The sequence below is a fragment of the Protofrankia sp. BMG5.30 genome (genome assembly GCF_001983005.1).
GTDB lineage: Bacteria > Actinomycetota > Actinomycetes > Frankiales > Frankiaceae > Protofrankia > Protofrankia coriariae.
Window position 1 is genome coordinate 1 of record NZ_MOME01000005.1, and the last position, 115343, is coordinate 115343.

The following is a 115343-nucleotide window of genomic DNA, read 5'->3' on the forward strand; positions in this document are numbered from 1 at the left end:
GCCTTTAGCCGCTCGTTCTCCCGCCGCAGCTTCTCCACCTCGATCTGCTCCGCCGATTTCCCCGGCTTCTTCTCCGCAGGACCGCGGGCCGCAACGCCCGATCCCCCGAGAGCACCCGCATCACGGGCACGGGTCCACTCCACCACATGCGACGAGAACAATCCCTCCCGGCGCAGGATCGCACCTTTCTCCCCGTGCGGGGCGTTCTCGTACTCGGCGACGATCCGCARCTTGTACGCCGTGCTGAACACCCRCCGCGACGGACGCGGCGCCGGGTCACGCGGTRAGGACCGGCCAGGACGCTCCTGGGACTCTGACTCCACGAACACGAGGATCTCCGATCACGCCCTCTGTAGCCAACCCGCACCCAGCGGATGTCTCACCCGAGACTGACACAGAGGGCCCKGCACGCAGGCCGACATGAAGACAGAATGGTGTCTTCTCCGCGTCGATCAGAGCAACCTTCATCTCTGACAGATCTCCGTGACGCGAAGAAAAACGCTGCCTTCCGGAGGATCTCCCGTTCTTCCCACAGCTGCCGATCCTCCTTCTGGAGCCGGTTCGGCTCGTCGCGCTCCGCGGCGGCCAGCCCGTCGGACCGAACCCCTTCCGCGCGTTCGTCCTGGCGTACCCGGTTACGGATTGACTGACCCGACGGGCCATATTCCGCCACCGGCTCCTCAGGTGATCTTCCGGCTCGGACGAGCTCGATCATCTGCCGGCGGAACTCGGCGGTGTAGGGCGGTTCTGATCTCGGYACCTGCGATCCTCCTCGAAACCACTGTCCCAAAGAGCCCAGGTGCGTACGAAATCGGGTCAACTTCAGTGGGGCTGTCGCCCTCGCGCGTGCACCGGATCGTGGCCACCGCCGATTCCGAGCACTGGATGCGGCACTGGGTGAGCTGCGGACGGCGGGCTGACCAAGCCCCGAAAGACTCCGACGTGGGCAAGGACGTCGGACTGAACGGGCACAGACAGCATCGCTAACGGCCCCCACCCGGCCGAGCGAAGCCCGGCACCGGGGGTTTCAGGGGGTCCGCTCCCCTGGACAGACATCGCGGCCCCGGCGAAGCCGAACACAGTTCGGCAAGCACGCTAAACAAGCCCGCAGAGCGAAAACACGACCGACCGCCCGCAACGGGCAACCCACCCGGCCGGGCGAAGCCCGGCACCGGGGGTTTCAGGGGGTCGCTCCCCTGGACAGACATCGCGGCCCCGGCGAAGCCGAACACAGTTCGGCAAGCACGAATAGCCAGCCCGTGGACCTGGGTGGACTTGAACCACCGGCCTCTTCCTTATCAGGGAAGCGCTCTGACCGACTGAGCTACAGGTCCTTGCTGGGCTCCACAGTACCGGATGCGCGGGATGTTCGGGGCAGGCACCCGGGCTGGAAGCCTGTCACGGCCGACGTGTCGCGGCTAGTCGCCCAGGGTGACTTCGATGCCGCCGACCATCTCGGTGCACAGGTTGTAGAGCAGCGCGCCCAGGGTCGCCAGGGCCGTCATCAGGATCACGTTGATCGCGCCGACGAGCAGGCCGATCTCCATGGCTCTGGTGAACGACAACCAGACGCGTACCCCGCCGTTGCTGCCGTCGGTGAGTGTGTCCGCCGCTTCCACGACGCTGTCGAAGACGCCGATGGAGTTCAGTACGAACCACAGCACGGCAGCGGCGATCATCAGTACGACGAACACGCAGAGGGAGAACGCGAACGTCAGCTGGGCCACCGACAGGGGGTTGACCCGGGTGATGCGCAGCCGGGCCCGCCGTCCCTGCCCGGGTGGGCGCATCGCGGACGGCCCGGTGGCGGTGCCTGTCACCGGCCCGGTGGCCGCCGGCTCCTTCACTCCGCCCCGTTCCCGTACGGGGATCTGGGAGGTGCCGGACGCGCCCGCGCCGGTGGGGTCGGTCGGCCGCTTCACGAGGGGATCCCGAGTACCTGTGGTCCCACCGCGCGCCAGCGGGCCTGTTGTGGCACGACGATCAGACGATGCGGGCGTAGCCCGATCGTCACTGTGTGGATGTCCACCGTCCACCCGTTTGAAGGCCTCCGTCTCCGGAGCCTGCGCCGCCGCGGCCGCCGGTCCACGTTTCGACTGTCCCACACCACCAGCATCCCCGCCCGGCGCGCCGCGCGTGACCTGGCCGTCAGTTGCCGGGCGGGCGGCCGGCGATGCACCGGTACCGGTTGAACCGCCGGTTTTCTTCGCCGGGCGGCGCAGCGAGATCGTGTCCGAATCGAGCCGGGGCCGCCCGCCGGTGGATGTCGAAGCGGATGCCAGTGCGATGGCTTCCGTGTCGACACTGTCGGTCACGGTGGGAGATCCTGCCGCTTGACGCGGCGCGGCCGGGTCGCCGGACGGGGTGCCGGCCGCGGTCGGACGTGACCCGCGCGTCCCCGTCGACGTGCTGGTGGCAGGTCCGGCCGAGCCTGTCGAGCCGGTGGCGGCTGACGTCGGTGATGTCGCCGACGTGGACGATGCGCCCGGCCGTGGGCCCGCGGCGCCCGCCGAGGCCGCCGGGGTGGTTGGGGAGCTCACGGGCCGGCCCGGGGTCGGGCGCCTGGAGGAGGCGTTCGAGCCCGTGGTCGCCGCTTTCCCGTCCGCCCGGCCGGGCTGGGAGCCGGTGTCCGCCTTCTTCGGCGTGGCCGGCCGGGGGGACGGGGATGCCGATGAGCTGGGGGCCGCCCGCTGCGAGGTCCTGGCACCACGGGTGTCACGGGCGTCACGGGTGCCTCGGGCCTCCCGTGGCATCCGCAGTTCCCGGAGCACCGAGGCCGGCTTCTGCACCTGCGTCCCGTCGTCGTTCGGCCCCGGGCTCGCCGCGGAGCCTGCCCCGGCACCGGAGCCTGGTGACGTTCCCGGCACCGATGGTGTCGGGAACGTCGGAGGGGTGGAGGGTTTCGCGGCTCCCGGGCCAGAACGGTCCTGGCCCGGGGCGGCGCGCTGTTCGTTACGGGGTTCCCCGACCCGTCCGGGCTGTTGCTCCGGCCGCGRCGGAGAAGATCCACGGAAGGCCGGTGACCGGGTGGTCCGGTCGTCGTCGCTGTCGCTCACGGTCCATCTCCCGCCTTGCCGCCCGGCCGCCGGTCATCCGTCCTCAGGCTGGGTTTCCCCCGCCGGGAGCGGCTGTCGGACCGCCGTTGGCGTTGTCTTCCGCATCGGCATTACGTGCTACTCCGACGACCTGTACGCCGGCTTCGAGATCGATGAGACGGACCCCCATGGTCTGCCGCTGGGCCCGGCGGACGTCGCGCGCGATCGTCCGTAGCACGCCACCGTTGGACGTGAYCGCGTAGAGCTGGTCGTCCGGGCTGACCACGAGGGCTCCGACCAGGCCACCACGGGTAGAGACGATCTTCGCGGTGAGGACGCCCTTGCCGCCGCGTCCCTGCACCGGATACTCGCCCAGCGACGTCTGCTTGGCGTAGCCGCCGCTGGTGGCGACGAGCAGGTTCGCCTCCGACTCCGGCGGGACGACCTCCATCGCGAGCAGCTCGTCGTCGCTGTCGAAGCGCATCCCGATGACGCCGGAGGTGGCCCGCCCCATCGGACGCAGCTGCTCGTCGTCGGCGTGGAAGCGGATGGACTGCGCCTGCCGGCTGACCAGCAGCAGGTCGTCGCCGGCGGAGACGAGCCGGGCCGCGATGAGCTCGTCGTCGTCCCGCAGGTTGATCGCGACGAGCCCGCCGGAGCGGTTGGAGTCGAACTCGGCCAGCGCGGTCTTCTTGCACAGCCCCCGCCTGGTCGCGAGCACCAGGTACGGGGCCGCCTGATAGTCCTTGATTGCCATGACCTCGGCGATGCGCTCGTCCTGGCCGAACGCGAGGATGTTCGCCACGTGCTGGCCCTTGGCGGTGCGGGCCTGCTCGGGCAGCTCGTGCGCCTTGGCCCGGTACACCCGCCCCTTGTTGGTGAAGAACAGCAGCCAGTGATGGGTGGTGGTGACGAAGAAGTGCTCGACGATGTCGTCCTCGCGCAGGGCCGCGCCCTGGACGCCCTTGCCGCCGCGGCGCTGTGAGCGGTACAGGTCGGTCTTGGTGCGCTTGGCGTAGCCGCCGCGGGTGACGGTGACGACGACATCCTCGCGGGCGATGAGGTCCTCGACGGACATGTCGCCCTCGAACGGGACGAGCCTGGTCCGCCGCTCGTCGCCGAACCGGTCGACGATCTCGGTGAGCTCCTCGCCGATGATCTCCCGCTGGCGGGCCGGTGAGGCAAGGATCGCCTCGAGATCGGCGATCTTCGCCCGCAGCTCGGCCGCCTCGTCAATGATCTTCTGACGCTCGAGCGCGGCGAGCCGGCGCAGCTGCATGTCCAGGATGGCGACCGCCTGGATCTCCGACAGGGAGAACCGGTCCATCAGCTGTCCGCGCGCGGCGTCCGCCGACTCGGCGTTGCGGATCAGATTGATCACTTCATCCAGGTGATCGAGGGCGATCAGCAGGCCCTCGAGCACGTGCAGGCGCTCGCGGGCCTTGCGTAGCTGGTAGCGGGTCCGCCGGACGATCACGTCCACCTGGTGGTCGACGTAGTACCGCACCATCTGGTCCAGCCGCAGGGTGCGCGGCACCCCGTCGACGATCGCCAGCATGTTCACGCCGAAGGTGTCCTGCAGCTGGGTGTGCTTGTACAGGTTGTTCAGGACGACCTTCGCGACCGCGTCCCGCTTGAGGTCGATGATCAGGCGCTGGCCGGTGCGCGCCGAGGTCTCGTCCCGGATGTCGGAGATCCCGCTGATGCGGTTGTCCCGGACCAGCTCGGCGATCTTCTCCGCGAGGTTGTCCGGGTTGACCTGGTACGGCAGTTCGGTGACGACGAGCTGGGTGCGGCCCTTGTTCTCCTCGACCTGCACCACCGCCCGCATGCGGATGCTGCCGCGGCCGGTGCGATAGGCGTCCTCGATGCCCTGGCGGCCGACGATGAGGCCGGCGGTGGGGAAGTCCGGCCCCTTGATCAGCTCGAGCAGGGCCTCGAGCAGCTCGGCGTCGCTGGCGTCCGGGTGCGCGAGGAACCACTTCACGCCGTCGGCGACCTCCCGCAGGTTGTGCGGGGGGATGTTGGTGGCCATCCCGACCGCGATCCCGCCGGCGCCGTTGACCAGCAGGTTCGGGAAGCGGCTGGGCAGGATCGTCGGTTCCTGCGAGCGGCCGTCGTAGTTCGGGGCGAAGTCGACCGTGTCCTGGTCGATGTCGCGCAGCATCTCCATGGCCAGCGGCGCCAGCCGTGACTCGGTGTACCGCATGGCCGCCGGCGGGTCGTTGCCCGGGGAGCCGAAGTTGCCGTTGCCGTCGACCAGCGGGTAGCGCAGCGACCAGGGCTGGGCGAGCCGCACCAGGGTGTCGTAGATCGCCGAGTCGCCGTGCGGGTGGTAGTTACCCATGACGTCACCGACGACGCGCGAACACTTGAAGTAGCCCCGGTCCGGACGGTAGCCGCCGTCGTACATCGCGTACAGGACGCGGCGGTGCACCGGCTTGAGGCCGTCACGGACCTCTGGCAGCGCCCGGCCGACGATGACCGACATCGCGTAGTCGAGGTACGACCGCTGCATCTCGACTTCGATGCCGATGGGCTCGACCCGGTCGCCGGGCGGCGGAGGTAGTACGTCGGTCACGCAGGTCCTTCCATACGGGGATGGTGCGGGTGGTCAGCCGTGGATGGTACAAACTGTCTGTAATCGGACATCCGGGGTGCCGAACCGGCTGGACCGCCGCCGGTCGGCTCGCCGCGGTGCCCGCGGCCGCGCGCCTCGCGGCCGGTCAGATGTCAAGGAAACGGACGTCCTTGGCGTTGCGCTGGATGAAGGAGCGCCGGGCGTCGACGTCCTCACCCATCAGGACGGAGAACAGCTCGTCCGCCACGGCGGCGTCGTCCAGGGTCACCTGCAGCAGGATGCGGCGGTCGGGGTCCATGGTGGTGTCCCACAGCTCGGTGGCGTTCATCTCGCCGAGGCCCTTGAAGCGCTGGATGGCGTCCTTGGGCAGTTTGCGGCCGGCCTCGATGCCGTGTTCGATCAGGCCGTCGCGCTCCCGGTCGGAGTAGGCGTACTGCCAGTCCTCCCGACCCCATTTGATCTTGTAGAGGGGCGGCTGGGCGAGGAAGACGTAGCCGGCCTCGACCAGCGGGCGCATGAACCGGAACAACAGCGTCAGCAGCAGCGTGCGGATGTGCTGGCCGTCGACGTCCGCGTCCGCCATCAGGACGATCTTGTGATAGCGGAGCTTGCTGGCGTCGAAGTCGTCGTGGATACCGCAGCCGAGCGCCTGGATCAGCGCCTGGACCTCGGTGTTCTTCAGCACCCGGTCGATACGGGCCTTCTCCACGTTGAGGATCTTCCCGCGCAGCGGGAGGATCGCCTGGAACTTCGAGTCCCGGCCGCCCTTGGCGGAGCCGCCGGCCGAGTCACCCTCGACGATGTAGAGCTCGCAGCGCTCCGGGTCGGTGTACTGGCAGTCGGCGAGCTTGCCGGGCAGGCCGGTGCCCCCGAGCAGGCCCTTGCGCCTGGTCAGGTCGCGGGCGGCGCGGGCGGCGATCCGCGCCCGCTGGGCGTCCAGCGCCTTGCTGACGATCGCCCGGGCCTCGACCCGGTTGGCCTCGAGCCAGTCCTTGAGCGCCGAGTAGCACATCTCCTGGACGAACCGCTTGGCCTCGCTGTTGCCGAGCTTCGTCTTGGTCTGGCCCTCGAACTGCGGCTGCGCCAGCTTCACCGAGATGATCGCGGTCAGGCCCTCGCGGATGTCGTCGCCGGCAAGGCGCTCGTCGGAGTTCTTGCCGTTGGACTTCGGGGGCTTGAGCAGGTTCTGGTCCTTGGCGTAGGCGTTGACCGCGCTGGTCAGCGCCGCGCGGAAGCCCTCCTCGTGGGTGCCGCCCTCATGGGTGTTGATGGTGTTGGCGAACGTGTAGACCGACTCGTTGTAGCCGGCGTTCCACTGCATCRCGAGCTCGGCCTCGATGCCGGTGCCCTTGGAGTCCAGCGAGATGACGGTCTTGTGGATCGGGTCCTTGCTGGCGTTGAGGTGCTCGACGAAGTCGACGAGCCCGCCGGCGTAGCGGTAGGTGACCTCGAGGGGCTCCTCGGGACGCTCGTCCCGCAGGTTGATCGTCAGCCCCTTGTTCAGGAACGCCATCTCCTGCAGCCGGCGGGAGAGGGTCTCGTACTTGTAGTCGGTCGTCTCGAAGATCGTGTCGTCGGCCCAGAAGGTGACGGTCGTACCGGTCTTCCTGGTGGGGGCGCCCTTGGCCAGCGGCGCGGCCGGACGGGTGTTCTCGTACGGCTGGAACCAGGTGAAGCCCTCCCGGCGGATCTCCACCTCGAGCCGGGTGGACAGCGCGTTCACCACGCTCACGCCGACCCCGTGCAGACCGCCGGAGACCGCGTACGACTTGCCGTCGAACTTCCCGCCGGCGTGCAGCGTGGTCAGGACGACCTCGACCGCCGGGCGCTTCTCCGTCGGATGCTCACCCACCGGGATGCCACGGCCGTTGTCGGAGACCCGGACACCGCCGTCGGCGAGCAGGGTCACACCGATCGTGTCGCAGTAGCCGGCCAACGCTTCATCCACAGCGTTGTCCACAACCTCGTAGACGAGATGATGGAGACCACGCTCACCGGTGGAGCCGATGTACATACCTGGACGCTTGCGAACCGCGTCGAGACCCTCAAGAACCTTGATCGAACTTGCATCGTAGGCCACGCGGTATGTCCCCTCGTCCTCAACTGCGCACAACGCGAGAAGCGTCTCCTGAGTCTACCTGGCATACCGACCAGAAGGACGCGGGGTGGCCCCTGGCATCCGCGCAGCGTCCCGAACAGCTTTCCATCGAACCCCCGTACACAGGGGTTACCCGCACGACGTCTGTGGGCGATCCGGAGACCCTGTGTGCGGGCCGCGGGCAACCTCCGGGACGCCCTGAACGTCCGGGATGCCCGCGACGCCCGCCTGCGGGCCGAGCGGTGTGGCCGGGTGCCCAGGCGGCCATGGCACAACGGCGCCGCCCGGGCACCGTCGGCGGCCGCGACGCCCGTCCGGCTGTCACTGTCCACAGGCCGCGGCCCGCGGACGCGGCCCCATGCGGCGCGCGGGCCGTGGGGCCGGCCGGCCACCACTGGCCCGACCTGCTCGAATCCCGATCCCGCCGAGCGGGGCCGGCCGGTTCAGCCGTAGGTGTCACGGGGGCCGCGCCCGCCGGGTGCCTGCAACGGGCCGTGCCGCCAACTCGGCGCGGTCGGCCCCCGAACGACGATCCGGCGCACGACGTCTGGCCCGAGCTCCGTGCGCAGGGTGGCCAGCAGCTGCCGGGACAGCAGCCGCAGCTGGGTCGCCCAGGCCGTCGACTCGGCGGCGAGTTCCAGCTCGCCGTCACGCAGGGAGACCGGATGGCAGCGTGCGGAGATGTTCGGGCCGACCAGAGCCTCCCAGCGGGCCAGCACCGACGCGTCCGTCGCCTGGTCCTGCCAGCCGCGTTCGGCAAGCAGCCGTTGCACCGTGGCACCCAGCGTGACCGGTTCGGCCCATTCCCGGCCGGGCGCGGCCATCCCGGGCAGCCGCGGCCGGCGCGCCGGCCGCCGTGCCGGGTCGGACCGGCCRTCACCGCTGGCCGGCCCGTTACGGCCGGCCGCGCCATCGCCCTCACCCGCGCGCCCGCCACCGCGACCAGCCGCCCGTGCCCTCGCCCGCGCGTCCTCCTTTGCCCGAGCCAGGACGAGACGGGCGAGATCAGCCCCGCGCGCGGGCTGCTCGCCGGACCCGCCTTCGTTCTCGTTACGTTGAGCGATGTCGGCCTCGTTACCGCTGGGCGAGCGTCCGCGACGGCCAGCGACCGACCCGTGGTCAGCGGGTGGCGATCCGCTGTCAGACGTACCGTCGCTGGATGACTTTTTGTGGTCATCTGATGACGCCTGGCGCCTGTCGGGAACCGGCACATGGCCAGCGGATGCCGGCCCGCGGCGGCCGGTGGTAGCGGCCGCCGACCGATCGCCGGCGGTAGCCCCATCCGGGGTATCCGGGGCATGCAGAGCATGCAGGGCATCCGGGTCATCCGACACGGCTGACCTTCCCGTCCGCCACCGTGAACCGCGCCCCGGCCAGGGCGGCGGGCACGTCCGCCTCGACCGCGGCGGTCACCAGCACCTGCTCGGCCGAGCGGATCAGCTCCGCCAGCCGGTCACGACGATGCGTGTCGAGTTCGGCGAACACGTCGTCCAGCAGCAGGACCGGTTCGCGCTGGTCGTCCTGGAGCAGCTCGAACGACGCGAGCTTGAGCGCGAGAGCCAGCGACCACGACTCGCCGTGGCTGGCATAGCCGCGCGCCGGCCGCCCGCTGATCGACAGCAGCAGCTCGTCACGGTGCGGGCCGACCAGGGTCACCCCTCGTTCGATCTCCTGCTGCCGGACCGCGGCGAGCTCGGCGAGCATCGCCTCCGCCAGGACCGTCCGGTCGGGAACCGGCTCGCCACCGGCCTGACCGCCCACCGGGTCACCTGTCCGGTCACCTGTCTGATCAGGCACCGGGCCGCCGGCCCGCTCGGCCACGCGCGCGACCACGCTCGAGCGGTACTCCACACCGGTCAGCTCCCGCTCGCCGGCCGGTGCCGCCGCCGAACCAGCCACATCGGCCGCGGCGGCTGATCCGTCCGGCATGCCCGGCGCATCCGCTCCAGCCGGCATGTCCGGTTCCATCGTCGCGCCCGGTCCGGGCGGTGCGACCGGTCCAGGCTGCCCGGCCGGTACGGCCGACGGCCGGGGGGCCGGCGCGGACGCGACCGCTCGGTAGGCGGCCGCCACCCGTGGCCGCAGCTGTTCGACCAGCGCCAGCCGCGCGGCCAGCAGCTCGCAGCCGTGCCGGACCAGGTGGGAGTCCCACACGTCCAGGGTGCGCAGGTCACCGGCACGGCCGGAGCGCCGTGCCGCCCCGGCCGTCCGCAACAGCGTCGACCGCTGGCGCAGGACCTTGTCGTAGTCGGCGAACACACCGGCGAGCCGGGGGGTGCGGGCCACCAGCAGATCGTCGAGGAACCGCCGGCGCCCGGCCGGATCCCCCTTGACCAGGGCCAGGTCCTCCGGAGCGAAGAACACCATGACCAGCAGGCCGAGGACGTCGTGGGATCGGGCGAGGGGAGCCCGGTTGAGCCGGGCGCGGTTCGCCCGGCCCGGGATGATCTCGATCTCGACCAGCGCGGCGCGGTCGCCCCGCGCGATCCGGGCCCGCACCGCGGCGCTCGTGGCGCCCTCACGGACCAGCGGGGCGTCCGAGGCCACCCGGTGACTGCCAAGCGTCGCCAGGTAACCGACGGCCTCCAGCAGGTTGGTCTTGCCCTGCCCGTTGGAGCCGACGAACGTGTTCACCCCGGGTGCGAGCAGCAGATCCAGTGCCGGGTAGGACCGGAAGTCCACCAGCGACAGATGGGTGAGACGCACGTCACCCGGACAGCCGGATCGGCATGAGCAGGTACCGGTAGTCCGGGACCTCACCGTCGTCGGGCGCCTTGCCGGTGAGGATGGCGGGCTTCTTCGACGCCTCGTCCGGGTCGTCGGCGCTGGCGAACCCGACGTGGACGACATCGGACTCCAGCGCACCCAGGCCGTCGAGCAGGTACGACGGGTTGAAGGCGATCGACAGCGACGGTCCGTCGTAGCCGATCGTCAACGTCTCCTGGGCCTGGGCCTCACCGCCGGCCCCGGCCTCCAGAACCAGTTGATCGTCGGAGAAGCTCAGCTGGACCGGGGCGGTGCGGGCGGCGACCAGCGCGACACGCTTGACAGCCTCGGCGAACGGGGCGATCTCGACCTGGGCGGTCAGCGGTGAGCTGTCGGGCAGCAGCCGCTGGTAGGGCGGGAACGAGCCGTCCACCAGGCGGGTCGTGGTCTGACGGCCGCCACCGGCGAACCCGGCCAGCGCCTCCCCGGAGGGACCCGAGCCGAGGGAGATCGCGACCTCCACCCCGGACCCGGACAGGGACTTCGCCGTCTCGCTCAGTGTACGTGCCGGCACCATGGCCACGCCGTCGGCCGTCTCGGACGCCGGGCGCCATCTCAGCTTCCGGACCGCCAGCCGGTAGCGGTCGGTAGCGGCCAGGGTGAGGACATCGCCGTCGATCTCGACCCGCACACCGGTGAGGACGGGCAGGGTGTCGTCCTTGCCCGCGGCGACGGCGACCTGCGAGACGGCCCCGGCGAACGCCGCGCCCTCGATGTGGCCGGTGACCGCCGGCATCGGCGGCAGCGCCGGGTAGTCGTCCACCGACATGGTCGGCAGGGTGAAACGCGCGTTGCCACAGGTGAGGACCACCCGCGCGCCGTCGGTGTACAGGTCGACCGGCGCGGACGGGAGGGCCCTGGTGATCTCGGCGAGCAGCTTGCCGGAGACCAGGGCCCGGCCCTCCTGCTCGATCGCCGCGTCCACACCGGACTGGGCGGCCACCTCGTAGTCGAAGGCCGCGACCGTCAGCGACGGCCCGGTGGCGTCCAGCATGAGGCCGGCCAGGACCTGAAGCTGGGAGGTCGCCCGGGTCGGCAGTGTGCGCGCCGTCCATGCCACGGCATCGGTGAAGTCGTCCCGTTCAACCCGGAACTTCATGATTCGCCCTTCTGAACCGTTCGTCCTCGTGACCACGCCGACCTGTCATGCCGGCTGCGTGCTGACAGGTGCGGGTCCCGCCAGATGCTGCCGGCGGCCCAACGAACACGTTCGCAGGTCCGACCGCTGTCGTGCCGCTGCCTGTCGTTGTCGAGCCACTGTCGAGCCACTGCCAGGCCACCATGCCGCATCCGGTACGGCGTTCCAGCATCGCAGGCTTCGGCCGGCGGCTCACAGCGGGGCCCGGCGCGAGGCTGGCACTGCCGCGGTGGCCCGCTGTGCGTGACGAGATCCCGGACAGCGATCCGAAGGCGACGCGCGGACGATCATGCGAGGTTGTCCCCAGGCCCAACTTCCAGTGGGGTTGTTCATTAAAAAATGATCTAGTTCGTCGTGTCAGTAGGGCCGGTGGATACTGGGGACAACTTGCGTTTTCGCAGGTCAAGAGCTTAAGAGGGGGTGCGGATCGTGTGGAAACCGCTGTGCCCAGCTCCAGTGGATTTCCACCGCCGGCCTGTTTGTCCCCCGCTCGTCCCCGGTTGTTCGCAGTCTGTCCCCCGGCTGTGCACAGTTTCCACACAGCCTGTCCCCCGTTACRCACAGGCCGCCGCGGGCCTCCGCCCACGGATTCCACAGGGTTTTCCACAAGCTGTGCACAAGACTCCACAGGGACACCGGCGTGGATCCGGCTACCAGCAGTAGCTCCTACCCCTGCTTCGCCCGGGTCATGCCTGTCGGGCCTGTCGAGTCGGGCGTGCCTGTCGAACCGGTCAGGCCTGTCGGGTCTGCGCCCGGATGCGGTTGGTCAGTTCGGTGACCTGGTTGTAGATCGCCCGGCGTTCGGCCATCAGCCCCCGGATCTTGCGGTCCGCGTGCATCACCGTGGTGTGGTCCCGGCCGCCGAAGTGCTGGCCGATCTTCGGCAGCGACAGGTCGGTCAGCTCCCGGCACAGGTACATGGCGATCTGCCGGGCGGTGACCAGCACCCGGCTGCGGGACGTGCCGCACAGGTCCTCCATGGACACACCGAAGTACGTCGCGGTCGCGTTCATGATCGCGGCAGCGGTGATCTCCGGGTCGGCCGCGTCCGGGATCAGGTCCCGCAGGACGATCTCGGCCAGTGTCCGGTCGACGTGCGACTTGTTCAGGCTCGCGAACGCCGCCACCCGGATCAGCGCGCCCTCCAGCTCCCGGATGTTGCGCTCGATGTGGGTCGCGATGTACTCCAGCACGTCGCCGGGGACCGGCAGCCGCTCGGTGGCGGCCTTCTTCGACAGGATCGCGATCCTGGTCTCCAGGTCGGGCGGGGTGACGTCGGTGATCAGGCCCCACTCGAACCGGCTGCGCAGCCGGTCCTCCAGCGCCGAGAGCTGCTTGGGGGAACGGTCGGAGGAGATGACGATCTGCTTCTCGGTGTCGTGCAGCACGTTGAAGGTGTGGAAGAACTCCTCCTGGGTGCGCTCCTTGTTCTCCAGGAACTGGATGTCGTCGACCAGGAGCACGTCGGTGTCCCGGTAGCGGCGTTGGAACGCCTGCTGCCGGTCGTCCCGGATCGAGTTGATGAAGTCGTTGGTGAACTCCTCCGAGCTGACATACTTCACCCGCGAGTCCGGATACAGCTTCAGCGTGTAGTGGCCGATCGCGTGCAGCAGGTGGGTCTTGCCGAGCCCGGAGTCGCCGTAGATGAACAGCGGGTTGTACGCCTTCGCCGGCGCCTCGGCGACGRCCACCGCAGCCGCGTGTGGGAATCGGTTGCTGTCACCGATGACGAACGTCTCGAACACGTAACGTGGGTTCAGTCGGGTCGGCTCGTAGGACCGGGGCGCCGGGTCGCGTCCGAGGCCCGGGGTGATCCTGGCCGTATCCGCAGCGGACGCCGCGGACGTGGCAGACAYGGCGGACGTGGCAGACACGGCGGACACGGGGGATACCGGGGAGGTGGGCAGCGGTAGCTGGATCGGCCCGGTCATCGGCTCCGGGTCGGGCAGGTGCTCGACGGTGACCGCCACCCGGATCTCTCGTCCATAGGCTGTGGACAAAGCTGTGGACAGAAACGGTCGGAGGCGCGAGTCGAGCAGGTCCTTGGTGAACTCGTTCGGGGCCGCGAGCAGCGCGGTGTCCTGGACGAGGCCGAGCGGACGGGTCAGGCGCAGCCAGGCCCGCTGCTGGGCCGACAGGGTGCCGTCCGCGACCCCGGCGACGGCCTGTCCCCACACGGCGGACAGGTCCGGTTCCTCGACAGGCACCCTGCCTGACATGCCGGCGGAGGGGTCGGCGCTAAGGTCTGTCACGAGGCGGGCTCCTCCGAAGACGTCGGACGGGTGGACAGGGCCGGACCGGGCGCCTGCGGCCACCCCTGCCGGGGCAGTTCTCCACATGGTCGTCCACAAGCTGTGTACGACCATGACACCGCACCGGCAAAGCCGCTTTCGCGCCGCCCCCACCCGGCGCGCCAGCGCGGCCGGCCGACACCCGCCGGCCCGCCCCCGCACGGCGGGGCTTGATAGTCTCAGGCGTCGGGTTGCGGCGACAGTGCGCTCTCGGGTGGGTGTCTCCACCGCGTTCTGTACCGTTTCCGTGGCTAGTGTTGTCCTTTGCCCGTCTGGCGTCCGGAGTCCTCTGTGAGCAAGCGCACCTTCCAGCCGAACAACCGCCGGCGTGYCAAGACGCATGGTTTCCGGCTCCGGATGCGGACCCGTGCCGGTCGTGCCGTGCTCTCGGCCCGTCGCCGCAAGGGCCGCAGCGAGCTGTCCGCCTGAGATCCACCCGCGCCCCGGTCCTTTTCGCGTCATGCTGCCCGTTCGGAACCGTGTCCGGACCAGGGCCGAGCATGCCTCGATCAGTGGCGCCGGCCGTCGCAGCCGCAGCGGCCCACTGGTCATCCACAGTCTGATTGTGGACAACCACGCTGTGGACGGCGGTCCGGAGCCGGTCGTCACACTTCCGCCACGGGTCGGTTTCGTCGTGGGACGCAAGGTGGGGAACGCGGTTGTGCGCAACCGCGTCCGCAGACGCCTGCGGGAGCAGGTCCGTGCCCGTCTCGACCGCATCCCCGCCGGAACACTCGTGATCGTGCGAGCCTTACCGGAGAGCGCCACCGCATCCTCGGACGAACTGGGGCGGGCGCTCGAGCGGGGCCTGCGCGGCCGTCTCGTCCCGGCCACTCCTGGCACAGCCGGGGCAGGCATGGCTGGGACGGTCACAAGGCCCACCGGCACCACCGGTACCGCTGGCACCGCGGACCGGCAGTCACGATGAGCCGCGGTGGCGTTGCGCTGKCCGCGGGCCTGGTCGTCGTGATCGACCTGCTCGCCGCCACCCGCCTGGCCGGGCGGCTCGCGCCACGGATGTCCCGTGGCCGGGACGACGTGGTGCGCAGCCCGCTGGCCTGGGTACTGCGCATGATGATTGCTTTCTACCGGGCCGTCTGGTCCCCACGCAGCGCGGGGCTCTGCCGCTTCGAGCCGTCCTGCAGCGCGTACGGGCTGGAGGCGGTGCGTCGTTACGGCGGGGTCCGGGGCGGCCTGCTGGCGGCCTGGCGGCTGCTGCGCTGCCAGCCGCTGTCGGCCGGTGGCCACGACCCGGTGCCGGTGCGTGCCGACATCCCGCCAGGCCGCCCCGGGCGCTTCGGCGGGCCGGCCGGTGAACGCGGTGTCCCCGCCGGTGAGCAGGCCGCTCAGGCCGTGGCCGCGGGTGCGCGGCAGCGGCTGGACCCGCACCCGAACTCGCCCGAACCGACCGCGTCCCGCTGTGGCACGAGGGTCTAAGGAGACGAACCAGTGCTGGATCCCCTCTACCATCTCGCGGCGAACGCGATCGTCTTCTTTCACRGGGGCTTCGGGCCGATCTTCGGCCGGGACAGYTTCTTCGCGTGGGCGCTGTCGGTCGTCCTGCTGGTGATCTGCGTCCGGATCATGATCTTTCCGCTGTTCGTCAAGCAGGTGAAGGCCCAGCGGACGATGCAGCTGATGCAGCCGAAGATCAAGGAGATCCGGGACAAGTACGGCCATGACCGGCAGCAGATGAATGCCAAGATCATGGAGTTGCAGAAGGAACATGGCAACCCGTTGCTCGGGTGCCTGCCGATCCTGCTCCAGATCCCCCTGTTCATCGCGCTGTTCCACGTCTTCAGCCACCTGAGGCCGGTCGACCGGCCCGGCGGCGTGCTGGAGTGGGCCCCCCGGGTCGGGCTGAGCGCCCAGCAGGTGCAGCAGATCGCCGAGGCCAAGCTGCTCGGCGTCTCGCTGTCCACCTCGTTCACCTCGTCGTCGAACTTCCTGGAGTTCGTCCAGGCGAACGGGACGAACGTCAAGATCTTCGCGGTCACGTTGATCGTCCTGATGGGTGCGACGACGTTCCTCACCCAGCGGCAGATCATGGCGYGGACCGGGCCGGTCGATCCGCAGCAGGCGATCGTGCAGAAGGTCCTGCTCTACGGCTCCCCGATCATGCTCGCGGTGTTCGGCTTCCAGTTCCCGATCGCTGTCCTGCTGTACTGGCTGACCACCAACCTGTGGAGCATGGGCCAGCAGTTCTTCGTGATCAAGAAGATGCCGCCGCCGGCTGTGCAGGGCGCCGGCGGGCAGGTGCCGAGCACCCGGTCGGCGCCCGGGGCGAAGAACGCGTCCGGGACGAAGAACAGGACATCGCAGCCGGCGCCGGCCCGTCCCGCGCCAGGTGCCCGGCCAACCAGCAAGGGTAAGAACCGACCGGGTGCGGCCTCGCCGGCCACGGGCTCGACCGCCGCATCGACCGACAGGACGCCGGGCGGTGCCGGCCAGGCCGAAACCGGAGCCGGAGCCGGCAAGACGGCGAACTCCAACAAGGCCGTGCGCAAGGCTCCGCCAGGAACCCGTTCCCCCCGAGGCGGCTCCGCGCAGTCCTCGCAGCCGGCCCAGCAGCCGGCCCAGCCGAAACAGCCGACTCAGCCCGCCCGCCCGTCGAAGGCATCCGACGCGGCCGAGGCCGGCGAGGCGGTACCGCAGCCGGCGCAGACGCAGAACGGGTCCGCTCCGGACAGGCACACCCCGGCCGGTGACGACGCCCAGCCCCGGGCGGGAAAGCCCCATGCCACGGCGGGCGTACGCCGGCATACAGGTGGTTCCCGGCCCGCCAAGCGACGTGGCAAGGGCGGCCGCCCCGGAGGCCGACGGTGACCGTTCCCGCGGTGACCATTCCTGCCGGGAATCGGCGCCGGGCTCGCCCGACCCGCGATCCGCAGACGTCCACCCGTGTAAGGAGCTGCTCTGATGACCGGTTCCGCATCTGACCTGGCCGCCGCCGACATCACGGTCAGCGGAGTCGAACAGGCCGACGGCCTGTCCACACCGGCCACCTCCCGGCCGGCGCCTCCCGGCGGGGAGGACAGCCCCGCCCCGCCGGCGGTGAACGGCCGGCAACGGATCGCCGACCTGGAACAGGAAGGGGAGATCGCCGCCGACTATCTGGAGGCGCTGCTCGACATCGTCGACCTGGACGGCGACCTCGACCTGGACGTCGAGGGGGAGCGAGCCGTGGTCGCCGTCGTCGGGGACGGGCTCGACCTGCTGGTGGGCAGTCGGGGGGAAACGCTCGAGGCGCTCCAGGAACTCACCAGGCTGGCGGTGCTCCAGAAGACCGGCGTGCGCAGCCGGCTCATGCTCGACGTGGGCGGGCACCGCGCGCGGCGGCGGGCCGAGCTGCGCGACCTGGCCACGGCGGTCGCCGAGCGGGTGAAGGCGGGAGCCCGGCCGGAGAAACTCAAGCCGATGACGCCGTTCGAGCGCAAGGTCGTCCACGACCTGATCGCAACCATCGACGGCGTCGTCAGCGAGTCCGAGGGCGAGGAGCCCCAGCGCCGCGTGGTCGTCATCCCGGCGAACTGACACCCCGCCAGCCGGTGATGGCGTGCTGAACGCTCCTTCCCGCGGACCGGCTCCGGCCCTTCCACATGCGGGGCAGTCGCATGTGGGGATCTCGCATGGGGGGAGCAAGGAAGAGGATCGGCGGACGCAAAGACGGCGAGCTCAGAGCCGTCGCGCGGCGCGGGGCTGAGGCCCGCGGCCCGCGTCCACCGGTTCCTCGTCCGGACGCGGGTACCGGCGGGTCGAAGTACGGAATCTTCGGGGGCTGGGACGGATCGTGGTGTCCGCCGGGTGGCCCCGCCGGGCACCGGGGGATTATAGGGCGTTACAGCGGCGCGGCTGCGGGCGCCCAMACCCACAACCTGGCACCCGGCGCCTCCAGACCGCGCCGGAGCAGCCAGCACACCGGCCGGGCAGCCCCGTAGCCAGAAGAACGAGTACGGAAGTGGCTGCTCCAGCAACCACTTGTTCCCTCGCTTTCATGATTCGGTTGTGCGACGGCGAGCAGGGCGGGGTGGGTGGTCGCCTGGGTGGAGGTGGGGCCAGGTCCCGGGTGGTTTTGTTCGGAGTGCGTGTCGTCGGGCGGTGGTGGTGCGGGCAGCGGCGGTGCGGGCGGTGATGGATGTGGACGGTGCTGGGCATGGTCCCGGAAGCCGTGAGCGACGCGGTGCCTGATCAGATGGCCCGCGTCGGGGCGGGCTGTGTTTCCCGTTTGGTCGTTGCCGGGGGATCCCGAGTGGTCGGTGTTGGTGTGCCGCTCGGTGTCAACGCTGTTCATCGTTACCAGCCTCGATACGGTCTCTCGCCATGAGCCGGTGGCCCGGATGCGGGATGTGCACGGACGCGTGTGATCGAAGCCCTGACGGACCTGCTGGTGACCACCCGGCCGGACCAGGTGCTCCGGGTGGCCGTCGACGGGCCGGACGCCGCGGGCAAGACCACGCTGGCCGACGAGCTCGCGCGGAGCGTCACGCGCCTGGGCAGGCCGGTGGTGCCATGAGCATCGACGGTTTCCACCACCCGGAAGCCGTTCGCCGTCGCAGAGGCGCGCTGTCGCCAGTGGGCTATTTCTTCGATTCGTTTGATTATGCGGCTCTTCGACATCTTGTCATCGACCCACTCGGGCCGGGTGGCGACCGGCGTTTTCGCAATGCCATTTTCGATCATCGGTACGATRCCGCCCGTAGCGTGCCGGAGCGGACCGCCGCACAGAACGCGGTGTTGCTGCTGGACGGCGTTTTCCTGCTGCGTGAGGAACTGCGCGCCTGCTGGGAGGTCAGCGTCTTCGTGCGGGTCAGCCCGGCGGAGTCGCCGCGCCGCGGGCTGGGTCGGGCCGTCGCCTTGTTCGGGTCGACGGACGCGGTTCGCGAGCGCTACGAACGGCGCTACCTGCCAGGGCAGGAGCTCTACCGGACGCTGGCCGCGCCCATGGACGTCGCTGACGTGCTGCTGGACAATGAGCGGCCGGACCTCCCGGTCATCCTGCGATGGCCGAGGCAGGAGGCCTGATCTCCGGCCCAGGACCAGGGCCCGGGGCAGCTCACGGGTACCGGGGTGGCGGGCATCGGAGGCGTCCTGGCCGTCGGCGCGGTGGCCGGGCTGCCTGATCCCTGTCGGTCGTGAATCCGCGAGATCGCGAATGCCGTCCGGCGTCCCGCTGGCCCGTGCTCTTCCGGGCGCTCGCCCAGACCGGCTCCGGGACAGGCTTCCGCGTCCGCCGCGTCCGCCGCGTCCGCCGCGTCCGCCAGGAGCGGATCCGGAGCGGATCCCCGGACCGCTTCTCGGGCCTGCCAGGCCGGCGAAGTCGATCCGGTGGGAATCCCGGAGCGTGCCGAAGGCTGGTTGCGCCGTTTGTGTCCCGCTGTCGAGCATGCTGGTCGGATGGTGCCTGTGTACGATCCTCCGTCCGTCGCTCCCGAGGTCTTCGGAGCCGGTTTCGAGCTCGCCCGCGTCTATGCGGACCTCCTTGCCACCGCTGGTGTCGAACGCGGCCTGATCGGCCCTAGAGAGGCCGACCGGCTCTGGGAGCGTCACCTGCTCAACAGCGCGGTCGTGGCGGAGGCGATCGATCAGGCGGCAGCCGTCGTGGACGTGGGCAGCGGAGCCGGCCTGCCCGGGATACCGCTCGCCCTCGCTCGTCCCGATCTGCGGGTGACCCTTCTCGAGCCGATGCAGCGCCGATGTCTGTTCCTTCAGGAGGCGGTGGGCCGGCTCGGTCTTGAGGGGCGGGTCACCGTGCTTCGCGGACGCGCGCCCGACGCTGCCGCTACCGTGGAGACCCACGCGTTCGACGTCTGCGTTGCACGGGCCCTCGCGCCCCTGGAACGGCTGGGCGCGATGCTCCTGCCAATGGTGAAACCGGGCGGTGTCATGCTTGCACTGCGCGGGGCAGGCGTTGTCGAGGAGTTGTCGATCGCGCGAGGTGAGCTGGAGGCCCAGGGCTGGCGTGATGTGGCCGTCGTGAAGTGCGGGGTCGGAAGGGTGACTGAACCGACCACCGTATTGCGCGCCGTCCATGCCGCACCACAGCCTGGGCGCCGGCAGGGAAGTGGGAAAACGCGTGAAACGCGGCGAGGACGGGAGGCGCAACGTGCAGGTGGGCGCGCACGTTCCACGTGAAACAGCGCCAGGAGGAAGCAACAGATCCATGCGCGCGGTGCGGAACGGGGTTCGGCCCGCCGACACGTCACTGGATACGAACGATCCATCCACCCCTATCGGAGCGGCGGCAGCAGCRGCAGTGGAAGCCTTGACAATGGAACGACGACGGCCGTTTCCGCGGCCGACGCGACAGCGCATCATCACCGTGGCGAACCAGAAGGGCGGGGTGGGGAAGACCACCACCACGGTCAATCTCGCCACGGCCCTCGCCATGCACGGATGCCGGGTCCTCTGCATCGACCTGGACCCACAGGGCAACGCATCGACGGCTCTCGGGGTCGACCACCGTTCCGGTGTCCCGTCCATCTACGAGGTGCTGCTCGGGGACCGGCCGCTTGAGGAGGTCGTCGTCAGGTCGTCCGAGGCCGAGGGGCTGTACTGCGCCCCGGCCACGATCGACCTCGCCGGCGCGGAGATCGAGCTGGTGTCGGTGGTGGCCCGGGAGACCCGGCTGCGCCGGGCGATCGCCGGGCTGCGGCAGGAGGTTGACTACATCCTGGTGGACTGCCCGCCGAGCCTCGGGCTGCTCACCGTCAACGCCCTGGTGGCCGCCAAGGAGCTGCTGATCCCCATCCAGTGCGAGTACTACGCGCTTGAGGGGCTCGGACAGCTCCTGCGTAACGTCGAACTTGTGCAGGCACATCTCAACCCGGAACTCCGGCTGTCCACCATCATCCTGACCATGTACGACTCGCGGACGCGGCTGGCGGACCAGGTCGTGCACGAGGTCAAGGAGCACTTCGGCAACCGCGTCCTGGGCACGACCATCCCGCGTAACGTGCGGATCGCCGAGGCGCCGAGCTACGGCCGCTCGGTGCTGACCTACGACCCCGCCTCCCGCGGGTCAYTGTCCTATCTGGCCGCCGCGCGTGAAATCGCCGAACGGGGCTTCGAGCCGAACGGAGTGGGAGTGTGACCGCGCGCCGGGGTGGGCTGGGACGCGGCCTGGGAGCACTGATCCCGACCGGGACGGAGGGCGCCGGCGGGATCAGCACGGGCATCGGTGACGGTTTCGGGCTGCAGGTCGGGCCGACGCCCGTCCACGGCGCCACCTTCCGGGAGGTCCCGGTCGACTCGGTGACGCCGAACCCCCGCCAGCCGCGGACGCACTTCGACGAGGACGCCCTGGAGGAGCTGGCCGCGAGCCTGCGTGAGGTCGGCCTGCTCCAGCCCATCGTCGTCCGTGAGATCATGCCCGGACGCTACGAGCTGGTCATGGGCGAACGGCGCTGGCGGGCGTCCAAGCTCGCGGGCTTCAGCCAGATCCCCGCCATCGTGCGGGACACCGCCGACGACGCCATGCTGCGCGACGCCCTGCTGGAGAACCTGCACCGCCAGCAGCTCAACCCGCTGGAGGAAGCGGCCGCCTACGAGCAGCTCCTGCGCGACTTCGGCGCCACCCACGAGGAACTCGCCGGGAAGCTCGGGCGCTCCCGCTCCCACGTCACCAACATGATCCGGCTGCTGGGGCTGCCGCCGGCCGTGCAGCGACGGGTGGCAGCCGGCGTGCTCTCGGCCGGCCACGCCCGCGCGCTGCTGTCGCTGGAGGATCCCGATGCGCAGGACCGGCTCGCCACCCGCATCGTCGCCGAGGGACTGTCCGTACGGGCCGTCGAGGAGATCGTCGCGCTGGGCGAGGAGGGGCCGCGGCGGACGCCGCCCCGCCGCCCGCGGGTCACCTCGCCGGCCCTGCACAAGCTCGCATCCCGTCTCTCCGACCAGTTCGACACACGGGTGAAGGTCGACATGGGTCGGAACAAGGGGAAGATCACCGTCGAGTTCGCGAGCATCGAGGACCTGGAGCGGATCGTCGCGGTGATGACGGCGTCGGGAGCCGCTTCCTCGTCTTCCTCGTCCGGGTGAGGGCTCCCGGCCCGGACGAGGAAGACGAGGAAGCGCCGCTGTTTCACGTGGAACCTCGTGCCCACGTGAAACAGCGCGGCCGCACGCGGGCCTTCACCCGCCCCGGAGGGCTGACCGAACACCGTCGCGGGGACGCTCGAAGCGCGGGCCCCGGATGTTCCAGGCGCCTGATCGCTGACCGCGGAGCGGGCGCGCGTCGATGAGCATGTTCGTAGGCGCGAGCCCTCGGACGCCTGAGGCCACTCAGGGGCCGGGGCGCCCGCGGTCATGGATTGGACCCCGGCCCGCTCCCGCGTCCGGGCGCTCGGGATACGGCCCAGATGCGGAAAAGCCCGGAAAAACACGGCCGTGCTGGTGAGCGTTGACTGACGCGGCACCAGGGCGTGCCTGGTGGCTGTATCGATCGCGCGGGCGGTGCCCAGACAACCCCCGCCGTGTCGCCGCCGCCCATAACTCCGCTGTGCGCTCCTCCTCCGCCTTGCGGGAGTCCGCCTGGATCGCCGCCCACATCGACCAACAGCCATCGGACACGCCCTCGCCGAGCCCGACACGGCTGGGCGGATCCGGGGCAGGCCGATGAGGATCCGGGCAGCCGGGCTAGTCTGACCCTGTGCGAGATGTCAGCGTTGCCGTCGCCGCCAGAACCCGGGCCGGGTGGATCGTCGAGCTATGAGCCGCCGCATCGCCAACATCACTCTCGACAACATCGACGATCTGCCGGTGCGATGTCGCCGATGCGTCTTCTGGGAGCTCGACCCCGTCGCCCGTAGCCGTGCCGAGGAGGCCGGAGACACCGCGCTGGAGAAGGAGGCGTGGGTGTCCTCCACCCTCCTCGAGTGGGGAAGCTGCGGAAAGATCGCATATGTGGACGGCGTCCCGGCCGGTTTCGCGATGTATGCGCCGGCCGCGTACGTACCCCGGTCGGTCGCCTTCCCGACCAGCCCGGTCAGCCCGGACGCCGTCCTGCTCATGACCGTGAAAATCATGGAGGACTTCGCCGGGCAGGGCTTCGGGCGCATCCTCGTCCAGGCGATTGCCAAGGACGTGTTCCGGCGTGGTTTCCGCGCCATCGAGGCGTTCGGTGACCTCAAGGGCGAAGGCACCCGGTGCGTGGTGCCCGCCGACTACCTGCTCGCCGTCGGCTTCAAGACCGTGCGGCCCCACCACCGGTGGCCACGGCTGCGGCTCGAGGTCAAGAACACCGTGAGCTGGCGGGAGGACGTCGAGGTGGCTCTGGAACGGCTGCTCGGGTCGATGGCGCCCGAAGGGATGCTGCGTCAGGTCGGAAGCGTCGCCGGGACCGTCCCGGCGAGCTGACCTCGGCCGTCCGGCAGTCTTCCGATGGCCTCGGCCGCTCCTGCTCTTCCGATTCCCGTGGTTGCGCCGTCCGTCCCCGCCGACACATCCCCCGGCGAGAGCGGGCCGTTCCGCCGTTCCGCCGGCCTGTCCTAACAGCGAGGGACGGCGCGGGACGGTCCTAACGACGCCGGGCCGTCCGGACGGCACCGGATGGGGCGGACCGGCGTGGGGAAAGGCCTCCATGCCCTCCAGAACGTCCGGGGACCGGGGAGGCCCCTGGTGGCAGGCTCCCGGTCAGCGGGGGCGGCGGGAGGCGAGGGTCGGGACCCGCAGCTGGCCGGTCGGTGGGTCGAGATCCGGCGGCAGGAACAGCCGCTGCACCGCGGCGAGGATTGCCTCGGCGACCGTGTCCCGGAACTCCGGCGACCCCAGCGCGGCGGCGTCGTGCGGGTTCGTCAGATATCCCAGATCCGTCCGGATCGCCGGCATCCTCGTCCGCCGGAGCAGCTCCCACGTCTTGGCGTGGGTCCGGCAGTTGACCAGGTCCGTGCGGGACACCAGCTCCTTCTGGACGAGCGTGGCAAGACGCTCGCCCACGGCGGACGAGCCCCGGGCGTTGCCGAAGTAGTAGGACGACACTCCCTGGGCCTGGGGTGACTTCCCCGCGTCCAGGTGCAGCGACACCAGCAGGTCCGCGCCGATCTCGTTCGCGCGGTGCGCCCGTTCGACGTCGTCCGGGGACTCGTGCGGGCCGTGCAGGAGGTAGGCCTCCAGACCGGAGGCCAGCAGCCGGGCCTCCAACCGGGCGGCGAGATCGGCGATGAGATCGCGCTCGCACAGGTCGCCGACGGTGACTCCAGGGTCGTTCCCGCCGTGGCCGGGGTCGACCGCGACCACGACACCGAGCAGGGACGGGCCCCGCTGGAGCAGCCGCACCGACTCCCGCAGCACGTCCGGGCGGCCACCGACGACGGTGCGCTCGAGCTTCTTCAGCTCCCGCAGCGTCAGCGGCCCGCACCGGCCGTCGGGCTCCAGCGCGCGGTTGTACTGGAAGTCCCTGAGCGCCGCCTCGGTCCGCGGGCCGAAGATGCCGTCCGTCCGCCCCACGTCGAACCCCATGTTCGACAGCCGTTCCTGCAGCGCCGCCACGTCATCCCCGATGAAGGGGTGGTTGACGCTGTAGAAGAGCAACCGGTCGCCCAGTTTGCGACGGGCCTCCTCAAGGGCGCGGAAGGTGTCCGGGCCGACGATGCCGTCCGCGGACAGCCCCCGGCTCTGCTGGAACGCCCGGACGGCCCGGTCCAGGGCGGCGTCGAACTCCAGGGCGGCATCGAGTTCGCGGGCGGCGTCGAAGCGGGCTGCCGCCGGCATCGGCGTGTCGGGTGCCCCCGCCCGTGTGCCGCTTCGTGGTCCGCCGTCCGGCAGCCCGGCGCCGGGCGGGCCGGCCGGGTGCGGCAGATCCGTCCCGCTCGGCCGCGGCCGGCCGGCCGCGGGGGCTTCCTGCTGGTGCGGCGCGGCCGGCAGGAACGACAGGGAGATCAGCGCGGCGCGTATCTCGGCGACCGAAGGGTCGCGGTCGCCGAGACGCAGGAGTTTGATCCTGCGGTTACCACTCGAACCTGCTCGCGGACGGGTCACGGAGACACAGGCTAGCGGCTCGTCCTGCCGCCACCGCCGTGGTCGTGGGGCAGCCGGGTGGCGGTGGTGGATTTTCTCGTGCTGTCGGCGGTTCGGCCTGTGCGGCTCCTGGCGGGCAGGGGCGGCGCGGTCGTGTTTCTTTCACACCTGTGGCCTGTCTGGATCAGCGGACCGATCCAGACAGGCCACAGGTGTGGTGGGACGCGGAGGCCACGGGCGCGCCCCTTCAGGGTGGGCGTCGTCCGCGGGCGCCTCAGATGTACGCGGAGAGATCCCGCAGCAGGGCGGCCTTCGGCTTCGCGCCAACGATGCTCTTGTCCACCTCGCCGTTGACGAACACGGCCAGGGTGGGGATGGACAGGATCTGGTACTGCCGAGCGGTCTGCGGGTTCTCGTCGATGTTGAGCTTGACGACCCGTAGCTTGTCACCGTGCTCGGCGGCGATCTCCTCGAGGACCGGGGCGACCAGCCTGCAGGGCCCGCACCACTCCGCCCAGAAGTCGACCAGGACAGGCACCTTGCTCTTCAGTACCTCCTCGGTGAAGCTGTTGTCGGTGACGGGCTGGGTGGCTCCTGCCATAGTGATCTCCTCCTGGTTGTTGTCGATGCTTCCGGTTGTCGCCGCTGGGCCGATCGTCATCGATGGACGCTGCGTGGACGGTCGTGCTGGCCGGGAACGCCGCGACCGGAGCCGCACCCGGTCAGCACAGGCATGATCGAGTTGTTGGCGGGGTGGTCAGGACGCGGCCGCCCCGGCGACAGCCTCGGCGGGCGCCCGGGGCGGCCGGCCGGCTTCGCCCTCACGGGCGGCCAGATGGCGTTCGGCGTCCAGCGCCGCGGCGCACCCGGTGCCGGCCGCCGTGATGGCCTGCCGGTAGATGTGGTCCACGACGTCGCCGCAGGCGAACACACCGGGCAGGTTGGTGCGGGTGGACGGATGCTCGACCGCGACGTAACCAGCGGCGTCCAGGTCGAGCTGGCCGCGGACGAGCTCGGTGCGTGGCTCGTGGCCGATGGCGACGAACAGCCCGCTGGCGGCTATCTCGCTGGTCTCGCCGGTCACGGTGTCGCGGACCTGGACGCCGGTGACCCGCTCCTCGCCGAGGATCGCCACGACCTCGGCGTTCCAGCGGAATCGGATCTTGTCGTTGGCGAACGCGCGCTGCTGCATGATCACGCTTGCCCGCAGCCGGTCCCGCCGGTGGATGACGGTGACGGACCGGCCGAAGCGGGTCAGGAACGTCGCCTCCTCCAGCGCGGAGTCACCGCCGCCGACGACGAGGATGTCCTGGTCCCGGAAGAAGAAGCCGTCACAGGTCGCGCACGCGGACACCCCGCGTCCCAGCAGCCGCTCCTCGTCCGGCAGGCCCAGCCGGCGGTACGCCGAGCCGGTGGCGATGATCACAGTGTGGGCGCGGTAGGTCTGGTCCTCGACAGTTACGATCTTCGGGTCGGCCCGCAGGTCGACCGCGGTGACGTCCTCGGCGAGCAGTTCCGCGCCGAAGCGCTCGRCCTGCCGGCGGATGCCGTCCATGAGGTCGGGGCCCTGGACGCCATCGGGGAAACCGGGGAAGTTCTCCACCTCGGTAGTGGTCATCAGCGCGCCGCCGGCCGATACCGCACCCTCGAAGACCAGGGGGCGCAGGTTCGCGCGCGCCGTGTATATCGCCGCGGTGTAGCCGGCCGGACCGGATCCGATGATGATGACATCTCGGACATCGGGATCCCGGACGTCCGGGATGCGCGATTCGTTCCCGCTGCTGTGCGCGGTCACATTTCCACCTGTCCCTTCAGATCGCCGGCTGTCGCCGGTGAGGCCGTGCGCCACCCACAACTGTCCCATTGCGCACCCGATTCCCTCGGCTGTGCTCCCGTACCGCCGCCGGGCCCGCCCGCCGGCGCTCCCGCGGCGCCACCAAGTGGGCCCGACCGGCGCTCCGGCTCCACCGTCGGGGGCTGCCCGGCGGTGGAGCCGGAACTGTCGAGGCAACGCCAGAGCTACTCCGCGGCGGGCCGGGGATCGTTACCGGCACACCGATGACCAGCGGTTGGGCATGATCTGGGCCGCGTCCGACGGATGTTCGGCCGCGCGGGCGGCGCCCACGTCGACCAACATCCGGCAGCCGCGGCCCAGGTGACTACCACCGGGATGTGGTGGTGCTGTACCACATCGCGGCTGCGATGTTGGTCACTCCGCACCGCTCGTCAAGAACGATCACTTGCAGCTTGTCGGGATCGGTCGGGACGGACAGCACGACCAGCACCGCCGGCCGCCCGCCGAAGGCAACGAGATCCAAAGCGATGATGTTGCCGCCGGTCTGGGTCGCCAGGCTGAGATAGCAGGTGCGCAGATCCGRCTGAGTGAGTTCGGTGATGAGGGCCGCCGCCGCGGCGGGTGGCACCGCGGGGGCGGCGCCGTAGTCGCGCAGCGGCGCCTGGAACGTCCCCTTGATCCGCCCGGACAGCAGGTCGAGGGTGTGCCGAGGGATGTCGGAGATGCTGAGCAGATGCCCGGTGTGCGCGAATATCGCCGCCGTGGCGGTGGTGGTCTCCCCGCCGCCAGCCGCCGTTGCCGCGGGGGCGGCGGGGGCTGGCGGGGCCGCCGCGCTGCCGCTTGAGTCGGCCCCCGCGGCGCGGCGCGTCCCCTCGGACGATCCGGTGATGTCGGCCGACAGCGGTGCCACGGCCTGGCTGACGGCCTCGCCGACGCTGCTTCGCCCGGTGTTGCGGCCCAGCACCCCCACAAGGCCGACCACCGCGACGATTACTGTCAGGCATGCTGCTGCCGCGCTCAGCCACGGGGGGACCTGCCCCACCCGCAGCGGCCGCCCGGCCGGCCGGCCCCGGCCACGCGTCCATCCCGGCGCCCCGGGATATGACCGGGTGCGTGCGCGGGATGGCCGCAGCGGACTCAGTGGCCGCAGCCAGCGCACCGGCCGGCGTGGCACCGACCGCGGCGGCGCCAGCCCGCGCCCGTCCGCCTCAGCCGGGCCGGGGTGGGCGCCGCCGTCCGGGCCGGCCGGCCGGTACCGCTCCTGCTCGCTGACCAGGGCGGCGTACAGCCTGGTCGCGACGTCCTCCGGCATGGTCACCGAGGCCAGCGCGGCGAGGTCGTGGCGCACCCGACGCAGCGCCGCCACGGTTTCGCCGCACTGCGGGCAGCCGCGGACGTGGAGTTCCACGGCGGACACCGAAAGGTCCCCACCGGCGTAGGCATCGAGGTGCTCCACATCCGGATGCCGATCAGTGGTCATCGCCGACACCTCCTCCGACCGCTCCGGGCGTATTGACGTGCCTGCTCTGACTGACGGAATCGAGCGGCGCAGGGTTCCCGGGACGCAGGTAGTCGAGCATTACAGCCAACTTCGCGCGCCCCCGCGCGCAGCGGCTTTTCACCGTGCCCACCGGGACCGCGAGCAGCCTGGACGCGTCCGCGACCGACCAGCCCTGGATGTCGACGAGTATCACCGCCAGCCGCAGCGGTTCCGGAAGCCGGCGGAGCGCGGATTCGACGGCCAGCCGCGTCTCACCTTCGACGATGGCGTCACGCGGCTCGGCCGGCTCGTCGCCGCCACGACCGCCACCGTGACCATGACCGCCGTCACCATCGCCACCGGTGAGCAGCGGGACCTGTGGACGGGCCGCGCGCCGGCGCAGCCGGTCCAGACAGGCGTTGACGACGATGCGGTGCAGCCAGGTGGACACCGACGCCTCGCCGCGGAAGGCCGCGGCACCGCGGTAGGCCGACAGCATCGCCTCCTGAACGGCGTCAGCGGCGTCATCCCGGTCCCGCAGCATGCCCAGTGCCACCGCCCACGCGCGGCCGCTGTGGGCCCGTACCAGCTCGGTGAAGGCGTCCGGGTCCCCGTCGACATGCCGGCGGAGCAGTGCCCGGTCGCGCTCCGCCGGCGTCACCGGGGCGGTCGCCGCGCTTACCGCATTCGCCGGCTCCACCGCGTTGGCTGGGTTCACCGCGTTGGCTGGGTTCACCGCGTTGGCTGGGCCAGCTGRYCCAGCTGGGGTAAGCGCGGCTGGAGCCGGGGTGATGGTGCCGGCGTCGGCCGCGCTCTCGTCGGCCGTGCCGTCCGGCGCGCCGTTGCCAGGGGCGGGCGGCTGGGCGGGGGTCACGGGGCTGCGAGGCCAGGCCGGAGCGTTCTTCCCGCTGGTCAGGAGCGGAAGGAGACGTCCGCGACAGCGCCTTTGAACCGGCCGTCGTCCACCGTCGGCAACCTGGTCAGCCAGACAACCCAGTACCGGTGGGCGGTCGTCGCCGGGACGGACACGGTCGTGTTGGTGGCGACGGTTTCGGGGAGGACCACGCTGTAGGCGTTGACGTCGTTCACGGCGGCGTCACCGGCACGCAGCTCGAACGCGGTAGGACCGAAACCAAAAGTAATCGTTATCTGGCGGACGGTGACGGGCTGGCCAAAGTCCAGCCGGAGACCCACCCCCGACTTCAGCCCGCCGAACTGCCGGCCGTCGGTGTTGTTGTACCCCTCCGTTGTCCAGACGGTGGACGGGTTGCCGTCGATGGCCTTCGGCGCCTCCGCGTCGTTCTCGCCGTTCTGCCCGGGCGGTGGGTCGAAGGCCAGCACGTTCGGGGTCAGCAGCGGCTCACCGGTACTGGCCGGGGCGGTCGCGGACGGGGCCGCGGACGGGGCGGCCGGAGCCTTCTTGTCGGTACCGCGGGTCAGCACGACCGAGGTCACCGTAACCGCGACCATCGCGATGGTGGCGATGAGCCCGGCCACGAGCAGCAGTCTGCGGCGCGGCCGCGGGCCACGCGATCGCCGGGCACCCCGCTCGTCCGGGTGGTCGCTGAGGAAGCCGGGCGCCCCGGAGGCGGGAGCGGAACGGCCGCGGCGGGGGCGATCCGTCGGGAAGCGGCCGTCGTCCTGGCGGCCCCGGTCGTCCCGGTAACCGCCGCGATAGCCGCCGGTGCCGGTGCCGCCAGGCGGGTACGCCGCGCTCCCCGGCGGGCCGTAGGAGCCTGCCGGGCCGTGGGGGTCCGCGTCGAACCCGTCCACGGTGTAACCGGAGGTCGAGGGTCCCGCGGTCATGGCCCGGGTCAGCGACGGCTCGTCGTCGAACCGGACCCGGCCGAGATCCAGGGTGCCGTCCGCGGGGGCGAGATCCTCGAGCGCCTCGGCGAGCTCGGCCGCGGACGTGATCGCCGGCCGGCGGCCGCGGTCGTCCCCGAGCGCGGCCAGGGTGAGCGCGTCGAGGTCCGGTGGGACGTCCGTGCGGACCTGTCGTGGCGAGTACACCCGGCCGTCGTCGGTCCTGGCCGCCGGGGGGAGCCCGGTGTCGCCRCAGGCCAACGGCCAGTGCCCGGTCAGCGCGGCGTAGAGCAGACCGCCCATGGCCCGGACATCCTCGGTGTCACGGCCTGGGCCGTCGGCGCCGGCCCAGGGCTCGGCCTGACTGTGCGCGCCCTTCTCCAGCGCCGCCACGACCGAGCCGGTACCGAGATCGACGACCTTGACCATGCCGTGGCCGGAGACAATGACGTCGCTGGAGCGCAGGTCACCGTGGTGGATGCCGCGTTCGTGGGCGGCGGCGAGCACCCGGGCGACGGCGAGCAGGACGGTCGCGGCCTGGTCCGGGCGCAGGGGCCGCTGCGCGGACAGCGCCTGCAGGGAGCGGCCCTCCACCCATTCGCTCACCACGTAGGAGACACGGCCGACATCGGTGGTGGTCGACGTGGCGTCGTACGTCGATGCCGCGCCAGGGTGCACCAGCCGGCCGGAACCGATGGCAGCCGACAGCAGCATTTCGGCGGCACGGTCGAGGGCCGCGGAGTCGCGCGCGCCGGTGCCGGCGTGTTGCACCACGCGGAYGGCGACGGGCCGGGCGAGGATGCGGTCRTCACCGCGCCACAGGGTGACCGGCCCACGCGCGTGCATGACCGACAGAAGCTGATATCTGCCGTCCAGCACGGTGCTGACCGGCAGGGTGGGGGGCCCGGGGGGATCCATCGGGCCGGTGGCGTCGGGGGACGCCGGTGCCGCCACGGTGCCGGCCTTCCAGGTCGCGCTGCTCGTCACGTCATTATCGACGTCGACCTGTGGCGGTCGGTTGTGCCCGTCGACCACAGTGCCTCCGTCATCACCGACGCGTCCGACTGTCGTAGCCGGATGCAGCCTGTTCAGTGTACGAGCCCGCGAGGGAGCGTCCGGGCACAGTGTCGGTTGTGGCCGGGATCAGTGTGTCGATCGTGAGCCAAATCGGCCCCGGACGGTTGTGGCGAGCGCGGCCATTTCGGGCAGCCGCATCCGGACGATGGCCACCAGGTAGACGGGCAGTCCCACCGCGCAGGCGAGGACGACGCTCACGCCCGAACCGAGCCAGCCCTGGCCGAGAGCCTCCCRCACCAGGGCACAGACCCCCGCGGCCACGACCGCGCCCAGCCCGCCRGCGATGGTCACCTGGGTGAGCATGCGGGCGATCCGGCCGGCGTCGATACCGCCCAGGCGGCCCCGCAGCAGGACCGAGGAGACCGCGACCCCGACCAGGTAGGACACGGCGAAGGCCAGCGCCAGCGCCACCGACCGCAGCCGGTCGGGCAGCAGCGCGCTCAGCGCGGCCGCGCCGGCGATGTTGGTGGCAACGATCCCCATGTTGACCAGCGCGGGGGTCCGGCTGTCCTGCTGGGCGTAGAACACCCGCAACTGCACCTGGAACAGCGAGAACGGCACCAGGGCGACGGCGAACGCGGCCAGGGTGTCACCGATGCGCAGGGCCTCGGCGTGGCTGACCGCGCCGTGGTTGAACAGCGCGACCGCGATCGGGCGGCCCAGCGCCAGCAGCGCGAGCGCCGCCGGCACGATCACCACCGCCGCCAGCCGCGTCCCGGTGGACAGGTCCTGGCGGACCAGGTCGCGACGGTTGTCCGCAGCGTGCACGCTCATCCGCGGCAACAGCGCGGTGATCACCGACACCGCGACGATGGCGTAGGGGAGCTGGAAGATCTGGTATCCGTACGTGTACACGGTGTACGCCGTCGTGGAGCTGGCGAGACGCACGATGACCAGGTAGCCGACCTGGCTGATCGCCACGTAGAGCAGCGTCCAGCCGGCCAGCCGCATCGCCTGGCGCAGCCCGGGATGGGTGAGGTCCAGCCGCGGCCGGTAGCGGARGCCGACCGCCCGCAGCGACGGCAGCAGCGCGAACGTCATGACCACGACGCCGAGGGTGGTGCCGGCGGCCAGCACGGTGATCTGGGTGTCGCTGATCCCACCGACCGTGGGCGGGCGCGGCCCGGGCACGAAGATGAACGCCACGCAGGTCGCGATCACGATCAGGTTGTTGAGCACCGGCGTGAACATCGGCGCGGCGAACGACTGGCGGACGTTGAGGATCGCCCCGATCGTGGCGCCCAGCCCGTAGAAGATCACCTGCGGGAGGAACCATCGCAGGAACGTCACGGCGAGATCCTGCTCGGCGCCGCCGGCGACCAGGTAGACGCCCACGATGGCCGGGGCGGCCATCGTCGCGACCACCACGATGACACCGAGCCCCAGCACCACCAGGGTGAGCAGCGAGGACGCGAACGCCTCGCCCCCGTCCTCGTCCTCCCTGGCCGCCCGGACCAGCRCCGGCACGATCACGCTGGACAGCACCCCGCCGAGCAGYAGGTCGTAGAGGATGTTCGGGGTGGTGTTGGCGACGTTGTAGGCGTCCCCGACCGCGCCGGTGCCGATCGCCGCGGCGATCGCCACCGTCCGCAGGAACCCCGACGCCCGGGAGGCGACCGTACCGATCGCCATGGTGCCACTGGCCCGGCCGAGGGTCATGGCCCTGCCCCCGGGAGCCTTCCCGGCCCGGCCACCCGCGGGCCGTCCCCGATCCGCCGGTGGCTGTGGCTCCGCCGGTCGCCTCCGCCTTTCTTCCGGCCAGTGGGGCGGCTCCTGCGGCCGGTGGGGCGGTGGGTGGCCTCGGCCGCCGCCGGGTGGCGGGGCCGGCCGCCGCCCGGCATCCGGGGTGGGGGCGGGCGACGGTACGCCGACCGGCCCGGCCATCGGCTTTGTCGGCCCGGCCGGGTCGAAGCCGGAGCGACGGCGGTGGCGGGCCGGCGGCTTGTGGCTCCCGCCGTTCCTGGTCCCGTCGCCAGCGCCGGCCGTCACCGTTGTCTTCCCCGGCCACCGGAGGCGTGACCGGCGCGCAGCAGCCACGCCAGGCCGTCGTCCTCCGAGGGGACGTCGGTGCGCCGGCCGTCAGCGGAGGCGGCATCGGGCACGCCTTCGCGTTCATGGGGGCCCGGACCATCCGGGACGGCGGACACGGGCGTCCCGGACGGTCCGGGCCCCCCGGACAGCCCGAACACCCCGGCTGCCCCGGGCAGCCTCTGCGGCCCGGCCGCCTCCGGTGGCTCGGCCAGGGTGGACCCACCGCCCTGCGGGGCCGGTTCGGTTCGCGCGGACGCTCCGGTGGACGTCCGGCCGCGCAACGTCCGCAACCGGCGGACCAGCCGGACCAGCACCGCGAACACCAGAACCGCCAGGGCCCCTCCCGTTATCGCCACCGCTATCACGCCGAAGACCGTGGACTTCACCAGGATCCGCACCGGCGGCGCGGCTGACAGCGGCTTGCCGGCCGGGGTGAGGATGGTGACATCGACGGGGAACGTACCGGCACCTTCGGCATCGACCTCGATCTCCACCTGCACCTTCTGCAAAGGTGGCACCGTGAGTTTAACCTGGGTCGCCGATCGTAGCCGGGCTCGGTCGCTCGAGGACAGCGAGAGCACCACGTTGATGACGGCCTCGGTGTTGTTCTCGAGTGTGACCGGGACCGTCCCGTGTTTGCCGGTCAGTGACACACTGCGGGAGGCGACCACCCGGATGCCGTCCCGCAGCGCCCGCACCGCGCCGGCAACACCCGTGCCCAGCTCGTCGGCGCCGTCCGTGCCGGCGGCGCCCGTTCGCCAGGCCACCGATTCGGACGACGTGAGCGTGTTCTCCATCGCGTCGATGCCCGCGGCGGCGCAGTTGCGCACGCCGGCGGCGCCCGAGTCCGGCGGGCACAGGAYGGACCGCAGCGCGTGGATCTGGCTGCGCAGGTCCTCGGCGGCGATCACCCGGGAGATCGGCAGCTCGGCCGCGCGGGCCCAGTCGGGGTAGGTCAGCCGGCCGCGCTCGTCGGCCGGGACGGCCTGCGCCACGGAGCCACTTCCCGCCGAGCCTGTTTCCGCGGAGGCAGCCTGTGCCGCCGGCGTCGACGGCAGCGCGACCGGTCGGGAGAACGGCGTGGACAGGCCGCCCACGACCGTCTGCGCCCAGCCGGCCGGCGGGTCCCAGTAACGCGGCAGCGCGATCGTCTGGGGGCGGGCCAGCCCCGGCCGCTCAGCGGTGATCATCGCCGTCTCGGCCAGGAGGTTCTGGAACGACTCCGCCTGGGTCGGCAGGTCGGTCTCGCTGACGGGACCGGCGGGACCGGCCGCCAGCTCTCCGAGCTGCTGGTCGGCGGCCAGTACCCGTGCGACGCCGCCGGATGTCGGGATCCCGGTGGCGCTCGCGGGGGTATAGGTCTTCTCCGGGTCCTTCGGTGGCAGCAGGCGGGAGTCCGCGATCACGGTCGTGATGCCCATGCGGCGCAGCAGGTCGAGGGTGGGGGCGTCGATGAGCCCGTCACCGGGGTAGGCGATCGTCGCGTCCGGGCCGCGGCCGATCACGTTCGCGACGACGGTCCGGCCGGTCAGCAGCGCCACCAGGATGCTGTGGAACTCCTGGGCGCGGGTCAGCGCCACCACGTCGACGTCGCCGTAGGGCAGGGCGAAGATCGTGCCGCCGGCGTCCGCGAACGCTTTCAGCTTTGCCAGGAAGGCCTCGGCGTCCCGGTCCGCCCGCCGGGGGCTGGGACCGGACGGCGTGGCCACCTCGTACGGACCGCTGGAGATGATCTGAAGCGTCTGGACGAGGAGCGGGTCGACCGCGAGGGCGACGGGTGGCGCCGGCCGGCCGTTGACCGGCGCGACAGCGCTCAGCAGCCGGTTCAGCCGGCCGCCGGGGGCCACCAGTTCGGTCAGGTCGTCGTCGGTGAGCCGGCCGTCGGCACGCAGCCGCGGCACCTCCGCCAGCGGCAGCACGACCGAGACCGGGGTGGGGGCGGTCACCGTGGCCGGAGCCCAGATCAGGAAGGAGTAGGTCGTCCCGACGACCTGGCGCTGGCCGTTGACGACGCCGGAGGCGGTGAAACGCAACGGGTAGATCCGCAGCGCGGTCGGCAGGCCCAGCCCCGTCAGCCGCGCGCCCACGGTGAACGTGGCCGGGAGCCCTCCTGGCACGAGCCTGCTCGCCACCGGTTCGGACAGCACCGTGGTCGGATAGTTCAGCCCGGCCGGGGCGGCCGGGTTCTCACGCAGGTCCGCCAGCTCCTTGCGGCTGGATACCGGGCGCGCCAGTTCGGCCCGTATCTCCACGCCGGAGATCTGCTCGGCGCCGGTGAGCTCCAGATGACCGGTGACGGTCAGGGGCAGCTGTGGCCCGGCGACGGTGGGCAGCCTGTCGAGCGCCACCCGGACCGGCCGGGCGGCACCGGTGGCCACGGCCGTGGCGGACCGGACCGCCGTGATGGACCGGACCGCCGTGATGGACTGGTCGGTGGACTGGACCGTCCCGGCGGACTGGGCGGACCGGACCACCTCGGTGGGCCGCGGCCACGGTTGTGGAGCAGCGCGGCCCGTGGCGGTCGCCGGGCCCACGCGCCTGGCCGAGCCCGTGGGCCCGGCCAGGTCCACAGGTCCAGCGGGGTCTGTGGACGAACCTGTGGATACATATGTGGAACCTGTGGATGACGGGTCGGCCCGGGCGCGGGCCATCGTCGTGCTCAGCAGCAAAAATGTCACTGACAGCATGATTACGGCGACCACAGCGGTGCGCCGCGCCGCCGGACGCGCCTGGCCGGCTGTCACACGCTGTCCGTGAGAATGGCCGGCACCCGGCGCAGGAGGCTGCGTTCGTCCGCATAGGCGAGCCGGCGCGGAACCTCGGCCAGCGGCACCCAGGCAACCTCGGTGACCTCGATATCGACGTCCGAGAGCTCCCCGGTCGTGCGGAGCAGGAGATAGTGGTGGACTGTCTTGTGCACGCGCGTCCGTCCGGCGACGAACCAGAAGTCGATCATCCCGAGCTGACCGAGTACCCGTCCGGTCACACCAGTCTCCTCCGCCACCTCCCGGACCRCCGTCTGTTCCGCTGTCTCCCCGTTCTCGACGTGGCCCTTCGGTAACGACCACAGCAGACGGCCATGTCGGTCACGACGTGCTATCAGTGCCGCATTGGCCATTTCCGAATGGTCGTCCAATACCAGCCCACCCGCCGAAGTCTCCTCCACCTGGCGCAACCGCCGCCGAGGGGATGCCGGGAACGGGGCCATGGGCTGATCGTACGAGCCTTGCGCGCCACTTCTCCCAGCATGCGCCCGTACCCCGCCCGCTCGCGGCGGCCCCGATACCGAACGGTGCACGCCGCGGCCCCGCCGTGCCCGGACCGCTCATGACCCGGACGCTCGTACCCCTCGGTGCCCACCGCACCATGACCGCGCTGACCCCGCGTCGGGCGAGGCCGGCGCGGCCATGAGCGGGGTTCACACCCGGGTCGCCCGTACCCGGGAGCTCGGCTCGACAACCTCGGCCATCCGTACTCAGATGCTCAGCACAGGTGCTCAGTAACCATGGGCGTTCGCGCCCTGGCCGCCTATACCCTGGGGCGGTGTCGGTGATCTGCTTGGACAATCCACGTGACTCCGCGGAGCGGGCGGTAAGCGCCCTGCTCAAGGTTCCGCCCGCGGCAGACGCTCTTGGACGGGTCTTCGCTGACGCCGGCTACAGCCTGTATCTGGTCGGCGGGTCCGTCCGGGACGCCCTGCTCGGCCGTTCCGGCCCGTCCGACGCCGACCTCGACTTCGCCACGGACGCCCGCCCCGAACAGATTCTGGACATCACCCGTGCCTGGGCGGACGGGGTCTGGGAGGCGGGAATCGCGTTCGGCACCGTCGGGCTGATCCGCTCCGGGGTGCGTTTCGAGGTCACCACCTACCGGACCGAGGCGTATGACCGCACCTCACGCAACCCGACGGTCGCCTACGGTGACACCCTCGAGGGTGATCTCGTCCGCCGTGACTTCACCGTCAACGCCATGGCGGTGTCCGTGCCCGGCCACGAGTTCATCGATCTCTTCGGCGGCCTGGGCGATCTCGCCCGCAAGGTGCTGCGCACACCCGGCTCCCCGGAGGCGTCCTTCGACGACGACCCGCTGCGCATCCTGCGCGCGGCCCGCTTCGAAGCCCAGCTCGGCCTGGTCCCGGTGCCCGAACTGGTCGCGGCGATGCGTTCGCGGACACCCCGGCTGAAGATCGTCTCTGTTGAACGCATCCGGGACGAGCTGCGCAAACTCATGGTCGCGGCCGACCCCGTCGCCGGGCTGACCCGACTGGTGGACGTCGGCGTCGCCGACATCGTCCTGCCCGAACTGCCCGCGCTGCGGATGGAGATCGACGAGCACCACCAGCACAAGGACGTCTACGCCCACACCCTGACCGTGCTGCGCCAGGCCATCGCCCTGGAGGACCCGCCGCCCAGCGGCGGCCCGGACGAGGTGCTGCGCTGGGCCGCCCTGCTGCACGACATCGGCAAACCGCGGACCCGCCGGCACGCCCCCGGCGGCGGTGTCTCCTTCCACCATCACGAGGTGGTCGGGCGCGACATGACCCGTAAGCGCCTGGCCGCGCTGCGCTTCCCCAAGAACGTCGCGGACGCGATCACCCTGCTGGTGTTCCTGCACCTGCGCTTCCACGGCTACGGGCGCGGGGAGTGGACGGACGCGGCGGTGCGCCGGTACGTCCACGACGCCGGGCCGCAGCTGTCCAGGCTGCACAAGCTCGTCCGCTCGGACTGCACGACGCGCAACCGGCGCAAGGCCGAGATGCTGGCCGCCACGTATGACGCGCTGGAGGAGCGGATCGCCCGGCTGGCCGAGCAGGAGGAGATCGCCGCGATCCGCCCGGAGCTGTCCGGGGACGACATCATGGCGCTGCTGGGCCTGACCCCCGGCCGGCTGGTGGGGCAGGCCCGGGCGCACATGCTCGACTTCCGCTTCGAGGCGGGCCTGGTCGGGCGTGCGGCGGCCGAGGCGGAGCTGTTCCGCTGGGCCCGCGCGAACAACGTCCCCATCCCCGGCGAGCCCCCGGCCCCCAACTCCGTCTCCGCTTCCGAAGCTGGCCCCGCAGTCGAGGCCGGCCCCGGCCCCAACCCTGGCGCCCAGCCCGGCCCGGCACCCGGCCCTGCTCGGCCGTAGGCAGAAACCGCTGTCATCACAGCGGAAACCACCTACAGCAGCGGAAGCCGTAGGTGGCTGCCGCTGCGGGAACAACGGTTTTCACCTACGGCTCGGAGCGGCCACAGGGCCGCAGGGGCGGACGCGGGTAGGAGCCGCCGCCATCCATGGCAGGGGGCGCGTGTGTCTCGCGCGGCTGCGCCGGGGCGGGCGGGGCCGCAGGCTGGCCACGGGCCTGGTGGATCCCGGGCGTGGCATCGGGTGAGCCCCGCGCCCTGGCGGGGCGTGGGTCCGTAGGCTCAGGGGTGTGGCGCGGGCCGGAGATCTGCGACAGCTCCTCGGGCTGACGGGATTCCGGCGGCTCTATGCCGCCCGCCTGACCTCGCAGGCCGCCGACGGCGTGTTCCAGGCGAGCCTGGTCAGCTACGTGCTGTTCTCCCCGGAACGGGCGACGTCGGCCACGGCGCTCGCGGCATCGCTGGCGATCGTGGTGCTGCCGTTCAGCGTCATCGGCCCGTTCGCCGGGATCGTGCTCGACCGGATCTCCCGGCAGCGGGTGCTGGTGCTGTGCGCGCTGGCCCGGGCGGTGCTGCTCGTCCTGCTCGTCCTGCTCATCGCGGCCGGCCACACCGGCGTCGACTTCTACGCGAGCGCGCTCGCGGTGTTCAGCGTGAACCGTCTCGTGCTCGCGGCGCTGTCCGCGGGGCTGCCCGTTGTCGTCCCGACCGGGCGGCTGGTCACGGCGAACGCCCTGTCGGTGACGTCCGGGACGGTCATGACGCTGGTCGGCGCCGGGATCGGCAGCGGAATACGGGGGCTGATCGGCGGCGACGACGCGGGCGTCGCCCTGGTCGCCGCGCTCTCCGCCGTGGTCTACCTGGCCGCGGCGGGCACCGCCGGCCGCGCCGGCCGGTACGAGTTCGGGCCGCTGCACTCCCCACCCGGGCAGGGGCTGCTGCGCGAAGCCCGGCAGGTGGTCGTGGAGCTGGCGGCCGGCGCCGGCCACCTGTGGCAGCGGCGCCCGGCCCGGTATGCGCTCGCCACGCTGACCGGCTCGCGGGCGGCGTACGGCCTGACGACGGTGATGGCCATCCTGCTCTACCGCAACTACTTCACCGGCGCGGACGGCGGTCTCGGCGGTCTCGCGCTGCTGGTGACGGCCAGCGGGGCGGGCACGGTCGCGGCCGCGCTCGTCACCCCGCGGGTGACCCGGCTGGTCAGCAAGCAGGTCTGGATCAGCCTGGTGCTGCTCGCCGCCGGGATCATCGAGATCGCCCTGTGCCTGCCGTTCTCGTCACCGCTGCTGATCGCCGGGTCGGTCCCGATCGGGTTCGCCGCCCAGGCGAGCAAGATCTGTGTGGACACGATCGTCCAGGAACAGACCGAGGACGCCTACCGGGGCCGCGCCTTCTCCCTCTACGACCTGTTGTTCAACGTGGCCTACGTGGCCGCCGCGGCACTGGYGGCGATCACGCTGCCGCCCACCGGGCGGTCGCCTGTCATGGTGCTGGTCGCCGGCGGTGGCTTCATCGTGTGCGCGCTGCTGTACCTGCGGGCCCGCGACCCGCGGACGCCGGCTCCCGATCCGACGGTGACCGCAGCCCGTCGCCTGCCCGCGGCCACCGCGACGGCGGATCCCACCACGGCGGGCCAGCCCCACCGGTGCGCCGACGCCCCCGCCTGACCGGGTCCCGCCACGGACAGCCGGCCCTGACCGGGCTCCGGCACAGATGCCCGGGCGGGCCCAGGCTCTGCCACATCGCCCGACCGGGTCCGGGCACAACGGTGCCCGGCCACCCCCTCCAGGTGACCGGGCACCGTTCACCGGTGGCCTCCACGGCCGTTGGTCGCCGCGAAGGGCCGTTATTCGCCCAGGACGGACTATTCGCCCAGGATGAACGCCTCCACCTTGTCCCGGGCGATGTTGTCCCGGTACTGCTCCGGCGGCGACTTCATGAAGTAGGAGGATGCCGCGAGCAGCGGCCCGCCGACACCCCGGTCAAGGGCGATCTTGGCGCAGCGGACCGCGTCGATGACGACGCCGGCGCTGTTCGGGGAGTCCCAGACCTCGAGCTTGTACTCCAGGTTCAGCGGCACGTCGCCGAACGCGCGGCCCTCCAGCCGGACGTAGGCCCACTTGCGGTCGTCCAGCCAGGCGACGTAGTCGGACGGGCCGATGTGGACGTTGTCCTTGCCGATCTCGTGGGAGACCTGGGAGGTCACCGCCTGCGTCTTGGAGATCTTCTTGGACTCCAGCCTGTCCCGCTCGAGCATGTTCTTGAAGTCCATGTTGCCRCCGACGTTGAGCTGCATCGTGCGGTCCAGGACGACGCCTCTGTCCTCGAACAGCTTGGCGAGCACCCGGTGGGTGATGGTGGCGCCGACCTGTGACTTGATGTCGTCGCCGACGATCGGGACGCCCGCGGCGCGGAACTTCTCCGCCCATTCGGGGCGGCCCGCGATGAACACCGGCAGGCAGTTGACGAAGCCGACGCCGGCGTCGATCGCGGCCTGGGCGTAGAACTTCGCMGCATCCTCGGAGCCGACGGGCAGATAGCAGACGAGGACGTCGGCCCGGGCCTCGCGCAGGGCTGCGACGACGTCCACCGGGGTGTCGTCGGACTCGGCGATCGTCTCCCGGTAGTAGCGGCCGAGGCCGTCGAGGGTGTGTCCGCGGGCGACGGTGACTCCGAGCGGAGGCACCTCCGCGATCTTGATCGTGTTGTTCTCGCTGGCGCCGATGGCCTCGGACAGGTCCCGCCCGACCTTCTTCGCGTCCACGTCGAACGCGGCGACGAACTCCAGGTCCCCGACGTGRTATTCCCCGAGCTGGGTGTGCATCAGGCCCGGGACCTGTGCGGACGGATCAGCGTCGCGGTAGTACTCGACCCCCTGGACGAGGGATGCGGCGCAGTTGCCTACACCGACGATGGCGACACGTACCGAACCCATGACGGTCTGCTCCTTCTGGGTTGTGGGAGGCGGGTGGGTGGGATCCGGGGCGAGGTGGGCGCACCGGCGCGGGCACTAGCGCGCGGGCGGGGCCTCGTTGCCGTTTCCCCCCGGATCCGACGGCGTCGGCGGCGCCGGATCGGTGGACAACTCTGTGGATGTTTCCGCGGGTGGTCCGCCCGGCGGCCCGACGGTCGTCGCCGGGCGCGCGCGTCCGCTGGCCGGTGCCTGCGCGCGTTCCGTCTCGATCAGCTCGGTCAGCCAGCGAACCTCGCGTTCGACGGACTCAAGACCGTGGCGCTGCAGCTCGAGGGTGTAGGAGTCGAAACGCTCACGGGTCCTGGCCAGCGCGGAGCGGACCTTCTCGCGCCGTTCCTCCAGGCGGCCGCGGCGGCCTTCGAGGATGCGCAGCCGCACGTCCGCGTCGGTCTTGCCGAAGAACGCGAACCGGACGCCGAACATCTCGTCCTCCCAGGAGGACGGGCCGCCCTCGCCGAGCAGGGCGGCCAGGCGCTCCTTGCCCTCGGCGGTGAGGGTGTAGACGACGCGGCTGCGGCCRCCGAGACGGTTCGCGGCGCTGGAGTCGTCGGCCGTGACGTAGTGCTCGGCCTGCAGCTTGCGCAGGCAGGGGTACAGCGAGCCGTAGCTGAAGCGATGGAAGGTCCCCAGCACGGTGTTGAGGCGTTTGCGCAGCTCGTAGCCGTGCATGGGGCTCTCGGAGAGCAGCGCGAGGACGGCCAGCTCCAACATCCTCGCTCCTTTCCTCGGAAGTCATCGGATGGCCAGCCGTGACGCTGACGTGACCGGTGTGTCCAGGGCGGCTCGGCGCCGCGATCCGTCGGTTCGATCTGTTCGTCTGTGCTGATCCGGCGATGGGACGTACTGATCCGGCGGTGAGCCGTGCCGTCACGGAGCYGTGCCACCGCAAGGCTGTGTCACCGCGGAGCTGCGTCGTGTGTGAGCTGTATCTGTATGAACTGTGTCCGTACGAGTTGTGCGGCGCCGCACCCGGCTGGGACCGCACCCGGCTGGGACCGTACCCGGCTGGGAACCGCGGCCGGCCAGGACATCTCTGACCAGGATCTTTCTAGCCGGGACGTCTCTGTAAGACATATCGTTTCGATACATCGAGCATGCCACTTCGGGATAACGAAGGCAACCGGGGGTGTCCGGTACGGAAAGGCGGGATGGCCGGATCGTTGCGACCGGYCCGGAGCCCGTCCTGTCGGTATTTGTATGGACAACCGTTACGTGCCGTGTCCGGCGCCCGGAGCTCTTTCGGCGTCGCATGGGCTTGTGTCCGGAGCGTCTGCCAGCGCGACGCATCCGGCGTACCGTCTTATGCCATGCGTCCACGGTCGGTTGTCGACTACGCGCTCGCCCGGCGGGCGACACTCGCTGACCTGCRTGCCGGCAGAGTGTCGACCACGGATGTGTGTGACGCGCACCCGTACCTGCTGCGGGCGGCCAGATATCACGGAGAGGCGAGCGGCAGACGCTGCCCGGTCTGCCGGGGCCGCGAGCCGTTGATCAACATCACATATACCTACGGTGACGAGCTTGGCGTCAGTTCCGGCCGGGTACGGGCGACCAGGGACCTACCGGCCCTCGCGCGGCAGTTCAGCGAGCTACGGGTCTACGTCGTGGAGGTCTGCACGTCCTGCTCCTGGAACCACCTGATCATGTCATTCGTGATCGGAACCGGTCGGCMCCGGGTCAAACGGACGGCCCGCCGCAGGACGGCCGAGGAGTAGTCGGGGCCCGGGCCCACCATCGCAGGGTTTCCCGCACGTTGGCGGGAACCCGGTGTATGGGCGGTTGCGGGGGGCGGCGTACCGTCTGACAACAGCCACCGACGACGCGGGGTTCACTCCCGCAGCCACGGACGGGACTGTCAGTGAGGCCAACATCTACGATCGGGGCGTGTACCCGCGCGATGACGACGGCCGTACCCACGTTCGCCGCACCTCGGCCGACCGTGCGTCGGCCGAGGGGGATCATCCGGATGTCGGCCCTGTGAACGGCCACCTCGACAGCCGCCCGAACGGCGCGGCCCGGCCTGGCGGTGGCGTGTCCGGCCAGGCGGGCGCCACCCCCGGCAGCAACACATACGGCGAGAACACATACGGCGAGACGGGCCGGACCGCGGTGCGGGCCGAGCGACGCGGGCAGCCCGCCGACGGCAAGCCTGTCAACAGCAAGCCCGTCAACAACATGTACGACACGACCGACCGGGCCACCATGGAGCGCATCGGCGTCCGGGAACGCACCGCCGACTCCACCACCTACGTCCGCCGTCCCCGCCCGGACGACGTCCCCGCCGCGGCCCCGGCCAACGGCGCCCGCAAACGCGCGGGCGCGGGTCCGGCGGATCTCCCGGGCGCGTCGCCGACCCGCGTCGACGGTCGTCGCGGCCTTGCGGACGGGGCGGAGCAGCCGCCGGTCCGGCCGGGCCAGGGAAGACGGGGGCCGATGTTCTGGCGGAACCGTCCGCTGTGGCTGCGCCGGCTGGTCATGTTCGGGCTGCTGTCCGGCGTGCTGATGTTCGCCGCGCTGGTCGCCGTCCTCTACTCCCTGACGAAGGTGCCGCTGCCGGCGGCCGTCAACGCCGCCGCGCAGACGTCCATCATCACCTACGCGGACCGCACCACCGAGATCGCCAAGATCGGGACGGTCAACCGGACGGACGTCCCGCTCTCCGAGGTGTCGGTCGACGTCCAGCACGCCGTGCTCGCGGCGGAGAACAAGAACTTCTACAGCGAGCCCGGCATCTCCCCGCGGGGAATCGCCCGGGCGCTGTGGGTGAACGTCCGTGGTGGTGAGATCTCCCAGGGCGGGTCGACCATCACCCAGCAGTACGCCAAGAACGCCTATCTGACGCAGGAACGCACCTTCTCCCGCAAGATGAAGGAGATCGTCCTCGCGGTCAAACTCGCCCGCAAGTACTCCAAGGACGAGATCCTGGAGTCCTACCTCAACACGATCTATTTCGGCCGGGGGGCGTACGGCATCGAGGCCGCGTCCAAGACGTACTTCGGCAAGCCGGCCAAGCAGCTCAGCGCGGAGGAGGGCGCGGTCATCGCCGGGCTGATCCGCTCCCCGAACGCGCTGGACCCGCGGGTGACCCCGGCCGCCGCCGAGCGCCGGTGGCACGAGGTGCTGGACACGATGGTCGAGAAGGGCTGGCTGGACGCGTCCCGCGCGACCTCGGACAAGAAGCCACCGGTGACCCTGGAGCGGGACAGGTCCAACGGCATGGCGGTCTCCTCACCGCAGGCCGCCTACATCCGGGACCAGGTCAAGGACGAGCTGATCGCGGCCGGGATCAGCGAGCAGCAGATCAACCTGGAGGGCCTGCGCATCCAGACCAGCATCGACCAGGGCCGGCAGACCGCCGCCTACCTGGCCGTGACGAACGTGCTGGCCAAGCCCTACGCCGCCGTTCCCGACCTGAAGACCGGCCTGGTCGCGGTCGAGCCGGGTACCGGCCGGGTGCTGGCCTGGTACGGGGGCTCGATCTACGGCAAGGGCGACAACGGCCAGACCTCCTACGTCGACAACGTCTCCGGAGCACAGGTGCCACCGGGGTCGACCTTCAAACCGATCACGCTGGCGGCCGCGCTGCAGAAGGGAATCAGCCTCAAGTCGGTCTACGAGGCTCYGGACGTGCTGGAGATTCCCGGCAAGGCCGCCGACGGCAGCGGGACGTACATGGTCCGCAACGACGAGGAGCACGGCAACTTCGGGTACCTGAACCTGATCGACGCGACCGCCGAGTCGGTCAACACCGTCTACGTCCCGCTGGGCATCGAGGCCGGCATCGGCAACGTCATCTCCACCGCGCGCGCACTGGGGGTGGGCAAGGACGTCCCGCTGACCGACGACGGCGGGGTGACCCTCGGCCGTGACGGCATCACCGCCAAGGACATGGTCGCGGTCTACGGCACCTTCGCCAACAACGGCAAGGCCGTCGCCCCGCACCTGGTCGACCGGGTGATCGACGGCAAGGGCAAGGTCATCTACGAGGGGCCGACCAACGCGAAGAACGCCATCCCCGCGACCGTGGCGGCCGATGTGACGTACGCGCTGCAGTCGGTCCTGAAGAACGGCACGGGCAAGTCGGCGCAGCTTGCCGACGGCCGGCCGGCGGCCGGCAAGACCGGCACCACGGACAACTTCCGGACCGCGTGGTTCTGTGGTTACGTTCCGCAGGTTGCGGCCTGCGTGAACATGTTCCGCGGTGATGGCGGGGTGAGCAAGGCGACCGCGCTGACCGGCATCCCCGGGGCCGCCGGCGGTGTCTACGGCGGCGGCTACCCGGCGAAGATCTGGAAGGCCTTCATGGACGGTGCCCTCACCGGCGTCGCGCCCCAGAGCTTCCCCCCGCCGAAGTACGGCGGCACCGTCACCAACGCTTCGCCGTCACCGACTCCGCAGCCGACCTTCTCACCAGTGCCCACCGTCTCGCCCGAGGTGACGGAGCCGGCGGATGAGCCCGACCGCGACCGGCACGGTCGCCCGACAGCGCTGCTCTCACCGTCGGCGGATTCGACCCTGTCCGCCAACGGGCAGGACGGACAGTCACCGACCCCGAACCCGCGGCGTTCAAAGAACAATGACGACGGGTTACCGCAGTTCGGCCAGGACACGACCGGGTGAGCCGGCAGGGCTGGAGCGGCCGGCCGAAACTCCCGCGGACTCCTCTGYCCAGACCGGCCGGATCTCCCCCCCATCGAACGGGAAGGCGTGTTGCACGGGTGGCGATGGCGTATGGCTAGGTTCTCCGGGATCTTCCGGATCGCCGCCGACGTCCACCGAGCCGAGACGGTAGGACACCGGATGCCCCGGCAGGCTGCCGGGCGGTGTCGACAGGCCCGCGGATGACCGTGCGGCCGCTGGCGGCCGGGACGGGTGGCAGGCATTCGTCACAGGCGGCACCCGTCACCCCGGTCTGCCCGTCCCGGGAGGACCCGGTGGTCGCCGGTGCCAGCATGCTCGTCGGCGGCCCGCCAGGCGATCATGCGCGTATCGGCGCCAGCCGGAGCTGGTGGACGCCACTGCGGGTGCTCATGGCGTTCACCGTCCTCGCGTGTGTCCTCGCGTACGCGCAGAAGCTGCCCTGCCGGGACACCCGCAACTGGTCGGACGAGTACCAGTACACGCGGATGTGCTACTCCGACGTGGTCGCCCTCTACGGCCAGGAAGGCCTGGCCACGGGCAAACGTCCCTTCCTCGACTATCCGACCGAGTATCCGCCGCTGATCGGCGCGGTCATGCAGTTCGCGTCGTCGGTCTCCGGCGTCGCCTCGCCGTCGCAGCCGGTGTACCGGGACGAGGACGRCAGGCAGGTGCTGGTCGGTTACACCATCGACCAGCGCACCGCCGTCTTCTACGACGTCACGGCCCTGCTGTTCCTGGTCATGACCTGTGTCGCGGTCTTCTGTACGGCGCTGACGGCGGGCCGGGCCCGAGTGTGGGACGCGGCTCTGTTCGCCCTCGCCCCCGCCCTGGTGCTGCATCTGCTGACCAACTGGGACATCGTCGCGGTCGCGTTCGCCGCCGCCGGGCTGCTGGCCTGGTCACGCCGTGCGCCGGTGGTCGCCGGCATTCTGTTCGGGCTTGGGGCTGCGACCAAGTTCTACCCGCTGCTGTTCCTGCTGCCGCTGGCCGTGCTGGCCCTGCGCGCGGGCCGGGGCTGGGCCTTCGTCCGGACCATGGTGGCGACGATCGTGACCGCCGTGGCCGTGTGGGTGCCGCTGTGGCTGATCGCCGGCTACTTCACCGAGGATCAACGCACCGGCGACAGCATCTGGACGACGTTCTGGGCCGGTGGTGACTGGCTCACCCTGCTCGACGGGCATGCCCCGGGCGGGGCCGCGAACGCGATGCTGCGCTTCGTCGACCTGAACTCGCAGCGGGGCCCGGACTGGGACTCCCTGGCCTTCGCCACGACCTGGCTGGCCAGCTCCTTCTCACCGCGGGCGTTCGGCCCCGTGCATCTGATCGCCATCCTGCTGGCCGGCCTCCTGCTGGTGGCGGCGGGTTTCGCGGCCGCTGTGCGCTGGCCGGCGCGGCGGGTACCGATCGCGCTGGCCGGGCTGGCGGGCTGGCTGCTGGTGGTGGTCGCGGTCCCGAAGGTGCTCGGCAGCGTCCGGGACGACGGGATCCCCACCGGTACCCTCAACATCGCCTCGATGCTTGCTCTCGGGACGCTGCTGGTGGGCATTGCGGCGCTCGGCTGGTTCGCGCCGCGGCGGCCGCGGCTGCCGGCGCTGCTGTTCCTCACCGTCGTCGCCTTCCTGGTGACCAACAAGGTCTTCTCCCCGCAGTACACGCTGTGGCTGATACCGCTGGTGGCGCTGGCCAGGCCGCGCTGGCCGGCATTCCTCGCCTGGCAGGCCAGCGAGGCGTATGTGCTGCTCACCCGGTTCCTGCACTTCGTCTACAACGACACCAACGGAGCGCACGGGATCGGCCGCGGCTGGTTCGTGGGCGCCGTCGCCATCCGTGATCTCGTGCTGTGCGTACTGGCCGGGCTGGTCGTCCGCGAGATCCTGCGGCCGGAGCTGGACGTGGTCCGCGCGACCGGGGCGGACGACCCGGCCGGCGGCGTTCTCGACGGTGTCCCGGACCGTCGCGGCCGGCGCGCGGCGGGCGTTCCGGCGACGCCCGCCGCCGAGGCCACCGCGGATGCCGGCCGGAAGGCGCGTTGGGACACCTACCGACTGCCCCCCCACCGCTCGGTGGTCGGTGGTGATCAGCAGGGCGGATCGGCCACGGCGGGTGCCGGCCCGTGACACCGGCACTGGACGGTCCGCCGGCGGACCCCGCCGGACCGGGCCGTACCGGAGCGGAGCTGACCGGACCGGGGGAGATCCGGGCTCCGCATCCGGATCCGGGGCGTCCGCGTCCGGGGTTTCCGCGTCCACGGTCGGGTAGCGCCGGCGTGGTGGACGCCGCTCGGTCGTGGTGGGGCCGGCTGCCATCGGCCGTCCAGGCCACCCTGCCGGTGTGGGTCGCCAGCCGGATCGCGGTGATCGTGCTCTCGCTGGYCGCGTCCCGGGCGCTCTCCGGCCGCCCGCTCGCCGAGCTGCCAGGGCTGCGCACGTTGTGGGACMGCTGGGACGTCGGGCTGTTCACCAAGGTCGCGCGGTTCGGCTATGCGTCGCCGGAGTACACCGACCGTACCGAGGTGGACTTCCCCGGATTCCCGCTCGCGATGCGCCTCGCGCATCTTTTCGTCCCGGACTGGACCTTCGCCGGGATGGCCGTCTCGTTCGTGGCGGGGGCCGCGGCCATGGCGGCCATCTGGCAGATGCAGATGGACGACCAGACGCGGGTGGACGACGCGGCGGCGGACCGGACAGCACCGACGACCAGGCACCGGACGGCTGTCAGGGACCAAACGGATATCAGGGACCGGACAGCGGTGGCGGACCGGACAGCCGTGGCGGGCCGCGGCAGCCTGCCGGACACCCGGGACACCACGCCGGCCCTGGCAGGCGCACCGGGCGGGTGGGCGGCATCGGACGGGTGGGGCGCGCCTGACCGGCGCGGCGCGGACTTCGCGGTCATCGCCGTCGTGCTGTTCCCGTACGCGGTGTTCCTGTGCGCCGCGTACTCCGAGGCGATCTTTCTCGGTTTCGCCACCACGTCCTGGCTCGCGGCGCGCCGGCAGCGCTGGTGGCTGGCGGGCCTGCTCGGCGCGGGCGCCGCGTCCACCCGGGTCACCGGCATCCCCTTCTGCCTGGCGCTGGCCGTCCAGTACGTGGTCAGCCGGCGGCGTGCGGGGCTGCCGGTGTTTGCGCCGGCGGGGCTCGCGCTTGCCCTGCCACCGCTGCCCGTCCTCGCCTTCGTCTCCTACCTGCGGGTGCGCACCGGCCACTGGGACGCCTACACGCAGGCCATGCGGGACGGCTGGCAGCGGTGGGTCGACTGGCCGTGGGAGGGCTGGCGGACGAGCTGGCACTCGGCCTTCGACGCGTCCCAGTCGTCGGCGTTCACCTGGTTCTGGCGCGGCGAGGTGGCCGCGGTCGTCGTCGGGGTCGTGGTGGCCGTGGCGCTCCTGCGCTCGGCCCGCTTCGGCGAGGCCACCTTCGTCGGCGGCGCCACGCTGTTGATGAGCTGCTCGAACTACTACGCCTCGGGCATCCGGACGATGCTGGTGGCATTCCCGACATACCTGCTGCTCGGACGCGTCGTGACGCGCCGGCCATGGGTGCGCCCGGTGTACATCTGGCTGTCAGCCCCTGTGATGGCGACCTTCGTCATCGCCTTCACCCAGGGTCAGTGGGTCGACTAGGGCGTGCCTGACGGATGTTCGATCACGCCCGGCACGTGGCTGGACGGCAGCCGGCCGTGGACATGATCAGCGGTTTGTGTCGCCGGAGGCCGCGTCTCAGCGGTGACCGGGCGCGGATCCCGGGTGATCGGGCGGGTTCTTCGTGGGAACGGTGTGRCCGCGCGCAACGGCCCGGCGCAGGGTCACCCGATCGAACTCGGTGCCGTGCTYGTCCACACCCCGGAGGGTCAGGGTGGAGTGTCCGCCCGGCCGGCCCGGATCGGAGTCGGCGACCACGATCGCGTAGTTGTCGAACCGGGTCCGCGACCAGCTGATGGACTCGGTCAGCTTCGTCCCGTCCGACTGCCAGACGTAGCTGTTCGGCACGGCGTTGGAACCCGGAACGATCTTTCCACGGTAGGATTCCGGCTCCCCGGCCTGGAACTGGTAGCGGGGCCGTCCACCGCTGCCGGCGACGATGTAGGTGGTGCCGTCCTTCGCCGGCTCGATGACCGAACCGTCGGGGGCCTGCCTGGTCGGGGTGTTCCCGCGGATCGGGTCGGTCCGCTCGTAGAGGTGGTTGTGGCCCTGCAGCACCAGGTCGACCTGGTACCTGTCGAACAGCCCCGCCCACGCGCCGCGGACCCCGCCGTCGCTGGCGTGCTGCGCGGTCGTCGAGTAGGCGCAGTGGTGGAAGAAACAGACGATGAAGTCGATGTCCGGGTCGGCGCGGTGGGCCTTCAGCGTCCGCTCCACCCACGAGGTCTGCGCCCCGCCGGAGTAGCCGGTGTTCGTCCTGATCTCGAAGCTGACGTCGTTCGCGTCCAGCGAGAGCACGGCCACGTTGCCGTGGACGAACGAGTACACGCTGGGGCAGCCCTTCGGCCCGCCGTCGGGCAGGTCCAGCCGGGCGTGGTGGCCGCCGTAGCCGTGCGGGGAGTACAGCGCCTCCATGTCGTGGTTGCCGGTGGCGAACATCCACGGGGTGCGGGCGGCGCTGGCCTCGATGTCGGCCAGGTAGACGTCCCAGACGGTCGGGTCGTAGTTGTCGAAACCGGCCGGCGGCGAGCCGGCGAGGTTCCGCCTGGGCGGCAGCCCCGCACCCGACGGATCCGCGTAGCAGATGTCTCCGGCGAGCAGGTGGAACACCGGGTCCTGCCGGGCGATGGTCGCGGTGATGGCCGAGGCGTGCGCGACGGTCGGGTCGTTGTCCGCCTGGTAGTAGTTGTCGTCGAACCGGCCCGGCGGGAGACCCTGCGGGGTGGTGTTCGACCCCTGGTCACCCATCATCGTGAACCGGAAGGAACCGCCCTCGCGCCCCTTCCGGTGGCCGGTGCGGACCGCCYGGACGGGAGTGGCACTCCCGCCCGGRATTCGAAAACGGTAGTAGTACTCGTGTCCCGGTGCCAGGTTGTCGAACGCCGCGTGCACGTAGTACTGCTCGACCGTGTAGATCGAGCCGTCGACCTGCGGGACCTGGGACAGCAGCGGACGGATCTCCGCCTCGGTCGTGTGGCCGAGTCCACGGCCCGGCCCGATGTCGACCAGCACCCTGCCTCGGCCCGGGTTACCCGACAGCTGCGCCGCGAGCCGCAGCTGTCGGGACGGGTCGGCGCCGAACGCGGCGTGCCGGCCGCCGACCAGCAGGGGGCTGTCGGTGGTCGCACCGGCGTAGGCGGCCCGGCCGAACGGCGTGCCGAGCAGGCTCGCCGCGCCGGCCCCGGCCAGCCCACCGAGCAGGATGCTCCGTCTGCTGACCGGCCGGCGGCGGAGAAAAGTCCGCAGCCATTCGTGCTGCTCGGCGATCGTCATGTCCTCGGCCATGTCGGCCGGAACCCCCGATCCCATCACTTCACCACGAGGACTCACAGGCATAGCGCCGAAATTAGCCCCGTTCCCGTCGGAGAGCGGAACCACAAGGTGACCGGAAACAAAAATATCAGTAAATACCGTGGTCGCCCCGGGCCCCGCCATGTTGCGGCCGGCCAGAAAATGTGTGGAAGGAAATCACGTCAGCCACGGTCGGTCCGGTGGTCGCGAACCGATCGGATCGTATGGTCGGACGAGCCCCGCCGGCCATGAAAATGGAAATGGAAGAACGACACCTTTTTGCCGTCCGTGAGCTGCGGGATCTGGCACGTACTGTGGATCCTTCGTCTCTGGAAGAACCCGATGGCCGTGGTGGTGGGATCGGGGAAGGATGGCACGGGCAGGATATGAAGCTGTGAGAGGTGTCGGTGTCACAGGCCGCGGGTTCGCGCCGTTCGTCGCGTCCGTCGGCCTGGCCGCCGCCGTGGCCGTGGTCGCCGCGATCTGGCCGTCACCCGGCCGGCACGTGCACGGCCTGCTGGTGGTGATCTCGCTGACGCTCGTCGTGGGGATGGTCGGCGCCGGTCTGCGGGTGGTCGCCGCCGCACGCGGGCGCGGGACCCGCGAGGTGACGCTCTCGGAGCCGGCGCCGGGCACCGAGTCCACCGGCGCGACCCGCGAGACGCGCGAGGTGACGGATGACGGTGGTGAATGACGACAGCGGATGACGACGGGGAGTGGACGACGACGGGGAAGGGCAGCGGGTGGGTCCGACCGATCGGCCTGTGGCCGGGTGGTATCGGGCCGGGCGGTATCGAGTAGTGTTTGCGACGTTGCCGCTGGTCGGTCCGTGCGGATCCGTTCCGCGTCCGGCCGTGTGCGGCACTGTCCCTCCTGCCACGGAACCCTCCGTGGCCGCCCGAGTCCACAGGAGGTGGGTTCACCCTTGCCACGTCATTACGAACTGATGGTGATCCTCGAGCCGGATCTCGAGGAGCGCACGGTGGCGCCGTCTCTCGACCAGTACCTGACCGTCGTCCGCTCCGGCGGCGGCGTGGTGGAGAAGGTCGACGTCTGGGGCCGCCGCCGGCTTGCCTACGAGATCCGCAAGAGTTTCGAGGGCATTTACGCCATTATCGACCTGCACGCCGAGCCGGACGTCGTCGCCGAACTCGACCGCCAACTCGTCCTCAACGAATCGGTGATCCGTACCAAGGTGATCCGGCTGCCCGAGAAGAAGCCGCGGCGGCGGGCCGCGGCCTGAAGGGAGCGGCCCCATGGCCGGTGAGACAGTCATCACGGTGGTCGGGAACCTGACGAACGATCCCGAGCTTCGTTTCACGCCCAACGGCGCGGCCGTCGCCAGCTTCACCGTCGCCTCGACACCACGCACCCTCGACCGGGCCACCAACGAGTGGAAGGACGGGGACGCGCTGTTCCTGCGCTGCTCCATCTGGCGGCAGGCCGCCGAGCACGTCGCGGAGTCGTTGCAGAAGGGCGCTCGGGTCATCGTCCAGGGCCGGCTCAAGCAGCGGTCGTTCGAGACCCGTGAGGGCGAGAAGCGGACCGTGGTCGAGCTGGACGTCGACGAGATCGGCCCGTCGCTGCGGTACGCCACCGCCAAGGTCGTCAAGGCCGGTCGCGGCGGTGCCGCCGGCGGCGGTTACAGCGGCGGCGGGCCTTCCGGCGGCTACGGTGGGCCGCCGGCGTCCGGGGGGCCGTCCGCGGGCGGCGGCTACGGCGGGCCGTCCGGTGGCGGCTCGGGATACGGCGGCGGGCCTGCCGACGACCCGTGGTCGGCGTCGCCCGGCGGCTACTCCGAGGAGCCCCCGTTCTGATCCAGCCGATCCCCGGCAGCGCCTGACCGGGGCCGGGCCCACCGGCGTCGGGCCGAAGCCGTGACGTCGGGTCGAAGCCATGACATAGGAGTGCACGATGGCCAAGGCGGCCGTGCGCAAGCCGAAGAAGAAGGTTTGCGTGTTCTGCAAGGACAAGACCGACTACATCGACTACAAGGACACCTCGCTGCTGCGGAAGTTCATCTCCGACCGCGGCAAGATCCGCGCTCGGCGGGTGACCGGCAACTGCAGCCAGCACCAGCGTGACATCGCGATCGCGGTGAAGAACAGCCGGGAGATGGCCCTGCTGCCCTACACCTCGACGGCCCGCTGAGGAGGATGACGATGAAGCTCATCCTCACCCAGGAGATACCCGGCCTCGGCAGCCCGGGCGACACGGTCCAGGTCGCTGCGGGGTACGGGCGCAACTACCTCATTCCTCGCCGGTACGCGATCGTGGCCACCCGGGGCGCCGAGAAGCAGATCGAGCAGATCCGTCGGGCCCGGTCGGCCCGGGAGATCCGCGATCTCGGGCAGGCAAAGGAGATCGCCGGCCAGCTCGCGACCCTGCCGATCCGGCTGGTGACCCGAGCGGGCAAGGAGGGTCGGCTGTTCGGCTCGGTGACGGCGACGGACGTGGTGGCGGCCGTGTCCGCCGCCGGTGGCCCGGACCTGGACCGCCGGCGGGTCGAGCTGCCCTCGCCGATCAAGTCGCTCGGGTCCCACACCGTGTCGGTGCACCTGCACCCGGAGGTCGTGGCGACCCTCAAGCTGGACGTCGTCTCCGCCTGACGACCAGCCGAACGCGGCCGGCCCACAACGGCCGCCCGCGGGACAGCACGCTGATCGGGTGACCGCGATGTCACTCACCCGGGCAGAGGCCGCGCGATGATGTTCCTTCGCGCGGCCTTCGCCTTGGACGGGCATGCTCCTGCTGGKCCGGCCGATGCCGACATCGCGGTCACCCGTTGTGCTTTCTGGACAGCCAGCTGTCAGGCCGCCGACCGCGCGGAGGCCGCGCGGGGGTCTCCGTACGATTCGTCGTCGAATTTCTTCCATCCACAGGGGATGGACGGCGATGACGCCCTTCCTGCACTGATAGCAGCACAGCCGACGTCAGCGCCGGCTGGTTGTCCACAGCCTCGACGGGCTTGTCCCAGCGATTTCCCCAGCCTTTCCGGAGTTGTGCACAGAGTTGTCCACAGGGCCTGTGGACAACTTTTTGGATGCTGGGCGGGTGCGCCCATACAGTCGACGCCGCCCGGTGAAGTGCTCGAGGAGACACCTCCCCAGGGATTGACGGGGCCGCCACTGTAGTCGAACATATGTTCGAAGATGGTGTGGTGTGGGGAAAGGGGCAGGCATGACGGGGCCGCAATCATGACGGGGCCACAGGCATGACGAGGCCACAGCCGTGACGCTGACCGATGTCGACCGCACCCGGGCCGCTTCCGGCGGGCCGGTCGAGTTCGACCGCACGCCGCCGCATGATCTGGCTGCCGAGCAGAGCGCGCTGGGCGGCATGATGCTGTCGAAGGACGCGATCGCCGACGTCGTCGAGGTGCTCTCCGCGAGCGACTTCTACCGTCCTGCGCACAGCACGATCTACGGTGTCATCGGCGATCTCTACGGTCGCGGCGAGCCGGCTGACGTGATCAGCGTCGCCGCCGAACTCGCCCGGCGGGAGCTGCTCGAGCGCGTCGGCGGGCCGGGCTACCTGCACACCCTCATCTCCAGCGTCCCGACCGCGGCGAACGCCGGCTACTACGCCCGCATCGTCGCGGAGAAGGCTGTTCTGCGCCGTCTCGCCGAGGCGGGCACCCGCATCGTCCAGCTCGCCTACGGCCCCGCCCAGGACGTGGACGAGGTGGTCGACCGCGCGCAGGCCGCCGTCTACGAGGTCACCGAACGCCGCTCGAGTGAGGACTACGCACCACTCGGCGACCTGCTCAACCCCGCGCTGGAGGAGATCGAGGCGATCGCGGGGCACGACGGCGCGCTGACCGGCGTCCCCACCGGCTTCAACGATCTCGACGAGCTGACCAACGGTCTCCACGGCGGCCAGCTGTGGATCATCGCGGCCAGGCCCGCTGTCGGCAAGAGCACACTCGGGCTGGACCTCGCCCGGTCCGCGTCGATCCGCAACAGCATGGCGTCCGTGATCTTCTCGCTGGAGATGAGCCGGATGGAGATCACCATGCGGCTGCTGTCGGCGGAGGCGCGAGTGTCCCTGCAGAACATCCGCACGGGTCGGCTCACCGACGACGACTGGGCCCGGCTGGCCCGCCGGATGGGCGAGGTCGCCGACGCGCCCCTGTTCATCGACGACAGCCCGCACCTGACCATGATGGAGATCCGGGCGAAGGCCCGTCGCCTGAAGCAGCGCAACGGCCTACGGATGATCGTCCTCGACTACCTCCAGCTGATGTCCTCACCGAAGCGCACCGAGAGCCGCCAGCAGGAGGTCAGCGAGATATCGCGTTCGCTCAAACTGCTCGCCAAGGAGCTGGACATCCCGGTGGTGGCGATCTCCCAGCTCAACCGGGCGTCGGAGCAGCGCGCGGACAAACGCCCGCAGATCTCCGACCTCCGCGAGTCGGGATCCCTCGAGCAGGACGCGGACGCCGTGATCCTGCTGTACCGGGAGGACGCCGTGGAGAAGGAGTCGGCCCGCGCCGGCGAGGCCGACCTGATCGTCGCGAAGCACYGCAACGGCCCGACCGGCACCGTCACCGTCGCCTTCCAGGGCCACTACTCCCGCTTCGTCGACATGGCCGGCTGACCCGAACGGCGCGACGCTCCACACCGCCGATCAGCTCAAGATCTCCAGCCGCCGCTCCATCTTCCCGTATCGATCTTGCAGATGATCGGCATCGAAGGACGCAGGTAATCGGCACTGAAGCGTGCAGGTGATCGGCATTCAAGGCTGCGGGAAATCGGTATCCTGAGATCATGGATGGTGTCGGCTACGTCCCGCGGAGACAACCACCGAGCGCCTTGACCGCCCGCTGATCCGCGATCTGCATCTCCCATGAGAGCAGCCAGCTCCACCGGGGTGGCTGGCCCCCGCAGGGTCCGACGGGGTTCCGAGCAGCATCTCACCGCGACGTCGGAAAGATCGCTAAACGGGGCCCGACCAGGACCGCCTACCAACAACGCACAGGTTAAAGATCAAGATTAGGGGCAGCTGGTCCAAGAGGAATCTTGTTATTGATCTACAGGCGGATTGTTTGGTGGCCTCCTCATCCAGCGGATCAGCCTCATCCAGTCGCGAAGAGGAAACGCGACAGCGATCTTCCAGATGTTCTCGAAGACGTTGTCCCCGCCGCGCTTAAAGATCAGATAGCTGAAGAGCAGCCACGACAGCCACGCGATCAGAACAACAACGATAGGTAGCGATACAACCACCAGCGGGATAGTCCAGGTCATGTCCATGCACGACTCCCCAACGAGGTTCGGCGGTTTCCGTCGCGCGATCTCACTTGATCGGACGGGTGCGAGACGACTCTGTGCCCAAGGCAAGGCGACCGCGCTTCGTGCCCAGAAAATTTGATCTTGAGGTCACTATCGGGTCATCTATGCACGTCGTACCGCTGGTTATGCGGATGAGCCGGCCGGCTGAGGTATCGACGGTAGGTGTGCCTCTTGTGGAGGCTGCCCCGCATCTTAGTCAGATCATCGAGTCAGCTGCAGGACCGGTTTGACCTGGTGCGGTAATAGTTCTTGCATTACCACAGTTTGGTCTGCATAACAGGATCATCCCGCTGCTGCGAGGCGGCTCTTCTTCTTAAGTAGATGGCGCTGTGAGGTAAAGCCCGTGGACCGCGGGATCGATGCCCTGGCCTGACCAGGTGCCGGTTCGCGGATTCATCCGAGGGGCGCCGGTTGATAATCATTGATGCGCGGAGCAGCGTGGGTGTCTATGGTCAGATAGATGCAGCATGCGAAGATCACTTCGTCCGCGGTGCCGTTGAACGTCGAGGACGTGAGTGCGTCCGCCGCGTTCCTCGTCGAGCACTTCGGCTTCCGGCAGGAGATGGCGGCCGACGGGTTCGCCTCGCTCACGCGCGACGACACCGGCATGAACGTCGTCTTCCTGCGCCGCGGGCTGCCGACGCTGCCGGCGGACCAGCGCGACAGCCACGCGGCCGGCCTGATACTCGCGTTCGTCGTCGACGACCTCGAGGGTGAGCTGGCCCGGCTACAGGCGGAGGGGGTGGCCATCACCATGCCTCTGACCACCGAGGAGTGGGGCGAGAGGGCGTTCCAGGTCCGTGACCCGAACGGCATCGTCGTCCAGCTCGTCGACTGGAACGGTGCCCCCGCGCAGTGACCCGCGCTCCGACGGCGGTGAAGCGTGTGCCTTCTGGGGTGGATGCCCCTGGGGCCGTGCTCGCGCCGAGCGGTCAGCGCTGTTTGGAGAGGATCTGGTCGATGTAGACGCGGCGGTGGCGGTCGAGGATCGGGTTGATGTCGGTGGTCGCCTTGCTCTCGAGCTCAGCGAAGATCCGGAGAAGAACCCGGACGGTTTCAGGCTTCTTGTGCGACACCACGGACAGTATCGCCTCGGTGAGCGCGCGGTTCTCGTCCAGTATTTCTATGCTGCTGGACGGCGGCACCACGAGCTCGGTCCCGTTGGGGACTAAGGCGATGGTGATGTTCGGCCGGCTGTCCGCGAGATCCCGGATGCGGTCGATCTGGGCGATCATGGCCGCGGGCGCCGCCACCGGATAGGCGAGCACCGACTCCAGCAGCACGAAGTAGAAGGTCCGCCGTTCGTCGTAGAGGATCCGCTGCCGTTCCATCCGCAGGGCGACCGCTTGGGCGCCCTCGGCGAGGTAGTCGATGTCGAACAGCTCGCAGAAACGCAGGATGATCGCCTGTGCGTATTCGCTCGTCTGCAACAGGCCGGGTACGAGGGTCGGCTGAAAGAAGCGGACGACCTGGGCGGCGGACTCGTGCTCGAGATACTGGGGCTGGAAGCGGCCGATGTAGGGGGTGGGGTCGATGACCGGGTCCGCGCCGGACACGAGGCGTTCGGCTGCCTGCCGGAACTGCGACACCACTGTCTCCGGCTCGTCGAGCGCACGCACGATCGCTTCGACGTCGTCAGGGCTGGGTGTGACCGTACCGGTCTCTATTCGGGATATTTTCGACTGACTCATCCTGGTTCGGCTGGCGAGCTCCTGGCCGCTGAGCCGGTGCCGGTGCCGCAGGGCCGCGAGTTCGGCTCCCAGCTGCGCTCCGGCCGCTCGGGCCGAAGCGTCATCGTCCGGGAGGTTTCTCATGCCACACCCTTCCGAGTCGGTCCGGAGATCCGAGCGGCCCAGCTCCCTGGCTGGCCAGAATGACAGCGACGCGGTGGCGGATGACGTTCGCGTCGCCGCGCCGCGGCGGGTTGCGTCGCGGGTTCGCCGTTACAGGTTCCTTCAGGCCGTGTGGGTGGCTGGTCGGGGGGCCGGTCAGGCCTGTAGCGCCTGGGCGGCCTGACGCAGGAGCGCGACCGGGATGCGGACCATGGATTCGCCGTCCGGTACGTCGTGACCGGAGTCGACCACGTACCCCTGCACCAGGACGGTATCGGGGCCCTCCTGATAGACGGTTGGACAACTTCCCGAATAGTCGCAGGAAGTAGCAATGACTATACCTGGCGTGTTGGCGCTCACGGTGGCTCCTGGTCGCGATGAACGGGCATGGCGGGACGACCCGGCGCCCAGCGGGCCAGGGTCGACGCGATCGTGGTTTTCGCGTCGTGGCTCCGGGAACGGAGTCCACAAGGCCCGCGGAGCCGGGCTCCCGGCTCCCGGGGCGCGGAGGCCCAGCTCATCATCCTCCGGACGCCGGCGGGTCGTCTATGCTCGTCGAGCCGTCGGCTATGCGGGTGAGCTGGCCGGCCGGAGCATCGACGGATGGCTTGCCCCTTGTGGAGGCTGACCCGCATCTTAACCACCTCACCGAGCCAGCCGCAGGACCGGGCTGGCCTGGAGTGGCTGTCTGGTGYGGTTGYRTGGAAGCGGCGAGCTGTCAAGATCGTCCATGCGATCATCCGCCACAGGTGGACGGATTATGAATTATTTGATCTTCGTGAATAGTTCTTGCATTACCACAGTTTGGTCTGCATAGTGTAGGCATCGCCCGCAGCGAGGCGGCCCCTCCTTCTCAAAGGATGTGGCGCTATGAGGCAGAGTCCGCAAACCGCGAGATCGATGCCCTGGCCTGATCAGGCGTCGGTTCGCGGGTTCATCCGAGGACCGCCGAGCGCTGGGCCACTCCTGTCGTGCGTATGGCGCGGGGACGCTCCGGCGCGTCCCGGTGGGCGGATTCACCTGATCGCAAGGGGTGGGCCGCTCTTCGTCATCTCTGGGCTCTCCGGGCCTTCGGACAGGCGAGGTGAACCATACTTGCGCGCCCCTTCGGCCAGGGTCCGCAYGGACCAGGGCGACGGTTACGCGATCCCGGGGCCCACGGCCGCGGAAGACGATTCCCGAAAGACATGGAAGAGACGCGGAAAGGCAGCGATGACCATCTATTCGGAAATAACGACCATGTCGGGCAGCTCGCCCGGCGCGGTCGGCGGGAGGGTGTTGGCGCACCCACCCGCCGAACCGGACCAGCTTGACCCGCACCCCGGTTGGCCCCGGTGGGAGAACGGACCGTTCTCGACAATAGTCCTTCTCCCGCGTCCGCTGTTCCAGACAGGTAACCGCTTGGTATCCAGCTCCAGGATCCACGTTGCGGCTCGGCACCGACGGGAGGCACGATGACCGCCCAGGTGTTCGTCGCGGTAGCGGCGCTTGCGGAGGGCGACCAGAAGATCACGTTGCCGTCCACGAACACGTTGATCCTGCTCGGCGTGGTGCTCAGCGGAATCGCGCTCGTCAGCGGCCGGCTGCTGGTCGCGGCCGTCCTCGCGGTCGTGACGGTCGGCGTCGCGGGCCTCGCCTCCATCGCCGCCACGGTGTCCGGGCCGGACGATGTCACGCGGAGCGTGACAGCCAGCGTCGCCATGCTGGCCGGCCTGCGGCTGCGAGGGGGTATCGCGGCGCTGATGCCGCCGGGTGAAAAGCACCGGCCCGGCTGGCACCGGTTCCGCCGGCAACGACCGGATTCGGTGCCGGCTGGGCAACCTGCCCATCCTGCCGAGGAGAACTCCGGTCACCCGCGGGAGAACTCCGGCCACCCCGAGGAGGAACAGCAGGTCGTGAGAAAGGATGCCTGAACATAGAAGCGGCTCTCTTTCCGCCCGGGGCCGGGTACCGCCGGCCCCGGGCGGAAAGGCCCSCGGGAGGGAAGCGGACGGAAACAGGCGGGAGAAGAGCAGGTCGGAGAGACCGGACGGAGTCGAAAAGGCCAGACAGAACCAGACGGAAAAGGGGAGGGGCAGATCCGGGAGAGGGCGGGCAGGGCGTTCTCTCCCGGTCGCACCATCGGGATGCCGCCGGCAGGTCCGGGAGGGGACGAGCGCGATCCGTCGGGGCCGATCCGTCCGGGTTGGCCCGTTCCGGGCCGCGGCTGGATCGTGCATGTCCGATTCGTGCCAGACTTGGGCCATGACCGCTGCCGAGGACGGCGCCCAGGGCTCGCCGGTGCTGGAAGTCGCCCGTTTCGACGTCGTGCCCGGCCAGGAGGAGGCGTTCGCCGCCRCCTACCGTCGTGTCGTCACCGAGATCACCACCTGCCCCGGCTGCCGGTCGGCGCGGCTGGCCCGCGGGGTGGAGACACCGTCCCGGTTCGTCCTGTTCGTCGAGTGGGAGAACCTGGACGCGCACCTGGTGACCTTCCGCACCTCCGACCGGTTCACCCGTTGGCGTGCGGCGCTGGGTCCCTTCTTCGCGCAGCCGCCGAGCGTGGAGCATGTGACCGAGCTGTCGTGAGCACCTTCGCCAGCTATTTCTTCTTCGCGCCGGTGTTCGCGGTCGTCTTCGGCTTTCTGGGCTGGATGGTCCCGGTGCTGCTCTTCCGCGGCGCGGTCGCGCGCCGCCGGGTCGGCGTCCAGACCCTCTTCCGGACGGGATACGCGATCATCGCCGTCGTCAGCCTGTTCCTGCTCGTGATCGGGACGCGGACGAGCCAGCGGGTCCAGCACCTCGACGGGACCGTCAAGTATGTGGCCGGCCCTCGCGACCACGATGTGGCCCCGCTGCTGGGCACGGCCGCGTCCTTCGTGGTCGTGTGGCTGGTCCAGCGCCAGTGGCGGCGGTGGCAGCTGCGCCGCGGCGGCGGCCCCGGTGGCCCCGCTGSTTTCGGCGGGCCGGGCGATCGGTGGCGGCCGCGCCGCGGTGGCTCGCGCGGCCTCGAATACGACGGGGGTTAGGCTTGAAGCGGACGGGTGGGGCCCGGCGGGCGGGTCCGGGCGGGTTTGATGCCTGTACGGGTATGAATGCCTGGTATGGGTGTGCCCGCGGCCCCGGCGTGACCCACGTCCACGCCGATCGATCGCCATGAGGACTGCCCGATGCCTGTTCTGCGTTCCCGCACCACCACTCACGGCCGCAACATGGCCGGTGCCCGCGCGCTGTGGCGCGCCACCGGCATGACCGACAACGACTTCGGCAAGCCGATCGTGGCGATCGCGAACAGCTTCACCGAGTTCGTGCCCGGCCATGTGCACCTGCGCGACCTCGGCCGGATCGTGTCGGACGCGGTCGCCGAGGCCGGCGGCGTGGGCCGGGAGTTCCACACGATCGCGGTCGACGACGGCATCGCCATGGGCCACGGCGGCATGCTCTACTCGCTGCCGTCCCGCGAGATCATCGCCGACAGCGTCGAGTACATGGTGAACGCKCACTGCGCGGACGCGCTCGTCTGCATCTCGAACTGCGACAAGATCACTCCTGGGATGCTGCTGGCGGCCCTGCGGCTGAACATCCCGACCGTGTTCGTCTCCGGCGGGGCGATGGAGTCCGGCCGGGCGGTCGTCAGCGACGGTGTGGTCCGCTCGGGGCTGGACCTCATCTCCGCGATCGCCGCCTCCGTCGACACCGCGGTCGGGGACGCCGAACTGGACGCGGTGGAACGCTCCGCCTGCCCCACCTGCGGGTCCTGCTCCGGGATGTTCACCGCGAACTCGATGAACTGCCTGACCGAGGCGCTCGGGCTCGCGCTGCCCGGCAACGGCTCCACGCTCGCCACCTCCGCGGCCCGCCGCGACCTGTTCGTCCGGGCCGGACGCACGGTGGTGGATCTCGCGAAGCGCTGGTACGACAAGGACGACGACACGGTGCTGCCGCGCTCGATCGCGACCCGTTCGGCCTTCCTCAACGCCTTTGCGGTGGACGTGGCCATGGGCGGTTCGACCAACACCGTGCTGCACCTGCTGGCCGCCGCGGTCGAGGCCGGGGTGGCGGTCACCCTCGACGACATCGACGCGATCTCCCGGACGGTGCCATGCCTGTGCAAGGTGGCGCCGAGCTCGGACTACCACATGGAGGACGTCCACCGCGCCGGTGGCATCCCGGCCATCCTCGGCGAGCTCGACCGGGCCGGCCTGCTGCGCCACGACGTCCACTCGGTGCACGCCGCGAGCCTGGCGGAGTTCCTCACCCACTGGGACGTCCGCCGGCCGGACCCGGCGCCGGAGGCGGTGGAGCTCTTCCACGCAGCCCCGGGCGGCGTGCGCACGATCGAGCCGTTCTCGTCCACGGCCCGCTGGGAGTCGCTGGACACCGACACCGCCGCCGGCTGTATCCGCGACGTCGCGCACGCCTATTCCGCCGACGGCGGTCTGGCGGTGCTGCGCGGGTCACTGGCGCCGGACGGCGCCGTGCTCAAGACCGCCGGGGTGGAGGCCGGCCGGCTGACCTTCCGCGGCCCCGCCCTGGTGCTGGAGAGCCAGGAGGAGGCGGTGGAGGCGATCCTGTCGAAGCGGGTCACCCCGGGTGACGTGCTGGTCATCCGCTACGAGGGCCCGCGCGGCGGCCCCGGCATGCAGGAGATGCTGTACCCGACGACCTTCCTCAAGGCCCGCGGGCTCGGCCCGCAGTGCGCGCTGGTCACCGACGGCCGGTTCTCCGGCGGCTCGGCGGGCCTGTCCATCGGCCACGTCTCGCCCGAGGCCGCGCACGGCGGCGCGATCGCGCTTGTCCGTGACGGTGACATCATCGAGATCGACATCCCGGCCCGCCGGCTGGACCTGCTGGTGGACGCCGAGGAACTCGCCGCGCGGCGGGCCGAGTTGACCGCCGCCGGCGGCTACCGGCCGAAGGAGCGCCAGCGCCCGGTGTCGGCGGCGTTGCGGGCCTACGCGGCGATGGCGACCTCGGCGTCCACCGGTGCCGCCCGTGACGTCTCCCTGGCCGGCGGCTGACCGGGCCCGTCACCTGATCAGCCGGCCCGGTTCGTCGGCCGGGTCCTGCCGGCCGGTCTTGTTCGGCCGGTCCTGTTCGGCCGGCCGGAGTCGTCAGGCGGGGACGGCGAGAGCGAGCCCGAAGTCGCCCGCGGAGTCGGTCCACCAGTGGACCATGGCCAGGCCCGCGGCGGCGAACTCGGCGGCCAGGCTGTCCCGGGTGAACTTGGCACTGATCTCGGTGCGCATCTGCTCGTTCTCGGCGAAGGACACCGACAGGTCCAGCGCRCCGACGTGGACCCGCTGGTCGCGGACGGAGCGCAGGCGCATCTCGATCCAGGAGTTCTCCGCGTCCCACCGGGCCACGTGGGCGAACCCGCGCGGGTCGAAGTCGGCGTCGAGTTCGTGATTGATGACCGACAGGACGTTGCGGTTGAACGCGGCCGTGACGCCCGCGCTGTCGTTGTAGGCGGCCACCAGCCGGTCTGGATCCTTGACCAGGTCGCAGCCCAGCAGCAGCATGTCGTCACCTTTCAGGTGGGCGCGCATGCTGGTGAGGAATGCGTGCCGGCCCGCGGGCGCGAGATTGCCGATCGTCCCGCCGAGAAACGCGACCAGGCGGCGGTTGGCGTCGGGCAGCAGGTGGAGGTGACGCTCGAAATCGCCGACGATCGCGTGCACCCGCACCGCCGGATATTCCTGCCGGATCGCGGCCGCGGCGTGGGAGAGCACGGACTCGTCCACGTCGAACGGGACGAACCCGCGCAGGTGGCCGCTGCGCTGGAGGGCGTCGAGCAGCAGGCGGGTCTTGGCGGAGGTTCCGGAGCCGAGTTCGACGAGGGTGTCCGCTCGCGACATCACGGCGATCTCGTGGACGTGGCCGGCCAGAATTGCCCGTTCAGCCCGGGTGGGGTAGTACTCGGGCAACCGGGTGATGGCGTCGAAGAGCATGCTCCCGTTGGCGTCGTAGAACCACTTGGGTGGTAGTTCCTTCGGATTCGACGTGAGTCCGGTGCCGACGTCCCTGGTCAGTGCCGTGGTCCGGTCGGACGCGGTGAGATGCCGATCGAAGACGATTTTCGGGTCGAGATCATCCCTGGTGGAACCGACGTTGGTGAGACCGSTGCTGGACGCTGTCATGATCTGTAACCTCCGGGAGCGTTAATGCAACCGAGAGTAGCTGAATCTTAGGTCAAATTACTAACGATGACATTGCGTGTGTCGGCTACGAGCAATTGGTGATCATCAAGATCGATCCATCCGTCTCCGTCATCGCTGGGTTCGCTGGCCACCTCGACTCCGGCGCCGATCTCTGTGCCGACTTCCATATCGGCCCCGATACCGACTCCGGTGTTCTCGCCGCCGGACACGCGGTACGACAGGGTTTCACCCCAGGTTGTCGCCACTATTTGCGATCCATCGGTTACCAAAAGGTTGAGACGGGCTGCGCCGTCCCTGCCGCCCGCCGCGACGACGACCTCCGCGACGGCGTCGGCGAGGTGCGCGCCCGCGGCCAGCCGCTGCCACACCACGGCCGCCAGCAGCGCGGAGTCACAGCGCGAGTCGGGCACCGGCGCTCCCCGCGAGCCCCGCAGCAGGCCCAGCGGCACCGTGAGATCCACCCGTCCGTTGTGGCTGAGCAGGTGCCGTCCGTCGGTGTACGGCGCGGTCGCCGTCTCCTCGACAGGCATGCCGACGGTGGCGTTGCGGACCGCGGCCAGCACACAGCCCGAACTGATCACGCCGGYGAGGGACGCGAACGAGGCGTCGGTCCAGATCGGGACGGCGCGACGGTAGCGGGCCGGCTCCGTGCGGATCTCAGGGGCGTACCACCCGGCACCGAAGCCGTCGGCGTTGATCCTGCCGTGCAGCATCCGCCGCGGCTCCCAGGCCTGGCGCAGCAGGCCGTGCGGCGGGTCATGCAGGAGCGAGGCCAGCGTCCGCGGMGTCCCCAGCCACGCCGTGTGACGACACAACCGGAATCATCCTTCTTTCCTCGATGGTCGGGCTCTGTTGCTCTTCCTCTTCGGCGACCAGGCTTGTCGCGGTGGCCAGCTCTGACGGCCAGCTCTGACGGCCAGGTCGGATGGTCAGGGCGCGCGGGAGGCGTGGCCACACCGCCCGCGGCCTGCCGGCTTCTGTGGTGGCGTGGTCCGTCAGGCGTCGCGCGCGAGCCGGAAGCCGGCGAAGATCTGCCGGCGGATCGGGTGGTCCCAGTTACGGAAGGTAGCTCTGACAGCGCTGTGATGCGTCGCCCAGGAGCCACCGCGCAGCACCTTGAACCCGGCGTACTCGGCAACATCGGCCGCCCCGGCCACCCCGTTCGCCGCGGCGGCACCGACCGCCCCGGCGGGCGGCCCCTTGCCGGCACCGGGCGCGGATGGGAAGAACACCTCGCTGTACTCGCGGTAGGGGAACGACCGGAAACCCGGATAGCCCACGAAATCCCCGGCCGTCCACTCCCACACGTCACCGATCATCTGCTCGACGCCGTAAGCGCTCGCGCCGGCCGGATACGCCCCCAGCGGCGCGGGGCGGGTGGCCGCCTGCCCCAGGTTGGCCCGCTCCGGCGTCGGCTCGCTGTCCCCCCAGGGAAAACGTCGCGAACGCCCGGTGACGGGATCGTGCGCGCACGCCTTCTCCCACTCGGCCTCGGTGGGCAGCCGCCGGCCCGCCCAGCGCGCGTGCGCCTGCGCCTCGTACCAGCAGACATGCTGCACGGGCTCGTCCATCGGGACCGGCTCGTCCCGGCCGAAGCGCCGGCGTATCCAGGCGTCGCCCTCGCGACGCCAGAACTGTGGGGCGGTCAGGCCGGCCCGGCACCGCCACGCCCAGCCGGCGGCCGACCACAGGCGTTCGTCGTGATAGCCGCCGTCCTCGATGAACGCCGCGTGCGCGGCGTTGGAGACCGGCAGCGTGCCGATGAAGAAGGCCGGTACGTACACCCGGTGGGCGGGACGTTCGTTGTCGTACGCCCATGCCGTGCCGGCGGTGTCGCCGTCGGTGCCCATCGTGAACTCGCCGGCCGGTATCAGGATCTCCGCCGCGGGCACCGGCCGGCCGGGTGGCGGCGCGGCGCGGTCGCCGATGATCGGGGCACCCGTACGGAGCTGGTGGGTGGCGAGCATCGTCTCGTCGTGCTGGTGCTCGTGCTGGACCACCAGCCCGTAGACGAACCCGCCGGTCAGCAGCGCCGCGCGCGAGCCCGGCGAGGGCGCGCCGACCATGTCGGCCATCCGCGGGGACGGCCCGCTGTCGCTGACCACCCAGGTGGTCGACGACAGCAGCGTGTCCGGGTTGAGCCGCGCCAGGACGCCCAGGACGGCGCCGCGCACCTCGTCGAGGTAGGACCTCGCCTGCGCCGGGCCGAGCAGCGGCAGGGCCGGCCGGTCCGCCCGGGGGTGGCGGAACGCGTCGTAGATGTCGTCGATGCCCGGCCGCAGCGGCCGGCTGCCCGCGACCGCCCGCAGCAGCCACGACTCCTCGTAGTTGCCGATGTGGGCAAGGTCCCAGACCAGCGGTGACATCAGCGGTGAGTGCTGGCGCCGCAGGTCGTCGTCGTCGAGATCGGTGTAGGCGAGGCTGCGGGCCCGGCTGTCCGCGAGCGCCCGGACGATCTCGTCGGTGGTCAGCCGGGTGATCAACTGGGTGGTCGGCCGGGTGGTCATCATGCCGTCGCCCATGGCCGGGTGGTCGCGCGCTCGTGGCCGGCGACGGTACCGGCACCGGTAGCGCTACCGGTGCCGGCAGCGCTACCGGTGCCGCCGTTGGCGCTGGTACCGGCTCCGTCAGCGGGAGCGCTCCCGCTGACGGCAGTGCTCCCGCTGACGGCAGTGCTCCCGCTGACGGCAGCGGTGCCGATCCCAGCGTTGATCTCGTCCCGGAGCAGGCCCAGCGGACCGTCGGCCGGCAGCCGGTCGATGAGATCGTCGGCGGGGCAGCGGCCCGGCTCGACGTAGGTCTCGAGATAGGTGTCGACGGCGGCGAGCAGGGCATCGTCGACACCCAGGCGTCCCAGCGCGTCCCGGGCGGCGCCCGCGCACCGCCGCGCCGCCCGGTGCAGCATGTCGTCGCGTAGCCCCAGCGCGGCCGCGGTCAGCCAGCGGCCGGCCACGGGTTCGCACGCGTCGGCGGCCGTGTCCGCGGCGCGGGGGTCGTCGAGCAGGGCGGTGGTCACCGCGACCGCCACCGGCCAGTTGCCGGCCGGTGCCGCGTCGAGGTAGCGCAGCTCCAGCCAGCCGCGCGGACGTACCGGCGGGAACACCGTGGTCGCGTGGTAGCGCAGGTCCGCGACTGTCGGCGGCCGTGCCACCGGGCCGGCACCGGCCACCCAGTCGGCGAACGTCGACCCGTCCCGGGCGAGCTGGAAGTCACCGTCGGGCCCGCGCACCAGCATGACCCTGGCCGCCAGCAGGTAGTCCGCCCAGGCCCTCGCCGGATCCGACTGCTGGGGGGCTGCCACCGGGGAGGTCCGGGTCGGGTCGATGTCCGCCCACAGCGACTGCCGGGTGGAACGCCACCCGGTCGCCGTCCCGGCCAGCACCGGGGACGCGGCGAACATGGCCACCAGCACCGGGCCGAGGGCATGCGCCAGCTCGAAGCGCCGGGCCCACCGCGCCGTGGCGCCCGCGTCCAGGTTGACCTGGACGGACGCGGTCGAGCACATCATCGCCTCACCCGCCCGGCCGCCGTCCGTCCGCCGGAAGTACTGCTGCATGGCCACGTAGCGGGAGGCGTGCAGCTGGCGGCGCGGCGGCCGCAGCGGATCGGTGCCCATCGCGGCCAGGGCGAGTCCGGCGTCGGCGAGCATGGCGCGCACCGCGGTGAGATCGGTGGCGGTCCGCGCCAGCGCGTCCGGCAGCGGCAGGGGCGGGGCGGACAGCTCGAGCTGGCCGCCGGGTTCGAAGGTGAGCCGGGTCCCCCCGGGCAGGAACAGGTCGTCCACCGGCTCCGGGGAGGTCGGCAGGGAGGTCTCCCCGTCCCGTGACGGCCGCGGCGGTGGGCTGCCGGTGAGCGCCGCCAGCGTGCGGCCGGGGGGCACCGGGCGTGCCGGGGAGGCGATGTCGACGACGAACCACTCGGTCTCGATGCCGACGTTCCCGGCGGGCTGATCGGTCAGGCAGGTCAGGTGCGCGTAACGGTGGACGTCCTCCCGTGAACGGATCTCGTCGTCGGCGCGGAGCCCACCGTCGGACCGGATCCTGTCGTTGGTGCGGATCCTGTCGTTGGTACAACAGGGGCCGCTACAACAGGGATCGGTACAACAGGCGTCGGGATCGGGTGCTGGCATGCCTGCCGGTGTCCGTTTCATGAACCCTCCAGGTCCGGACCGGCCAGGGTCGCTGGCCGTGGGTCGCGGTACGGGCCGATGGCGGTCGGCACGGGTCAGGTGGTCCCGGTCCGCCACGTCGTGGGCTTTCCGGCCCTTTGACCAGACCTTCACAGCAGGGTGTTGCCCGGTAGTTACCGATGCGCGAACGATGTGGCGCACATCGAAGGGCCGCTGTCGGATTGTGCCCATCACCCGACCCCCTTCACACCGGAAAGTTCGGTCATCGTCCGGAGTCTGATGGGAGGTGTGTGCAGCGTCCAGACTGTGCGGTGCCCGGCCTGGGCGCCGTTCCGGGCTGTGCGGCGCCCGGCCTGGGGGCCGTTGGGACAGGGTGCTGGGCACCGTTGGGACAGAGTGTAAGTATGTGTCATGTTGGATGACTGTTGCGATTTTTATGGAATGGTGGCCGTCGCATAGTTGGTTTGCTGTGGCGTTCGGTGACCGCATCGCGGCACACTCGGTGATGGCCAGTGTGCGACGCGCATGGGGCAGGTGGAACCGCGTGCGGTCGCACGGAGCCGGACCGGGGACGGAGCGCGTTCCGCGCCGGCCCACGCGTCAACGGCGGAGGTGACGGGGCCCGCGGCAGCGGGTCCCGCGCCATGCCAGCTCCCGCGTCACGCGGGCCAGGCCGGCGCGGCGGAGCGGTCGGAAACGGGGCGACCGGAAGGTGGTGACGACCGGGATGCCGGAAGGGCAGTGGCCTGGACGGTCGGCCATGGCGGAGTACCTGCGCCGCAGGGAGCTCTACGTAGCCGAACGTAAGGACCGCCTGGCACGAGCGGTCGTCACCGCGGCCGTGGCCGCCGCGCTGACCGTGGCCGCCGTCAGCGTGTTCGGTGCCGTGGTGGGCCTGTCCGCGCTGGTCGTGCTGCAGATGGTCCTCGGGGCCGTCCTGGTCGTCCTCGCCGTCGCCGCGGCGCGCTTCCTGCGTTCCCCGTCGGAGATCGAGTCATGGCGACACGACGCCGAGGCCGAGCGTCGCACGGCCCGCGCCCTCGACCGCCTCGTCCGGGCCGGCTACACGGTCCTGCACGACCGCGCGCTCGCGGACTCCGCCGGCAACGTCGACCATCTGGTGATCGGCCCGTCCGGGGCGTGGGTCGTCGAGACGGACGCCCACCGTGGGCCGCTGCGCCAGAACCGGGCCGGGCTGTGGGCCGGCAAGGTGCCGTTGCGCGCCATGCTCGGCCTGGTCACCTGGATGGGCGAGGAGGTCACCAGCCACCTGGTGGCCGATCTTCCGGACGGCTGGCAGCTGCAGGCCCAGCCGGTGGTCGCGTTCTCCCGCGCCGAGCTGCCACACGGGCTCGCCCTGCTCGACGGTGTGGTGCTGCTGCCGGCGGCCGGGGTTGCCGACTACATCCTCACCGCCGGTGTCGTGCTGAAGCCCCTGGATGTCGCCATTCTGGTGGACGTCGCCGAACGGGCCTTCCCGCCGTATCCGGTGGACGGGCCGGCGCCGACGTGGCCGGCGATGTCCAGGCTGCGGGGGATACTGGGCCGCTGACGGCCGGTCCTTTGGTCCTCCTTCGGTTTCCGGTGGTCCTCCGGCCGGCCCTTCGGCATCCTGGGCCCCRCCGATGTCGGGCACAGTGAGTGGATGGACGGGGTACCGGCTGCCAGCCGGGGGCTGCCAGCCGGGCGGGCCTGCGATCGTTCCTGGTCCGCGCCGCCGGCGCGCCAGGCATGCCGGGGCGCTCGCCGCGAGCGTTTTGTCCCGGAGTGTCGGCTCTCCGGTAAACGGGCGGTGTCCTGATATGGTCGGCGATCAGACAGGCCCCGCGCCGGCCGGTCGTGGGCGGCTTCGCCGCCGTACCGGTCCAGCGAGACGGGCACGCAACACTCCGCGCGGGCATATGTCGCCGGTCGGCCGGCATATGATCAGGGGGCTCTGTTCGGGCCGGGCCGGACTACCGGTGGCCGTCTTCCCGGGCCGGCGGGTATACCGGGCCAGCTTGTTGCGTCCGGGACGGAATACCATGTGCCAACTCCGGCCGCCGTGGTGTTCGCCGGCCGTTGTACGCTCCGGGCCGGCGAAGGCGCGTCGAATCAGTCCGGCGGCAGTTGGCCGGGCCGGTGCCGACGGAATTGGTGTCCGGTATTACCCGCATTCCGCTCCGGGGATAACGGAAAACTCGGTATAGGCGAATCGCGCAGGCTTGTCGTAAGCTRCTCCCAGGCCAGTCACCCGGTACTGTTCGGACCACCGGCGAAGGGTGTTGAAATGGGTAAGAGAATACTTGTCCTGGACGCCGACGGAGAGCTTCTCGGCAAGTTCGCGGACACCTACACAGCACACCTGTGGAGCCATTTCAGGATTCTCGCGCCAGGTTTCGACGGGCACGTCGAGGTGTTCGACCCGCATACCCGTACCTCCCTTGTGGTGGGCGCCGACGAATGCCGGAGCATCATCTGGGGAAGGGTCCAGAACACCGCGGTGGCCTGCGAGGAACGGGCTGAGCCGGACGAGCCGTCGCTGCCGGAGCTGTCGGTGCGACAGCTGTCACGCCGATCCATGACGCACGCCTGGCTCACCGCCGGGACCTGACCGCCGCGGTATCCGGATCCGGCTCGACCGGTGGACGGGCAGCCCGGACGACGTTTCTGAACAACGACGTTTCTGAACAACGATGCTCCCGAACGACGACGTTCCCGAGCACTGTGCAGAGCCATGTTCCCAACTCCCCGGCCGCCGGCTGACGGTGTCCTGGCCGCCGGGTGAACCGACACCGATGGTGCCCGTTCCCCCTGAATGCCTCAGGGCGGAGGGCTCCGCAGGCGCGACGGCGAAACAAGCGCGCTGCCGGGAGCCCTGAAGGGCCTTCCGGTGTCGGGCCGAGACGGGAGCGGCGGCGTGGGTAGCGGTGGTACACGGCCACCGCCCATCCCTTGCCCGCGCCGCCGCTCCCGTCCTTCCTACCCAGCGGTCCGCCACCTCCCGCCGCGTGGGCCGGCGTGCGCTCCCCGGCCGGCCGTTTCCATTGTCCGGTTCCCGACGGCTGCCGCTCACGGTTCATGTTGTTCGTGATCAGGTCGTTCCACGTCGCTCGTCGCGGGCTAGGCCGTCCACCGCCGGCCGGGCACTCCGGTCAGATGCTCTGGCCGATCTGGTGACGTACCACGAGAGAGCCGGCGAAYAGGAAGAACAGCATCAGGACGAACGTGTTGGACGTGCCGCCGGTCGAACTGGACAGCACCATGTTCACCTCGGACCGCAGGACCGGCCCACAGGTCGCGATGATCGAACGGTTTCCGGCCCGGTAGGTGGCGAACTGCACAGCCGTGGAGAACTCCCCGCTCGCGTCCGCGACCGTCCGGCCGATCGTCCGGCCGTCATCGGAGACGATGACGACATCGGCGGCCGGAGTGCAGCCGGCACCGGTGGCGAACAGGGTGTCCCCGGCGGAGACGACAGGTTTGTCCAGCGCCAGCTGCCCGGGTAGTGGGCTGGGGAGCGCCGCTGCGGGCGAGGGCACAGAGGTGGGCTGCTGGGCGGCCGTGGGCCCCGGCCTGACCGGCACGCACCGGTCGGACGCGTCCCGTACGGATCCGGACAGGCAGGGTGACGGTGGCTGCGGGCACTGCTGCCCGGCGGGCACCAACAGACCGCCAGGGCAGGAGACCGACGGCCGTGGACAGACGCCGTCGCGGTCCGGCAGCGCCCCGCCAGGACAGGTCTGCCCAGGCCGCGGCGGCGGACACGGCTGCCCGGCCGCCACCGTCACCCCGCCGGCGCAGGTCTCGCGCTGCGGTGGGCACTGCTGCCCGGCGGCGGCCGTGCTGCCGTCCCAGCAGGTTGTCGGTGGTGGCGGGCACTGCTGCCGGCTGCGGGCGGTGGAGCCGTCCGGGCAGGTCACGGAGATCGGCCGGCAGATCCCGTCCACGCCGCGTTGCTGGTCTGCCGGGCATGGTGGGTAGCGGCAGGTGCCGTTCGCGTCACGTTCCTGGCCGGTGGGGCATGGCGGATAGCCGCAGACGCCGTTCGCGTTTCGCTGCTGCCCGGCCGGGCACGGCGGATAGTCGCAGGTCCCGTTGTCGCCGCGTTGCTGGCCCTCGGGGCATGGTGGGTAGCCGCAGGTGTTGTCCTCACCGCGTTGCTGCCCTTCGGGGCACGGCGGGTAGGCGCAGACGCCGTCCGAACTGCGTTCCTGGCCTGCCGGGCATGGCGGGTAGTCGCAGATCCCCTTCGSGTTGCGTTGCTGCCCTTCGGGGCACGGTGGGTAGTCACAGACGCCGTCCGCGTTGCGCTGCTGGCCGGTGGGGCACGGCTGCGGGGCGCATTCCCGCCCGCCGGGCACCACGGAACCGTCCGGGCACAGGCAGCCGTCCGGGGTCCCCTCGGGGCAGGCGGTGGGGCCTGGCGCGGGCGCGCTACTACTTGGAGTAGCCACGGCAGCCAGAGCCATGTGGATCGATTTCGTGCCCGCGGCGGGGGCGACGGCTGTCGTGAGCCCGGCCGTGGACGCCGCGCCGAGTATGCCGAGCAGAATCACCGAGGGCAGAACGGCCGTCAGAACGGTTCTGATGCCTGCCCGACGTAAAACCGCACAAGAAAAACGCACGACGCCCCCCGACCGCGAACGGAGCGGCGGCGTGTCGTGTACCGGACAGCATGTCCAGCCGCAGCCCTGCTCCCGCGATGACAGTAACATCGACGTCACAACAGAAAGCGGATTCTCGGGGGGCGTCGTGGCTGTTGTCGTGGAGCCGACGCGGCGAGCCGCGAGGCCGCTCACCGTTTTGGTGATCATCGTGCTGGCTGTCCTGGTCCTGTTGCCGGGCCCCGCCACAGCCACAGCCACAGCCGGCGACGGGCCGGGCGGTCCCGCCAGCGGCATCGTCGCCGCGGGCAGCGGGGGGCTTCAGCTCGACGCGGTGGTCAACGAGGTCTCCGTCACCGGGCGACGGATCGTGCTCGATCCGGAGCAGCCCACCCGTGTTCTTGTCACAGTTCGCAACAATCGAAACGAGCCGGCCCAGATACGGTCGATCCGCGTCAGCGGATCCGCGCTGGGCCTGACCTTCTTCGTCTTCGACACCGCCGTGCGGATGGACGTGCCGCCCGGTGCCTCGCTGGCCTGGAGCGTCGACATCGACATGGCGGAGCTGCGCGGACAGGCGACCGGGCTGCTACCCATGTCTGTCACTCTCCGCGACGCGAAGCGTGACGTCCTCGCCTCGGCCGACGGTATCGCCGACATCCGCGGCACACTGGTCTGCACATACGGCATGTTCGGGCTGGGCCTGCTGGTCGTCACGGCCATGTTGTGGGCCGCCGCGTTGTTCGCGCTCGCGCGCCATCGTCTTCCCCACAACCGGTGGCGGCGGGCCGTCCGGTTCGCGCCCGCCGGGTGTGGGGCCGGCTTCGTCGCGATCGTCAGCCTGTCGGCACTGCGGGTGACGGCACCGTCGACGTCGTCCAACCTGACCTTCATCGCGGCCGCCGCGGGGATCGGCTTCCTGCTGGGCTACCTCACCCCCACGCCAGTCTCCGCGCCGGCCTCCCTCTCGGCCCCCGCACCGGCCCCCGCGCCTGTGCCGGCCGGCACCCCGGCCACGGGCCCATCCGCGGTGACCATGGCCGCGGCCAGGAAGACGCCGTCCACAGACGATGTTCCCGTGGGCGATCCCCCGGGCGGCGGCGAGCGCCGGGCCCCGAGCCCGGCAGGCGCCGGGCTGCCGGCCGGTGGGGCCCGTCCGACAGCCCCGTCGCGGCCTGCCGTCGTCCGCCCGCAGCCGCCCGCTGCGGAGGCGGAGGAGCGTGGGTACGAAAGGCCGTCGCCGCGGCCTGTCGTCCGGCCGCAGCAATCCGCTGCGGATGCGAACAGGCACGGATACGAAAAGCCGCGGCAGCCGCCCGCACGGTTCTTCGACGAGGAGACCGACCCCTCCATCACCCGTCGCACTGACTGGCGCCCGCGTCAGGACGATCCTTCGTGACGATCAATTCGTCCGTATCCGGTCCGTCCGTGGCCCCACGGGCGCTGGTGGCCGCCCTGCCGCGGTACAGGCTGGGCGGCGAACTCGGCCGCGGCGGGTTCGGCGTCGTCTACGCGGCCCGGGATCCACGGCTCGACCGGGCGGTCGCCGTCAAACACCTGCCGAACCGGATCGCCGCCGACCCGCAGATGCGGCTGCGGTTCAACGAAGAAGGACGGGCCCTGGCCCGGCTGAGCCACCTGCACATCGTCACGGTGTACGAGTACGCGGACGAAGAGGTGGCCGTCGACGCCACGGGCCCGCCGGAACGGGTCTGCGCGCTGGTGCTCGAACACCTCCCCGGCGGGACGCTCGCGGAGCGTTTCCGCCGCATCGGGCTGACCATGGAACAGTCCTGCGCGGCCGTGCTCGCCGTTCTCTCCGCGGCGCAGGCCGCCCACGACCAGGGGCTGCTGCACCGCGACATCAAACCCGGCAACGTGATGTTCGACAGCCGCGGCACGGTCAAGGTGACCGATTTCGGGCTGGCCCGGGTCATCGGCGGGGAGACCACCCTCGCCTCCCGGGACGGTCGGTTCGTCATCGCCGGCACGCCCGGGTACATGTCCCCGGAGCAGTCCCGCGGCGACTACCTGGACGTCCGCACCGACGTCTATTCGGCGACGGCAATGCTGTACTACCTGCTCGCCGGACGCCTCCCCTACCCGACCGAAGGCGGGTTCCACCGGTTCCGGGCACATCAGGACGCCGCTGAGCCACCGTCGCCCGGCGACGAGGTGCCATCCGGGCTCGCCTGGCTTCTCATGCGCGGGCTGGCCCGGGATCCCGAGCGCAGGCCGGCGAGTGCCGAACAGCTCGCGGAGTCCGTCGCGGCCGTCGCGTCCGAGGCGTTCGGGCCCGGCTGGCTGGAGCGGTCAGGGCTGGCCGTACGGGACCTCTCCCCGGCGGTGCGCACGGCCCTGGAATCGTCGGTCCGACGCGGCCCGTCCGGCCGTGGCGAGGAGTCCGTGCTGGTGACCGACCTGGTGCCGGCGCTGTCCGGCACGCCCGTGGGCCGGCCGTCGCCAGACGATGTCGACCTCGACCAGGCCTCCCTCGTCCCGCTGCCGGAGCTGTCGGCCACCGGCCAGCAACAGGGGCGGGCGCACCGCCGTCGCCCGCCGTCGGTGCCGGTGCCGCTGCGGCAACTGGCCGGGACCGCGCTGGCCGCGGCCGTGCTGATGGTGCTGGTCGCCGTGCTGTGGCCGTCCCCACAACCGGCCGTCCCCACCGGCTCCACCGCCGCCGAGGGCATCCAGGTGGCCGGGGCCACCCCGCCCGCTGTCGCGCGGGTCGACCTGGCCGAGCCGGTGGAGATCAGCGGCACGGCCACGGCCTCGGGAACGGTGACGGTGCTCCTGCGGCTGTCCGTGGCGGGCATCCCACTGGGCACCGCGACCGGCGACCCGGTGACAGTGAACGCGGGCGAGCCCTGGCGAACAGACGTCACCGCCCCGCCGCTGACCCGGTGGATCGCCGGCGGAGCCGTCCACGGGCAGGTACGGCTGGATCGGGCGGGCACGAGCAGCGTCCAGGAGGTGACGATCGAGCCGAGGCAGACACCGCTGGCCAGCGTCATGGGCGCCGGCGGTGTGCTGGCCGCCCTGTTCGCGCTCGCCTATCTGGAGTCGACCCGCCGGCTGCTGCGCGACGGCTCCCGTCAGGGATCCGCGGTGTTCGCCGCGGGGGCTCTCGGAGCCGTCCTCGGGTTCGGCGTGTGGCTGTCCGCGGCTACGTTGAGCCGACAGGTCCCGGTTGCCGCCGCCGGGGTCTGCTGTGTCCTGCTCGGTGCGGCGGCCGCCACAGCCGCGGCAGCCGCAAGCCGTTCACGAGCCAGGGCGGGAGGCTGATCCGAGGCTGCCTGCCCCTGCCTGGCCGGGCCCGAATCCGTCAGCGGGCAGGGCGTCCAGCGGGTCGGCCGCCGGTTGAGGCTTCCCACGGTGGCCGGGAGACGCGGCGGCCAGGCGCGGGTCCATATCAGCTGCACGGCAGCATCACAGATGGTGCTCGATGGTAGGTTGGCCTACCATGTCGACTTTGGTATCACAAAGCCGATGCGAACGTTGCGATCGCGGTCGTCAGAAGGTGGAGCTGTAATCCATGAAGCCAGATGTCCGGTTCTGAGCACCCCGGTTCTGAACTCGCCCGACGGTTGTTCGTCCCGGCCGAGCGGTGGGGCTGGGAGTATGTCGATCCCGGTGTCAATCCACATCCCCAGCGCGACCACCCACCAGTATGGAACGAACCACCTCCACCAGACACCAAAAAACATGAAGACGACCTCGCGCAGCGCATGCGACATCTTCCTGGGAATTTGATTTTCCCTGTCATGCTGCTGATACTTAGCATGAAATATGAGATCTTTGATGAAAACAAAGCACTTTTTTGGTTTCCGATTGCACTATTTCTGATAATAATTATTCTTTATCGAGTAGTGGGCCTTAAAAGAAAAATTGATCAAACGAAGGTCGTATGGCAGAGGAATCGCGATGCCGAGTGGGAGAGGTATCAGGCCGCTACCGCCGGTTGGAGGGCGGCGGTGGAAAGTCACGAGGCCGCTGACCGTACCCGGCGGGAGACGGCACCGCTGTTCCACCCGCTGGCGCCCCGGCCGACGGCGGGCCGGATCGATGTTTTCGGTGGCACTCGCGACGGCTGGGMGAGCCTGCTGGCGACCGTCGGTTCCTCGGCGCTGGCTTCCGGTGGTGGCATTCTCCTGCTCGACTTCAGCGAGCGCGGGGTCGGTGGTGGTCTTGCCCAGCTCGCGGTCGATGCGGGGCGCCCGGTCACGGTAGACGATCTCCCCGCTGATATCGGCGGGCTGGGGCTGCTGCATGGCGTGGATCCCGATGATGCCGCGGAGCTTCTTGCGGATGCCGTCGACGTGGGACGTGGCGGAGGCGCTGATCCGACGCTTCGGGTGCTCGATGCCGAGATACTCGCGGTTGTCGCCACCCGGCTGGATCCACCGCTGACCTTCAGCCGGCTTGCCGCCGGCCTGCGCGTGCTGGAGGGGAACGAGCAGAATGATGGCTCCGATCCTCTGTCGCCCGCGGAGCGGAACGCTGTCGCCGACCGGGCGGGCACGTGGGGTGAAAGCGAAGGAACTCGGCAGGAAATCCGTTACCTGCGGGCGTCTCTGGAACGGCTGGCCGGCCGGGAGGAAACGGCGACGACCGCCGCACCACAGCCGTGGTGGCCGGTGCACGGGCTGCGCATCATAGCAACGTCGAGCCATGACACGTCGACCGCCCGTAAGGAATTCGTCGACAGGGTGTTGTTCCACATTGTCCTGCACCAGCTCCGCCGCCGCCGTGGCGACGCTTCCCACGATGACATTCTGGTGGTTGCCGGCGGAGACCGGATGGGACTGCCCGCGCTGGAGGGCATGGCCCGGTACGCGGCCAACGCCGGCATACGTCTGGTGAATCTTTTCGAGCACCTCGGGGAGGGCACCGAACGCCTGATCGGCGCGGGTGACAGCGCCACCCTCGTCATGCGGCTGGGGAATGCCAAGGAGGCCGAGACCGCGGCCGAGTTCGTCGGTCGTGGACACAAGTTCGTCTTCTCCCAGATCACCCGGCAGGTCGGCAGCAGCCTCACCACGGGAACGTCCAGCAGCGCGGGGGGGAGCGTCTCTCTCTCCGAGACCGAGAGCCGCGGCGGTTCGCGCGGGAAGGGTGGAAAATCAAGCGGCTGGAGCCGGTCGGTGACGGTGTCCCAGTCGGCATTCTGGGAGAACACCGAAAGCCTGTCAGCCACTGATTCCCAGCAGGACGGCGCGGTTCTGCAGCGGGTCTACGAGTTCAGTGTCGAGYCGACGCAGATCCAGCAGCTTCCGCCGACCGCTTTCGTTCTGATCGACTCGTCACTGGGGGATCGTCGGGCGGCGCTCGGCGACTGCAATCCCGGTATCGTCCTCCTGCCCAGGGTGGCCTCCACAGCCCRCCCGGCTGTGCCACCGGTGGCACGGCCGGGGCTGCCGTCCGGGCAGGGGGCATCCCTCCCGATCGACGGGCCGGATGTTCCGCCGGTTTCCCCGACCGCTGATCCCGAGGGACAGCTCGAGGCGACTGATCCGTTCCGGCCGTGGAGCCCGGGGAACGGATAGCGTGATCGAGTGGCCCGCGGTCGGCTAGATCTCCCGGGACAGCGGGCCGTAGGGGAAGGTGTCCATCATCTCTTCGGCGGAAAACTCGTCCTGGCCGGCAGACGGGTCGTCAACGGCGAATCCGTCTGCTCCGTACCGGGCCGGGATGCCGAAGCCGTCGTCTTCGGGCCCGTTGGCGAACCGGACGCCGTGTTCGGCGCCGTGATCGGCGTTGGGACTGTAGCCGCCGGCGTACTCGTCGTTATCGGTGGTGTGGTACCCGGCCCGGTTGCGATAGGTGTAGCCGTCCAGCAGGACGGGGTCGAGATCATCCGGGACGAGGTTGACGTTGTCGACCTCGCCGTGCATCTTCGATCCGTTGAGAACGACCGGGATCTCCAGGTCGCCGACGACGTGCTCGACGTAGAACGCGCGGTTCCCGATGAGCCACAACGCGAAACCGGGATCCAGCCGGGGCAGCATGTCCGAGGCGACGTCGGTGAGGTCCAGCGCCCGCTGCGTGTCCGGGATCTGGTCGGACGCCTGCTTGTACAGAATGCGGATCGCGGTCTCGGCGAGCAGGCCCTTGGCCACCTCGACGGAGTCCGGGGAGGCCGAGAGCAGGTCGGAGATCCGGTGTGCGACGATCGCGTTCGCGCATCCCCACTGGCGGGCGAGTTTCTGCTGGGCGGACAGCCGCCGGACCAGGCCCGCGAAGCGCATCAGCCGCCAGCACTCGTCGTAGACGACGTAGCGCTGGACACCGTCCTGGCGCATCAGCGCGGCTTCCATCCACGCCTGCGCACACGTCATGATCAGTGCGATCATCTCGTCGGAGCCCTGGACCCGCTCGAGGTTGAGCACGGCGATCGGACGGTCGAAGTCCAGCGGGGAGGTGGTCGGGCCGTCGAAGAGCCCGCCAAGCGCGCCGTGGGTGAGCCGGCGCAGGGTCAGCGTCGCGTCCCGGGAGGAGTCGCGCAGTTCGGTCGCGGTCACCGGCAGTGCCGCGCAGTCGGCCTCCGACGGGTTCGTCATCGCGTCCAGGACGTGGGGCAGCAGCGGGGTCGCCTGCCGGTCGGTGGAGGCGCCGGTGATCTGCCGGGTCACGACGTCGAGGGCGAGGTCGACAGCGGTGTGCTCGGACGGGGTGAGCGGCACGCCCTTCGCGGTCTCGATCAACGAGGACAGCAGCGCCGACCGGGCCCGTTTGACCTCCCGGGACCAGTCCGCGTCCGCCATGCCCGGCGGCCGTGGCGGGGCGTCCAGCGGGTTGAGCCGGGTAGACAGGCCCGGGCCGATGTAGGTCGGCTCGCAGCCCAGCCGGCGGGCCAGCCTGGTGTACTCACCTTTCGGGTCGCAGGGCACGGCAGCCTGGTAGCCGAACGCGGCCCCCCGCGAGATCAGCGTCTTGAGCAGGGACGACTTGCGTGAGCCGACCGAGCCGAAGACCGCGAAGTTGGGGTTCTCGATGACCTGCTGGCGGTAGAGCTCGAACACGTCGAAGACGAAGGAGTCGCCGGACCAGACGTGGCGGCCGATGTACATGCCGGGGGTGTCCAGCCCGGCGTCCACGACGAACGGGTAGATGCCGGCGATCTGTGCGGTCGTCTCCATGTGGGCCGGCAGACGGAGCTTGTGGAAGATCCGGCCAGCGTGCGGGCCGACGAGGTGTGGTGGCTGCTCGCCGCGGCGCAACGCCATCCGAGCCCGCCGGATGGCCGCCCGTTCGGCCCGGGCGGCGGCCTGTTCGCCGCGCTGCGCCTCACGTTCGGCCCGCCGCAGGTCCTTCAGCTCACGACGGGTCTCCCGGTCGGTGCCGGCCCCCCCCGAACGGTGCAGTGTCATGAGACCCCCACGGCCAGCGGCAGAGCGGCAACGCTGAACCCCTGATCCTGTTCGCCGACAAGACGGACCATCTCCAGCCGGCTGCGGGACGCCAACGTCTCCGCCTCGCCGCACGCTTCGGCCAGGCTGTCGAGGTCGTCCGCGGAGACCGTCACGAACCCGTGGAAGCGGAAGGCGCCGAAGCCGGCGATGAGCTCCTGCTCACGGCGTTCCACCTCGGACGCTTCGGCCATGTCGCGCTGGGTGGTGACCTTGCCGACCTTGTCGCGCATCTGCTGTTCACCCAGATGCGCCATCCGGCGGCGGTTGACCGCCTTCTCGGCCTTGCGGCCAGGCATCGGCTCGACGATCAGGGATACTGTCCGCCGGCAGGTGGTCTCCATCAGCAGCGGGGCGAGGAACGCGGCCGGGGACGGCACCCGCGGCCAGCCGTTGATCCAATAGGTGGTGTGGAAGCCGGAGTCGGTGCGGTAGTGGTCCCAGYCGGCCACCGCGCGCACCGGGCCGGCGATCGCCGGGTCGACACCTGACGGCAGCCCCGCGAGCCCACCGGCCCGGTCGGAGGCCGCGCCACCACGTGCGTCGATCATCTCGATCGAGTACGGGTCGTAGGTCGTCCGGATCACCGCGGCCAGGGCGCGTGGCGGCAGCCAGCCGACCGTGTTGATCGAGGCTCTGGCCAGCGCGGCCTCCATGGTGCGCAGCTCGCCGAGCAGAACCGTGCAGGCCGCGTGGTCACCACCGCCGGCGCGTTGGATCGCCCGCCGTACGTCGCGCGCGCGGAGCTGGAACGACAGGAAGGTCTCGTGCCGCTGGGCGACCGGRCCGGCGGCGTCGATGACCTCCTGGTAGGCCTCGGCCGCCCACGAACCGTCGTGCTGCCCGCGCACTCGCCAGTGCCGTTGCAGCTGGTCCCCGGAGTCCGGCAGCGTGCGTTCCAGCCACTGGAGACGGGACAGCCGCCCGCCGCCGACGGTCAGCCCGGCGAGCAGCTCACCCCAGGCGTCCACCCTGGCCTGYTGGTCGCCGGACTCCAGCAGCGCGAACTGGCTGCCCTGCACCTGTAGGACAGCCGTGAACGTTCCCCGCCTGGTGTCCTTGACCACCGCCACGTAACGGCCGTTGCCCACCGGTACCGACAACATCACCAGGGACGACAGCGGACCGGGCAGCGCGGTCTTGGACAGATGGTCGGAGCTGTTGCCGACCCTGAACACCGCTCCGCGGAACACCRTCTCGCCCATCACCTTCTGCATCGTGAAACCGAAGAGGATCGGTACCCACTGATCGAGGTTACGGTCGTCGACGCGGACGAACGCGACGAACCCCAGCGCACCGGCCAGCGCGATCCATCCCGGGGCGAATATGACCGGCGACCGCAGCGCCCCGAGGACGCACAGCATCACGMCGACCATCAGGCCCAGCTGGGGCCAGCGCATGCCGAGCAGGATGCCGCCGCGTTCCAGCGGCCCGAAGCGGTAGCTGCGTTCGGCGACCACGCTCTACTCAGCCTCCCCCGGTACGCGTGGGGTGGATGGGCGGTCTCGGCGAGGTTACCTTGGGTGATGACCCGGCGGGTGGCAGGGCTCGGGGAACGGACTGGGAGGCGCGTGCGGAGGTGCCGGCCGGCGCCGCGACCCGGTTGCCCGTGCCGGTTGCCGACCTGGTCCGTGGCGCCGGCGAGCCAACGTCCGCGTGTTCCGCGGCGCGGGCCGCGGTCCGCGCCGGTTGCCCGCTGCCGGCCCGGCCGGCCCGGGCGACAGGCGCACCGACCCGTGTCATCGGGCCCACCCCGGTGCCGCGACGGCTGCCGGCCCTGGCCGCGGCACCGGTGCCGACCGGAGCGAGGTCACCGGTGAAGGGCCGGCCTGCGTCCACACCCGATCCGCTGCGCTGCCGGCTCTGCAGCCGCCCGCCGATACCCCGGAAGGTCTCCCGTGACGACGAGCCGAGCAGAGCGCCGGCGCCGTGGCCGAAACTCGCCGCGCCTCGCCTGCCTGCCGCGCCGACAACCTGCATGAGCTGGACGTCGGCCATCCCGATCACACGTAGCAGGGCGAACGGCGAGAACACCGCGGCAGCCATGATCACAATACCGCTGAGAATGGTCAGCGTCTGGTCCATGCCCGACCCGGTTGAGTCACCCGCGATGCTCGCACCCAGGGTGAAGATCGCGTAAATGACCGGTTTGGCAAGGATGAGCGCCGCGAGGATCTCCATGGCCCGCTTCATCCAGTCGCGGGTCGATATAGCCGGCTGCCCGGCTAGGTATAGTGGAATGAATACCGCAACCGCGATAATTGCTATTTTGCGTAGGTAGAGGACCAGGAAGAGCGCGAACGAGAACAGTGCGACCAGCAGCGACAGAACCATGTCGAGGGCGAAGTTCCCCTGCTKGGGGAGGGCCCTGAGCTGAGCGACCAGACTTGCGCCCAGAGGTGCGCCGTCGCCGAACGCCTCGGACATGCCGTCCGCGGCGGAAAGCACCATCTGCAGCAGGGTCAGCATGACGAAGGAGCCAAAAATCGCCGTACCCGTGGACGCGAGTGAGCGACCCAACAGATGCGCGTCTCCCCGGATCGCTCCGGCGATGCACGCACACATGAACAGACCCGTCACGACCAGGATAGCCACACCGAAGACAATATTGTAATTGTTGACGATGTAGTCTTTATTTAGATCGATCGCGGTCTGCTGTGCGGCAAAATTGAAGATGGATGCAGACAAGTCCGCCGCCATGTTCGCAAACGCAGAACCCACCGATTCCAGAAAGCCRTCGGTTCCATCGGAAACGGCATTCCTGATTCCGGTAAGAGGGTCGATGCTGATGGCTAGTACTTCTCTGCTGGCCAACGTCTGGGCGCTCACTCTGCTGGCCTTCCTATGTAGATGAACCTTCCGATTCCCTCGGCCGCGCGTTCAGTGAGGGATGGTCCATTCGGTCCATCTCCTGCATTGGATAGCTTCCAGTCTCCGTCTTGCCAGGTGACTGTGCAGATATCGGTACCCCAGCTTTGCTGTGGTGTAGTGATTCCTTTATTACTGTAAGATCCAACGGCGGCAGTTGACCACACGGATACTGTTACTTGATTAGAGTCGAATGATTTTACCGAGTATCCAAGAGGTCGTATATTGAATAACATGTCGGGAGAGTTGATGGAGGTAAGTCCAAGATTTTTTGCCATCGTTGAATCTGCTGAATTTATTTGATCTGCTAGTTTGTCGACTGYTTCAGGGGTAGAAATTGAGCCAAATATTTTTTTGAGCTGAGAAGCATCTCGATTGCGTCGATCAACATATGCAGAGACGTAGTTTCCGCAGGCGCTTATGGCGCCGGCTTCTGTGTGGGGGTAGCCGACGGGGATGCCGAACTCGTTGATGCGGGTTGGCATGCCTGGTATCTGTCCGGTCAGGTGCGCCGCGGGAGGCGCGGTGGTACCGCTTCCGGTCGGAGAGGTACCCGGTACCACGGTGGGAGACGTGGTATTCGACGCGGCCGATGTCGGACGGCTGTCGATACGTGGCGGGGGCTGCCCCTGGATGCTGACCGAGCGGGAGGACGGGATCGCGTAGCGTCCGATGAGGATGCCGGCCGTCACAGTCACCGCTCCGATTGCCACCAGGAGGCCGACGAGACGGCGCATGGGCCAGTCAGCCTGGTTGACCAACATCCCCTCCCTCGGTGTGACAACCTCGGACGCGACTACTCGCGAGACGACAGCGGATCCATCATCCCAATATCAGCCGTCAGGTTTCACGAGAACCGGTCAGAAGGGCTGTGGYGGAGGGTCTGGGTCGGTTCCCCGGGGTTGATCGTCTCGACGATGGCTGACCTGTCCAGCCCCTGCGGCTGATCGACGGCGCCCGACGACGCGGAGGCTCCGGTAGCGAGAAAGAAGTTGACGACGGCGGCTGTGGCACCGACGAGGAAGGCCAGCCCGAAGCCGGCGAGTACACCGCTCTTGCCGACCGCCGAGGTGCGGTCGAGGCCCATCCGCTCGCCGAGCGCCCAGGCGATTCCGCCGAGCAGCACGGAGGCTACCGCGGCGATCACCGCGTACGCGGCGAGGCCGTTGACGAGATCCTTGAGCGCGTTGATCCCGGGTGCCTTGGAGTCGTCGGGCTTGACCTCTACCTGTGCCAGGACGATCGTCGCCTGCGCGGTCACAGCATGGACGATCATCGCTGTTCCCTTCTGAACTCGGTCCGGCTCGTAGATCGTCGGATCATACGCCGGGAATCAAGCCGCGATCTTCGGAGGCGGCGGCGGTGGCGATGGTTGTGTTGTCGCTCTCATTCCTCTCGGGTTCCGCACTGTCGGGATCATCGCAGGCGTCGATGACGGTCGCGGCCAGCCGGAGAAATGCCCGCCGGCTGCGCCACCGCACCCGGGAGAAGACGATCGGCGGGCGGCCGCCGGGCAGCGAGCCCGGGCGGTGCCGGGCAGCGCCGTGGGCATGGTCGGGCAGTTCGTCGTCAAGTCGTGTGTCATACGGGATGCGCACCAGCGCATCGACCCGCCGGGCCAGTTTGGCCGCGGCCGAGCGGGTCTGCGGTGACCACCGTCCGCGGCGGACCGACACCGCGGCTACGATCACCGCTGGTCGCGGGCCTGTGCTGTGGGCGCGCAGGGCGGCCGCCCCACGGATGGCGGCGGACGTTTCGGCCAGATCGCTGGGAAGCGCCGGCACGACCAGCAGGATCACGTCCGCGTCACCGAGTGTGATCGATGCGAACTTGCTGTCCCAGTCCAGCGGGGTGTCGACGAGCACCAGCGGGTACGTCTGTTCCAGGGTGCGCAGGCCGGCCGCGAGCACCTGCGGGGTGGGCGGGCCCGGTATGCCGGCTGCCACCAGCGGAGCCGGCTGCGTCCCGGTGTCGCTGGCGGGAGCCGCAACGGCGCTGCCGGGGGCGGGGGCCGCCGTCTCGCCCGGTGTGGCTCGCCCGGCGGGCTGGGGGGCGTCGGTGGGGCGGTAGGCGGGCAGGACGTCGAAGCCCGCGGTGGCCTGGGCCGGCGTGGCTGCCCCGACGGCGTCGCCGCCGATCAGCCAGCGGATCTCCCGGGGCGGTCGTGGGGTGCCGCCACGGCGGGCCCGGTAGGAGATCGCGTCCGCGACCAGATCACTGAGCGTCACAGATGGGCGCACGCCGACGCGTTCCGCGAGTGAGGCGCCGAACTCGACCTCCGCGTCGGAGTCGCCGGTGGCCGTGACGCGTTCCAGGTCACCGGAGATGTCGAGGGCGACCACGGGCTCGGCGCGGATGCCGGCCAGGGTCATCCCGAGCATCGCCGTGACGGTGGTGCGTCCCGAACCGCCGATCAGCGAGGTGACCGCGATCCGCCGGGAGCCTTCCAGCGGCGCGGCGACCCGGTCGGCGAGGGACTCCCGAATGGGGATCTCCTCCCAGGGCGCCAGCTCGGTGGCATCGTCCCAGGGCTCCTGCCAGGGCCACAGCTCACGTCCGCCGCGGGGGCCGCGGATCGCGGGAAGCAGCGCCGACCGCCGGCCGTGTCCCGCCGGGGTGGGGCCAGCGGGGTCGTTCGCCGACGGCGGGAGGGCTGGTGCCGAAGAGCCGACAGACGGCGACTGTTCGGAGGACGGCTGTGACGACGGGCTCGGTGTTCCAGTCGGTGTGACGGCCGAGGTGGTCGCTGGCCGCACCGGTGACTGGACGTCCGGCTGGGCGGCTGCCGGTGCCGGCGTCGGTACCGCTGGGACGGCCGCCATCCGGGGAGCGTGCGCGGACGGTCGCCCCGACGGGCGGGCCGTGGCGGCGGGACGACCGCCGGATCCGGTGCCGAACGGCCGTACGGACGGCGTGTGGTCGTCGCCCGGCGTGGGTTCCTCGGCGGCTGTCTCCCGGGTGGCCGGAGTGGATGTCTCGGCACCGTCCGTGGCCGGCGTGGCCCGCCCGGCAGGGGCGTCGGAGTGGTGGACGGCTCGCGGCCGGCCGTCACCGGCGCGGGTACCGGCTGGTCCGGCGGTGGGCGTACCGGTTGGCTCCGCCGCGGCGGGGACCGCTGGCGGGTGACCACCCGCGGCCGCCTCCACGGCGCCCGGCCGGCCGGCGCCGGCCCGCCGCTCCTCGGCTCCAGCCCCAGCCCCAGCCGCTCCAGCGCTCGCGGCGTCGTCCGCGGCCGCCGCGGGTTCCCCCGCCGGCCGCGGTGGGGGAACCTCGGCGGGACCGTCGGCTCCCGACGCCGCGGATGACGGCTCGACGGCCTCGGGAGCGTCCGACGCGTCGACCGTGACCGGGGCCGTGACGGCGGGGCTGGCAGCCGCGGGATCGGTGGCAGCCGAGACAGCCGGCCCCTCGGAGTCACCGGGGGTGACCGCTGGCGGTGTGGTGGTGCTCCCGGCGTCCTGCAGCAGGAACGCTTCGGCCTGACGCGGGTCGTCCGCGTCGGCGGAGGCGTGCCCGCCCGGATCATCGCGCGACCGGCGGCGCAGACGTCTGGTGATCCGTCCGGCCCGGGTGTCCGTACCTGGCTCGACAGCGGGGGAAGATCTTGGTGGTGACGGGCTGCCGCTGGTTGTGGTTCCGGCGGCGGGTACGTCATCACGGGTCGTCGAATCCGGCCGTGGACCCGCCCCGGGGAGGCGTGTACCGATCAGCGAGACGGGACGCGCGTCACCRTCATCGCCGTAGGGCTCCCGCGACACATCGGTCACGCGCTGTCGACCTCCGTGGTATTCTCCGGCTGGTTAGTGCCTGTTACTGCTGCTTACGGTTGCTTGGCTTGAACTTCGGACGGATCGATGTAACACGAGCAGTTCAAGTATGACAAGGCTCCTTTGGGGGTCGTCAGGGTGGCTTGGGTGGGTGTAACTTCCTGCGCCGGCGGTATGTGYTCGGAGAGGGAGGCCGTCACGTGGCACAGGAGGGCGTCTCGGTGGCGGCGTTCGCGGCGGGCAGGGATCCCGCGGACGATGACGTGCTGACGGTCGACGAGCTGGTCGCGTGGCTGCGGCTGTCGGAGAGCACGGTGCTCAGGCTGCTGTCCGAACGGGAGATCCCGGCTCGCAAGGTCGGCCACCAGTGGCGGATCCGCCGCGGCCGGGTCAGGGACTGGCTGGACGGCAGGGAGTGATCTTTTCCGGCATGTCGGTCGGGCGGACGCCTTCGCGGATGCTCGTACAGGGCGCGTCCAGGTTGTGCGTGCTGGTGGCGGCGGCGCCGGTGCTGCTGTGCGGTGTGTCGGCCTGTTCGGCCGTGCGTGACGTCGTGGCCCGGGCGAGCAGCGCCCCGACCGCGACCGGGCCACCGCCGGCCGCGAGCCAGCCACCTGGTCCGCCACTTGCCACCGCCTCACCGCTGGCCTCCGCCCCGCTCGACCCCCGTGATCCCGGAAGCGTCGTGGTGGACTGCTTCACCCGCTGGCAGTCCTACGACACCCGGGCCGACAGCGGGCCGGACGCCGGTCTGCTGCGCGCCCGCACCTGCATGACCCCGGACTTCTTCGCCCAGCTCGGCGGGGAACGGGCCGCCACCGCCACCGAGGAGCCGGCACGGGGCTGGCTGGAACTGCGGGAGCTGGGCAGCCGGTCCACCGTCGAGGTGCTCGCCACCTCGCCGCTCGGCGGTGTCGACAGCACCGCCAGCGGCCGGGTCGTGCTGCTGCTCAACGTCCGGCGCACGACCGTGAGCGACCGGGTCGGCGACCGCGTCGAGACGGTGTCGAACCCGGCGCTCACCCTGCTCCGCCAGACCGACGGCACCTGGCTGGTGGCCGGCGCGGACCTGGYGAACTCCTACGGCGACGCACCGGGCCGCTGACGCCGTGTCAGGGGGGAGCGCCCGCGCCCGTCGGCGCCGGCAACGATGGATGCTCTGGAGCGGGCTGGGGCTGGCCGGCAGCATCGCCGCGTTCGTCTTCGGTGTCACGGCCATCGTCGTGATCATTGCCGGCCCCTTCATCGGGAACGACGGTTCCGACGTGCGCCGGACGATCAGGAACGCCGCCGGCATCCCGCCGGAGTACCTGCCGATGATCATCGAGGCCGCGAACAACGCCGGTTGCGCCGAGGTGTCGCCGGCGGTGCTGGCCGCCCAGCTGCACCAGGAGTCCGGTTTCAACCCGTCCGCCCGCTCCGCTGTCGGCGCGATGGGTATCGCCCAGTTCATGCCCGGGACCTGGGCGGTCCACGGCCAGGGCGACGTGTGGAACCCGGCGGACGCCATTCCCGCCGCGGCCCGTTACGACTGTGCGGTGGCCGCGGCGACGGCGTCCGTTTCGGCGGATCCACGGGAGAAGATGCTCGCGGCCTACAACGCCGGGCCGGGCGCGGTGYTCGCCTACGCCGGTGTTCCGCCGTACCCGGAGACCCGTAACTACGTCCGGACCATCCTCGCCCAGGCACAGGTCTATGGCGACGTCATCGACGCCATGGTCGCGGGCACGGTGTCGGCGGCTGCGGTGGCCCCGGTGCTGGCGTTCATGGAGAGCCAGATCGGCAAGCCCTACGTGTGGGGCGCGACCGGCCCGGACGCCTGGGACTGCTCCTCGCTGGTGCAGGCGGCGTACCAGCGGATCGGGGTGTCGCTGCCGCGGGTCACCGTGGACCAGATGCGGGCGGGCCCGCTGGTGTCCGCCGTGGATCCGCAGCCCGGTGACCTGCTGTTCATCCCCGGGGCCGACGGCACCCCCGCGGCACCGGGCCACGTCGGCATGTACGTGGGGAACGGCCGGGTGATCGCGGCGAAGGGCGCCCGCTGGGGTGTGGTCGAGTCCGCCCTGTCGGACTGGACGTCGATCGTGGCAGTCACTCGCCCGCTGGCCGCCACCTGACCGGCTGCCGCCTGATCAGCTGTCACATGGCTGGCTGCCCCGTGGCTGGTCGCCAGGTAGGCCGCCATGTATGTCACATATACCGCCGCTACATATACCGCCGCTACGTGTGCCGCCACGGATGAGGTGGGTCCGCCGTGTCCGGGCGTGTCCGCGTGGGCGCCGCCGTTCGCCCGGGTATCCCGTACAGCCTCGGCCGCCCCCACGGGCATGGTCGGGGGAGCCCGCCGGCCTCGCGGTGGGAGCGGGGCGAACATCGAACATCAATGATCATTGCGTCACGGTTCATACGCTGCCCCGTCCGATCCCGTTCGGCGTCTCATGCGACCTCGGTGACGAAATGGGACAGGCCTTCCGCGGCGTCCCCGAGCACGATGACCGCCGAGCGGACCACATAAGCGGCATCACTGGGCGTGTTCGCCAGGTAAAAGATCAGCAGTGCAAGCAGGGACAGGTGCGTCAGCTTCTTCACGGTCATGTCGAACCTCGCGGGAGACGGGGTGGACAGGCGCCGTCCACGCTCTCCGGAGCCTCCCGCCGTCCACGGTCGCCGACATGTTGACCGCTCGTTTGCGTAATCAGATAACGACTCTGGGTGTCATCTGTCCGGGAAGCAGGGCAGGTGGCGCCGTTGACGGCCACGATGCCGAACGTCCCGTCATCGCTCGACGCCGGTAGGAATCGCGCTGTCCACAAGCGGCCCGGTGCGCCCGCACAGCCGGGAGCGGGCACACCGATATGAGGCGGTGGGGGACGGTGTGGGGCCGGCCGGAACAAGGCTGGCGGGGCAGGCCGCGGTGGCGGCCGGCGCGGTATGCGTCGGTGGTGTCCGGTGGTGTCAGGAGGGTTTGAGGATGGTGGATATGAGGCCGTCCGGCCCGACCCGGCGGACGATCCCGCCGTACTGGGCGATGTAGACCGCGCCGGTGCCGTCGACGGCGATCCCGGTCGGCGCGTAGACTCGGGCCTCCCGTGCGTCTCCGCCGTCCCCGGGCTCGGTGGCGGTACGCGACCCGGCGAAGGTGCTGATCACTCCGGTGGCCGCGTCCACCAGCCGGATCACGTTGTTCGAGTAGTCGGCGATGTAGAGATCACCGTTCGGCGCGAGTGCGATCCCGTCGGGATCGCCGAGCGTCACCGCGGTTGCCGGGGAGCCGTCCCCGGCGCTGCCGACCGGCGGCGGTGAGGCAGTCGGCGTGGGCGACGCCGTGCCCGCCGTGCCGGCCGCTGGCGGTGCCGTGCCGGCGAAACGGGAGATGACGCCCTTCGGAGTGATCTTTCGGACCGTTTCCGCCTCTCCGTCGAGGATGTAGATGCTGCCGTCCCTGGCGATGACGACGTCCGTCGGAACGCTCAACAGGGCGTCGGCGGCCGGGCCGTTGTCACCCGACGTTCCGCTGGTCGACGAGCCCGCGACCGCGGCGATCCTCCCGGTGGCGACTGTGACCTTCCGTACCCGGGTGCCTTCGGAAAAGAGGACGTCGCCGTTGTCGTCGACCGCGATCCCGCGTGGTTGCGACAGTTCCGCGGCGGTTGCGGCCCCGTTGTTTCCCGTGAATCCGTCCAGCTCGGGGCCGCTGCCGGCGACCACGGAGATGCCGCCGTCCCTGGTGATCCTGAAGATCTGGCCGTCGGAGGTGCTGGTGGCGACGTAGATCACGCCGGTGGTGTCGACCGCCACGCTGCCCGGTGAGGCCAGGACCCTCCGGCGGGCGTCGGTGTCGGCCGTGGGCTGTGCGCTCGCCCCGGCCGTCGGCCTCGGTGACGGCGGGCGGGAACCAGCCAGCCACTCGACGGTCCCGGTCGGGCTGAGCGTCAGCACACGGCCAGCGCTGCCGTCCGACACGACGATGGTCCCGTCCGCGCCGACGGCGATGCCGTTCACCGACGAGAGAGCACCTGCGATGGCGGGGCCGCTGTACGCGGCCCGGCCCGGCCGCGGGCTGGAACCGCCGCGCGAGACCGTGACCAGCACGACGGCGATCAGGACGAGCACCAGGACACCGGCGCCGATCCGGTTGCGCCGCGGCCCGAACAGGGCAGCCACACGCCGTGCCCCCGAACCGCGTGCCCCCGAACCGTGCGCCTCGGGGTACTCCAGCCCGCGCTCGCCACCGCCAGCCGGCCAGCCGTCCAGTGGCCCGGGAGGTGGGGTCCGGGTGGGAGCCGTGAACGAGTTGGACGGCCGGCCGTCCGGCGGTTCCGGGCTCGGGCCTCCCCGAGGCTGTCCGGCCGGCTGCCAGGCAGCCCGGGCCGGTACCCGGCCGTCCGGCCACCCGGCCGCCGGATCCGCTGCCGAGACAGGTGGGGAGTCCGGGGTGACCAGCCGAGTCGTGTCGCCGTCCGTACCCGTGTCCGTGCCAGCGGCCGCGCCGGACGCGGACCACCACGGCCGGGTCGTCGCCGGTCGAGACTGCGCCGGTGACCGGGGCGTGGCCACCGCGTCACCTCGAGCCGCCGCGGTGACGGCGTCCGGCAGGCTGGTGGGTACCCTGCTGGCGGTCAGCCAGCCGGGGCCATAGGCGCTGGCCGCGGCCCGCGCCAGATCGATGGCGAACTCCTGGGCGGAGGAGTGCCGGGCGGGCGGGCTCTTCTCCAGCGCGCGCCCGATCACGGCGGCGACCGGCTCCGGGGCCTCCGTCAGCTGTGCGGGAGGCACGTTGAGGTGGTGGTGGAGCATCGCCGGGACACTCAGGTGCCGCTCGAACGGAGGTCGGCCGGCCAGCAACTCGTAGAGGACGAGCCCGAGGGCGTACAGGTCCGTCGCCGGGCTGAGCCGGTCACCGCTGATCTGCTCCGGCGCCATGTAACGCGGCGTGCCCACCAGCCCGGTGGTGGTGGTCGCCGTGGCCTCGAGGATCTTGGCGATGCCGAAGTCGGTCACCTTGGGCAGGCCAGCGTCGGTGAACAGCAGGTTGTCCGGCTTGACGTCCCGGTGCAGGACGCCGCGGGCGTGCGCGGCGGCCAGCGCGGTGGCGGCCGACAGCCCGATCGCGCAGGCCGCCGGCTGGTTCGACCCGCCGGGCCCGCCAGGCTCGGAAGGCCCGGTGCCGCGCCGCTGCCGGCCGTCCGGGCCGGTGGCGAACCGCTGGCGCAGGCTGCCGCCGGTCAGTTTCTCCATCACCAGCAGGCACAGGCCACCGCGTTCCACATAGTCGTAGACCCGGACGACATGGGGATGGTCGAACCCGGCGAGCAGCCGCGCCTCCACCAGGAACCGCTCGCGGACCTCCTCGGCCCCGCCGTCCTCCTCGGGCAGCACCTTGACGGCGACATCACGCTGGATCAGTTTGTGCCGGCCGGCGAAGACCACGCCGAAGCCCCCGCGGCCGAGCTCGTCACCGACGTCGTAGTCCGGTAACGCGGCCGCTACCCGTGCGCGGTCGACTGCCATGTCGTGGTCCTACTCGATTCCTCGGGGTCGCCGGCGCGCGGGAAACAGGGAAGCGAACGAAGTACACAAGCGAACGAAGTKCCTGAAGTGTACGAAGTGTGTGGAGCGCACATGGTGACACCACCGTCGGCCGCCAGCTGCCCGGATGGCCGGCGACACGCGGTAAGAAGCATGATCCGACGGTTCCCGGCCGGTCTACCCGGCCTGGGCAACGGTCGTGATGATGCCGGTGGTGCTGACGCGCCGGACGCGGTCGTTCTTGTCGTCGGCGATGTAGAGGTTGCCGGCGCCGTCGACGGTGACGCCGGTCGGGCTGGACAGCTGCGCCCGGATCGCCGCCGCGCCGTCCCCGGCCGAGCCCGCAGTCCCGTTGCCGGCGACAGTGGTGATCACGCCGTTGGTGGCCACCCGCCGGATGCGCTCGTTGCTGTAGTCGGCGATGTAGAGGACGCCGTCCGGGCTGAGGGCGACGCTGGGGACGCGCAGCTGGGCCGCGGTGGCCGGGCCGCCGTCCCCGCCGTAGCCGGAGGTGCCGTTCCCGGCGACGGTCGTGATGACGCCGTTGGGGCTGACCTTGCGGATCCGCGCGTTGCCGAGCTCGGATATGTAGAGGGTGCCGTCGGCGGCCACTGCCAGGTTGTTGGGATTTTTGATCTGGGCCTGGAGGGCCGGGCCGCCGTCGCCGGAGAAGCCGGCCGTGCCGGTGCCGGCGATCGTCGTGATGATTCCCAGCGGGTCGATCTTCCGGATGCGCTGGTTCTCGTAGTCGGAGATGTAGATCGAGCCGTCTGTGGCGACCGCCAGCCCGTAGGGCTCGTTGAGCTGGGCCGCCGTGGCCGGGGCGCCGTCGCCGGAGAAGCCGGCGGTGCCGGTGCCGGCGATCGTCGTGATGATTCCCAGCGGGTCGATCTTCCGGATGCGGTGGTTGTGCGAGTCGCTGATGTAGACGTTGCCGTCCGAGTCGACGGCCGTCGTGGCCGGGCTGTTCAGCTCCGCCTGGGTGGCCGGGCCGCCRTCGCCGCCGAAGCCCGCGTTGCCGGTGCCGGTGCCGGCGACGGTGACCACGGTCCCGTCCGGCTGGATCTTACGTACCTGGTGGCTGGTCCAGTCGGTGATGTAGAGCGCGCCCGCCCGGTCGATCGTGACGTCGTACGCGTCCAGGTCGGGCAGGGTCAGCGCCGTGCCCGAGTAGGCGGTGCCCGGCACGAACAGCGCGGAGTGGGCCGGAGTGCCCCCGCCTCTGGTCACCACCAGCGTGATACCGACGCTCAGCGCGGCGACCACCGTGAACACGACGCCTGTGATCAACCACATCCGACGGCGGGACGGCCGCCGCTGCCCTGCCGGCCATCCCGGGCCGGGTACCGCGGGTGGCTGCGCGCCCGCGGGCACCCGTCCGTCCTGCGGCCCGGAGGGCCCGCCGCCGGGAGCGAACGGGTTGGGCTGCCACCAGTCCGTACCGGACCGGCCCGGCGGCGGTCCACCGGCCGGCTGGGCCGGCGGCGGGTACCCGGCTGGCGGCACCCAGTGGGGGGCCTGGGGTCCGGGGGCGGCCCGGCCGTCGTACGGAGGCGGATACGCCTGCGCCGCCTGGGGCTGCTGCGGCCCGGACCATCCCGGTTGCGGCTGCGGCCATCCCGGCTGTGGTTGTGCCTGTGGCCCGGACCATCCTGGCTGCGGCTGCGGCTGCGGCTGCGGCTGCGGCTGCGGCTGCGGCTGCGCGCCAGCCGGCCACGGCCGCGGCGGCTGCTGGGGCCCGGATCCCGGCGTTGCGGGCTGTCGGGGCTGTGCCTGGGCACCCTGAGCGGACGGATTCGACCCGGACACCTGACCCAGCGCCGCGTGCCGCACCTCGTCGTCCACCCGCACCTTGATGCCGCTGCGGGTGAGCCAGCTCGGACCGAACGAGCCCGCGGCGGCCTGGGCGAGATCAAGGGCGAATTCGGTGGCGCCGCCGAAGCGGGCGGCGGGTTCCTTGGCCAGCACGCGCATGATGACCGCGTTGATGGCGGCGGGTATGCCCTCGAGCGGAAGCGGGGTGACGTTGAGATGGTGGTTGACGAGCTCGCCCACGGACAGGGAACGGCCGAAAAGAGGCCGTTGAGCGAGTAATTCGTAGAGCACCCCGCCGAGCGCGTAGAGATCGGTGGAGGCGTGCAGCCGCCCTCCGGTGATCTGCTCGGGGGCCATGTAACGCGGCGTCCCGAGAATCCCGCTGGCGGTCGTCTCGGTGCCCTCGAAAATCTTCGCGACGCCGAAGTCGGTGACCTTCAGCAGCCCGTCGGAGGCGAACATCATGTTGTCGGGCTTGATGTCCCGGTGCAGGACGTTGTGGGCGTGCGCGGCCTGCAGCGCCGCCGCGGCCGCCAGGCCCAGCGCGCAGGTGGCCTCCGGGGAGATCGGGCCGGTCGCCAGCCGCTGGCGCAGGGTGCCGCCGGGGAGCAGTTCCATGACGAGCAGACAGCTGCCCCGATGCTCGATGTAGTCATGGATGCGCACGATGTGCGGGTGGTCGAGTTCGGCCAGGACGCGGGCCTCGGCGAGGAAGCGGGCCCGCAAGTCCGCGTCGTTGGCCGTGTCGAGCAGCACCTTGATCGCGACGTTGCGGCCGATCAGCCGATGACGGCCGCCGAGGACCAGCCCGTAGCCACCGCGGCCGAGTTCGCCTTCGACCTGGTAGCCGGGGAGAGCGGCCTCCACCAGCGAGCGATCAATCAACAAAGGTCAGTTCCGTCCGCCACCGTATGGACAGCCATTCCCGCATCCGTGTCGGAGCCGCAAAACAGTCGTGAGTGTACGACCGTCACCGTCCGCCGATCCCGTCGCGGGTCACAACCGACGCTGACAGATGGGTGACACAGATCATAGCCAGTGACAGCCGGTCACGTTCATGATCTATTCGCATTCACAGTGTCACATCGACTGGTGGGCGGCCTGTGCCGGTTCCCGGCGGTACCGCGCCGTCGCGGCGGCCCGCCGGGTGACGCGCGCGGTGACCTGCTGGGCATGCGGTGACGTGGACCCGGCGCGGGGGCATGCAGCATCGTGGGCATGTCGCAGCCGCGCCCGCGCCCGCAGCCGTCCAACCGGGAGGTTCCCGAAGATCATGTCGTCCATCGAGCCGTCCCCTGGTGCTGTCCAGCACGATTCCCTGATAACCGGCACGCCGGAATGGGCGGCGCTCGAGAAGCACCACGCTGAGCTTGCCGGTGTCCATCTGCGCGGCCTGTTCGACGACGACCCGCGTCGGGGCGAGACGTTCACCGCGGCGGCCGACGGCCTCCACCTCGACTTCTCCAAGAACAGAATCACCGCCCGGACGGTGGAGCTGCTGGTCGCCCTGGCCGAACGGGCCCGGCTGCGGGAGCAGATCGAAGCCATGTTCACCGGCCAGCGGATCAACACGACCGAGGGCAGGGCGGTGCTCCATGTCGCGCTGCGCGCCCCCGCGGACGCCGTCATCGAGGTGGACGGCGTGAACGTGGTGCCCGCGGTGCACGCCGTGCTCCAGCGGATGTCCGCGTTCGCCGACAAGGTCCGTTCCGGGGTCTGGCGGGGCGCCACCGGAAAGCACATCCGGACGGTCGTGAACATCGGGATCGGCGGCTCGGACCTCGGCCCGGCCATGGCGTACGACGCGCTGCTGGACTACTCCGACCGGTCGATACGGTTCCGCTTCGTCTCCAACGTCGACGGCACCGACATCTGGGAGGYGACCCACGACCTCGACCCGGCCGAGACGCTGTTCGTCGTCTCGTCCAAGACGTTCACCACCCTGGAGACGCTCGCGAACGCCCGCACCGCCCGCGCCTGGGTGACCGACGCGCTCGGGCCGGACGCCGTCCCGTTCCACTTCGTGGCGGTGTCGACGAACACGGCGGAGGTGACCGGGTTCGGTATCGACAGCGCCAACATGTTCGAGTTCTGGGACTGGGTCGGTGGGCGGTACTCGGTGGACTCCGCGATCGGCCTCTCCCTGATGCTGGCGATCGGGCCGGAGCACTTCCGTGACCTGCTCGCCGGGTTCCACGCGATGGACGTCCACTTCCGGACGGCTCCGTTCGACCGGAACCTGCCGGTGCTGCTGGGGCTGCTCGGCCTGTGGTACCGGGACTTCTTCGGCGCGCAGACCCATGCCGTGCTGCCCTACAGCCACTATCTGGGACGGTTCCCGGCATACCTTCAGCAGCTCGACATGGAGAGYAACGGCAAGTCCGTGGACCGCTCCGGCCGGCCGGTGTCCRCGCCCACCGGCCCGGTGGTGTGGGGCACGCCCGGGACCAACGGCCAGCACGCCTACTTCCAGCTCATCCACCAGGGCACCGCGCTGGTCCCGGCCGACTTCATCGGCTTCGTCCACCCGAACCACGACGTGCGGACAGGTCGGGGCGGGGGGACGGACCACCACGTCCTGCTGATGGCGAACTTCTTCGCCCAGACCGAGGCGCTCGCCTTCGGCCGCAGCGCCGAACAGGTCGCCGCCGAAGGGGTCGACCCCGCCCTCGTCCCGCACCGGACGTTCCCGGGGAACCGGCCGACCAACACGATTCTCGCGGACCGGCTGACGCCGTTCACCCTCGGCCAGCTCATCGCCCTGTACGAGCACAAGGTCTTCACCCAGGGCGTGCTCTGGGACATCAACAGTTTCGACCAGTGGGGGGTGGAGCTCGGCAAACTGCTGGCACAGCGCATCATTCCGGAACTGTCGGCGGATACCACGGACGGTGACGATCTCGCCGAGGCCGCCGATGCCGGACGGCTGGCCCACGACAGTTCCACCAACAGCCTCATTCGCCGCTTTCGCGAGGCCCGACGCGCCCCGCGGTGACCCCGGTGCCGGCCCGCGGCGCTGGCCTGGTGACCGTCAGGACCCGCCCGCTGGCCGCCCGGCAGCTCCCACCGGGCCCGCGCCCCGTGGGAGTCGGAATCTTTGGTCACGCTCGGTAGTATCGTTGTGTCGAGTGTGTGTATCTCGTGGCTCGGGGAAAGACCACGGCTGTTGACGATTCTCATCCGGTCTCATCCGGAGGTGTGGCAACGGGTGACAGTGGCGGGGAACCGGCGGTATCACCGGGGGGCAAAAGCATGCAGGTGCAGGCCGGTCGGCTGCGGATGTCGGTGACGCAGTCCGAGTGCGAAGTGATCATCGTACTCGACGGCGAGCTCGACACCCGTGGCCGGTTGCGATTCCGTCAGCAGATCCACGAGCTGCTCGGCCGTGGCGGCACCGACGTGGTGGTGGACGTCGATGGTCTGAGCGCCATTGACATCGCGGGGATGGCCGCGCTCCTGCGGGCCGACCTGCTGTTGCGCGGGGTCCACTCGACCGTGCGGATCCGGGGGGCGTCCCCGGCGTTCATGGCGTTGTTGCGTTCCACCGGCCTGACCGGCCGGCTGCAGGTCGAGCCCGGGCCGCGACGGCCGGCCACCGGGACGCCCAGAGCCACCGCCACCAGCTCCGCGCGCTGATCAGCCCGCGGCCCGTCAGCGGCTCCGCGCCACGCTGACCGGCGTCATCTTTTCCACGCATCCTTCTCACCAGCCCCGGCGCATGCCGGGGCTGGTGACGTCGGGCTGTCGGTCAGGGGCGGACGGCGTGTCGGGACACGATCAGCCGCAGAAGCCGGGCCGGGGGCGGTCCGGTCTCCTCAACCACCCCGACGCAGGTGTCGTCCAGGTCCGGGACGGCCCGCAGCGCCGGCCGTCGCACCCGTTCGATCATTTGTTCCACCCGCTGCATGGCCAGCATGCCGACCATCAGCAGGAGTGGAAATCCCAGTACAACCGCCACCGATCCGGCCACCGTGCCCCCCGGCCTTCGTCGACAACACGGAAAGTTCTGATCTAATCCCTTTCCGTTATCTCGCCATCGGTTTTACCCATGGTCGCAGGGCATTCACTTCCTGCCGCCGACTTCGTACATAGGGGGTGAGTGACGCCGCGGACGCCGGACGGCGGCGGCTGACGGCGGTATCATTACCGGGCCCAGCCGGGCGCCGACTGTAAAGCGGTGCCTGTCACCATGTCTGTCATGCCGAGGTCCGCCGTGACGCAGTCGGCCGGCTCGGGGGGCCCGCCGCTAAGCGGGCCCCGCAACAGGCCCTGGCCGGTTGGACGGGCCATGCCAAGCGACGCCGAGCTGTGGACGCGGACGCGGATGCTGATCGAGCAGATCGAGGTCGCCCAGGCGGAGATCGTCCTGCACCGAGCGGCCTACGAGCGAGCCAGCGAGGAGGAGGCGGCCGACCGCCCGTGGCTGCGCAGCCCGGTGGAACGTCTCACGATCGCCCGGATCGCCCGTGCGCTGGCCGCGGAGCTGGCCGCGGTGGAACGCTTCCGGGTGTGGGCCGAGGAGCTCTACTACCTGCAGGAAGAGGCCCGTGCCCGCGGGCACGGGGCCACGCCCGGCAGCCCGGACGACCCGGCAGGCGGTGGCCGGCGGCCGGCGGGGTTCTAGAACCGCCCGCGACCAGATGAGCGAGCGGACGGACGGACCGCCAGGGGCCGGCCGGCTGAACGGCCGGGGGACCGGGCCCGGACAGACGGGCCGGGCCTCAGGTGGCGGCAGCGACAGCGGCGGAGGTGGGCGAAGGCCTCAGACCGAAGGGCCCGGCAGGCAGAGGCRCCAGCGGCCGGCAAAGGCAGAGGAGGCCCTCCGGACGGGGCCCTCAGACGGAGGCGGTGAGGTTCTCCGACAGTCGGCGGGCCTGCGCCGCCCCGGTGAGATTGCCCTTCTTCTCGTAGCAGGCGACCGCGGCGTCGACCTTCGGCCGGACCAGGTCGGTCTGCCCGGTCCGGTGGAGCACCWCGGCGTAGGTCAGCCAGGCCTGCGCCTGCCCGTCCCAGTCGTCGGTCCGGCCGGCGAGATCGCAGGCGGCCTCGGCGAACCGCACGGCCTCGACCTCCCGGTCCCGGCCCCGCATCGCGAGCAGCTTGGCGTGCACCCCGCACCAGCCCGCCTGAGCGGGCACCTGGTCGCCGGCGGCGGCGTCGCGGGAGCGCGACACGTAGGTGGCTGCCTCGTCCAGGCGCCCGAGCTTGACCAGGACGTCGGCGAGGGCCGCGGCGCGGGTGGCCAGATGTGCGCGCTCGCCCATCCGGGCCAGCCGGCGGCAGCTGCGCCGCAGCTCGTGCTCGGCCGTGTCGAGGTCGTCGGTGAGCAGGGCGATCCGGGCGACGACGAAACCCCCGTACAGCGGGTCCCCGCGGGGGCTGCGCACGTCCCAGTCGATCGCTTCGGCCCTGATCAGGTGCTCCATGCCGGCGTCGACGTCCCCGGCCATCGTGTGCAGCAGCGCCAGTTGGGCGAGCAGGGACCGGCGCAGGCCGCGGTCGTCGCCGACACCGGCCAGCGCCCGCTGCGCGCGTTCGATCGACTCGCCGACCGGCCGGGGGGCCAGGCTGAGCAGGTGGACGAGGTCCCGTCTGGTCGTCTGGGCGTCGCGCAGCACCCCGGACTCCTCGGCGTGCCGGACGGCGGCCTGCATCGCCCGTTCCGCCAGGGCGTAGCAGCCGGCCGCCATGTAGGCGGCGGCCTGGCCACGGCAGGCGAGCGCGGCGCCGACCTCGTCCCCGCTCTGCACGAAGATCGGTAATGCCCGGGTCGCCTCGCCGAGGGTTTCGGCGACCAGTCCCTCCGGGCTGGTGGCGAACATCAGCCGCAGATGGGCGAGGCGGGCGTGGGCGCGCAGGCCCGCCTCGCCGATCCGGGTGGCCCGGTCGGTTGCCTGGCGCAGCATGCGTTCGGCGTCGCTGAAGCGGCCGAAGGAGTACAGCGCCCAGCCAAGGTCGATCTCGGCGCGTATTCGCAGCGGGTCTGTCACTGGAAGTAGTTTGACCGCCCGCTTGAGAAGCCCGGCCGCCCCCGTCTCGTCGCCCTGGCGGACCCGGTCGGCGGCCTCGATCAGGCAGGTGGCGGCCTGCCGTCCCAGCTCCTCGGTCTCGGCGTCACGCAGCCCGAGCTCGACCCGGTACCGGTAGGCCTGCTCCAGGTGATAGCCGACGAGCTCGTCGTGCTCACCGGGCCGCCCGGCCATCCGGGTCTGCAGCCAGCTCGCGTATCCCTGGTGCAGGTCCGCCCGCTGCCGCTTCGACGTCGCCTGGTAGGCGCTGTCACGCAGCAGGACGTGCAGGAACCGGAACGCCTCCACCCCGGGCAGGTCCGACCGGTCGGGATGGACGAGCTCCTTGCGGACCAGCGACAGGCAGTGCTCGGCGACCGCCGCCCGGTCCGCCGGGGCGGACAGCTCCACCACCGCGTCCAGGTAGAAACGCTGGCCGACCACGGCGGCGCGCTCCAGGACCCGCCGTTCGTGGATGTTGAGCCGGTCGAGCCGGGCGGCGAGCAGCGCGGAGATCGTCGGGGCGACCTGGACCGAGCCCAGGTTGCCGGTGGCGATCCAGCGGTCGCCCTCGCGGCGCAGCAGCCCGTCGTCGACGAGGGCCGCCAGCGTCTGCTCGACGAACAGCGGGTTGCCCGCGGCCGAGTCGGTGATGCGCGCGACCAGCGCCGGGTCGAGGTCGTTCGAGCCCATCAGGGTGCGGATCAGGCGCTGGCAGCGCTCCTCGCTCAGCGGCTGCAGCAGCATGGACGTGGCGTTGAGCTTGCCGCCGCCCCACGTCCGGCGTTCCTCGAGCAGCTCCGGCCTGGCCAGGCACAGCAGCAGGATCGGCGCTTCCCGGGACCAGTCGGCGACGTGTTCGATCAGGTCCAGCAGGGTCGGCTCGGCCCAGTGCACGTCGTCGAACCAGACGATCAGCGGACGTTTCTCGGCGAGCGCGGCGAGGAAGGTCCGTACCGCCCAGAAGCTCTCCTGCGCGCCGACCTCGGCGCCGCCGAGCCCGACCAGGGGCGCCAGCCCGTCCACCACGGCGGCGGCGTCCCCGGTGACGCCGCTGGTGACGTTACCGACATCCTCCAGCAGCTCGCGCAGGCGGCGGCGGCCCTCGGGCGCGCTCTCGTCGGCGGACATCCCGGTCGCCTGCCGGACCATCTCCATCAGCGGCCAGTAGGTGATGCCCTCGCCATAGGACAGGCAACGCCCGGYGAGCACCGTCGCCCGCGACGCCGCCGCCTCGCAGAACTCCCGGACCATCCGGGACTTCCCGATACCGGCCGGGCCGAGCAGGGTGAACAGGTGGCAGGTGCGTTCCTCGATCACCTGCTCGAGGGCGTCGTCGAGGCGGCGGCGTTCCCGGTCCCGGCCGATCACGGGGGCGGCGAAGCCCTCGGGCGCGAACCGCGCCCCCGGCCCGATCCCGGGGTGGGCCAGGTCGATCAGACGGTGGGCCCGCAGCGGTGCCTTCTTGCCCTGGACGACCAGCGGCCCGACCGGTTCGGCGCGCACGTGCGGCCGGATCAGCCGCAGGGTGGCGTCCGCGATGAAGATCTGGCCGGGGGTGGCGGCCTCCTCCAGCCGGGACGCGACGTTGACGGCGTCCCCGGTGATGCCGCCGCCCGTCCCCGGCCCGCCGACGGTGACCTCGCCGGTGTTGATGCCGATGCGGATGCGGAAGCGGAACCCCCAGTCACGTTCCAGGTCGGCGTTGAGCACGTCCATGCTGGCGCGGATCCCGCATGCGGCGCGGGCGGCCCGCAGCGCGTCGTCCTCGTGCAGGACGGGGATGCCGAAGACGGCGAACACGGCGTCCCCGATGAACTTCTCGACGCTGCCCCCGTGCGAGGAGATCACCTCGCGGGCGGCGCTGAAGAACCGCCACATGACCTGTTGCAGCGGCTCGGAGTCGATCTGCTCACCGATGGCCGTGTAGCCGGTGACGTCGCAGAACAGGATCGTGACGGTCTTGCGGGCGCCGATCCCGAACGTGGGCTGGGGAGTACCACAGGAGAAGCAGAAGCGTGCTTCCTCCTGATTGGCCTTTCCGCATGTCGGGCAGGCGACCATGTGCCGGATCGTAGGCCGGAGAACCGTCGTACGGGACAGGATGGCGATGTCAGTCGTTTCCGGTGATCGTGATCTGTCCCACAGTGGCAAGGGATGCGTCCCGACCCGGTCACGCCTGGTTCATGCTAGTCGGGAATCCCGGCCGGCGCCCGCCGGATCGATCGTGTTTCCCGTCCGCCGCCGTGCCCTGCCGGCCGATGCTCAGGCCATCTCCGGTTCATCCCCTGTCCATCTCCGATCGATCGTTGGTCGATCGTCGACCGCGGGCGGCGCCCGGCCGGCCACCCGCATCAACCAACATCCGGCTGACACGGCCTAAGCTGGACGGTGTGGCGGCTGGACATGCAGGACACGGGTGTCTATGGGCCAATGCCGCAACCCGTGCCCGAAGCGTGGCAGGTGCCGTCGCGGCGGTCGGGCTGACGGCGCTCCTGYTGGCCGGCTGCGGGTCGTCCGGGAGCGACATCGAAATGTCCGCGCCACGGGCCTCGGCCACGGGCTCCCCGGGCGGGCCGAGTGAGCGCTCCGGGCCGCCGCCGGCCGCGACCGGCAGGACGGACACCGCATCCCCGGGCACGCAGGCCGCCCCGGGCACGCAGGCATCTCCGGGAGCGTCCGATCCCGCCGCGCCGGGCGACGTCCCCGACACCCTGCTGGATCCTGACTCGTCGTACTGGCCGCCCGCGGTGTTCGTGGGCCAGCCGTGCGTACCCGCACGCGACATCGCCCCACGACAGGCCATCAACGGGCTGATCCTGTACTGCCAGCAGACGGACCCGGGCCAGCCGCGCTGGGGGCTGGCCAGCCCGCCGCCGCCCGACCCGGCCGCTCCCGTGCCGAACGCCGAATGCACCGTCACCGACACCGGCCAGGTTGTCCAGGGGGCCAACGGGCGTCCCGTGATCTGCCTGCGCGATCCCGACGGCAACCTGCGCTGGGGGGACGTCTCGTAGGCCGTCTCCGGCGGATCGTCGTCCACCCCGGGCGAGTACGTATCCGGGACGGTTTTCCAGGTGGCCGGCCGGGTCTCGGAAGCCGCGGTGAAGGAACCGCGGCGGAATCCGGGCACGGGAGAAGAACGATCGTTTTCTCCGGTGATGGCGCGGGAGCCTTCCCGTCGCGGAGTCAGGCGCCATAGAGCGCCACAGAGCCGGACGCCTTTCCGTCGCGTCCGTCGCGTCCACGCGGAAAGTTTCGCCGCGCCATGTCATTCGCTACGCAATGTCATGGGTCTGGCTCGCTCCGGCTCGTTGTTCCGAGTTCCACGCATCTGTACCAAGGATGGTTACCGGCGGGTAGCATGGGTATGAGTTACTGGCCAGTAGGAGTACGCCGGCCCCATCGGTGAGCACCGAGGCCGGCTCTTCCCCGGGAGACAGCCATGGGGCACTACAAGAGCAACCTCCGCGACATCGAGTTCAACCTGTTCGAGGTGCTGGGTGTCGACAACACGCTCGGGCACGGCCCGTTCGCCGACATGGATCGCGACACGGCCCACGAAGTACTCGCCGAACTCGACAGACTGGCCACCGGCCCGATTGCCGAGTCGTTCGCGGACGCCGACCGCAACCCGCCGGTCTTCGACGCCAGCTCCGGCAGCGTCACCCTGCCGGAGTCGTTCAAGAAGTCCTACGCCCAGCTCATGGAAGGCCAGTGGTGGCGGCTGTTCGTGCCGCCGCACCTCGGGGGGATGGGCGCGCCGCCCTCGGTCGCCTGGGCCGCCTCGGAGCTGGTCCTCGGGGCCAATCCGGCGGTGTTCATGTACATGAGCGGGCCCACCTTCGCGGCGATTCTCGACCGGCTCGGCACCGCCGAGCAGAAGAACCTCGCCCGGCTGGCGATCGAACGCCAGTGGGGCGCGACCATGGTCCTTACCGAGCCCGACGCCGGCTCGGACGTGGGCGCCGGGCGCACCAGAGCGGTACCTCAGCCCGACGGCAGCTGGCACATCGAGGGCGTGAAGCGTTTCATCACCAACGGTGACTGGGACGTACCGGAGAACATCTTCCACCTCACCCTGGCCCGGCCGGTCGGCCACGGGCCGGGCACCAAGGGCCTGTCCATGTTCCTGGTGCCGAAGTTCCTGGTGGACCCGAACACCGGCGAGCCCCGCGAGCGCAACGGCGTCCACGTCTCCAACGTCGAGAAGAAGATGGGGCTGAAGGTCTCCGCCACCTGCGAACTGCGCTACGGCGAGAAGCAGCCCGCGGTCGGCTGGCTGGTCGGCGACGTCCACGACGGCATTGCCCAGATGTTCGAGGTCATCGAGTACGCCCGGATGATGGTGGGCACCAAGGCCATCGCGACACTGTCCACCGGCTATCTCAACGCGCTCGAGTTCGCTCGGACCCGGGTCCAGGGCGCCGACCTGACCCGGCTGCTGGACAAGACCGCGCCGCGCGTCACGGTCATCCACCACCCGGACGTCCGGCGGATGCTGATGGTGCAGAAGGCGTACGCGGAAGGCATGCGGGCGCTCGTCCTGTACACCGCCACGATCCAGGACAGGGTCGCCCTGGCACATGCGGCGGGTACCCGGGACGAACTCGCCGAACGGCTCAACGACCTGCTGCTGCCCATCGTCAAGGGCGTCGGCTCGGAACGGTCCTACGAGCTGCTCGCGACGTCCCTGCAGGTCCTCGGCGGCTCCGGCTACCTGCAGGACTATCCGATCGAGCAGTACATCCGGGACGCCAAGATCGAYACCCTGTACGAGGGCACCACGTCCATTCAGGGGCAGGACTTCTTCTTCCGCAAGATCGTGCGGGACCGGAGCACGGCGCTGGGCGCGCTGCTCGGCGAGATCCAGGCGTTCGCCAAGGGCGACGCCGGCGACGGCTCGTTGCGGCGCGAACGGGAGGTCCTCGGCGTCGCGCTGGACAACGTCCAGTCGATGGTCGGCACACTGGTCGGTTTTCTCACCAGCGTGGCGGAGGATCCCCRCAACGTGTACAAGGTCGGCCTCAACACCACCCGGCTGCTGATGAGCGTCGGCGACCTCGTCATCGGCTGGCTGCTGCTGCGCCAGGCCGAGGTCGCGGAGAACGCGTTGGCCGCGCGGGGGGCGGCGGGGATCCTGTCAGCCAAGGAGCAGGCCTTTTACGTGGGCAAGGTGTCCGCGGCCCGCTGGTTCGCCGCGAACGTGCTGCCCGAACTGTCCGCCCGGCTCGGCGTCCTGGCGGCCACCGACCTCGACCTGATGGACCTCCCCGAGGAGGCGTTCTAATAGCCAGCAGACTGGTATCTGGTATCTGGTAGCTCTGGGTAGCTGCCTGTTAGGAAGGTGGCGCGGGCAAGTGCCCCGTCCGCGCCACCGGACCCGTGCCCGCGTCGCCTGCCCGGATCCGGCGTGCCGGGCCGGGTAGGCCCGGCGGAGTCCCGGGGCCCGGGACTGGTCCTGGGCCGTCTGACGGTAGATCCTCGACCGGGGACGGCCCCGGTGCGTGCCGGATGCGCCCTGGGACGTGCCTAGGACGTACGCAGCGGCGGGAACGCCTGGTCCAGTTCGTTGCGCATGTCCCGTTTGAGCAGGTCATCGGCCTCGGAGGCGCCCTGCCCCTCCAGGAGGAACCGGGCGACCCGCAGCGTCAGGTCGACCCGTTCGGCAAGGTTGAGAGCGCCGTTGAAACGTCCGCTGGAGYCTGCGGAGGTCAGGACCTTGGCGACGAACTCGTCCGCCGCCTGCAGTGCCTCCACGCGCGTCATGCGTTCCACCCCTTTGTGCCGGAAGCCGTACCGGAAGCCCTAAGCAAGGCRCAACCGTACCAGGCAAGCTTCTTCCTCCGTTGTCCACCCCATCCCACGCGCTTTGCCTCGGTTGGGATTTCTACTCGATCTGTTGTGTTCACGCCGGCGGGTACCCTCGAAGGTCCAACCCGTCTGCCTGCTCGTGGCAAATAGTAATTATTTGATGACAAATGATTACCGGCTGCTGTCCTGGTGGGCTGCCCGTGTCCTCGTCGGTAGGTCAGTTCCAGGCAAGGGTCACGGTCGGGTCGGTGAGCATCCGGGCGACGTCCGCAAGCACCCTGGAGCCAAGTTCGYCGTCGACGATCCGGTGGTCGAAGGTGAGGGCGAGCTGCGCCACCGTCCGGACGGCCAGTTCGCCCTCGTGCACCCAGGGCATCGGACGGATCGCCCCCAGCGCGAGGATCGCCGCTTCCGGCGGGTTGAGGATGGGGGTTCCGATGTCGATGCCGAACACCCCGACGTTGGTGATCGTGATCGTCCCGCCGCGCAGCGCCTCCGGTGTGGTCTTTCCGCCGCGGGCGGTGACGGTCAGCTCGTGCAGCGCGTGCGCGAGCTCGACGAGGCTCATTCGGTCCGCGTCCGCGATGTTCGGTACGACGAGCCCGCGCGGCGAGGCCACCGCGATCCCGAGGTTGACGTACCCGTGGACGGCGATCCGCGCGGGCTCGTCGCCGACCGCGTCCTCCCAGCGGGAATTGATCATTGGTTGGCGGCCGACGGCCGTCAGCAGCGCCTTGGCGACGAACAGCAGCGGGGTCACCCTGACGTCGGCGAACTCGGGCAGCGCGGCCAGCCGGTCGCGGGCCGCCATCGTCTCGGTGACGTCCACGCTCACGAACTCGGTGGCCTGCGGCGCGTTCGCCACGCTGGACACCATCGCCTGCGCGGTCGCCCGCCGGACGCCCGTCACCGGGATGCGGCGGACCCGCTCCTGGTCGGTGTCGTGGCCGTTCGCGAACGTCCGGGCCGCCTCGACGTCGGCGCGGCTGATCGTCCCGTGCGGCCCGGTGCCGACGACCGTGCCCAGGTCGACACCGAGGTCGCGGGCGAGCTTGCGCACCGGTGGTTTCGCGAGCACGGCGACGGCCTGGGCCGACCGCCGCGGCCCGGCGGGGCTGTCGACCGGCCGCGGGCTGCCGGGTCGGCCAGCGGGCTGCGCCGACCCGCGTGTCGCGGGCCAGCCGGCCACCGCCGTCGAGGCTGCCCCGTCCGTCCTGCCTGCCGAGGCCTGGCGCCTGTCTGCCGGGTCCTGGCGCGAGCTTCGGCGCGAGGCCCGCCGGGACACCCCGGACGCCCCGCGCGGACCGTACCCGACCAGCACGGGCATCCGCTCGTCGCCCCGCTCGTCCGAACCGGACGCGGCGGGACCGGGCGGGTGGCCGGCTGCGGGATCCGGGCTGGACGCGGCCACCGGCGCCGGACCGCGCCGCCGGCCCTTCGCGGCACCCGGACCGGCCGTGACGGGGCTGGCGCCGCCTGCCGTGGCGTCCGCGCCAGCCGTCCTGTGAGTGCCGTTGGCGCTGGATTCGGCGCTGTCGGTGGCGGCGTCCACAGTTTTGGTTCCGCTGCCGGTTTCGCCGCCGGCGCCGGTGTCGATGGTCACCAGTGGCTGCCCCACCTCGACCGTGTCGCCCGGCTCGGCGTGCCGGACGGCCAGCACGCCCGTGAACGGGGAGGGCACCTCCACCAGCGCCTTGGCGGTCTCCACCTCGGCGATCGGCTGGTTGACGGCGACGTGCTCACCCACCTCCACCAGCCATCGGACGATCTCGGCGTCGGGCAGGCCCTCACCCAGGTCGGGGAGCCGGAACTGCGCACGTGACACGGTGACCTCCAACTGGTGACCGGGGACAACCGATGACCGGGAACGGCCGATGACCGGCACCCGGTCCTGCGGCATCACGAAGGCTCTTGAACATCTCGCTGTCGGCGGGCGGCCGGTACGGGTAGATACGGGTCGGTAGGGGTCGATACGGGTCAGCAGATGCCGGTCAGTAGCTGAACGATCGGTCCACGGCGTCGAGCACCCGGTCGACGTCTGGCAGGTAGTGCTCCTCCAGACGAGATGGCGGATACGGGGTGTCGTATCCCGTGACACGTAGCACTGGGGCTTCCAGCGAGTAGAACGCCTTCTCGGTGACCCGCGCGGCGATCTCCGCGGACAGGGACACGTTCGACGGCGCCTCGTGCACCACCACCAGCCGCCCGGTCCGCCGGACGGACGCGAACACGGGCGACAGGTCGAGCGGGGACAGTGTGCGCAGGTCGATCACCTCGAGCGCGCGCCCCTCCTCGGCCATGACGGCGGCCGCGTCCAGGCAGGTCCGCACCATCGGGCCGTAGGCGACCAGCGTCGCGTCGTCCCCGGGGCGCACGACCCGGCTGACGTGCAGCGGAGCGGCCGCCGACAGCGGCAGGCCGGTGGTGACCTCGGCCTTGTCCCAGTAGCGGCGCTTGGGCTCAAAAAAGATCACCGGGTCGTCCGTGGCGACGGCCTGGCGGATCATCGTGTGGGCRTCGACCGGGTTGGAGCAGGCCACCACCTTCAGCCCGGCGGTGTGGCAGAAATATGCCTCTGGTGACTCACTGTGGTGTTCGACCGCGCCGATGCCTCCGCCGCAGGGGATCCTGACCGTCACGGGCAGGCGGACACGGCCCCGCGTCCGGTAGTACATCTTGGCCAGCTGGGTGACGATCTGATCGAAGGCGGGGTAGACGAAACCGTCGAACTGGATCTCSCACACCGGCCGGAACCCGCGCATCGCCAGCCCGATCGCCGTCCCGATGATCGCGGATTCCGCGAGCGGGGTGTCGATCACCCGTTCCTCGCCGAAGTCGGCCAGCAGCCCGTCGGTGATGCGGAAGACCCCGCCGAGCCGGCCGACGTCCTCGCCCATCACGACGACTCTCGGATCGTCCTCCATGGCCGTGCGCAGCCCCGCGTTGAGGGCCTTGGCCAGGGTCAGCGTCGACGACCTGGCCGCGGCGACCCGCGGGTGCGACGTGGCCACAGCGCCCTGCTGGCGTGGGGTGGTCGCGGCATCCTGCTGGCGCGGCATGGTCACAGCGCCCTTCTGGTGCCGCGGGCCGTCGCCACGGTGACCGTCGACGCCGGCCGGACCACTGCCGCCCGGCCACCCGGGCGTTCGGCTCGCTGGGCCGTCCCGGCCGGTCGGGACGGCTCGTTCCGGGGTACCGGCTCGCTCCAGTAGGACGCTTCACTCCGATGGGACGGCTCGCTCTGGTAGGCCGGTTCGGCCTGGTCGGTCTGCTCGGCCTCGGTGAAGCCGGCCTCGGGGAGGTCGGCTTCGGTGAAGTCGGCGAACGTGGCCCGCGCGTTGACCAGTTCCTCGGTGTCGTGCACATACACGTGGTCGAACAGGCTCAGCGGAGCCGGGTCGGGCAGGTTCAGGCAGCGTTGCCGCAGGGTGGCCGCGAGCGCGTCGGCCTCCCGGTCCAGGGCGGCGGCCGCGTCGTCGTCCAGCAGTCCACGACCACGCAGGTAGGCCGCCATCCGCTGGACAGGGTCGAGGGCGCCCCAGCGCGCGAGCTCCGACGCCTGGCGGTAGCGGGACGGGTCGTCCGCGGTGGTGTGCGCGCCCATCCGGTAGGTGACCGCCTCCACCAGGGCCGGTCGTCCCTGGCGGGCCTGGTGGAGCGCCCAGCGCGTTACGGCCAGGGTCGCCAGCACGTCGTTGCCGTCCACCCGGACGCCGGCGATGCCGAACCCGCGGGCCCTGAAGTAGATCGGGACGCGGGTCTGCCGCCGTGTCGGCTCGGAGATCGCCCACTGGTTGTTCTGGCAGAAGAAGACCACCGGCGCTTCGAACACGCCCGCCCAGTTGAACGCCTCGTTGACGTCACCCTGACTGGACGCTCCGTCGCCGAAGTAGACCAGGGTCGCCGGCAGGTCGTCGCCGCCACCGGCGGTGCCGCYGCTCCCGCCGCTCCCGCCGCTCCCGCCGGTGCCGCTGGTGCTGTCGGTGGCGGCGGCGGGCCGGTGGGCCGTCCCGACCGGCCGGCGACCCAGACCCGTCCTGACCTCCTTGGTGACCCCCATGGCGTAGCCGGTCGCGTGCAGGACCTGGGAGCCCACCACGATCGCGTACGTCTGGAAGCCGTGTTCGTCCACGTCCCAGCCACCGTGGGCGACCCCGCGGAACAGGCCGAGAACGTCCAGCGGATCGACGCCCCGGCACCAGGCCACCGCGTGCTCACGGTAGGTCGGGAAGACCATGTCGTCGGTGCGCAGCGCCCGCGCCGAGCCGACCTGGGCCGCCTCCTGCCCGCGCAGGCTCGCCCACAGACCGAGCTCGCCCTGGCGTTGCAGGGCGGTCGACTCCTCGTCGAGCCTGCGTGCGATCACCATGTCGCGCAGGAGCCCGATCAGGTCGGCGTCGGTGAGGTCGGCGAGGTACGGATCGTAGTCGGCCAGGGGCAGCCGGCGCCCGTCCGGTGTCAGCAGCCGGACCGGCGCGGTGTCGTCATCGTCGCCGGCGCCGGCGACACTGCCGGTGCCGGCGTCCGCCGGGTCGCGCGGGACGGGTGCGGCGACGGTGTCGAGGCGGTCTGTGTCGGGAGCGGACTCTGTCTCAGCGGACTCTGTGTCAGGAGCGGACATGGCGTCCTCCGGTCGTCCTCGGCCGTTCCCGAGATCGTCGGTGACGGCCTGCGCGATGGGTGTACCCGGTGGATCTCTGTTGGTGTCGACATCCACCGGACGCGCCCGAGGCGGCCGGCCACGCGGGTCGGCGGGACCGCCGCGCAGTAGACGATAGTCGTCCGGACGCGGTGAGCAAGCTCGGACGCCCGGCCTGACCTCGACGAATCCGGCTGGCCCGGACCTGCTCTGGGTCGATTCATCCGGCTCGTTCGTCCGGCTCGGCCCGGGTCTGGACGGAGCCTGCTCGGCCGGGTGCCGGCCGGGTGCCGGCCGCGCGAGCGACACTCCCTCGCGGCCAGGTCGCCCGACGGGCGGTCGGTGCCTCGGCCCGGATAGCGTGGTGCGGTGACAGTTGCGCAGACGCCCATCACCGCCGGTGAGCCGGAGCCGGTCGGGACGGAGCCGGCCGGGACAAGGTCGGCTGGGACGGGGCCGGCCGCGCCGGAGGCCGGCGTACCCGCCATCGCGGCCCGCCCCGCCGACCCGTCCGCCTCGGTGACGCTCGGCCAGGTCGGGATCTGGAGCGGCCAGTTCGACTACTCGCCGGCGTCCGTGGTGCGCGACGCCGTCGCCGAACTCGACGAACTGGGCTATCCCGCGGTCTGGACCGGCGAGGTCAGGGGCCGGGAGGTGCTGGTCACCGCGGGGCTGATGCTCGCGGCGGCGCCACGGCTGACCGTCGCCACCGGCATCGCGCAGATCCTCGCCCGGCACCCGCAGACGATGGCGGCCGGGCAACTGACGCTGGCCGAGGCGTTCCCCGGCCGGTTCCTGCTCGGCGTCGGTGTGTCGCACGCGTCCCTGATGGAGATCCGCGGGGTGCCGTACACCAAACCGCTCACGCAGATGCGCGCCTACCTCGACGAGATGGACGCCAGCGCCCGGGAGCAGTACCGGGCGGTTCCGCCGGCGTCGTCACCGCGGGTGCTCGCCGCGCTCGGGCCGAAGATGCTGGAGCTGGCGCGCGCCCGGGCGGACGGCGCTCACACGTTCTTCGTGCCGCCGGAGCACACCGCGAGCGCCCGGGCGATCCTCGGGCCGGGCAAGCTGCTCGTCCCGGAGCAGGCGTTCGTCCTGGACACCAACCCCGAGACCGCGCGGGAACTGGCCCGGCGGCACACCGGCTCCTACCTGCGGCTGCCGAACTACACGAACAACCTGCGCCGATTCGGCTTCACCGACAGCGATTTCGCGGACGCGGGTTCGGACCGGCTCGTCGACACGATCGTGCCCTGGGGCGACCCGGACGTCCTGCTCGGCCGGATCAAGGAGCATCTGGACGCCGGCGCCGACCACGTGTGCGTCCAGGTGCTCGACCCGGACCGCCGCGGGCTGCCCCGCCGGCAGTGGCGGGAACTCGCCCCGGCGCTGGTCAGCCCACCCGGCGGGAGCCGTCCGGAGCAGGGCGCCGGCCGCTAGCCAGGCCGAGCCGACAGCCGGCCGAGCCGGCAGCCGCTCAACAACGGGTCGCGGACACCGTCCGCGACCGTCCGCACAGGTAATGATCAAGAAGTGTTTGTCGTTCTGTACGGTTTTCGGCCCGTGAGCGTACACAGCGACAAACTCGCGGTGATCTTTCCTGGCGGTCGGGAGCGCACGTCCGTGCCATCGTTGGCCTCGCTGTCTGCGCGGCTACGTATGGTTACGGTACGGATGTCGTTCAGCTTGGGGTGGCCGCGGCGGCGCRGTCGGCGCAGGTCCCGTAGATCTCCAGGGTGTGGGCGACGTCGGTGAAGCCCGCGGCCGCGGCGACGCGGTCGGTCCACGCCTCGATCTCGGGCCCCTCGACCTCGACGGTCCGGCCGCAGTGGCGGCAGACCAGGTGATGGTGATGGTTGTCGGTCGCGCAGCGGCGGTAGAGGGTCTCCCCGTCGTCGCGGCGCAGCACGTCGACCTCGCCCCGGTCGGCGAGGACCTGCAGATGCCGGTAGACGGTGGTCAGGCCGACGGCCTGCCCCATGTCGCGCAGGTGGGCGTGCAGGTCCTGGGCGCTGGTGAACGCGTCGATCTCGGCCAGCGCGGCGCAGACGGCGTCTCCCTGACGGGTGGCCCGGACAGTGGTTCCACGGCCGAGCATGGCCCGGCGGCCACCGCTACCCGGCCCGGCCCGCGATGGTTCCGTGGTGGGCGCGGCCCCCCGGGACGATGCCGTCGGGGCGGGGGTCGCTCGGCTGGATTCGGCACTGGACACAGCCTTCACTCTCTCACCGTACGGCGGCCGGGGCCCCGGACGACGGGTCTCTGTCAGATCAGGAGACGGAACGTCAGACCAGGAAGACGGAACGGTTTCGACACGGGCGTCTTCGCGGCTGGCATCACACACCGTTACTCATGTCCGACATCCCGCGGTGGCAGATCCAGCGCTCCTCAGTCGTAGGTGAAAACCGCTGCCGACACGCCGTTTTCCACCTACGGCCTGCGTGGGTGTAGGTGGAAAACGCTGTCATCGCAACCTTTTCCACCTACTCCTCCACTGCCCCACCTACGGCTTCCGCGGTGGGACGGCCGCCAGCGGGCGGTCGCAGCCGCGTCGGCGGCCATCGGCGGGTGCCGGCGGTACTGCGGCGGCCCAGTTCCCTCGGTCGGTACGGTTGCGCGGCAGCCACCACCTCGTCCCGGCGCCGTTCCTGACCAGACCCGAACCGGTTACGGCCGTCATCGTCAGATCCGTGCCCGGGGCCGCCAAAAACCACCAATATCCGGCGAAATGAATACGTCGGGTAAACCCGGCCAGCGATTCCGTCATCTCCGACTGGTTCGAATTCTGCCCGTTCGGACTCTTCTGTACGAAAAAGGTTAATCCGGGCATCCTGTCGCGGGCGGGTCAGCCCGGTACGTGTTGTGGCTCGAAGGTGGGCAGTCCGTCCCGGCGGTGGACCGTTTCCCCCTGGGCGTAGGCGGTGAGGAACCTGCTGATGCGGCCCACCGCGTCGGTGAGGTCGTCCACGTCCGGCAGCGTGACGATCCGGAAGTGATCAGGCCGCGGCCAGTTGAAACCCGTGCCCTGCACAACCATGATTTTTTCGGCCAGGAGCAGGTCCAGGACGAGCCGTTCGTCGTCGGTGACCGGGTAGACGTCCGGATCGAGCCGCGGGAACGCGTACAGCGCCCCTTTCGGCTTCACGCACGACACGCCAGGAATGTCGTTGAGCAGCTTCCACACCACGTCCCGCTGCTCGTGCAGGCGGCCACCGGGCAGGACGAGGTCGCCCGCGCCGCTGTCGTCCTCGAGCGCGGCCCGCATGGCGAACTGGCCCGGGACGTTGGCGCACAGCCGCATGTTGGCCAGGATGTTGAGCCCCTCGACATAGCTGGACGCGTGCGTGCGCGGGCCCGAGAGCACCATCCAGCCGGAGCGGAAGCCGGCCAGCCGGTRCGCCTTGGACAGCCCGTTGAACGTCACGCACACGACGTCCGGGGCGAGGGCCGCGGTGGAGATGTGCTCGGCGTCGTCGTAGAGGATCCGGTCGTAGATCTCGTCCGAGAAGATCATCAGGTTGTGCTGGCGGGCGAGTTCGACGATGCCCTCGAGGATCTCGCGGTCGTAGACCGCGCCGGTGGGGTTGTTCGGGTTGATCACTACGATGGCGCGGGTGCGCGTGGTGATCCTGCCGGCMATGTCGTCCAGGTCCGGCATCCAGCCGGCCGGCTCGTCGCACAGATAGTGGACGGGCCGCCCGCCGCACAGGCTGACCACAGCCGTCCACAGCGGGTAGTCCGGCGCCGGGAGCAGCACCTCGTCGCCGTCGTTGAGCAGCGCCTGCAGTGACATCATGATCAGTTCTGAGACGCCGTTGCCGAGGTAGACCCCGTCGGGGTCGATACCGGTGATGCCCTTCCCGTTCGCGTACCGGACCGCGGCCGTGCGGGCGGAGAGCAGGCCCTTGGAATCGCTGTAGCCCTGTGCCTCGGCGAGGCCGTTCACCACTGCCTCAAGGACCGCCGGTGGCGCGTGGAACCCGAACGGCGCCGGGTTGCCGATGTTCAGTTTGAGGATGCGCTGACCAGCGGCTTCCAGCTTCGTCGCCTGGTCCAGGACGGGGCCCCGGACGTCGTAGCAGACGCCGGTGAGCTTGTCGGACTGGGTGAACTCCATGAGCCAAGGGTAGGTGCACCGTCCACCGGGTTTTCTCGCCCATGACGAGTGGGCCACGCTTTTCGGAACCTCGGGCACGCACAGTGCAGGACCAACGGCCAACGGCGATGCGATCATGTTTGCGACATGCTGCCGGCAGGCGGACTTTTCGGGCCATGCGGGTTTCCGGCGCA

At 70.7% G+C, this 115343-nt stretch carries 88 protein-coding genes, 1 tRNA gene and 1 pseudogene; 43 read left to right on the top strand and 47 right to left on the bottom strand.

The features are described from left to right. The 9 genes and pseudogenes from BL254_RS29205 to dnaA form a co-directional block, all read right to left on the bottom strand. A pseudogene (locus BL254_RS29205) lies at nucleotides 1–251 on the bottom strand (IS3 family transposase); the annotation flags it as partial. Between the two features lie 1009 nt (nucleotides 252–1260). Continuing rightward, nucleotides 1261–1334 (bottom strand) — tRNA-Ile (locus tag BL254_RS01870). 84 nt (nucleotides 1335–1418) lie between these two features. Beyond that, nucleotides 1419–1922, bottom strand: coding sequence for a DUF3566 domain-containing protein (locus BL254_RS01875; protein ID WP_235433584.1), 504 nt, complete (start codon nucleotides 1920–1922; stop codon nucleotides 1419–1421). 1177 nt (nucleotides 1923–3099) lie between these two features. Further along, nucleotides 3100–5616, bottom strand: coding sequence for a DNA gyrase subunit A (gyrA, locus tag BL254_RS01880; protein ID WP_076842346.1), 2517 nt, complete (start codon nucleotides 5614–5616; stop codon nucleotides 3100–3102). A 145-nt stretch (nucleotides 5617–5761) separates the two neighbouring features. Continuing rightward, nucleotides 5762–7696, bottom strand: a complete 1935-nt coding sequence (gene gyrB / locus BL254_RS01885) for a DNA topoisomerase (ATP-hydrolyzing) subunit B (protein ID WP_076842347.1) — start codon at nucleotides 7694–7696, stop codon at nucleotides 5762–5764. 461 nt (nucleotides 7697–8157) lie between these two features. Beyond that, nucleotides 8158–8538, bottom strand: a complete 381-nt coding sequence (locus BL254_RS28080; protein WP_254857717.1) for a DUF721 domain-containing protein — start codon at nucleotides 8536–8538, stop codon at nucleotides 8158–8160. Nucleotides 8539–9037: 499 nt separating this feature from the next. Continuing rightward, nucleotides 9038–10420 carry a DNA replication/repair protein RecF gene (locus tag BL254_RS01900; RefSeq protein WP_076842348.1) on the bottom strand — a complete coding sequence of 461 codons (1383 nt, stop codon included), beginning with the start codon at nucleotides 10418–10420 and terminating at the stop codon, nucleotides 9038–9040. Between the two features lies 1 nt (nucleotide 10421). Next, nucleotides 10422–11579: a DNA polymerase III subunit beta gene (dnaN, locus tag BL254_RS01905; RefSeq protein WP_047223615.1), complete on the bottom strand. Its 1158-nt coding sequence runs from the start codon at nucleotides 11577–11579 to the stop codon at nucleotides 10422–10424. Between the two features lie 770 nt (nucleotides 11580–12349). Continuing rightward, the gene (gene dnaA / locus BL254_RS01910; RefSeq protein ID WP_076842451.1) at nucleotides 12350–13870 is read right to left on the bottom strand and encodes a chromosomal replication initiator protein DnaA; all 1521 of its coding nucleotides are present in this window, start codon (nucleotides 13868–13870) and stop codon (nucleotides 12350–12352) included. A gap of 330 nt (nucleotides 13871–14200) precedes the next feature. On the opposite strand from dnaA, the gene rpmH reads away from it, so the two are divergent. From rpmH to BL254_RS01960, 11 genes are all read left to right on the top strand, one after another. Continuing rightward, the gene (rpmH, locus tag BL254_RS01915; RefSeq protein ID WP_076842452.1) at nucleotides 14201–14338 is read left to right on the top strand and encodes a 50S ribosomal protein L34; all 138 of its coding nucleotides are present in this window, start codon (nucleotides 14201–14203) and stop codon (nucleotides 14336–14338) included. Nucleotides 14339–14369: 31 nt separating this feature from the next. Beyond that, the gene (gene rnpA / locus BL254_RS01920) at nucleotides 14370–14837 is read left to right on the top strand and encodes a ribonuclease P protein component (RefSeq protein WP_047223614.1); all 468 of its coding nucleotides are present in this window, start codon (nucleotides 14370–14372) and stop codon (nucleotides 14835–14837) included. After that, nucleotides 14834–15346 carry a membrane protein insertion efficiency factor YidD gene (yidD, locus tag BL254_RS01925; protein ID WP_076842349.1) on the top strand — a complete coding sequence of 171 codons (513 nt, stop codon included), beginning with the start codon at nucleotides 14834–14836 and terminating at the stop codon, nucleotides 15344–15346. The genes rnpA and yidD overlap by 4 nt, the downstream gene beginning before the upstream one ends. A 12-nt stretch (nucleotides 15347–15358) precedes the next feature. After that, nucleotides 15359–16735 (top strand): membrane protein insertase YidC, encoded by a 1377-nt coding sequence (gene yidC, locus BL254_RS01930; protein WP_076842350.1) that lies wholly within the window; start codon nucleotides 15359–15361, stop codon nucleotides 16733–16735. A gap of 93 nt (nucleotides 16736–16828) precedes the next feature. Then, a complete protein-coding gene (locus BL254_RS01935) occupies nucleotides 16829–17443 on the top strand; it encodes a R3H domain-containing nucleic acid-binding protein (protein WP_076842351.1) in 615 nt (204 codons plus the stop codon). Between the two features lie 826 nt (nucleotides 17444–18269). Beyond that, nucleotides 18270–18422: a hypothetical protein gene (locus tag BL254_RS29210; protein ID WP_338052753.1), complete on the top strand. Its 153-nt coding sequence runs from the start codon at nucleotides 18270–18272 to the stop codon at nucleotides 18420–18422. Continuing rightward, nucleotides 18419–18931 carry a uridine kinase gene (locus tag BL254_RS01940; RefSeq protein WP_371389815.1) on the top strand — a complete coding sequence of 171 codons (513 nt, stop codon included), beginning with the start codon at nucleotides 18419–18421 and terminating at the stop codon, nucleotides 18929–18931. The genes BL254_RS29210 and BL254_RS01940 overlap by 4 nt, the downstream gene beginning before the upstream one ends. A 372-nt stretch (nucleotides 18932–19303) precedes the next feature. After that, nucleotides 19304–20041: a 16S rRNA (guanine(527)-N(7))-methyltransferase RsmG gene (rsmG, locus tag BL254_RS01945; protein ID WP_047223611.1), complete on the top strand. Its 738-nt coding sequence runs from the start codon at nucleotides 19304–19306 to the stop codon at nucleotides 20039–20041. A 28-nt stretch (nucleotides 20042–20069) separates the two neighbouring features. Beyond that, nucleotides 20070–20999, top strand: coding sequence for a ParA family protein (locus BL254_RS01950; RefSeq protein ID WP_076842352.1), 930 nt, complete (start codon nucleotides 20070–20072; stop codon nucleotides 20997–20999). After that, nucleotides 20996–21946: a ParB/RepB/Spo0J family partition protein gene (locus BL254_RS01955; protein WP_076842353.1), complete on the top strand. Its 951-nt coding sequence runs from the start codon at nucleotides 20996–20998 to the stop codon at nucleotides 21944–21946. Before BL254_RS01950 ends, BL254_RS01955 begins: the two co-directional genes overlap by 4 nt. Nucleotides 21947–22615: 669 nt before the next feature. Continuing rightward, entirely contained in the window at nucleotides 22616–23263 is a 648-nt protein-coding gene (locus tag BL254_RS01960) for a GNAT family N-acetyltransferase (RefSeq protein ID WP_047223609.1), read from the top strand. Nucleotides 23264–23539: 276 nt separating this feature from the next. Here BL254_RS01960 and BL254_RS01965 read toward each other — a convergent pair whose 3' ends face one another. From BL254_RS01965 to BL254_RS02005, 9 genes are all read right to left on the bottom strand, one after another. Further along, the gene (locus BL254_RS01965) at nucleotides 23540–24844 is read right to left on the bottom strand and encodes an N-acetylmuramoyl-L-alanine amidase (RefSeq protein ID WP_076842453.1); all 1305 of its coding nucleotides are present in this window, start codon (nucleotides 24842–24844) and stop codon (nucleotides 23540–23542) included. Between the two features lie 292 nt (nucleotides 24845–25136). Beyond that, on the bottom strand, nucleotides 25137–25463 hold the full coding sequence (gene trxA, locus BL254_RS01970) for a thioredoxin (protein WP_013875632.1): 327 nt from the start codon (nucleotides 25461–25463) through the stop codon (nucleotides 25137–25139). Between the two features lie 156 nt (nucleotides 25464–25619). Next, nucleotides 25620–26657 carry a thioredoxin-disulfide reductase gene (trxB, locus tag BL254_RS01975; protein ID WP_076842354.1) on the bottom strand — a complete coding sequence of 346 codons (1038 nt, stop codon included), beginning with the start codon at nucleotides 26655–26657 and terminating at the stop codon, nucleotides 25620–25622. Nucleotides 26658–27021: 364 nt separating this feature from the next. Beyond that, a complete protein-coding gene (locus BL254_RS01980; protein WP_139342136.1) occupies nucleotides 27022–28137 on the bottom strand; it encodes an anti-sigma factor in 1116 nt (371 codons plus the stop codon). After that, nucleotides 28127–29011, bottom strand: coding sequence for an RNA polymerase sigma factor SigM (sigM, locus tag BL254_RS01985; RefSeq protein WP_254857719.1), 885 nt, complete (start codon nucleotides 29009–29011; stop codon nucleotides 28127–28129). The genes BL254_RS01980 and sigM overlap by 11 nt, the downstream gene beginning before the upstream one ends. Before the next feature lie 38 nt (nucleotides 29012–29049). Beyond that, the gene (locus BL254_RS01990; protein ID WP_076842356.1) at nucleotides 29050–30978 is read right to left on the bottom strand and encodes a protein kinase family protein; all 1929 of its coding nucleotides are present in this window, start codon (nucleotides 30976–30978) and stop codon (nucleotides 29050–29052) included. A gap of 108 nt (nucleotides 30979–31086) precedes the next feature. Then, nucleotides 31087–32679, bottom strand: a complete 1593-nt coding sequence (murJ, locus tag BL254_RS01995; RefSeq protein WP_076842357.1) for a murein biosynthesis integral membrane protein MurJ — start codon at nucleotides 32677–32679, stop codon at nucleotides 31087–31089. A gap of 326 nt (nucleotides 32680–33005) precedes the next feature. Further along, the gene (locus BL254_RS02000) at nucleotides 33006–35795 is read right to left on the bottom strand and encodes a DUF6049 family protein (RefSeq protein ID WP_371389820.1); all 2790 of its coding nucleotides are present in this window, start codon (nucleotides 35793–35795) and stop codon (nucleotides 33006–33008) included. After that, nucleotides 35792–36259: an NUDIX hydrolase gene (locus BL254_RS02005; RefSeq protein ID WP_175648262.1), complete on the bottom strand. Its 468-nt coding sequence runs from the start codon at nucleotides 36257–36259 to the stop codon at nucleotides 35792–35794. Before BL254_RS02005 ends, BL254_RS02000 begins: the two co-directional genes overlap by 4 nt. A 341-nt stretch (nucleotides 36260–36600) precedes the next feature. On the opposite strand from BL254_RS02005, the gene BL254_RS02010 reads away from it, so the two are divergent. Further along, nucleotides 36601–38178, top strand: a complete 1578-nt coding sequence (locus BL254_RS02010; protein WP_047223641.1) for a CCA tRNA nucleotidyltransferase — start codon at nucleotides 36601–36603, stop codon at nucleotides 38176–38178. Nucleotides 38179–38464: 286 nt separating this feature from the next. Then, the gene (locus BL254_RS02015; protein ID WP_076842359.1) at nucleotides 38465–39841 is read left to right on the top strand and encodes an MFS transporter; all 1377 of its coding nucleotides are present in this window, start codon (nucleotides 38465–38467) and stop codon (nucleotides 39839–39841) included. A gap of 197 nt (nucleotides 39842–40038) precedes the next feature. On the opposite strand, the gene BL254_RS02020 is transcribed toward BL254_RS02015, so the two are convergent. After that, nucleotides 40039–41109 carry an inositol-3-phosphate synthase gene (locus BL254_RS02020; protein ID WP_047223601.1) on the bottom strand — a complete coding sequence of 357 codons (1071 nt, stop codon included), beginning with the start codon at nucleotides 41107–41109 and terminating at the stop codon, nucleotides 40039–40041. A 75-nt stretch (nucleotides 41110–41184) separates the two neighbouring features. After that, nucleotides 41185–41859, bottom strand: coding sequence for a PadR family transcriptional regulator (locus tag BL254_RS02025; protein ID WP_047223600.1), 675 nt, complete (start codon nucleotides 41857–41859; stop codon nucleotides 41185–41187). A 596-nt stretch (nucleotides 41860–42455) separates the two neighbouring features. Between BL254_RS02025 and BL254_RS02030 the strand changes: the two genes are divergently transcribed. The 4 genes from BL254_RS02030 to BL254_RS02045 all read left to right on the top strand — a co-directional run bounded on the left by BL254_RS02030 (nucleotide 42456) and on the right by BL254_RS02045 (nucleotide 49411). Further along, on the top strand, nucleotides 42456–42863 hold the full coding sequence (locus BL254_RS02030; RefSeq protein WP_076842360.1) for a DUF5318 family protein: 408 nt from the start codon (nucleotides 42456–42458) through the stop codon (nucleotides 42861–42863). Between the two features lie 262 nt (nucleotides 42864–43125). Next, entirely contained in the window at nucleotides 43126–45768 is a 2643-nt protein-coding gene (locus BL254_RS02035) for a transglycosylase domain-containing protein (RefSeq protein ID WP_254857722.1), read from the top strand. A 221-nt stretch (nucleotides 45769–45989) separates the two neighbouring features. Next, a complete protein-coding gene (locus BL254_RS02040; RefSeq protein ID WP_076842362.1) occupies nucleotides 45990–47906 on the top strand; it encodes a glycosyltransferase family 87 protein in 1917 nt (638 codons plus the stop codon). Between the two features lie 149 nt (nucleotides 47907–48055). Further along, complete coding sequence (locus BL254_RS02045) at nucleotides 48056–49411, top strand: hypothetical protein (RefSeq protein ID WP_254857724.1); 1356 nt, start codon at nucleotides 48056–48058, stop codon at nucleotides 49409–49411. 96 nt (nucleotides 49412–49507) lie between these two features. Here the strand turns inward: BL254_RS02045 and BL254_RS02050 are convergent, their stop codons facing one another. Next, entirely contained in the window at nucleotides 49508–51238 is a 1731-nt protein-coding gene (locus BL254_RS02050) for a metallophosphoesterase family protein (protein ID WP_254857726.1), read from the bottom strand. A 376-nt stretch (nucleotides 51239–51614) separates the two neighbouring features. Here BL254_RS02050 and BL254_RS02055 point away from each other — a divergent pair, with 376 nt between their 5' ends. From BL254_RS02055 to dnaB, 6 genes are all read left to right on the top strand, one after another. Next, nucleotides 51615–51914 (top strand): hypothetical protein, encoded by a 300-nt coding sequence (locus BL254_RS02055; protein WP_047223595.1) that lies wholly within the window; start codon nucleotides 51615–51617, stop codon nucleotides 51912–51914. A 231-nt stretch (nucleotides 51915–52145) separates the two neighbouring features. Next, nucleotides 52146–52463, top strand: a complete 318-nt coding sequence (rpsF, locus tag BL254_RS02060; RefSeq protein ID WP_256386216.1) for a 30S ribosomal protein S6 — start codon at nucleotides 52146–52148, stop codon at nucleotides 52461–52463. Between the two features lie 13 nt (nucleotides 52464–52476). Further along, nucleotides 52477–53037: a single-stranded DNA-binding protein gene (locus BL254_RS02065; RefSeq protein WP_047223594.1), complete on the top strand. Its 561-nt coding sequence runs from the start codon at nucleotides 52477–52479 to the stop codon at nucleotides 53035–53037. A gap of 97 nt (nucleotides 53038–53134) precedes the next feature. Continuing rightward, nucleotides 53135–53371 carry a 30S ribosomal protein S18 gene (rpsR, locus tag BL254_RS02070; protein WP_013875613.1) on the top strand — a complete coding sequence of 79 codons (237 nt, stop codon included), beginning with the start codon at nucleotides 53135–53137 and terminating at the stop codon, nucleotides 53369–53371. A gap of 11 nt (nucleotides 53372–53382) precedes the next feature. Next, on the top strand, nucleotides 53383–53829 hold the full coding sequence (rplI, locus tag BL254_RS02075) for a 50S ribosomal protein L9 (protein WP_047223593.1): 447 nt from the start codon (nucleotides 53383–53385) through the stop codon (nucleotides 53827–53829). Nucleotides 53830–54451: 622 nt separating this feature from the next. Then, entirely contained in the window at nucleotides 54452–55819 is a 1368-nt protein-coding gene (gene dnaB / locus BL254_RS02080) for a replicative DNA helicase (protein WP_076842365.1), read from the top strand. 425 nt (nucleotides 55820–56244) lie between these two features. Here the strand turns inward: dnaB and BL254_RS02085 are convergent, their stop codons facing one another. After that, the gene (locus BL254_RS02085) at nucleotides 56245–56472 is read right to left on the bottom strand and encodes a hypothetical protein (RefSeq protein WP_047223591.1); all 228 of its coding nucleotides are present in this window, start codon (nucleotides 56470–56472) and stop codon (nucleotides 56245–56247) included. A gap of 499 nt (nucleotides 56473–56971) precedes the next feature. Between BL254_RS02085 and BL254_RS02090 the strand changes: the two genes are divergently transcribed. Further along, on the top strand, nucleotides 56972–57370 hold the full coding sequence (locus BL254_RS02090; RefSeq protein ID WP_047223590.1) for a VOC family protein: 399 nt from the start codon (nucleotides 56972–56974) through the stop codon (nucleotides 57368–57370). Nucleotides 57371–57443: 73 nt separating this feature from the next. Here the strand turns inward: BL254_RS02090 and BL254_RS02095 are convergent, their stop codons facing one another. Further along, nucleotides 57444–58325 (bottom strand): helix-turn-helix transcriptional regulator, encoded by an 882-nt coding sequence (locus BL254_RS02095; protein ID WP_047223589.1) that lies wholly within the window; start codon nucleotides 58323–58325, stop codon nucleotides 57444–57446. A 174-nt stretch (nucleotides 58326–58499) separates the two neighbouring features. Next, nucleotides 58500–58703, bottom strand: a complete 204-nt coding sequence (locus BL254_RS25590; RefSeq protein ID WP_076842366.1) for a hypothetical protein — start codon at nucleotides 58701–58703, stop codon at nucleotides 58500–58502. Between the two features lie 1094 nt (nucleotides 58704–59797). Between BL254_RS25590 and BL254_RS02105 the strand changes: the two genes are divergently transcribed. From BL254_RS02105 to ilvD, 4 genes are all read left to right on the top strand, one after another. Then, nucleotides 59798–60256: a hypothetical protein gene (locus tag BL254_RS02105; protein ID WP_047223588.1), complete on the top strand. Its 459-nt coding sequence runs from the start codon at nucleotides 59798–59800 to the stop codon at nucleotides 60254–60256. A 304-nt stretch (nucleotides 60257–60560) separates the two neighbouring features. Further along, complete coding sequence (locus BL254_RS02110; RefSeq protein WP_083730772.1) at nucleotides 60561–60911, top strand: antibiotic biosynthesis monooxygenase; 351 nt, start codon at nucleotides 60561–60563, stop codon at nucleotides 60909–60911. Continuing rightward, the gene (locus tag BL254_RS02115; RefSeq protein ID WP_076842368.1) at nucleotides 60908–61351 is read left to right on the top strand and encodes a hypothetical protein; all 444 of its coding nucleotides are present in this window, start codon (nucleotides 60908–60910) and stop codon (nucleotides 61349–61351) included. Before BL254_RS02110 ends, BL254_RS02115 begins: the two co-directional genes overlap by 4 nt. 141 nt (nucleotides 61352–61492) lie before the next feature. Further along, entirely contained in the window at nucleotides 61493–63343 is a 1851-nt protein-coding gene (gene ilvD / locus BL254_RS02120) for a dihydroxy-acid dehydratase (RefSeq protein WP_076842369.1), read from the top strand. 93 nt (nucleotides 63344–63436) lie between these two features. On the opposite strand, the gene egtD is transcribed toward ilvD, so the two are convergent. The 4 genes from egtD to egtA all read right to left on the bottom strand — a co-directional run bounded on the left by egtD (nucleotide 63437) and on the right by egtA (nucleotide 68633). After that, nucleotides 63437–64462 (bottom strand): L-histidine N(alpha)-methyltransferase, encoded by a 1026-nt coding sequence (egtD, locus tag BL254_RS02125; protein WP_076842370.1) that lies wholly within the window; start codon nucleotides 64460–64462, stop codon nucleotides 63437–63439. Nucleotides 64463–64509: 47 nt separating this feature from the next. Next, nucleotides 64510–65298, bottom strand: coding sequence for an ergothioneine biosynthesis protein EgtC (egtC, locus tag BL254_RS02130; protein WP_076842371.1), 789 nt, complete (start codon nucleotides 65296–65298; stop codon nucleotides 64510–64512). A gap of 180 nt (nucleotides 65299–65478) precedes the next feature. Further along, a complete protein-coding gene (locus BL254_RS02135) occupies nucleotides 65479–66990 on the bottom strand; it encodes an ergothioneine biosynthesis protein EgtB (RefSeq protein WP_235433578.1) in 1512 nt (503 codons plus the stop codon). Then, a complete protein-coding gene (egtA, locus tag BL254_RS02140; RefSeq protein ID WP_076842372.1) occupies nucleotides 66990–68633 on the bottom strand; it encodes an ergothioneine biosynthesis glutamate--cysteine ligase EgtA in 1644 nt (547 codons plus the stop codon). Before egtA ends, BL254_RS02135 begins: the two co-directional genes overlap by 1 nt. Before the next feature lie 739 nt (nucleotides 68634–69372). Here egtA and BL254_RS02145 point away from each other — a divergent pair. Both BL254_RS02145 and BL254_RS02150 read left to right on the top strand, forming a co-directional pair. Further along, complete coding sequence (locus BL254_RS02145) at nucleotides 69373–70164, top strand: nuclease-related domain-containing protein (protein ID WP_047223581.1); 792 nt, start codon at nucleotides 69373–69375, stop codon at nucleotides 70162–70164. A gap of 717 nt (nucleotides 70165–70881) precedes the next feature. After that, entirely contained in the window at nucleotides 70882–71205 is a 324-nt protein-coding gene (locus tag BL254_RS02150) for a hypothetical protein (RefSeq protein WP_013875592.1), read from the top strand. Between the two features lie 541 nt (nucleotides 71206–71746). On the opposite strand, the gene BL254_RS25595 is transcribed toward BL254_RS02150, so the two are convergent. After that, a complete protein-coding gene (locus BL254_RS25595) occupies nucleotides 71747–73150 on the bottom strand; it encodes a hypothetical protein (RefSeq protein WP_139342138.1) in 1404 nt (467 codons plus the stop codon). A gap of 259 nt (nucleotides 73151–73409) precedes the next feature. Here BL254_RS25595 and BL254_RS02165 point away from each other — a divergent pair, with 259 nt between their 5' ends. The 3 genes from BL254_RS02165 to BL254_RS02175 all read left to right on the top strand — a co-directional run bounded on the left by BL254_RS02165 (nucleotide 73410) and on the right by BL254_RS02175 (nucleotide 78747). After that, nucleotides 73410–74597 carry a hypothetical protein gene (locus BL254_RS02165; protein WP_139342139.1) on the top strand — a complete coding sequence of 396 codons (1188 nt, stop codon included), beginning with the start codon at nucleotides 73410–73412 and terminating at the stop codon, nucleotides 74595–74597. Beyond that, the gene (locus BL254_RS02170; protein WP_175648263.1) at nucleotides 74594–76486 is read left to right on the top strand and encodes a serine/threonine-protein kinase; all 1893 of its coding nucleotides are present in this window, start codon (nucleotides 74594–74596) and stop codon (nucleotides 76484–76486) included. The genes BL254_RS02165 and BL254_RS02170 overlap by 4 nt, the downstream gene beginning before the upstream one ends. A gap of 260 nt (nucleotides 76487–76746) precedes the next feature. Further along, complete coding sequence (locus BL254_RS02175; protein ID WP_139342140.1) at nucleotides 76747–78747, top strand: hypothetical protein; 2001 nt, start codon at nucleotides 76747–76749, stop codon at nucleotides 78745–78747. A gap of 24 nt (nucleotides 78748–78771) precedes the next feature. On the opposite strand, the gene BL254_RS02180 is transcribed toward BL254_RS02175, so the two are convergent. Genes BL254_RS02180 through BL254_RS25600 form a run of 4 tightly spaced genes read right to left on the bottom strand, consistent with a single transcriptional unit; the run spans nucleotide 78772 to nucleotide 83963 of the window. Further along, complete coding sequence (locus BL254_RS02180; RefSeq protein ID WP_047223579.1) at nucleotides 78772–80571, bottom strand: conjugal transfer protein TraC; 1800 nt, start codon at nucleotides 80569–80571, stop codon at nucleotides 78772–78774. Then, complete coding sequence (locus tag BL254_RS02185; protein ID WP_076842374.1) at nucleotides 80568–82070, bottom strand: SCO6880 family protein; 1503 nt, start codon at nucleotides 82068–82070, stop codon at nucleotides 80568–80570. Before BL254_RS02185 ends, BL254_RS02180 begins: the two co-directional genes overlap by 4 nt. A gap of 7 nt (nucleotides 82071–82077) precedes the next feature. Then, nucleotides 82078–83439, bottom strand: coding sequence for a hypothetical protein (locus BL254_RS02190; RefSeq protein WP_076842375.1), 1362 nt, complete (start codon nucleotides 83437–83439; stop codon nucleotides 82078–82080). Then, nucleotides 83436–83963: a hypothetical protein gene (locus tag BL254_RS25600; RefSeq protein ID WP_139342141.1), complete on the bottom strand. Its 528-nt coding sequence runs from the start codon at nucleotides 83961–83963 to the stop codon at nucleotides 83436–83438. The genes BL254_RS02190 and BL254_RS25600 overlap by 4 nt, the downstream gene beginning before the upstream one ends. A 40-nt stretch (nucleotides 83964–84003) precedes the next feature. Here BL254_RS25600 and BL254_RS26735 point away from each other — a divergent pair, with 40 nt between their 5' ends. Next, nucleotides 84004–84144 (top strand): hypothetical protein, encoded by a 141-nt coding sequence (locus BL254_RS26735; RefSeq protein WP_175648264.1) that lies wholly within the window; start codon nucleotides 84004–84006, stop codon nucleotides 84142–84144. A gap of 181 nt (nucleotides 84145–84325) precedes the next feature. On the opposite strand, the gene BL254_RS02200 is transcribed toward BL254_RS26735, so the two are convergent. Both BL254_RS02200 and BL254_RS02205 read right to left on the bottom strand, forming a co-directional pair. After that, nucleotides 84326–84754: a DUF6112 family protein gene (locus BL254_RS02200; RefSeq protein WP_076842377.1), complete on the bottom strand. Its 429-nt coding sequence runs from the start codon at nucleotides 84752–84754 to the stop codon at nucleotides 84326–84328. Between the two features lie 43 nt (nucleotides 84755–84797). Then, the gene (locus BL254_RS02205; RefSeq protein WP_076842378.1) at nucleotides 84798–87245 is read right to left on the bottom strand and encodes a hypothetical protein; all 2448 of its coding nucleotides are present in this window, start codon (nucleotides 87243–87245) and stop codon (nucleotides 84798–84800) included. A 200-nt stretch (nucleotides 87246–87445) separates the two neighbouring features. Here BL254_RS02205 and BL254_RS02210 point away from each other — a divergent pair, with 200 nt between their 5' ends. The 3 genes from BL254_RS02210 to BL254_RS02220 are packed head-to-tail and all read left to right on the top strand — an operon-like array spanning nucleotide 87446 to nucleotide 89362. Continuing rightward, the gene (locus tag BL254_RS02210) at nucleotides 87446–87664 is read left to right on the top strand and encodes a helix-turn-helix domain-containing protein (protein WP_013875580.1); all 219 of its coding nucleotides are present in this window, start codon (nucleotides 87446–87448) and stop codon (nucleotides 87662–87664) included. 38 nt (nucleotides 87665–87702) lie between these two features. Beyond that, a complete protein-coding gene (locus tag BL254_RS02215; protein ID WP_254857729.1) occupies nucleotides 87703–88350 on the top strand; it encodes a hypothetical protein in 648 nt (215 codons plus the stop codon). A 49-nt stretch (nucleotides 88351–88399) separates the two neighbouring features. Next, the gene (locus BL254_RS02220) at nucleotides 88400–89362 is read left to right on the top strand and encodes an NlpC/P60 family protein (protein ID WP_076842380.1); all 963 of its coding nucleotides are present in this window, start codon (nucleotides 88400–88402) and stop codon (nucleotides 89360–89362) included. A 319-nt stretch (nucleotides 89363–89681) separates the two neighbouring features. Here the strand turns inward: BL254_RS02220 and BL254_RS26740 are convergent, their stop codons facing one another. The 4 genes from BL254_RS26740 to BL254_RS02235 form a co-directional block, all read right to left on the bottom strand. Further along, complete coding sequence (locus BL254_RS26740; protein ID WP_175648265.1) at nucleotides 89682–89840, bottom strand: hypothetical protein; 159 nt, start codon at nucleotides 89838–89840, stop codon at nucleotides 89682–89684. A 360-nt stretch (nucleotides 89841–90200) separates the two neighbouring features. Then, nucleotides 90201–92756 carry a serine/threonine-protein kinase gene (locus BL254_RS02225; protein ID WP_076842381.1) on the bottom strand — a complete coding sequence of 852 codons (2556 nt, stop codon included), beginning with the start codon at nucleotides 92754–92756 and terminating at the stop codon, nucleotides 90201–90203. 195 nt (nucleotides 92757–92951) lie between these two features. Further along, complete coding sequence (locus tag BL254_RS02230; protein WP_076842382.1) at nucleotides 92952–95477, bottom strand: protein kinase domain-containing protein; 2526 nt, start codon at nucleotides 95475–95477, stop codon at nucleotides 92952–92954. Between the two features lie 192 nt (nucleotides 95478–95669). Continuing rightward, entirely contained in the window at nucleotides 95670–95873 is a 204-nt protein-coding gene (locus BL254_RS02235; protein ID WP_047223569.1) for a hypothetical protein, read from the bottom strand. On the opposite strand from BL254_RS02235, the gene pgi reads away from it, so the two are divergent. Both pgi and BL254_RS02245 read left to right on the top strand, forming a co-directional pair. Then, nucleotides 95863–97584: a glucose-6-phosphate isomerase gene (gene pgi, locus BL254_RS02240; protein ID WP_076842384.1), complete on the top strand. Its 1722-nt coding sequence runs from the start codon at nucleotides 95863–95865 to the stop codon at nucleotides 97582–97584. The genes BL254_RS02235 and pgi overlap by 11 nt on opposite strands. Before the next feature lie 257 nt (nucleotides 97585–97841). Then, entirely contained in the window at nucleotides 97842–98225 is a 384-nt protein-coding gene (locus tag BL254_RS02245) for an STAS domain-containing protein (protein ID WP_047223567.1), read from the top strand. A 112-nt stretch (nucleotides 98226–98337) separates the two neighbouring features. On the opposite strand, the gene BL254_RS02250 is transcribed toward BL254_RS02245, so the two are convergent. Then, nucleotides 98338–98547, bottom strand: coding sequence for a hypothetical protein (locus tag BL254_RS02250; protein WP_131774138.1), 210 nt, complete (start codon nucleotides 98545–98547; stop codon nucleotides 98338–98340). A 330-nt stretch (nucleotides 98548–98877) separates the two neighbouring features. Between BL254_RS02250 and BL254_RS02255 the strand changes: the two genes are divergently transcribed. Beyond that, nucleotides 98878–99213, top strand: coding sequence for a hypothetical protein (locus BL254_RS02255; RefSeq protein WP_076842385.1), 336 nt, complete (start codon nucleotides 98878–98880; stop codon nucleotides 99211–99213). Nucleotides 99214–99424: 211 nt separating this feature from the next. Here the strand turns inward: BL254_RS02255 and BL254_RS02260 are convergent, their stop codons facing one another. Next, nucleotides 99425–102661: an adenylate/guanylate cyclase domain-containing protein gene (locus BL254_RS02260; RefSeq protein ID WP_076842386.1), complete on the bottom strand. Its 3237-nt coding sequence runs from the start codon at nucleotides 102659–102661 to the stop codon at nucleotides 99425–99427. Nucleotides 102662–103131: 470 nt separating this feature from the next. On the opposite strand from BL254_RS02260, the gene BL254_RS02265 reads away from it, so the two are divergent. Continuing rightward, the gene (locus BL254_RS02265) at nucleotides 103132–103614 is read left to right on the top strand and encodes a hypothetical protein (protein ID WP_175648266.1); all 483 of its coding nucleotides are present in this window, start codon (nucleotides 103132–103134) and stop codon (nucleotides 103612–103614) included. 428 nt (nucleotides 103615–104042) lie between these two features. Beyond that, nucleotides 104043–105887, top strand: coding sequence for an acyl-CoA dehydrogenase (locus tag BL254_RS02270; RefSeq protein WP_076842387.1), 1845 nt, complete (start codon nucleotides 104043–104045; stop codon nucleotides 105885–105887). Between the two features lie 242 nt (nucleotides 105888–106129). Here the strand turns inward: BL254_RS02270 and BL254_RS02275 are convergent, their stop codons facing one another. The 4 genes from BL254_RS02275 to BL254_RS24735 all read right to left on the bottom strand — a co-directional run bounded on the left by BL254_RS02275 (nucleotide 106130) and on the right by BL254_RS24735 (nucleotide 111032). Further along, on the bottom strand, nucleotides 106130–106366 hold the full coding sequence (locus BL254_RS02275) for a hypothetical protein (protein ID WP_076842388.1): 237 nt from the start codon (nucleotides 106364–106366) through the stop codon (nucleotides 106130–106132). 262 nt (nucleotides 106367–106628) lie between these two features. Continuing rightward, complete coding sequence (locus BL254_RS02280) at nucleotides 106629–108236, bottom strand: dihydrolipoamide acetyltransferase family protein (RefSeq protein ID WP_076842457.1); 1608 nt, start codon at nucleotides 108234–108236, stop codon at nucleotides 106629–106631. A 166-nt stretch (nucleotides 108237–108402) separates the two neighbouring features. Then, nucleotides 108403–109335, bottom strand: a complete 933-nt coding sequence (locus BL254_RS02285) for an alpha-ketoacid dehydrogenase subunit beta (RefSeq protein ID WP_254857752.1) — start codon at nucleotides 109333–109335, stop codon at nucleotides 108403–108405. 137 nt (nucleotides 109336–109472) lie between these two features. After that, nucleotides 109473–111032 (bottom strand): thiamine pyrophosphate-dependent enzyme, encoded by a 1560-nt coding sequence (locus tag BL254_RS24735; RefSeq protein WP_139342142.1) that lies wholly within the window; start codon nucleotides 111030–111032, stop codon nucleotides 109473–109475. A 504-nt stretch (nucleotides 111033–111536) separates the two neighbouring features. On the opposite strand from BL254_RS24735, the gene BL254_RS02295 reads away from it, so the two are divergent. Beyond that, nucleotides 111537–112493: an LLM class F420-dependent oxidoreductase gene (locus BL254_RS02295; RefSeq protein WP_235433585.1), complete on the top strand. Its 957-nt coding sequence runs from the start codon at nucleotides 111537–111539 to the stop codon at nucleotides 112491–112493. 241 nt (nucleotides 112494–112734) lie between these two features. On the opposite strand, the gene BL254_RS02300 is transcribed toward BL254_RS02295, so the two are convergent. Both BL254_RS02300 and BL254_RS02305 read right to left on the bottom strand, forming a co-directional pair. Next, nucleotides 112735–113151: a Fur family transcriptional regulator gene (locus BL254_RS02300; protein ID WP_076842389.1), complete on the bottom strand. Its 417-nt coding sequence runs from the start codon at nucleotides 113149–113151 to the stop codon at nucleotides 112735–112737. 747 nt (nucleotides 113152–113898) lie between these two features. Then, on the bottom strand, nucleotides 113899–115170 hold the full coding sequence (locus tag BL254_RS02305; protein ID WP_076842390.1) for a pyridoxal phosphate-dependent aminotransferase: 1272 nt from the start codon (nucleotides 115168–115170) through the stop codon (nucleotides 113899–113901). Nucleotides 115171–115343 lie beyond the last annotated feature (173 nt).

Bases quoted from the DNA above. Each gene is read 5' to 3' on its own strand.
- BL254_RS28080 (WP_254857717.1), bottom strand. From the start codon at position 8,538: ATGGCCGCGCCCGGCCGGGAATGGGCCGAACCGGTCACGCTGGGTGCC.
- dnaN (WP_047223615.1), bottom strand. From the start codon at position 11,579: ATGAAGTTCCGGGTTGAACGGGACGACTTCACCGATGCCGTGGCATGG.
- rnpA (WP_047223614.1), top strand. From the start codon at position 14,370: ATGCTGCCCGTTCGGAACCGTGTCCGGACCAGGGCCGAGCATGCCTCG.
- BL254_RS01935 (WP_076842351.1), top strand. From the start codon at position 16,829: ATGACCGGTTCCGCATCTGACCTGGCCGCCGCCGACATCACGGTCAGC.
- rsmG (WP_047223611.1), top strand. From the start codon at position 19,304: ATGGTGCCTGTGTACGATCCTCCGTCCGTCGCTCCCGAGGTCTTCGGA.
- BL254_RS01960 (WP_047223609.1), top strand. From the start codon at position 22,616: ATGAGCCGCCGCATCGCCAACATCACTCTCGACAACATCGACGATCTG.
- trxA (WP_013875632.1), bottom strand. From the start codon at position 25,463: ATGGCAGGAGCCACCCAGCCCGTCACCGACAACAGCTTCACCGAGGAG.
- BL254_RS02065 (WP_047223594.1), top strand. From the start codon at position 52,477: ATGGCCGGTGAGACAGTCATCACGGTGGTCGGGAACCTGACGAACGAT.
- rpsR (WP_013875613.1), top strand. From the start codon at position 53,135: ATGGCCAAGGCGGCCGTGCGCAAGCCGAAGAAGAAGGTTTGCGTGTTC.
- rplI (WP_047223593.1), top strand. From the start codon at position 53,383: ATGAAGCTCATCCTCACCCAGGAGATACCCGGCCTCGGCAGCCCGGGC.
- BL254_RS02085 (WP_047223591.1), bottom strand. From the start codon at position 56,472: ATGGACATGACCTGGACTATCCCGCTGGTGGTTGTATCGCTACCTATC.
- BL254_RS02090 (WP_047223590.1), top strand. From the start codon at position 56,972: ATGCAGCATGCGAAGATCACTTCGTCCGCGGTGCCGTTGAACGTCGAG.
- BL254_RS02095 (WP_047223589.1), bottom strand. From the start codon at position 58,325: ATGAGAAACCTCCCGGACGATGACGCTTCGGCCCGAGCGGCCGGAGCG.
- BL254_RS02105 (WP_047223588.1), top strand. From the start codon at position 59,798: ATGACCGCCCAGGTGTTCGTCGCGGTAGCGGCGCTTGCGGAGGGCGAC.
- BL254_RS02135 (WP_235433578.1), bottom strand. From the start codon at position 66,990: ATGACCACCCGGCCGACCACCCAGTTGATCACCCGGCTGACCACCGAC.
- egtA (WP_076842372.1), bottom strand. From the start codon at position 68,633: ATGAAACGGACACCGGCAGGCATGCCAGCACCCGATCCCGACGCCTGT.
- BL254_RS02145 (WP_047223581.1), top strand. From the start codon at position 69,373: ATGGCGGAGTACCTGCGCCGCAGGGAGCTCTACGTAGCCGAACGTAAG.
- BL254_RS02150 (WP_013875592.1), top strand. From the start codon at position 70,882: ATGGGTAAGAGAATACTTGTCCTGGACGCCGACGGAGAGCTTCTCGGC.
- BL254_RS02180 (WP_047223579.1), bottom strand. From the start codon at position 80,571: ATGACACTGCACCGTTCGGGGGGGGCCGGCACCGACCGGGAGACCCGT.
- BL254_RS26740 (WP_175648265.1), bottom strand. From the start codon at position 89,840: ATGACCGTGAAGAAGCTGACGCACCTGTCCCTGCTTGCACTGCTGATC.
- BL254_RS02225 (WP_076842381.1), bottom strand. From the start codon at position 92,756: ATGGCAGTCGACCGCGCACGGGTAGCGGCCGCGTTACCGGACTACGAC.
- BL254_RS02235 (WP_047223569.1), bottom strand. From the start codon at position 95,873: ATGGACGACATGATCTTCGGGAACCTCCCGGTTGGACGGCTGCGGGCG.
- BL254_RS02245 (WP_047223567.1), top strand. From the start codon at position 97,842: ATGCAGGTGCAGGCCGGTCGGCTGCGGATGTCGGTGACGCAGTCCGAG.
- BL254_RS02255 (WP_076842385.1), top strand. From the start codon at position 98,878: ATGCCAAGCGACGCCGAGCTGTGGACGCGGACGCGGATGCTGATCGAG.
- BL254_RS02265 (WP_175648266.1), top strand. From the start codon at position 103,132: ATGTCCGCGCCACGGGCCTCGGCCACGGGCTCCCCGGGCGGGCCGAGT.